The following is a 115,343-nucleotide window of genomic DNA, read 5'->3' as shown; positions in this document are numbered from 1 at the left end:
ACATTATTTTGATGGATTTGCAAATGCCCGTCATGAATGGATTTGAAACCACTGAATATATCCGAAGAACGTTGAAATCTACCATTCCCATTATAGCTCTAACTGCAGATGTAACCACCGTGGATTTATCTAAATGTAAACAAATAGGAATGAATGAATACATTTCTAAACCGGTGGATGAGAAAATATTGTATCGCAAAATAATTAGTCAAATTAAGAAGAGTAAATTAAACAGAGCCACGAAGGAAATAGAAATCAAGGAACCCATAAAAGCCCTATGCATTGATTTGAACTATTTGATTTCGAGAACAAAGTCAAATCCTAAGTTGATGCAAGAGATGATCTTGCTTTATTTGGAACAAACGCCAACATTAATCAAGGCTATGAATAGCAGTTATTTAGAAAAAGATTGGAAAATGTTAAATGCTACACTTCATAAAATGCTTCCTTCATTTTCAATAATGGGAATCAGTCGTGACTACGAGGAAATTGCTAAAAAGGTTCAAGATTTCGCTAATAGGCAAGAATCCGAAGAGGGTATTTTATCACTACTTAAACAAATTGAGGATGTCTGTACCCAGTCGTATCATGAATTGGAAATGGAATTGAAAAAGCTAAATATATCAAATAATGAAAAATAAGGTGAAACTTTTTTTGGCTGACGACGATGCCATTTATTTAAAGTTACTGGAAATAGAATTTCAAGAAAATGCTGATTTCGACATTCATACTTTCGCAACGGGTGAACTTTGCATTGCTAGTCTGGATCTAAAACCTGATGTAATTATTCTTGACTATCATCTAGATGGCATCGAAAAAAATGCGATGAATGGCATAGCTACATTAGATGAAATAAAAAAAATATTGCCAGAAGTACCTGTTATAATGCTTTCTTCACAAGATAGCATTGCCGTGGCCGTTGATTGCATGCATCATTCCGCTATAGACTATGTGATAAAGAGCGAAACTTCGTTTATGAGGCTGAAGAAAATTATCATCGATATCTTCAACGTTAAAAAAATAGAAAAACAATTGAGTTGGTATATGGATCGCTTGTAAGTTCAATTTTTATAAAAAAATCTTCATCGGGGACTGTCTCAAAAGGGCAGTCTTTTTTTTGTTTTAAAAAAGCGTGAAAGTTGTAATATATATCAATTTATGTGCAACATAATCACTGCCCAACGACCCTACATTTGTTAAGTATTAAACAATTCATAAAATGAACAGATTAGGATTAGAAGGCGACTGGAACGAACAAAAAGGAAAATTGAAACAAAGGTTTGCAGAATTGACTGATAACGATTTGTTATTCGTAAAAGGGAAAAGTGACGAATTGTTAGGAAGGCTTGAAGTTAAGCTAGGAAAGAGCAAAGACGAAATTAGAGCCATTTTGGCAGAGTTATAAAAAGCATTGATTTTATCGGCTTGAAATCCGAATTAAACTTAAATAAAATGAATAACAATCAAATGAAGGTAGCAGCAATCGTATTTATGTTTTTGGGAATAGTAAGCTGCTCAAGCTCAACCCAAAAAAAGGTGGAGGATGTAAATGAAGCAAATGCAGATTTGGTAGAAGCCACGTCAGACCTAAGAGAAGCGATAATAGATTCTACAGAGGACTATAAAAATTATATGCGGAACGCCAAGGCGAAACTCGCAGAAAATGATAAGCTAATAGCAGAGCTGAAAGCTAAAAGAATTGATAATAAAAAGACGAATCTAGCCGAATATAAGCAAGAATTAGCCGAACTAGAAGTTAAGAATGCCGATTTGACACTTAGAATTGAAGAACCTAAAGAAAATGCTCACGATAAGTGGGAAAACTTTAAAACCGATTTCAACAAAGAAATGGATGATTTAGGCAAAGCTATTTCAAATAGAGCGGAAAAAAATATGAATCAATAGAGGGTTATTTGAAAAGTGAACAGAAAGGCTATTTCGATTGAGGTAGCCTTTTTTACGTACTAATCAATATATAGTGTGAATATTATAACAATATAGCTCTTAAATGTAAGGCTTTGAATACCTAAAAAGTTCAACTTTGACAAGTAATAAAGGGATGATTATTAAGATTTACTATCCCAAATTTCGATAGAATTTCAGTCTATTTTTTAAATATAATTATCATGCTCTTACAAATGTTCTTACTTTTTTGGGCGGTTTCAATAGTTGCCTTTTTACTTTATAGTTGGTCTAATTTTCAAGAAGCCTATAGAGCTTCATTGAAAGAAAAAAAATCACAAGAAATGCGGACTCGAGCAAAAGCATTTTTTCATAAAAGGCTAAAAAAGGTTTAAAGTGTGATAAAAACCAAATTTGAAAGCTTTAACACTGCAATAAAGCTTTGAGTGGAGCATTAGGATATTTTAAGGTGTTTACCTCTTCCTCTAAAACTTTCTTTTAACTTCTTACTAAGGTTATTTCTGAAAAGGAATCAGCCAATATACTTTCAAGATTAACTGCCCAGGTTATTATCTGCTTCACCATAGTCCTATTTCTGTTATTCGCCAGTGATGGCACAGCCAAAAGACTCCTTAAAACAAAATGACGTCAGGCTCTTCTTCTGTACCATTTAAATAATTCGAACCATATTACCGAAAGGAAGCCCAGTAAGGCAGATAGGCCAATTTGTGTCAGAGCTAATCCTTTGAAACCAAAGAAAATTGTAATGGGCTCGATAAAAAGCATACTTAAGAGCACTAATAAGGTAATGGCGATAATTAACAAAACAAGATTATTTTTGTATTTCAGTGTAGTGAGAATGGAATAGTAAAAGGAGCGATTGACTAGCGTTAAGAAAACATTGGCAAATATTAAAGTACTAAAAACCATAGCCCTTGTGATTTCTTCCGCGTATCCCAGATAAACGGCATATTGATAAGTAATTAATGTACCTCCTGTTATCATTAATCCTTGTACAATACTGGTTAAGAGTTCTTTCCAACTAAAAAATGTAATTTTGGGTGGCCTCGGTTTTTGTATCATCGTGTCTTTCTCCATAGGTTCGTTTTCATAAATAATAGAGCAGGTTGGCCCCATAATTAATTCAAGCAAAATGATGTGCATAGGAGAAAATATATTGGGATAAACCCAACCCAAAATTAGAGGAATGAAGACTGTTAATATGATAGGTATATGAATACTGATAATATATTGAATGGCTTTCTTTAGGTTGGTATAAATCTTTCTTCCCATAGCTATGGCAGCAACCATTTTAGATAGATCATCTTCCACCAAAATAAGGGATGCGGCTTGTTTCGCAATCTCGGTACCTTTTGTTCCCATAGCAATACCAATATGAGCCGCCTTAAGGGCTGGGCCGTCGTTTACACCATCCCCAGTCATTGCAACTATTTGATTTTGTGACTTTAATGCTTCCACAATCCTCAGTTTGGCTTCAGGGTACATTCTTGTGAAAATGTTTATATTCATTACCCTTTCACTCAATTCGGTATCCTTAAGTTTCATCAGTTCGTCACCAGAAATGCTTTTATCCGCACCCTTGAAACCGATTTGCCGGGCGATAGTGCCGGTAGTGGCGGCATTATCTCCTGTTATTATTTTTACAGCAATACCAGCATTGTAAAAATCCTGTAGTACTTCTTTTATGTTCTTTTTTGGAGGATCATAAAAAGCCACCAAGCCTTTAAAAGTGAATTTAAATTCTTGTTGCGTTCCAGGGAAATTATTTCCCTCGAGTTTTGCTTCACCTACACCCAATACCCGAAAGCCTTCTAAAGCTAAGTCGTTGATAGCAGCTTCTATTTCCGAAATATCTTCACTAGACAATTCAGAAACTGCCATTATGGCTTCTGGAGCTCCTTTGGCTGCAATAATTCTATTTCCGCTTTCATTCTCAAAGAGGTGAGTCATCATTGGTGGCTTTCCACTCAGCGGATATTCGTGAATCATGTGATAATCAGACCTGGCATCCATCATTAGTAATTCGCCATATGCTTTATGAAGGGCTATCTCCATGGGATCAAAAGGAACGGGTTCGCTAGACCACATCGCCATTGTCAAGAGCTTAAATTCAGATTCTCTTAGGTCTTTTTGAGGCTTGACAATCGATTTGTCCTCCCAAGAATAAAGCCTCGCCAAACTCATTTTATTTTCTGTAAGGGTGCCCGTTTTGTCCGTACAAATGATAGTAGCACTTCCAAGTGTTTCTACCGTTTTCATCTGTTTCACAATGATGCCCATTTTCATAAGTCGCCATGCACCCAAAGCCATAAAAGTGGTAAAAGCCACAGGTATTTCTTCGGGCAAAATACTCATAGCCAGCGTAAATGCTTTCAGTAAACTTTCCAGGATATTTTCTGTACGTACATAATTTATACCCCACACAATGAGGAATACGATGCCTCCGGCAATCACCATTTTTTTTACAAAATTGTTGATTTGTATTTCCAAAGGGGTTTTTTCTTCTTGAATGGATTCAAGACTTTTCCCTATTTTACCCAATTTGGTTTCTAATCCTATGGATTTAATCTCAATTACGGCAAGACCGCTTGCCACCAAAGAACCGCTGTAAACTTCAGAATTTGTCGATTCCGCATCTTTAAAAACGGACAAAGACTCTCCCGTAAGCACGGATTCATTTACTGAGAAATCGTTTGATTGAATAATAAGGCCGTCGGCAGTGATGGATGTGCCCTCCTCTACGATGAGATAATCTCCTGAAACGAGTTCTTCACTTAGAATTTCCAGTACTTCTCCATCGCGAATTACCTTGCACTTTGCTTGTGTGTAATTTTTTAATTTGTCTAGAGCATTTCGGCTACGAGAATCCTGATATAGAGATATAAAAGCTACTAGAATAACTGCTGACATTAGGAAAATGCCATCACCATTCTCTCCTAAAACGAAATAGATAGCAGAAATGGCCAGTAAAAGCAAAATCATAGGCTCTTTTGCCAAACTTTTAAGAGCTTCCCAAAATCCATTTTCCTGCTTGAATTCCAGTGTGTTTTTCCCAAATTGAGCTCTAGACTTGAGTACTTCCTCAGAAGTAAGCCCCTTGAGGTTAAAATTGTATTTGCCCATGCCTTTCAATGCTTCATTTAATGGTTTCTCAATAAAGTGATGGTCACCTCAAAAAACTTGTTAGTAAGTTAAAATATTTTTTCATCTTAAATTTTCCGTCACGGACTTTTGGACGCAGCCTTAGCCGATTTTATGGTAATTAAAGGTGGGGAAACAAGGTTTCTTTCTACGCTTTAAGACTTTCCCATTCAAAGGCGACCTCTGTTGATGTTTCATTTTTAACTTATAAAGTCAACATCTAACTGTTTTTCTTCTTTATAAAACCGAATAGTGAATTTGTTTTCTTGAAAGTCGTAACAGCCCTATTGGATGTAAAATATTTGACATGAGATTATGGCATTTCATTTTGGTGTTTGAATAACATAATAACCGCAACGATTGCAGTTATTGGCATCATGAAATCTTGATAAACCCCAAGGTGTATTGCAGCTGACAAACCTATAATTGCCCACATAGAAGGGATTATTAATAAATATTTTGGAAATGATTTGCCCGTCATCATGAAAAAACCAAAAGTGAAAATGGTAGATGGGCAGGGCAGCCCAAGTGCTATAGTTCTGTTAAATGAACCCTGACTAAAGTAGCTTATGATGGGATAAATAATTACTCCAAATAGTATAAAGAAGTAACCAAAGTAATTTTTTCTTTGAGCAGAAAAACGGAAGATTAATTTATCCTTTACAAAAGTATTTATTAAAATCAACACCCCTTGTAAAACAAAGAATCCGCCAAATACAAAAGCTAAATTATTTATTGAAGAAAAGAATATGATGTGATAAACCAGCCCCATCCATATCCACAATAGACCAAGAAAACTTCCTATGAATTTATTTTTAAGCGAAGATTTAGAGCTGAATACTAATAATACGATGATGGCAAATAACAATATTACCCATTGAAATGGAAATACGCTTGAATTGTATTTTTCAAATACACCGATGAATTGTTCCGTGGTAAAAGGTATTTCCATATTCCTTCTTAAATTGATTTCTTGCTTGTGGTAACAAGGCAACAAAAAATATTATAACTGTTAAAAACATATGGTATGTAACCGGTCCTCGGCCGAAAAAAATACTGATAGTATTTGTATCCAAAAAATATCAATACTCCGCTACCCACGATTACTCATATTACGAGAGAACCCATAAAAAAGGAGCATTGAAAAGAATTTTGAAAATACTTTCAATGCTCCCATCTTTTGAAGCTTTTATCCGAATGAGTAAGGATAGGTTTAACGGGTACTTAAAACCGTCATTCCAGGGTATTCAACACTTCCATCATCTTCTGCCGTAATAAAAAAGGATGACGGCTTAAGGGGAGTTACCGCATTTAAGGATCCTTTTAAGGTGTTGGATAGAAAGCCAGTAGTGCTTTTTAACTGACCAATGTTTTTGGTTTCATGGTCTTGTGTAATCATCCAAACTACATAAGTCTTTTTGGGAGGTGTTAAATGTGATGCCGGAGCCAAGTTGTTTATATCCAATGATATAGAGTGATTGTTATTCTTGTCACTTTTAACTTTTACGGAGCCAGTTGCAGCCGGAACCACATTTGAATTAGAAAATGTCATGCTTTTTGAACAAGAGGAAAGCGAAAACACGGCAAAGAGCATTAGTGTGGCAGCGAGCAATTTGGAGATTCTATTTATACTTTTCATATTATTTGTTTTTATACTTGATAAGGCGGTTGATTTATTGCCTATTTATTGAAATTATTTTTAACGGAAGCTTCTTTTTGATTTATTGTTCTAAGAATGGGGAGTACTACTATTTTAACCCACTTTATGCCTTAGAAAATCTCCTGATTTTATCGGGACCGGAGCTAAATTGCTTCAAATCAGTATACTTCGTCAAGCTGAGCACAGGCTACACCCATTTAAACTCATAACGATTCCCCAACGCATAATCCGGGTTTAAATATCACCGGAAGTTTATTATATCTATTCTTGAATTTCATTTTACGCATACATTATTCGAATGATTTTGTCTATGCTCAATAATGCTATCGAGCGTAGCCGTAAATTTATCAATGGCTCCTAATACGGCTTCTTCTATAGTATCGGCTCCGCTTGAAACAGCCATCGGCTTCTTACCATTAATTCGGATTTCGAGTAAGCAACGCATATCATTTGTCTCTTCGTTATTGGCATTTTCATTTGACACAAGAGCTTCTATGGCGGTTATATGAGATTCATACCTTTCAAAGCCATCCTCAATTAATGAGGAAAGGACATCGCTATGTTTTTCGTCTAAATCAATCGATCTGTCTTTGATAAATTCAATTGTCATATTCTTAAATGTTATTATTCAGTCTTTATAGGTTGAGAAAATCATCAGTTCGCTAATGCCAATGCTTTGTGTAGCATTTTTTTAAATTTGACTTCAGGTTCTGCCGATTTGGATGTCCTAGCTGATTTAAATAACCTTTCTATACTCAGTCTGGCCATTAAATAACTCAAAGTAGACTCAGCTCCCTGATTGAGGTTGACATTGTGCTCTTCTACACCATCATAACATCCACCGGTACATTCGTTATATACAATTTGATGCAAATGGTTGTCGCCTAAAAACCAATTAAAGGCAGCTTTCGCCTTTTGTTTATAGTCTTTGTTTTTGAAGACATGATAAAACTTTTCCAATGCCATTATGGTATAAGCCACATCTATCGGTTGCTCTCCACCTATTATATTTTCTTCATTCTGCCCCTTAATATGCCAGCCTTTGTTTGAAATGACTTTTATGCTCCCATTTACAAATATTTTTGAAAGCAAAAAACTGAAACTTTCTTTTGCTATTTTTTTATATTCCTCGTTTTGGGTACTTAGATAGGCACAAAGCATGGCCTCAGGCAGTAGGCTATTTCCATAGGTGAGATAATCTTCAAACCAAAACCAGTCATTGGCTTTTTCGTGTCTATACATTTGTACCATACGGTCTGCGAGTATTTGAAGTAAATGAATGTTTTCTGGTTCATTTTGAAAGTGCAAGCCTTTTATGATAAAAGCCATGGCTCTTGTGGAATGGATATCTTCTAAATGTGGCAATGCTTTACTTAGTAAATGTTCGGCAATGAGCGTTACATGAAAAGGCATAATTTTTTTCAATGAAACCACATAGCCCAACGCCCAAATAGCCCTACCATTGCTGTCGTCTAAGTTTTCTGGGATATTTTGAGCGGTAAACTCTTGAGCTTCATTTACATAATTTAAGAATTGGCCATTGGGCTGCAAACAATACTTAAGGAACTTCAAATAGGTGAATATTAATAAGATATCTTCCTCGTTTTGAAAGATTTCATAATGCTGACAAATGGCAATCAAAGCCCTGGCGTTATCATCTAAAGTATAGCCCGAATGAATGTCGGGAATGGCTATTTTGGCAAATTGTATCATACCAAAATCAGTTGTCATTTTTTCTACATGTGTAAAATTGAAAGCAGGAACTTTATATTTCAATTTGATAGCATTATCCGTTAATTTTTCAAAAAGTAGTGCATGAGCTATGGCAGAATTTTGCCAAGCTGTTGAGGCCATTTGGTGCAAGCTATTCGACGAAATCTCTGCTCTTAGTTTTTTATTATCAAGTAATGAAATGATGGCTTCGGACAATTGTACTGAATCTTCAAAATCAATAATGAGCCCATTATTATTACTCAAAACTTCAAGTGCATGTGGTATGGGTGTAGAAATAACCGGGCAACCACAGCTTACCGCGTACGAAAAAGTTCCGCTTACTGCCTGATTTGGGTCTTTAGACGTAAATAAATAAATATCTGAAAGTTGTAGATATTCCAAAAGCACAGGCAATTGCAAATATTCATTTACGAAGCGTACATTTTTGTCTATGTTTAGCTCTTTCACTTTTGCCTCAAGCATAGTGCGGTATTTTTCACCTTCTTGTAAAAGGAGTGAGGGGTGTGTTTTCCCCAATACCAAAAACAATACATCAGAATGTTTTTTGATAACAGCAGACATGGCATTTAAAGTTGTTTCTATGCTCTTACTAGGCCCTAATAAGCCAAAAGTGGAAAGCACTTTTCTATTAGAAAGCTGATATTCTTTTTTTAGTTTTTCTCTATTTAATGGGGGCACCAAGTGCGTACCATGGGCGATTACCGTAATTTTATCAGCCGAGATAGCATAATCATTTATTAAAATGGCCGCTGCATTTTCGGTCATCACCACAATAGAAGATGCACTCGCAGCCATAGCTTTCACTTTTGCTCTCAATGCTTCAATTGGCTTTGGCAATACCGTATGAAAAACAAAAATGATAGGCTTAGAAATGCTTTTATAAAAGTTTTTAAATGCAGATTCATTTTTAGCATAAAAACCAAACTCATGTTGAATGACTACTAGACTAATGTTATCATCATTGTTGATCTGGAACGCCGTTTTACGAAACTCATTGGCGTTATCAGTGTTTAAAATAAATTTAGGAGTTTGGCTGTAATCGAGTTGTTCTGCGTCGGTTTCCAATGCACATATAACAGCGATAAAGGAGTTTTCAAATTGATTGTCCAAAGCATTTACTAAATCTTGGGTATAAGTGGCTATACCGCATTCTCTTGGTGGAAAAGAAGTTACGAATAGGATTTCAGGAAGTAAATGAGCTACACCATTAGTCTTCGCAACCGACAATGTTGGTGTAGACCGCTTAGGTTTGAAAGTGCTTTCGCTGCAATAATTGATTATACGAGTTATCATTGTTGTAATGTTTTAAGTTCTGTTTGACGCCAATTCCTCTAAAAGTTCTTTCAAGCTTAGGGAGGCTACGGCTATTTGTTCATCTGCAGCACCGTAATAAATATATAGGTTGTCGTCTTCAAGTATATTTCCTGTAGGAAAACATACATTGTTAACTTCACCATTCAGCTCCCAAGATTTTTCCGGGAAAAATAAAGGGTAGGGTAGCCTGGCAATCTCTTTTTGTGGGTTTTCTAAGTCGAGCAAGACTGCACAAGCCGAATACACATAACCTTTCAAAGTGTCGTGCACACCGTGATAAATAAGCAGCCAGCCGTCCGACGTTTCAATAGGCGGTCCTCCGCCGCCAATATAGCTTACCTCATGATCATACTTTGGCGATAAAACAACGTTTTCGTCAAAGTTTGAAAAATAGTTTTGCCAAAAATCAGTAGTAAGATCGCTTAGCTTTTCTATAGCCACTACTATCTGAATATCAGGCTTTATGCGATGCAGAAAGTGAAATTTATTATTAATTTTTCGCGGAAAAAAAATTAGGTTTTTATCCCATAACAACTCTCTTCTGTCTTGTTTGAAATTACTTTTTGATTTCTCATTAAAACGCATGTATTTTTCATGCATAGGCCCTTTTATTTCAGTGAAATGTTTAAATTCATCATAGGTAATTTGAGGTACAATGATACCTTCCTTTTGCCAGTGCACAAGGTCTTTTGAAGTAGCCAAGGCACCTAATGCATTTAAACCATCATATGCGGTATATGTAAGGTAGAAAGTGCCTTCGATTTCTACAATTCTCGGATCCTCCAATCCCTGAAATTCATATGCTGCTTGTGGATATAATAGGGGAGTTTCATTTCTACTTTCCACCACTGTTGGAGCCGATAATTTACAATACCCAATGGTGGAATAGTTATCTTTGGCTACTGCTCGGTAAAACATATGAATGTTATCACCCACCTGAATAATGGCAGGATTGAGCACACCTTCGCATTCAAAACTATGGTTGGTTTTAGTTAATAGAATACCGTGCTTATTTACTGTGACCATTTTTTTTAATATTTGTTCTTACCAATTTTTTAATTGATTTATTAAGCTGTGCGTTTTAATTTCCTGGTTTTTATAATTGGCACATAAAGCAAGGTATTGATACCAATTATGATAAAGAGTATCGCGTAACCCTGCATGGCAACTATATCGTTTGTACTGAAATAATGCATAATAATTATAGTTCCTATGCCCACCAGTATTCCGAGAAAAATGCGTACAAGAACAATTTTGGAGACCAGTTTCTCGGCAAGGTCAAAGAGGAAGAAACAAAAAATAATTTCTGAAAACGTGTAGAAAATGAACACAAAAGCCGAAAGCTGTGTAAGCGTTTCCAAGTTGGTAGCGAATAACAGCACAGAGACTCCATAGAGGAGGATTGTCAAACCATGAATTTCATGATAAGCGAATTCAATGCGTTTTTTTTGTTGCAATAGGGCTTTTAAAAAGCCAAATAATGCACCAATAATCATAGCCATACCCAAAGTGTATTTGACAGTTTCAAAACTAAAATGAGATGAAAATAGAAGAAAAATACCTTCTAAAATCATAATGGTACCGTACAGATATATGGGTAAGTTCTTATTCATTTTATTTTTTTTCTAAATTGCTTATTTAAAGTCGAATATGTCCCTATATAAACCGAAGTAAACCTTGTGTTTCATCATCTACAGAGGGCTTTGATAGCCAGTTTTTTGACTTTGAGAAGTTGTGTTCTGCACCCATTCTGATGTATAGAGCAAAGGGGGATTCTCTTCGCTTTTTGGATCATCCGGTTTGGGAAATTTAAAAAATAACGGCAAGGTCATTTTCCACCGAAGAAACTCCAGGTGCATTCCATGCCAATCGCTCAGCTTCGTCTTTTTGGTATATAGAGTGTACTAAACCGGTTAGTCTAACCCTGTTGTGATTTACTTCTACCTTTACATCTTTGGCATCTATTGACCAATTCCGAGTAAGTGCATTTTCTACATCTTTTTGTTCAAGAGCATCTTTTGATTCAGACTTGATTTTTATAAGATTGATTACGCCCTTAACCCCAGAGAGGTTTTTGATGGCGTCATGAGCAGCTTCTTCTTCATACTTCCAAGCGACTTCACCTTCTATGGTCACCCAGCCTTTTTCTACCTTTACTTTTAATTTATCTTCAGGCACTTCCCAGTTATATTTCCATGCCAATAGGATATTTTGTGCAACTTCGCCGTCGGTTTTTTGGGTAGAATAGCCATAATCTATAATGATGTTTTCTGCCAATGCTTTTACGCCTTTCACCTTTTTGATTGCATTTTCTGCACTTAACTTTTTGGAGTAGCTATCCACCACACCCGTTAAAGTTACAACCCCATCTTTTGCCGTTACACCAATTTCTGCGGCATGCAAAGAAGGTTCCCATTTAATGGCGTTTTGAACGTCTTTTTGTAATTCTATATTATTTTTCATGCCATTTTATTTATGTCAGCACCTGGGCGTTCCAACACAATAAAGGTCTAAATATATTACCTCCAGAAGTTACACATTAGAGGTCTATAGTTGTATTAATCACACCTTTGGTCCGCTAAAGCATTTTTTGATGTGTTTATTAGTCCCGAAATTTCAAAAAAGATGCTAATCTTAAGTTTTTGGGAATTTTTATAGATAGAATTATCATGAAGGTGGTAAGGATTCTGGAGTATTTGAATTACACCAAAACCTTTTTCTTCAACGCTTTATTGCTTATTAAAAACACCTCAAAAAGCCGTAAACCTGATGATGTAGGACCAAGAAGTGTAGCATTGATAATTGCACAATTTTTGTTTGATGACAAGCTCATTTGTCATTGATTTGGTGGCGTAACGCCAGTTTAAATTTTTTATTAAATTCATGTGCTATTGGCTTAATTTTTTTAGTCCGTAAAGCGTTACGTCAAGATTCTTTTTCACCACGAAGGATTTTCAATAATAGTTTGGCTACTGCTTCTGACGAGCCAGGGTTTTGACCCGTTATTAATAATCCGTCTTGCTGCGTAAATGAACTCCAGTCTGCTCCTTTACTATAATGAGCTCCTAGTTTTTTCAATTCATCTTCTAATAAAAAAGGAACAACTTTGGTCAATCCAGCTGCCTCTTCTTCGGAATTTGAAAAACCTGTCATTTTTTTGCCTTTTATAAGTGGCTGCCCATTTTCTGCTTTAACATTTATTAATGCTACAGGAGCATGGCAAACAAAAGCGATTGGTTTTTGACTATTGTAAAAATCTTCAATAAGCTTTATGGAAGCTTTGTATGTTACTAAATCCCATAAAGGACCATGACCTCCAGCATAAAAAACGGCGTCGTAATGATTAAAGTCAATGTTTCTTAGTTTTAGCGTATTAGCGACTTGATAAATGGCATCGCTATCTTTGTAAAAACGTAGTGTAGAAGGTGTTTGGGATTCTACTTCCTCACTTTTAGGATCTACGGGAGGTTGCCCGCCTGCTGGTGAAGCTATGTCTATATCAGAGCCCGCATCTACAAATACATAATAAGGTGAAGCAAATTCTTCAATCCAAAACCCTGTTTTTTTTCCTGAGTCTCCCATTTCGTTATGAGAGGTTAATACGATTAAAATTTTCATGCTATTCTAAGTTTAATTATGTTAGTTTTTATATTTTTTTTGAGCAAAGGAATTAAACGGTGTTATCACTTTTTAATAAAACCATTATCAAACATAGTTTTGTAGACAATTTTTGATATTTCCTACATCATTAAATCAACACGATTTGGATTTACCAATTCGGAGAGTCTGGTCGATTAGCTCTCTAGATGTTCTAATTTTTAGGTTTGACATTTTTTATACTCTTTAGCCTAAAAGCAAGTAATATTCGGAAAGCTCCGATAGAGATGAATGCCCAGGCAGTCCAGTAAATGATGGTCATGCCTCCAAAAAACGGATCCCAAATCATCATAAATGAGAATGCAGTTCCAATTATTCCTAGCAATAATAACCATGCCGATCCTTTTGCGAAAGTACCTTTGAATTCTATGGCGACAGCAATAGCCGTAAGCGAACGGAACATCAACATTATACCTACGTAAATAGGTAATATTTCAATAGAAACCTGCGGACTTGATATTAGCCAAATACCAAACAGTAAGTCGAAAATGCCCGAAACTAGGCCCCAGCCCCAATTTGGTGTGGTGGTACGATTGGATAGATAATAAATGATTTCAAAAATTCCGTTTACAAAAAACGTAAAACTGAAAAAGATCGCCAGTGTTAAAAAGGATTCGAGCGGGGTCATAAAAACCCATATTCCAATACCAATAAATAAGACTCCGAGTATAAGCGATAAATACCAATATTTTGCAGAGAATAGGGATGTTTTGAATGTTTGATTTACCATGTACGTTTATTGTTTTTAAATGTCGGCTATACTGTTTTTGAGTTTGCATTAACTCAATTTCATGGATTGGAAAAGCTAAGAAATACCTCTTCGCTTTTTGTTGATTTTAGTTTGCAAATGCCTGCTCATAGTCTACCTTCAATTCGTTATTTACTTGCCAAACCCCCAAGGTTTTCCAAGCAATACGTCCAGCCTCTTCTTTTTGATACCAAGAAGTTACTGTTCCAGAAAGTGTTACCGTTGTTCCAGAAACTTTTACATGGATGTCGTTGTCATTGATTGACCCATTTCTATTAATTGCATTTTGAACATCTTTTTGTTGAATGGCATCATCAGATTTTGACTTGATAATAATGTTATTCGTTAGACCTTTAACACCAGTAAGATAATGTACTGCACTACCAGCGGCCTCTCTTTGATAGTTCCAATGAAGCTCACCATCTAAGGTAACCCAGCCATCTTCTACCTTTATGTTTATATTTTCGTTTGGAACTGACCAATTTGATTTTAAGGCAGCTAAAACTTCTTCAGCAACTTCAGCGTTGTTTTTTGACCATGAACTTGGAAACTTTACTTCAATGTTTTCAACCAAGGCTTTAACGCCAATTACTTTTTTAGTTGCATTTTCAGCCTCGTGTTTTTTTTCATAACTATCCACTACCCCACTGAGAGAAACCACACCATCTTTAACGGTAACTCCAATTTCTGCTGCATGCAATAAGGGTTCCCATTCGATGGCATTTTGAACGTCAGTTTGTAACTCTGAATTAGTTTTCATTTTGGATTTGTTAAGCAATAAATGAATTCTTATTGCCTAGCAAAGATTGGGATTCCAATAAATTATGGCGTTACACAATTTTGAACGATTGTTACGTAAGTCACATATTTTAGGAGAATGAGATTGTGAACGCTATAGAGCTTAATCTGCATTATCCATCCTAAAATATCCCTACTTTATATCGTTCGCCATTTTTACAGAATCTGTAGCAGTTCTAGGCTTGCTTTCTATATAAAGGCATTTATTGTTTCAATAAGCCTCTTGGTTTCTTCCGGATTTTTTATTTGAATAGATGTGACTCCGATTTCTTTGACCGGATAATCATTTCCTCCAGGAAATAAAGCATCTCCAATAAAAAACATCTCCTCTATGGCAATGCCAAGAATGTCTTGTAGCTTTTTGATACCGTAGGCTTTGTCTATGCCAAGCCTAGTGACATCTATCGATGTAGTACCGCCCAGGCGTATTGTAAATTCTGGAATAAGCTCATCCAGTATTGCCTTAATTTTCTTTCGTTTTGCAAAATTCGGATCCCATTGTTTTTTTATTTCTAGCGGAGCTTCCTGACCCAATGCTGAAAAGGTTATCTGACTCCCTCTATCCTCAATAACATCGCCCCAAGTTTCGGTTATTTTGAAACCTAGGGATTCGGAAGCCTCATTAAGAGAATGAATTATTTTCTCTTTTTCCGCTGGACCGAAATCTTCAGAATATATTTTCTTCCAACTATCAGAATACTGATATAGTTTAGTACCACATGCTGGGAGGATGTGTAAATTATGGAGTCTTTTATTTGAAGGAAAATTATCAAGAAGTTGCTTTTTGAACTGCGGCCAATCGCCTCCAGATATAACTGCCACTGTCATTTTATCAAGCAATGCTTGTAACAATACTAACATTTCGGCATCGAGTGGAGATTTACTTGCCGCAAGGGTACCATCTAAATCGAAAATGACTAGCTTTTTCATAGTGCGTGTTTTTAACCCGCTTTATACATTGGAAAATCTCCCGATAGCTATCGGGACAGTAGCAAAATTGCTTCAAATCAGTTCGCAGTAGTAAGATCAGGGATTCCATACGATGAACAATTTATTCATCAAAAAACAGCTTAAAAACTTGGAAGTATCTTAGTTATCTCGGGGTAAACGCTATGCTAATTTCCTTTAATTGTCTGATTTATTGTACTTTAAAATTCATAACGACTCCCCAACGCATAATCCGGGTTAAAACATTTTAGGTTTATCGTATTCAATTTTTTGAACAAAAAAGCTGGCATAACTAAAATCACCTTCTTTTAATCGCCAAAATACCTCGGCATGAATAGGAATAATCACACCATTTTTTTCTTGATAATTATCAGGTTTTATGAGCCATGTTTCTAACCTTTTCTCGTCCATGAATCTCTTCGTTTCCATTTGGGTAATCTCACCTAATGCATTAAATGTGATGATATAAACAAGTGATAGACCGTGGTATTGAAAAGTCAATCGGGCAGATGAACTATCAATGGAGGTCCACTGCAAATTTTCAGATGGTAAAAGATTGGTTGGAAACCAAATGCTTTCTGATAGCCAACGTAATAATTCACTTTCGTTATATTGTTGTTTTCCATGCACATCCACAACGTTAAATGCTGAAAATAGCGTGGCAATAAGCCTGCCTTCATTGCCAAGGTACATATCACGAGCTACAAACATTGAGGTAATACCTTTCCAGATAAAACCAGGTTTTTGCGTCGTAAAATATTGCTCGCCAGTGATATTAACCCAGTCTTTTTTCAAGTCTGATTTAAACTGACCATCGTGTTTTAGCCTGATATAACTTATGTACGGTTGGCCTTCTTTCAAAACGTGCTTGAAATAACGTTGCACAGGTTCGGGTAAGCCTTCCAATAGTTTATAAGTAAACGTTTTAGCTGGAATGTTTTTAGATTCTGAAAAAAGCTGAGTGACCTGTTTTTTAAATTTTATTGAAAGATTTACTTTTCCAGCAATAAAGATTAGGCCAATCACTGAAATGATAATCAAGAAGTATAGCATGGTTTGTTAGATTTCAAGCCGCCATTTTGTTCATCGCTCTGCATTCTTCTGCACATTTTCGACAGCTTTCGGCACATTCTTTACAATGCGAGTGGGAATGTTTTTCACATTCAGTGGCACAGGCTTCGCACACTTCAACGCACTCTGCACATAAATGGGTGGCATGCTTTCCGCCAATACTCAATAGTTGGGCCGCAGCAAAACATATAACCGAACATTGTCTAGAAAGTTGGATACACGCTATATGTGTTTTCACTCCATCTTCATTTAAACATTCAGTAGCACATCTATTGCACGCTATTGCACTGGTGAGACAAGCATCTATACAAGCTTGAAATTTTTGATCACTCATGACGTTCATCTTTATTTGTAACGGTATTATTACCTAGCAAAGTTGAATTTATTAGCTTTAAAACGCATTACACAACTTCGGCAGATATTTACATGAATCACATCTTTTTGAAACACAGTAAAAGTATAACACCGATAAATACCTCTCCATATATATCCACTTGTTGTGCCTTGGAAGCCTGCTTTAAAGCTTTGTTAATGGGGTGAGTAAAACACTTTTTTAGCTATAGAGCTTCTCGTAATATTCTAAAGCCATTCGGTTGCTATTAAAATTGGTGCTTACGTCCTTCATAGATTGTTTAATAATACCTACCCAATCAGCAGAGTTTTGGTAATACATCGGAATAATTTCTTTCTCAAGTATTTCCATCATCAGTTGATATTCTTGTTCATCTCGTTGTTCATCACTTTGGTTTTCATTGGCATGTGATATCACAAAGGCATTTTGTCCATGTTTAGCAAACTCAGCTACCCAGCCATCGTCAACGCTTAGATTTAACGAGGCATTCATAGCGGCCGTCATCCCAGATGTACCTGAGGCTTCATGCAAATAACGGGGGGTGTTTAACCAAACGTCTGAGCCTTTCTTCAGACAACCTGATAATTCCAATTCATAACCCGTAAGTACAGCAGCTCTTTTATTATTTCTTGTTTCTTGTTCAAGTCGATGGAATAAATCAATATCTCCTTGAGCAGAGGGATAGGGCCTGCCAGCCCAAATTACCTGTATAGGTTCATTGGTTCTGTTAGTCAGTTCATTAAAACGTTTTAAATCTTTCAATAATAACCATGCTCTTTTATAGCCGGCAAATCGGCGTGCCCAAACTATTGTTAATACGTTTGGGTCAAATATTTTGCCTGTTTGGTCAGCTACTATTTTAAACAATGCAACTTTTAATTCTTTTTTACGATTGACAATCCCAGCGTCATCATTCGATTGCAAAAGTTCTTTTAATGGTAAGTCTTGCCAATAATTGGTGTTTTGTGCATTGGTTATGGCCGTCATATTCATCTCGCCCAATAGGTGCTTGTAAAGGTCTTCCTTACACACTTTTTCATGAAGTTTGGACACCGCATTTTGCTTATGGGTGCACTTTAATGCCGTTTCGGTATAGCTAAAAATCCCATTTTCGATATAGCTTGCTTTATATACTTCGTCCCAAGAAACCCCACAAAAGAAGGACATTTTCCAAAGTTGTTCCAAAGGTCTTCGTTCGTTCCCGGCCTGCTCGGGTGTATGTGTGGTAAAAACAGTTTTTTGTTTGACGACATCCCAATTATTGTATTCTTGATGTAAACCATAGATTAATGGTAAACCATGGGCTTCGTTCAGATGCCATACATCTGGCTCAATCTCAAGCATTTTCATTAATTTATGAGCTCCTGAACCCAATAATATAGACTCTGCAATACGCGAAAGATCGTTTGGTGCATACAATCGCTCGGCTATGGTTTGTGATAAATAATCGTTTTCTGGCAAATCAGTACTTAATAAAAACAATGGGGCAGTCCTAAATGTATATGGAGGTAAAAGCCAAGCTTTGACCCATACTGGATGTTCATTAACTGTTATTTGAAATTTTATTTCAGTATCTATCAAGAATGAATACTCTTTTTTGATGAAACTTATTTGCATACAGTTGTCTGCATCGCGTGTTTGGTCGTAATACCCATATTTCCATAAAATACCAACCCCAATCATGTTTTGATTAAGTTCATACGCACTACGAAAATGAGAACCCGCCAAAAATCCCAATCCTCCCGAATATATTTTGAGGCATTGATCTATTGCAAACTCCATAGATAAATAGGTAACCAATTTTTGATTTGGCTGTACCGATAGGTATTTAGAGACTATAGCTTTTGTTTCTGTTAACGACATAATTTCTATTTATTAGAATGAAAAACTTAAACCCGCTTTATTCATTTGAAAACCTCCCGATTTTGTCGGGACTGTAGCAAAATTGCTTCAAATCAGTTCGTAAACCCATTTAAACTCAATCGCCAGAACCCTTCGACATTACTCAGGGTAAACCGCTATGCTAATCTCGTTTAAATATTCAATTCATTCCCACTTAAAATACCTTGCTCAAAAGAGTCTAAATTCTTGATAGTAGTTTCGGCAATATTTGTCAAAGCAGTTTCGGTTAAAAATGCTTGATGACTGGTAATTAAGACATTCCGAAAGGTCATTAAACGAGCTATGGTATCATCTTGAAGAATATCAAGTGAGTGGTCTTCAAAGAATAACCCTTCTTCCTCCTCATAAACATCCATTCCGAAATAACCAATTTGTCCAGTTTTTAGGGCGTCGACAGCATCTTTCGCATTGACCAAACCACCACGGCTGGTATTAACGAGCATTACTCCTTTTTTCATTCCTTCAATGCTAGCTTTATTGATAATGTGCTTTGAAGTTTCAGTGAGAGGAAGGTGGAGTGAAATAATATCAGATTGACTACAAAGCTTGTCTAATGCCACATATGTAGCACCAAAATCTGTTTTCAAGGATTCATTTTCAATTTTATCATAAGCCAAAATTTTGCAACCAAAACCGTGTAAAACCTTCGCCACTTGGCTGCCAATTTTACCCGTACCGATTATGCCAACGGTTTTGCCGTGCATATCAAAACCTGTGAGTCCGTTAAGCGAGAAATTGAGCTCATTGATACGATTATGGGCATGAACCAATTTCCTATTCAAAGCCAACATCAATGCAATGGCGTGTTCGGCTACGGCATATGGCGAGTATTCTGGCACACGAGCTACTTTTATATTGAGCTTTTTGGCTTCTTTTAAATCTATGTGATTATAGCCAGCCGAACGCAAAGCAATATATTCAATTCCTAAATCTGATAAATTTTGTAGAATTGGTGCACTTGCTTTATCGCTTACAAAAATGCAAATGGCTTTGCAGTCAAGGGCAAGCTTGACGGAATATTCAGAAAGCGTTTCTTCTAACAAAAGCAGCTCGTGCTTGTTGTTATTGGCTTTTACAATCGAATCTAATTCAAATTGGTGTGCACTAAAAAAGGCTGTTTTCATAGCTTTACTTAATCGATTTTTACATTAAATTTATCCAAAGTGTTTTTTTAAACTGCAGTCTGACATGGAAACCTAGTTTTTACTTGTTTTTGAAGTGTGTTAAGACTTTGGTTTACTGATGTTATTTTTTGGAGTACCAATTTTTTGAAACAGTTTTTGTTTCGAAAAATCCATTTTCCGTGTTTATTAGCTCTCATCATTAAGTGCTTCAAACCCGGATACCACATCAAAAAGCTCTTCATCAATCAAAGCTTGACGGATGCTATGAAATTTGCGGTTTAAACTTTCCATTAGTTCTCCAATATTTTTCTCTGCCCGCTGCATGGCCAGCAGTCGACTGGCATTTTCACTGGCCAATGAAGCTGCACTTGCACCAAAGAGGGAAACAAATAGATATTCATGAATTAAAGCCAACAGGGTAGATTGCTCTCCTCCTGCAACTTGAGGCGACAGTTTTGTAGGCCACACTTGCTTCGATATATCCGTTTTCCAATTTTGGTCTAAAGGCAGTAATTGTTTCACTACTGGCGAATAACCTATACCACTGTTATTGGGCTTATTGTGAAAAACATAGAAATGGTCGATCTGATTTGCCGCCATACGCTCTTCACTTTTTATCAATAATTGACTAACCAGAGGTGTCACTCCATCTACCGAATTAGGGACGGGAAAGATTTTAGTAACCATATATCCCTGATCTAACAACACTAATTTCACACGTTCACCAACTGCCCAAATTGTTTTTTCTCCTTGTATTTTATTCAGGTGATTGGTTACAAAATCGGCCAAAGTATTATTAAACTGCCCCACAAGTCCTTGGTCTGACCCAAACACAATGGCACAGGTCGCTTTATGGTTATTTTTAGTCGGGTTTTGATGCTCTGTGCCTTTTATTAAATGAGCCAGGAGACCCAACGATACGGTACGGTTATAATCTGATATAGCACTTACAGCTTGCTCATATTGTCCAATATTAGAAGCGGCCATAGCTTTCATGGTACGCACTACAGATTTGAGATCTTCTGCCCCAACTAATTTTCTTCGTATATCAGCTAGCGTTTCCATCAGTTATTAGTTTCGTTAGTGGTTGGTTTTTCCTGAAAAGGCGATACTATCCGCTCCACTAGTTTCAGTATAGTGTTTTTGTCTTCCTCGTTTAATTTATCAGTTGAAGACAGCCTTTCAAATACTTCAATAGGAAGTTTTTGACTACCTATTCCTAAGCGTTTTTCTACCTCCTGAATTTTATGAATTGGAACCGTATCGAAAAATTCATTTGTTAAGGCTAACAGTACTACAATTTGTTCAGTTACAGACATCGGTTGTAATTCTTGTTGAATCAACCAAGACCGTATGCGTTTACCATGATCTATGGTTTTTTTGGTAGCTTCATCTAGTCGGGTACCAAAACGGGCGTAGTTTTCTAACTCCTCGAATTGGGCATACGCTAATTTAAGATTGCCAGTGATGGAGCGGTAAGCCGGCAATTGTGCCTTTCCTCCAACCCGCGAAACAGACTTTCCAACATCAACGGCCGGTAAGATCCCCAGCTCAAATAGTTTTGGAGAAAGATAAATCTGACCATCCGTGATAGAAATGAGATTGGTAGGAATATAAGCGGACATGTTTTGAGCTTCCGTTTCTATAATCGGTAATGCTGTTAATGAACCACCACCAAGTGCTTCACTCAAATGTGTTGCTCTTTCCAATAACCTGGAATGGATATAGAAGATATCTCCAGGGAAGGCTTCTCGTCCCGGTGGTCTTCTTAAAAGTAATGACAATTCACGATAGGCTCTTGCATGATGTGTGAGGTCGTCATAGACAATCAATACATCCCGCCCTTGTTCCATAAAATATTCAGCAATACTTGTTGCTGCGTAAGGGGCAATGTACTTGAGCCCCGGCGGGTCGTTACCTTCCGTCACCACCACTACGGTGTATTCTAATCCTCCTTTTTCTTTAAGGTGGGCAATGACCTTAGCTACCGATGACGCCCGCTGTCCAATGGCACAATATACGCAAATGACATCTTTTCCTTGCTGATTTAGAATGGCATCAAGGGCAATGGCCGATTTACCCGTTTGACGGTCACCCAAAATAAGTTCACGCTGCCCTCTGCCAATAGGAATTAGTGCATCAATTACTTTTATCCCTGTTTGAAAGGGAACGTTCACAGCAGCTCTATCCATGATTGGTGTAACTGGACGTTCTATGGGCAGGCGTTCTGTGCCTATAAGTGCTTCTTGACCATCGAGTGGTTCTCCTAAGGGGTTTACAATTCTGCCAATCAATGCATGACCTACAGGAATATCCATAACTCGGTTTGTGCGTATGACTTCATCGCCAACGTTTAACATGGATTCATCGCCTAATAAAATTACGCCAATTTCCTTCTCGTCAATATTGTAGGCAATGCCGAAAATGTTCTTCGGAAATTTCAACAATTCTTCAAAGCCAACTCCAGGAAGACCTGAGACTTTGACAATTCCTGCAGATACACTGACCACGGTTCCCACTTCACGAGGAGTAAAGGTAAACTCGTGACTTTCTCTAGTTTCGTGAAGTAGTTTAAAAGCATTTAGAATGCTAGTGTCAGTGTCGTATATAGGCATAGCTTAGGATAAGATGGTTGCTTTTTCTAGAACATGTTCTTCAAGTGTATTCAAATAGCTTTCAATAGACCATGAAAGTTTGTATTCACCTGTGCTCAGCTCAATACCACCAATCAATTCAGGAGTGACTTCAACCTTAAATGTTGCGGTTGTTTCTAGCAATGCATTCACCCGTTCCTTAATTAGTTTTTGTTGTTCTTTCGGAAGCGGGAAGGCACTTCGCAATGAAATGTTGCCATTTTGGAAAGCATCTTTGAATTCATTTAGTTTATCACCTTTCAAATCATTTAAACGATTCATGAAAACTGTGGTCGCTTGTACTTCTAGATCTGCCGAAGCAAGGTCGGAAAGTGCTTTTCTGGAAACAGCGAACACTTCATCTTGAATTTTATGAACAAGTGCAGCATTCCTATCCTTTTGTTTTTCTTTGGCCGCTTTTTCTAACTGTATTTTCAGAGCTTCCGCTTCGGTTCTAGCGGATTCTAAAAGTTCTGTACCCTTAGCTTTAGATTCGGAAATATACTTCTCCATGATCGCCTTTTTCTCCTCATCAAAAGTCAAATTCTTCTGTTTGAGGTTTTCTTGCTCTTTCAATGCGACTATTTTTGTAGCTTCGGCATCATTTAATTGAGCTTTAATTTTATTCTCCCTTTTACTAATAGCTTCCAATACAGGCTTGTACAAAAAACGTTTGAGCAGCCATACCAATAAGAAAAAATTGAGTATTTGGGCAATTACCGTAAACCAGTTGACTTCCATATTATTAGCTTATTGTGCAATTACATAATTCCAAAACGGATTGGAAAAAATGAGAATCATAGAAACCACAAAACAATAAATTGCTGTAGACTCAATCATCGCCAAACCCACAAATAATGTTCGCGTAATCGTAGGGGCAGCATCGGGCTGTTGAGCAATTGATGTCAAGGCATTGGAAACGGCTTTGCCTTCAGCCAAGGCGGGAAACATACACCCAATTCCAGTGGTAAGACCCGCAGTAATAATTGAAACAATACCAATAAGTGTTAAACTATCCATTTTAAACTTTTTTTAATTTAGTTTTTTGTTATGATTTATCTTCTTTGGTCACCGCTGCAGCGATATAAACGGTTGCCAGAATACTGAAAATATAAGCTTGTACTAAGCCGGTTAATAGACCAAGCGTTGTCATAATAACGGGGAAAATAAAAGGAGAAACGCTCAATAAAACGGCGACAATCATGCCTCCACTCATGATGTTCCCAAATAAGCGTATGGTCAAAGCCAATGTTCTTGAAACTTCACTGATGATGTTAAACGGAAGCATAATGAACGTTGGTGATAAATACGATTTCAGATAAGCCCAAAGTCCAACTTCCTTGATCCCAAAAAATGGTACCGCTAGTAACACTGAAATGGCCAATGCTGCCGTAGTGGAAATCGAACCTGTAGGGGGTTCATACCAAGGGATAATTATTAATATATTGGCGACCCCAATAAACAGAAATAATGTACCGATAAACGAAATGTATTTCTCTGGTTTTTGTAGTCCTACTTCTTTTATTTGACCGTTAATTCCTGTCACAACTATTTCAAGAAAACACTGCCAACGAGAAATTTGAATTGTTGATTTTAATTTTCGCGTGACCAAAAAGGATGTAAACACCAACAACAACATGATGGCCCATGTCATTACTAGCGTGAGATTGATTGATACAAACCCATACGACCAAAAAACTGTTTCATCGGGACTAAGCCACATAAGTCTTCTCTGTTTTTTGTTGTCTCAAATCGTATTTTTCAGTGAAGTGAATGACCACAAATCGAGCGATAAAAAATCCTGAGGAACATACAATCAATCGTACAAAATTGCCTGCACCGACGAAATAAAATCCGGTTAAAACGATTGCTAATCGCAAGGTCAAACTTCCGAAAAACCATAAAGCAGGTATTTTAGAGTAGGCCGCATTTTTAATGGTGAACCATAATCCTCCGAAAAAAAGAAAGCCCATGGCGATTCCGGCCGAAAAAGCAAATACGATAAATGTTAGGTCATTCATTTTTTCTAATAATTTATTGTTATTCTTTTATAAGCCATTTCCAAGCCATCAAACACCCTGCTAAGAGCCCAACTATTAAAAGACTCAAGGTCCATGAGAATGATTGCGGGTAATGGGCGTCTAACCATGCACCCAAAAAGGCACCACCTATTGTGGGCACCACCACAGACCAGCCTACAAGTCCAAACATCCTCAATCCTGACCAAGCACTTTCCTTGTTTTCTTGTGCCTTTTTTTTTAGCCTGGCTTTTTCGGCTATCTTTTCACTAAAAGTGGTGTTGTTTTTTGTATCTCGTGGCTCCATTTTGTTATTCACTAAATTTCCCAAGTTGTAGCATGAGCCTCGTTTCTAGTTTTGCTATAACTGAACGTGTATTTTGTTCTCTTTCGTCCAACTGCTTGAACTCCTTTTCTACTAATTCGTGTAGATTTTCTAAATCGACACCACTTATAGCGTTGCGAACAGATACCAACACTTCATTCCCGGCTTTCACCAGTACTCCTTCATCCACTGCCACGTAATGTACACCGTCCGACTCGTAGGATAATATTCCTGGAATCAACGCAGCGACACAGTCCAATCGCTGTGGCAAAAGACCGTATGAGCCTTCAAGCGTTTCCAAAACTATCTTGCTGACATTTTTTACCTCAGCGAATACACGAAATGGGAGTAATATTTTGAGTGTCATCGCCATTTAGTTTTCTTCCAATACCACTTCTTTTTCTTTTTTCAACAGGACTTCTTCAATGGTTCCTATCATATAAAAAGCACTTTCTGGAATGTCTTTAAATTCATCGGCAAGTATACGCTCACAGCCATCCAAGGCTTCTTCTAAGCTAACCTCTTTTCCTTTTATGTCACTGAATTTTTCTGTGGTGAAAAAAGGCTGAGTAAGAAATCGTTCTAAACGCCGTGCTCTATTCACGGTATTGTGATCCTCTGTGGACAGCTGCTCCATCCCAAGCATGGCAATGATGTCTTTTAATTCCTCGTATTGTGCCAGTGTCCCTCTTACTTTTTGTGCTAATGCGTAATGTCTTTTACCAATAATTCCCGGAGTGGCCATTTTTGAATTGGACTGTAACAAGTCAATGGCTGGATAAAGGCCTTCGCTGGCTTTTTTTCTGGAAAGCACAATAGAAGCAGAAAGGTGAGAAAACGTATGCACTGCCGCAGGATCGGTTAAATCATCTGCAGGTACATATACCGCCTGAATCGAAGTAATTGCTCCCGTTTTAGTATTGGCTATGCGTTCCTCCAGCTGCGACAATTCCGTACCCAAAGTAGGCTGATAACCTAAACGGGAAGGCATTTGACCCATTAAGCCAGACACTTCCATACCAGCCTGAATGAAACGGAAAATATTATCAATCAGCAGCAAAACATCTCTATGCTCCTCATCTCGGAAATACTCGGCCATGGTCAAAGCTGCATGCCCCACACGAAAACGTGCTCCGGGCGGCTCATTCATCTGTCCAAAAAGCATTACCATATTGTCTAAGACACCAGCAGCCTTCATGTCGTGGTAAAGTTCATGCCCCTCACGGCACCGTTCTCCAATACCGCAGAACATACTCACCCCTTTATTGTGACCCACCATATTGTGGATCATCTCCGTGAGTAATACCGTTTTACCTACACCAGCCCCTCCAAAGAGACCGGCTTTTCCTCCACGCTCAAGAGGAATAAGAACATCTATCGCTTTAATCCCAGTAAGAAACACTTCTGACTTGGTTGACCTTTCGGCCAAGGAAGGGGGCGATTGATGAATGTTTTTCCATTTTACATCCTTTAGCTCTCCCTGATGGTCGATGGTGTTTCCAAAAACATCGAACATCCTACCCATAATATTCTTTCCGACAGGAGCTGTCAATTGTAAGCCATCCGTTTCTACCCGCATGCCTCGTGATAGTCCTTGTGTCGTGTTTAATGCTATGCCTCGCACCCGATTAGCATCGAGCTGTGCCAACACCTCAATAGCAACGTTTTTATCTTTTCCCGTATGAAGCAAGGTATTAATGGAAGGCAAATAGTCTTCAAATCCAATGTCAATCACACTTCCACGAATGCTGATGATCTTGCCTATTTTTAATTCACTTTTCAAATTCTAGTTCGGGTGTAATGTGTAGGATTTGTCATTTCAAAGTATCAGATACTTCTTTTTCCAGTTTGAAATAATGCTTTTAAACCCTGCTGCAATTTGATGAATGTCAGATATGAATCGCTTACACAATCGCAATTAAGAATTACATATATCACAGGTTTTTATGGATAAGTTATCCTTGAGGTTTGTAGAAGTTTTGTGGCAAGTTATTGGCTTGCACTCAACTGTAGATAAAGTGTCTCGGCAGACTACCGTCCTCTTGCTATCAGATTATTTTCTTCTTGAGAAATTGACTAGTCTGAAAATTAAGACAAATACTGAACGTTGAGCAATTTCATTTCAGAGTCAAATTTATAGACGCTCGGTATCCCTGTCGCGAGTGTGATATCTACTATTTTTTTTTCGTCAATCTGTTTCAAATACATCATTAAGGCTATTGCCATGAGTCACGATGAGAACATTTTGATGGGCCTTTAGTTGTGGTTCTATTTCTTTAAGATAATATGAAACGGTTCTGTCAAATGTATCTTTAAGGCTTTCTCCATTGGGTGGTCGAACTTCGAAACTTCTTCGCCATTTATGCACTTGCTCCACACCAAATTTCTTTTCAGTTTTGGCCTTGTTTAATCCTTGTAATTTGCCATAATTTCTTTCGTTGAGTGCTTTTGACTTTAAAACGGGTATTTTTTTGTCAATTGCATTCATAACTATGCCTAAAGTATGAATAGCTCACTTCAAAACAGAAGTATAAGCAAGATCGATTTTATAGTTTTTCAGCAAAATACCTGCGTGTTTTGCTTCCACTTCACCTTGTGGAGTAAGGTCAATGTCAACTTCACCAGTAAATCTGTTTTCAAGATTCCAAGTGGATTGCCCATGGCGAAGAATAATTTGGATTGACAATATTTAATCCATTTTGTTGATGATTTCTGTAGGTAAATCTTTCATATAGAATAGCGTATATTTTTAACTACACTGCTTGAGTGCCACAAAAATTACGATAAAAATTAAGACCGTTGACAAGCAGCCTCCACCTAGTTTTTTGGCTCCATAGCCTGCTATGATTGTTCTGAAAAAATTGTTCATGTTATGCGTGTTTAATTGTTTAGTAATAAACCAACCATCTTTTGGTATAAAAGACTTTCGTCTATGGGTTTTGCAATGTAGTCATCCATGCCAATAGCTTTGCATTTTGCCAAATCCATTGTGGTTACATCTGCTGTTAGGGCAATAATAGGAATGGTAGACTTAAGCGTGTTGCGTATGTAAGCTGTTGCTTCAAAACCATTCATTTCGGGCATTTGCAAATCCATTAAAATAATATCATATGCATTTGTTTTTAGTTTTTCGATGGCAATTTTACCATCACTAGCAATATCGCAGGTAAATTCGAAATCGTCTAATATTGTTTTAATCAACAATTGATTCAAAGCAACGTCTTCAGCAACCAGTACTTTTATATCTTTTAGTTGTGGCTCCGAACTTGCTATTACGGGCTCTATTATTTCATCCGTATTGGCTTTTTTAAAACTTAGCGTAAACCCAAATGTTGAACCTTCGCCTATTTTGCTTTTTACATTCAATGTACCTCCCTGTTTTTCCACCAATTGCTTTACTATGGCAAGGCCTAAGCCCGTACCTCCGTATAAATATGACGTGTCGTGGCTTGCTTGTTGAAAGTTTTCAAAGATATCTGCTAGTTTGTCATCCGCTATTCCTATACCTGTATCCTTTACCGTTAACTCCACTGTGGCCATGTGGTCGTCTTCATTAATCAAGATTACGCTTACGTTAATTGTACCTTTTGAGGTAAACTTGACTGCATTGCCTACCAAATTCATGATAATTTGATGAAAACGTACAGAATCACCCACTAAAATTAATGGAATTCTTTCATCAAATTCTTGTACTAACTCCAAATTCTTTTCCTCCGTTTTTATTTCAAATAAATGAAGCACAGTGGTTAGTGAAGCCCTCATTTCAAAGGGTTTCTGCACAAATGTCATTTTACCAGCATCCACTTTTGCCAAGTCGAGTATATCGTCAATTAAAACAATAAGCGTATCCCCGCTTGATTTTATGGCTGATAGATATTCTTTTTGTTTTTCCGATAAATCGGTTTTCATTATCACTTTTGTAAAACCTATAATTGAATTCATAGGCGTACGAATTTCATGGCTCATATTTGCCAAAAATTGTTGTTTCGACTCCAATGCAGATTCTGCTATTTTCGCCGCTATTTCAGCTTTGTTTTTGCTTTCTCGTAATTCTTCAGAAATTCTTTTTTGCTCACTGATATCCCGAATTGTAGCTAAAATAATGGTATCACCTTCGCCTTTATAAAGTGGGCTTAAACTAACCTCAATTGGAAACTCACTACCATCTTTTCGTTTAGCAGTTAATTCTTTCCCCACACCCATTAAGCGAGGTTTTGGATCTGCTATATAATTGTTTTCATGTTCATTATGGCTTTTATGGAATCGGTCGGGAACAAGTAAGTTTAACTTTTGCCCTATCATTTCTTCCCGAGATAAACCAAATAGTTTTTCCGTTTGAATGTTGACCATTTGAATTATTTTGTTGTGATCAACCACCACAATGCCATCTGGGGCTGATTCCAATACATTACGGAAACGGTTTTCACTTGCTTTAATGACATTTTCGGAAGTTACTTTATCTGTAATATCTTCAATAGCCAATAAAATAAGCTGTTCAGCCGTTTTTTTATTGACCACCTGCCTTGCATTCATCAATATATGGCGTTTGCCCCATTTTGGGAAATCAAGCGTGATTTCAAAATCTGTCAATTGTTCTTTTTGCGGAAGTATCTTTTCGAGCAGCAAACGAATGGTATCATCATCCCACTGACTATTTTGTATTTCATAAAACAATTTGCCTTCGGTATCTTGTTCTTCAATATTGAATTTATCGTAAAATGCGGCATTTGCTGTTGTAATTCGTAGAGATTTATTTAAAATAACCATGGGTTCACGGAGGGTAGCAATAATTGCTTCTGAATAAATGCGAGAGGTGTTAAGTAATTCCTGTTTATCAAACATTTCATCATTAACGATAGTCAGTTCTTCATTAGTAGATTGAAGTTCCTCTCTTGATGTTTCTAATTCTTCATTCAAACTTTGCATTTCCTCATTGCTGCTTTGCATCTCTTCATTGGCACTTTGCAGTTCTTCGTTGGATGCTTCCATGTCTTCGGTGATAGACCGCATATCTTCGCGTGTTTGCGAAAGTTCTTTCTCTAACTGTTCATAGCGTTTTTGGGCATCTTCATTTTGTGTTTTTTGTACCGCAGTTCCTTTTTCAAAAACAGGCAATATTTTTTCTTCAAAAACGATTAAAAAATGTTGCTCAACGGTATCTATCAGAGGAATAACTTGAAAACTGATTAGTGATTGCTTGTCATTTATTTTGGCAGGGATGTTTTCTTTAATGACGGCTTCTTTACCAGCTTTTGCCTTATGAAGGGCATTCCGTAGCTCAAAAGCCAATCCTTCTCGGGCCATTTTCAGGAGGTTGAAAGTGGGTTTACCCTGCGGTTGTTCTAGAAATGGTGTAATAATGCCCTGTATATGAACAATATCCATTTGCTCATTTACCACTATACTTGCCGGCGTAAATTTTGAAAGGAGAATGGCGTCGGCACTTTTCCTGAAATCAGTTTGCTTAGTTTCAGGTTTTAATGTTTTGTTTTTTAGCAATAAATCTTCTTCTTTTCTATCGGTAGCCACATGAATAAACCTACCTGGTACAGATTTTCGATAATATATTTTTTCATGTTTGTCAAATGAAGTAAATAAATCCACTGCTGGGCTAGTACTTTCAGATTTGCCGAGAAGCAGTATCCCGTTTGGTTTGAGGGCATAATGAAAAACGGTGAGGGCCTTTTTCTGTAAAAAATTATCCATGTAAATGAGGACATTACGGCAGCTTATCAAATCCATTTTTGCGAAAGGCGGGTCTTTTAAGAAATTATGTGGGGCAAAAACACACATATCACGGATGACTTTACTGACCTCATAGCCGCCAAAACTTTTTTTGAAATAATTTTTCAATTGCTCTTCACTTAGCATTTGAACATCAGCTTTGGTGTAAAAAGCCGTCCTTGCTGTCCTAATGGCATTTTCTGAAATATCAGAAGCAAAAATTTGGATACGCGTATGCGATAATTTATTACCCAAAAGCTCGTGCAGACAAATTGCAATTGAAAAGGCTTCCTGTCCTGTGGAGCAACCTGCGACCCAAACTCGAAACGGATCATCAGGATTTTTATTTCTAAAAAGAGCCGGAAGCACCGATTCACATAAAGTTTGAAAAGTTTTTGGGTCACGGAAAAATGACGTTACCGGAATAAGAACATCTTGGAAGAGTGCATCTTGTTCGGCTTTATCGCTTCGCAACAAAATCAAATAATCGGCAAGATTGTTCTTTTTTACGATCGCAATTCTACGAGCAATTCGCCTATGGAGTGTTGGCTGTTTATAATAAGTGAAATCAACGCCCCTGCGTTGGCGAAGTATCAGCAATATTTGTTTAAAAATAAAATCATCGTCTTTGGGAAGTTCATCTCCCTCTTTGATCTCTGGAGTTGGTTTATAAGCACTTACAATTTGCTTTAACTGGGAAGGGATTTCTTCTGGTGGCAATATGAAATCTACCACACCCGCTTTGATGGCACTTTGAGGCATGCTATCATAAGCAGCCGATTCAACATCTTGTGCAACGGTAATGCCTCCATGTTCTTTAATGGCTCTCAAGCCACTTGTGCCATCATGGCCGGTGCCTGACAGTACCACGCCGATGGCCAATTCTTTATGCACCTCGGCGAGAGAGTTAAAGAAAATGTCAATTGAAAACGTGAGCGTTTTTTTTTCTCGATTGGCGAGTTTTAACACACCGTCTGTAGAAATCAGTATTTTATTGGAGGGAATAATATAAATATGATTTGGAGCTAATTTGATATCGTCGGTAATTTCATGTACAGGGATAGTGGTGCTACGAGAAAGAATTTCAGGTAAAATACTCTCGTGCGTTGGATCCAAGTGCTGTACCAACACATACGCCATGTCTGAGTTTTCTGGTATCGCCTTAAGCAAACGTTTAAAAGCATCTAAACCCCCAGCAGATGCACCAACGCCAACAATAGGGAAGTTCTGTACGGAGACAGGTGGTGATGTTTTTTGCGTTTTCATAATTTCTTAAAGTGTAAGATTGTAAGGTACGCTTAATTGTGAAAGATACATGTTTATATAGCTGTTTGAGATGGCGGCAGGAATAACACCAATGTGCCGCCTGAGTAATTTTTTGTAAACTCAGTACTAAAAATCCAGTTCCATTTTCCAGAAAATAATCATTATAAAAGCCTCTGATTAAGCCTGGTGTCAACCCAATTAGCGTCCCATTTGTTTTGGCCAGAATTTTAATCATCTCATTTGACTAATCTTGCATGAGGTCGTTTGATATTTATTTAACCCCATATCACGGATATGACTTTCAAAAAAAACTATAAAACCTCCATTTCGCACTTTCATTTGTACTTCAAAAAATTATTCAATTACCTTCAAAACCCGCTTGAAAAATTGAATAAATAAGATAGGAACAAGACTTATAGGAATGATGATTAGCCAAATGTTTAGGTTGAGTTTTTGAAGTCCAACAAAAGTATTTAAAGGACTTACCCAATAAAATACAGCAACAATGGCAATGCACAATAGGATGGCCGCCCAAATAAATTTGTTATGCGTTATTTCATTCTTGAAAAATGAAATTCTACGCGATGATAAATTAAAAACATGCCATAATTGCGAAAATACCATACTGAAAAAGGCAATATTATTACATACTTCTGGAGCAAAATTTAGGTAAAAACGACAGTAAAAGGTAATGCTAATGATGGGAATGGCGAGTGAAAAGGCATAGACAATAATATTTATCCAGTCTTTTTTTACAGCTATAGGTTCTTTTGGATTTCGTGGTGGACTTTTCATTATCAGCTCATTTCCTTTGCCCATGCCCAAAGCCAACGCTGGGAAAACATCGGTAATAAGGTTGAGAAAGAGGATTTGCAAAGGCAAAACGGAAAATCCGAAATTGAATACACCAACTGAAAAAACTATCAATATTTCGCTCAAATTGCATGAAAGTAGATAAATCAAGAAGCGTTTGATGTTCTGAAAAATCACCCTTCCCTGTTCTATAGCTGCTACGATAGACCTAAAAGAGTCATTTTTTAATACCATTTCTGCGGTTTCTATCGCCACTTGCGTTCCTCTGACACCCATTGCAATGCCAATATCGGCTTGCTTTAACGCAGGGGCATCGTTAATGCCATCGCCCGTCATGGCCACAATATCTCCTCTTTTTTGGTAAAGACTTACCATGTCTAATTTTTGCTTCGGCGTTACTCGAGCGAAAATGGTGGCGTCAAATAAATGTTTTTTGTTGGGTTTGTCTTTGAGCTCTTTACCCGTAACAACTACATTTTCAGAGGTCGAAAGTTTTATTTGCTGAGCAATATTTAGGGCTGTGGCTGGATGGTCTCCAGTAATCATAATCACTTTAATTCCTGCATCTCGACAAGATTGAAGCGAGCTAATAACGTCCAATCTTGGTGGGTCTAAAAAGCCAATAAATCCCACGAAAGTCAATTCTTGTAAATAATCATCTTCATTAAAGCTTTCCCCTTCTTTAAAAGCAAAGCCCAGAACACGGCTGCCGTGAGACTGAATTTCATCGGCTTTTTTTAGAAAAACCTTTTTATCCGTATCCGTAAAAGGCACAATTTCATTTTGTTTATAAAAAGAATTGCATTTTAAAATAATAGATTCAATAGCTCCTTTTACAGCCACAAAATTTGAGTTTCCGTGCTTGTGCAAAGTTCCCATAAACTTACTTTCTGAGCTAAAAGCTTCTTCGGCGAGTCGTGGATATTCGTGATCGATTTGTTTTCGCTTGATATTATTCTGAGCTACAAATTGTAATAAGGCTATTTCGATGGGGTCGCCTAATTGTTTGTCTTTGTGCTTTTCTATAAATGCATTATTGCAAAGTGTAGAAATTAATAAGAGCTTTTCTATGCTAGATTTATGAGCATCTGAACTTGTGAAATGATTTTTCTCAACTGGAATGATTTCATCAAAAAACGAAAGATTTCGTACTTTGATTTTGTTTTCAGTAAGCGTTCCAGTTTTATCGGTAAAAATGATATTGATGCCTCCAAGTGTTTCAACAGAAGAGAGTTTTTTAATTAAAACGTGCTGTTTGGACATGCGAAGCATTCCATAAGTAAGGGCAATTACAGACACTGCTGGCAAGCCTTCAGGAATTGCGGCCACTGCTAAAACAATGGCAGTTTCGACGATGTGAAAAATTTCTTTTCCTTGTAAAAAACCTGTAACTATAAAGATTAGGGCAAAAGCTGCCGTAATCCACATCAGTTTTGTGGTTAAAACTTGTAGTTTTTTTTCAAGCGGAGTAACAGTTTGTTTGGCATTTTCAACCAGAGAAGTGATTTTGCCCAGTTCGGTTGCTTTCGCTGTTCCAACGATGATTGCCTTGGCATTTCCTTGGATGACGGCCGTACCTTTAAAAACCATATTGAATTGGTCTCCCAGACTCGTTGATTTTCCTAAAACATCTATAGATTTTGTCACTGGTAAAGACTCCCCGGTAAGGGCTGATTCATCCACTGCAAATTGGTTGATTTCTATTATTCGAGCGTCTGCGGAAACAACATCGCCAGCTTCTAAAACGATAATATCACCCGGTACAAGCTCTTCTGATGGGATTTCTTTTAGTGCATTATCCCGCCAAACTTTCGCTAAAGTCAAATCCAAGCTTTTAAGAGCATTCATAGATTTTCTAGCCTGCAACTCCATAAAAAAGCCTAAAGCAGCGGTTATAAAAATAACGCCAATGATGGAAAATCCTTCTAGCCACTGTTCAAAAGCAAATGAAAAAATAGCCGCAACCAGCAGCAATAACATGATTGGACTTTTGAATTGCTCAAAAAGTAGCAAGAAAATGCTTTTTTGCTTTTGCTCTTCGTAACGATTTAGACCATACTTCTCTTTTCTTTTCGGAATTTCTGCTTCACTTAATCCATTTTGCTGGTTAGTTTCAAGAAGGTTGATAATTTCCTCAATGGGTATGGAATGGACATTTTTAATGGGATAGCTTTTTCCATTCATAATTTTGAATTCTAGGTTGACTTTTCTGGTTGAAATGCTCGGATGTGTTATAATAAAAAAGTCGAATTTGTGCTCAACCTATAGATATTCTAATCGCAAATAAGTTGTCAAAATCTGTTTTATTGACTTTAAAATACAGGGAAGAACTCTGCCAAGGGATGATGTACTTGCTTCTGGCCAAGAACCTCCAAAGCTTCAATCTGGATATCGAATATTATGCGATGAAGTATATGTAATTTTCCATTTAATTTTGTTTGGGGAAAATTACTTTTTAATCCCGTACACGTATTTACGCTTATCATGCTTTTTATCTAAACTGTTTGACTGAAAGGAGTATGTTTCCCAATTTAATTATCAGTATTGCAAAGGTTGGATAATCCTAAGTTCAGGTGTTATGTAAGTATTTTAAAAACTTACATAATTGACATATTTTGATTGAAAGTGGATGTTTTTTTTACAATCACGGTTTTATTAGATATTCCGGATCAAAGTGAGCCACTTGTCGGGTTTAGGATTTTAGTTTTACCACTAACGGATGTTTACTTTTCTGATTGTCAAAGTATTAATGGTGACATAAGTATGTAATTTGGTCTGGTATTGGCAATCATAAAAACTCAGACAGCTTTAGTTTCTTGGTATATTTGGCTTAAAAGAGGAGATGATTTTAACTCGTTTTATGCCTTAGAAAAACGCCCGATTTTATCGGTACCGTAACTAAAATTACTTCCGATTCCTCAACGCATAATCCGGGTTTAACGAAGTAAAAGCTTCAATAAATCTCAAACATTTTTAGGATAGGAAGAATTAGTTTTAGATACTCAGATGAGCCTTTTTCCTGGAGCAGAAAATTCTAAGACTTTTAAAATGTACATGGACTTACCAGATAATACTTTTTCGCTAGAAGTGCTAAAGTGTGTTTTTTATTGGAAGAATTAAGCGAAAAAAAGAATGGTATTAGTTAATCAATTTGTTAAAATCTCTGCCGCTGGGATCTTGAAATACTCGTAAATCAAATTCAGGCACAACCGCTAGAATATGATCGAAGATATTGGCTTGAATGTTTTCGTAATTGGCCCATTCCTGGTCTTTGCTAAATACATAAATTTCTAGAGGTAAACCATGTTCTGTTGGAGCAAGCTGCCTTACCAAAAATGTCATTTCCTTGTTGATCGTTGGGTCGTTGGTTAAGTAAGCTTCCACATAGGCACGAAAAGTCCCAATGTTGGTCATTCTTCTACCATTTACCAGACTGGAATTGTCAACATGATCCATTTTGTTATTTTCTTGAACTTCTATTTCTTTTTTTTCAATATAACCGGAGATATACTTGATTTTACTAAATCGTTCGAGCATTTCTTCCGTACAAAATTTAATGGTATTAATATCTAGATTAATGGCTCGTTTAATTCTTCTCCCGCCTGATTCAGACATGCCCCGCCAGTTTTTAAATGATTCGGTAATTAATGCATAGGTGGGAATTGTCGTAATCGTTTTGTCCCAGTTTTGCACTTTAACGGTGGTTAAAGCAATTTCAATAATGTTTCCATCGGCACCATATTTAGACATTTCAATCCAATCACCATTAGCCACCATTCGATTGGCCGATAGTTGTATTCCGGCTACAAATCCCAAAATGGCATCCTTAAAAATAAACATCAAAATAGCCGTAAGAGCCCCTAAGCTGCTAAAAAGATAAATTGGCGTTTTGTTTAGCAAAATGGAAATGATAAAAATTCCGCTCGTAAAATAAATGAATATTTTAGCTACCTGAATAAATCCCTTTATCGGAATTCTATTTGAAATCTCATAGGTCCTGTAAATACCCAGGGAAGCGTTTAGAAAGGCATCAAGTGCCAGTATGCCAATGCCAATCATGCAGATTAAAACTACCGCATTAATCATAGCGATCAACCAATCATAACCTACAAGAGGGGAGGGTATAGATACATAAATAACAAGGGCAGGAGCTAGGTAGGCTAGGCGATTGAATACTTTTTCTCTTAGGATCATATCATCCCACTGCGTTGCCGTTCTACCAATAATAGCGGTTAAACCTTTAAGGATAAAATGTTTGGCAATCCAATAGGCAACTAGGCTTAAAATAATAATCAGAACAAAAATTATAACTCTTGCCAAAGTATCGGCCGTAGATAAATCAAAGCCCCGGTTTACTAACCGATTTATAAGAATTTCAAGCATAAGTGCTCATGATTTGATTCAATTAATTTTCCCGAAACATTTAATTATAATCCCAAGTTCTAAGGCCTAGTTTATAAAAGGCAGTTTGACTATTTAGGCTTTATACGGGCACCAGAACCAAAGATAACTAAAGCATATGAAGGCGAGCTATAAAGTATCAATCGAATCAACTTTCAATTCATTGATGAATGACCAGCCGCTCAGCAGAAGCTAATTTAATTAGTGAATTGACGTTTTTAATAAAACTCGATATGAGCCGCCGACTTATAAACGGAATAACAATTCCTAAGAAAGGTCTGCAGGAAGCATATCTATAATTCTATAATCATAACAGACATGATGCTTTTGCTATTCTATTGGTAGAGGAATAAGATGTAGACTAGGTTTTACTTCAAATGGTTTCCTTCTCAAAATGACTTTTCACAAAAGCCTCTTTTTGATTATCCGTCATCTTATCTGCAGATTCAATGCATATTTTGATGTCTTTAAAATGTAAATCCTTCTTCAGATAATTGTGCAGCTCTGTTTTGGCATTTGTAGGTCCAAATAGAAGTACATGTTCGTATTTTAAAATCTCGTCGGAAATTTCTTTATAAAAAGCCTCATGCATTTGTTGCCTTTTATTATGCATCAGATTTTCATTTTTATGGATAGCTTCATCCTGTACATCATAAGTGAATTTTGACGTGATGGTATGGCTATCCTTCTCTGAATTTAAATCAATCAAATTGGCAGCTGCATGATCCATCCAGATGCCCAAGTTTTTCTTTGTTTCCACAATATTATTTTTTTAATAAGAACCGAATCACGGTTCATAAACATTTATTTAACCTTCGAGAGAATATTACAGAAATCTTCATCCTGAGAGAGAAGACCTTTAACCCGCTTTATTCATTAGAAAATCTCCCGATTTTATCGAGACTGTAGCTGAATTGCTTCAAATCAGTATACTTCGTCAAGCTCAGCACTGGCAACACCCATTTAAACTCAATCACCATATCCCTTCGACATTAGCTCAGGGTAAACGCTATGCTAATTTCCTTTAATTGTCAGGTTTATTTCACTTTATCTACTCATTACAATTCTCCAATGCATAAACCGAGTTTAAATGGGTGTTTTCCATATGTTATCAAGTAAAAGACTTTTTACTTCTACGGTTATTTCCATGGTGATTTTTGACTTGATCGAATGACTGATTAAGCATGCGTCTTCTGCCTTTTTTAAGATTCTCATTGTTTTATTTCTATGAGTTTCATTGTGAATTACGACGGTAGGTTTTAGTGAAATTTCACTCATCATCATTCTGCCATCCACCATTTCTAGCTTGCCCTTTGCATGGCATCCGAAGCTTATAAAGTCTAATGTGGACTTTTCTGCAATGGCTAGAAAAGTGGTCATTAAACATCCATTAACTGCCGCCACAAGCAAATGCTCTGGTGACCAAATTCCTGAGATTCCATTGGGAAACTCAGGAGGAGTAGCCACTTCAATACAAATGCCATTTTTACTGTTCAATTCAGGAGAGCAGATAACTCCTTTGCTGCTGTTTTCCCATTTTATATCTACATTATAATAGTGCGATTCCATGTTTATATGTGTTATCGGTTTTTCTTTAATCTTTTCTTCGTAATTATTCTTAAAGGGTAATAAATAGGACAAAAAATAACTGCCTCCTTATAAGTAATACATGCGTAATTATGAAATATACTTATCTAGATCACTGGAAATAAGACTATAATGTTCTGTAATTGAATGAGGATGCCTAAGTCCAATCTATGAAACTCATGTTTCTTTTTATCATGATTTTAGTTTCTTTACTCTTCCAATAGCTACTTTTAATCAGTGTTTTTTGATGCCGCATTACCAGAAATGTTAGGTAACTCGGTTGGTTTTTATTTATCATGAATTTCATTCCTGTTCTTCATGATTAAATGCTAATGATTTTGTAATCGCCCAAGAATAGTTTCCAATGAAGCGGTAAGTTTAGCGATGGCACCAGAAATGGCTTTTTTCATGGTATCGGCTTCACATGAAACTGCTATCGGCTGACGACCTTCCACTCTGGCTTCCAACATACACTTCATATCCTTTACTCCTTTTTTACTGCCATTCTCATCAGACAGATGAACTTCAATTCTTGATATATGAGAATCATACCTTTTTAGACCATCTTTAATTACTGAGGTAAAATAATCCTCATGTTTTTCGTCTCCTTTAATCGTTTTGTCTGTATTGAATTGTATTTTCATTTCTTGTTTTTGTTGATTGTGTAATTGTCTCTAATCTTCTTCAAGATCATTGTGATTATCTCCACCTATACTATAATAATTATTTTCTTCGTCCTCACTACCGACGCTTTCCTGTTGGTCGTCCAATTCTGACCCTGGCACATCCAAATCATCGCCAGACATATCATCTTCGAAAGCCTTTTCGTTCGATGCCCCCTTTTTTTGGTTGGGTGTTTTCTTTTTTGAAATATCCTCGGGGTTAATATCCGATTCTTCCTTGCTCTGTTGGTAGATATCCTCTGAAGGCGGATAAACTGGATATCCAGAGAACTTAGCGTTTTCACTAGTTTTTGAGCTTACTTTACCCTTGTGTGTTTTAGCATAATCTGTAACAAGCTTCTCTAAAGATTGATAGTAAGCGTCTAGGCTTTTAGTATCTACTTCATTTTTTTCGGAGTTGTTTTCAGGCATTTCAGTAATGTACTTAGATAGCTCTGGGAATTCCTCGTTAATTGTGGTCGTAATTTTTATAATATCCTGTTCCAATTCTACTTTAGTTTTCATTATGTTTTATTTTTTAGTTGAACCTGGTTTAAAAACCTTTTTTATTTTAAAGGTCTAAAGGCTAAATTCCCTTTTTGTCAATAGCTCATATTTTTGAAAAATAATTAGCGGCGTTCTGTACATTTATTTAGATACGACATATGTGCTCATTTATATTCAAACGCTTTTTTAGGCTATGGCAGAAAATCAATGTCCTCATTATTGTAGTTAGATGCGTTACACATTTAGCATTTTAAGTTACATGTATCACATGTTCTAAAATGTGATAGTATCGTGATAAGGGGCAACACATTTCGAAGAACTTTTTAAACCAAAAGATGAACTAGATTAAGGGGTTAAAAACCATCCACCCAGATTGATTTGAGGGGATTATTCATTGATAATTTTATGAGGATAAAAAGAACTTAGTTCTCCATCAAGTTTTTCGCTTCCAGATACTCTTCTTTGCTAATCTGACCATTAGCGAATCTTTTTTTTAGAATGTCAAGAGGGCTGTCTTTTTTCGTTCTTTGACCTGGGATATTATAGGGCGTTGCAAAAATCCAGAAGATTAGGCCCATCCAAACCACCCACCATATAAAGTGCATTCCTACAAAGTGATAGCTTTCGTACTGCATCATAGTTTTATTTGTAATTAAAGAGTTTATAATTAGTCTATTACTAGAAGCTTATAGCGGCTTCAATATTAATTCCATCAAATTTTGCATCTGCAAATCTTCCATTCCATCCGTTACCAGTATACTGCTGATTGACATATTCTACTTTGGTTATAATGTTTTCGGATATAAACCATCCTCCTCCAATATTTAACCGACTGATTTTTAAGTCTTCTATAGCACTTTCAAGGGTTTTGCCTTGTACTGTATTGTATCTTCCTCCAAGATAGAACCGCTCATTTTCACCAAAACGATAAAGCAACTCTGCAGCTAGTTGTGTAAAAGCCCCTTCTTTATCGGCCGCAGGAGTGGTGATTAGTTTATTTCCAGAGGCACGCTCATAAATACCGAAAAGCTCCAATCCCTTGTATTTTATAAACGGATTAATTTGCAGAGCTGTCAGTTTAACAAAACGAGCATTGTAACGGCCATCAAACTCGCTGCCTTCAGTATTACCAGCAGCATCGGGTAAAGTATGCAATACATTATAATATCTGGCACCAGTACGGTCACCGCCGTATAACCAAGTACCCGTTGAAGTGCCTTGATTGGTATATGTAGAGCCTGTTAGTCGTATTCTCAACTCATTGTTTAATTGTTTGTCGAAACCTAGTTTGCTAAAAAACGAGAGCTTATTATCTGTGTTTTTATTCACAATCACACTCTGATTTAGCTTACCATTGGTGATTCCTGCTATGGCCAAAAAACCATTTTTCTGGAGCGTTACTTCCCCAAAGGCTTCTGTAGAAAATGCATCCATGATATAATTTCCAACAAAAGGGTTAAAAATGGCCCTAGCGTTGTCTGATCTTCGGAAATGTGCATCACCATAATTAAATTCATCAAGACCCACGGTGATAGTGGCTATTTTCATGATGTCTTCCAGAAAGCCAGGTTTTATAAAGTCCAGCTTGTCAATCTGAAGGTGGCCACCTTTTACCCATGCTTCTTGATGGTGTTGTGAGGAGAGATAGGTTTTCAAGTGCATTCTCACTCCGTCAATCAACTGCACGTCTATATTAAGATTAGCGGTTGGCAGATTTAGGTTTGAGCCGAGCTCCACTAAATTATTTGCGGAGTTACTTTGGGTGATAGATTGAAATTGCATAGCAAAGTCGCCGCCTACGCTAACTTTTAGCCCATCATAAGCTACCGAATCTACTTTTGAGGTTTCAAAAACATTTAAACCACTTTGATTATTTGGTCTGAAAAACTGAAGCTTTGGTTGTTGTGCTTGAATAGTAAAAGAGACCGCACAAAATATTGCAATTTGAATAATTCTCATATTTAGATATTTTTTGATTTACAAAAAGTGCCTTAAGCTTCTTTTGTTTTTTTGTAGACAACAGAAAAATCAAGTGTAATGGCATTACCAGTTTTCATGGCTCCCAGCAGAAAAGTTGGCGGTTTTACCTGATAATCGGTCATTTTTAGCTGGTATGTACCTTTACAGCTAATCGTACCATTTGAATTCACCACACTATGCACATCTAAGGCTATCACTTTTGTGACGCCTGCAATGGTCAGCTTACCTTTAGTTTTAAGTAGATAGCCGTCTTTCTCTGGAGATATTAAGACTGAGTTTAGGGTGTAGTTTATATCTTTGTGGGTATCTGATTTTAGAGCTTCGTAGGCATTTTTATCAAGTCCTTTATTATCACTTTTTAAATCTTTCACTTTTAGTCCAAACGATAGCGACTGAATGGATGAAAGTTCAGATGCATCCCCTTTTTTGAATGTAAATTGTGCATCTCCAGAAGCATCCATTGCCTGCATTTCCCAGTTGTGAAGTGTAGAAGTGCCCTTAAGCTTAATGTCTACATTGCTGGTTTTCTCTATTTTGTAGCAGGCCTGAGCGTAGCTCAAATTGGTGGTTCCAATCGACAGAATGAGAATTAATCCTTTTATATACTTCTTCATATTTTTTACTTTGGGTTTAAACAGTTTTTGTTCCCTTAATCGCCTTTTTAGAATGAATTGAATTTTTATTTTTTAGGATTTAGAACTACTTTATATCTAAAATTTTGCTTAGGAAAGTATATCCTTTCAATTCAATTATTGGCGAATGCAAAGGTCAAATAATCATTAGTTTAGGTGTTATGTAAATAATGAAGAAACTTACATGATTAACACATTTTGATTGAAAGTCTTCTAAGTCAAAGTAATACAAGACATTCATTTCAACTGTAGCTGTTGACTATGAATATTTGGTTTTTAGTATGCCTTTCAGTGGTCTTTTTATCTGTCAAACCTGCTTTATCTCTCCCGCTTCTTTCATCAGAATATTTTTTATTTCTCGAGAAATTCCAGCTTTATCTTTCCAGATAAATTCTGCAATTTGAGATTTAGTTACACCAGTTTCTAAGTGTAATTGGATTTAAGGCCGAACCTTCAATTGGAGGAATAAATCAGATACGACCATCAAGAATGACTACTAGTATATTTAAAAACGGAAAACCAAACGTGCTACTTTGGGAGGCAGAGCCTATATACAAGTGGAGGTCTTCCCAGAAGGGATTCACCTAAAAGCTGACAATGGTGACCAATCAAAGAATAAACAGGAAGGTTTTAGAAAACGAAAGCTTAAACAATCATTTTTTTGAAAAATGCAACAGCCCTTAGCTCTTTGGGAGAAAAAGTTGCACAAGATAATTGGCAAAGCCAGATTCAACACTTATTGATGGCATAGCAAGATGTCGAGGGATAGAAAAAATCCATACCCAGAATCTTATGGAAGTTCTATGTTACACTTTATTTAGAAGTCCAAGAATATAGATATTCCGGTTTAAAGTGAGCCATTGATTCCGAATAAAAAATTAATATTGAAATGATCAAGAACAAAGCTTGGAAATGTTTTTCGAGACATAAATTTAAACAAGTAGAAAATGAAAGAATTCGAAACTTCAGACTCTACGGGGGTATTCTTATGAGCCTTAATTTTATTCTTGGTCCATACGCTTATGGGATTCGTGTGCCGTGGAAAGCTTAATACAAATACCTTTGGGCGGTATAATTCATGGGAGCAAGTCATTTTCTTTTTCGCAGTTTATAATAGTACAATTCTGTAAATAAGTGCCTTTATTTTTTCTCCGGTTTTTTCTTTGTACTTATTCTAAAAGGGTAATATATAGGGCAAAAACCTACGGCACTGGTTATAAACAATAAACCTACTACCAATACGGAGATCGACGCCATAACGCCGGTAATCACATTATTGTAAACTAGTATGGCGATGAGAATGGCTATTGCTAATCTGATAGCCCGATCGATTGAATTCATGTTCCATTTCATAATAATTTTGGTTTTTTTAGGTGTTATAAGTTGCACTAAGGTGTATTAATAGTTACAGATAGCCAAACTCAATAGCGGATTAGGTTTGCTTTTGTTGGATATGATTGATTTTTCTATTTAAATGCTAATGATTTTGTAATCGCCCCAATTGGTATTCAAAGTCTTGATAAATGCGAATTATGCCTTTCGTCTCCCTTTGTTGTTTTGTTCGCATTGTGTTTTCCTTTTTTAAGAATGTTCTAATCTTCTTCCAGATCATGGTGATTGTCTCCGCCTATGCTATAATAATTATTCTCTTCATCCTCACTACCAATACTTTCCTGTTCGTCGTCCAGCTCTGACCCCGGCACATCTAAATCATCACCTGACATGTCGTCTTCAAAGCCTTTTTCGTTCATGGTGCCTGCTTTTTCATTGGGTGCCTTCTTTTTGGTAATATCTTCGGGGTTGATGTCCATTTCTTCTTTGCTTTGCCTATAAATGTCTTCTGAAGGCGGATAGATGGAATAACCCGGAAATTTTAAGTTTTCACTACTCGTTGGAGTTAGCTTATTCTTATCTGGTTTAGCATACTCTTCAATCAGCTTTTCTAAAGAATGATGGTAAGCCTGTAAGGTTTTGATATTTACTTCATTTTTCTTTGTGCGGTATTTAGGCATCTCAGGAATGTATTGTGAGAGCTCTGGATACTGCAAGTTGATAGTCGTCGTGATATTCATAATATCCTTTTCCAATTCTGAGGCTGATTTCATAAGTCTTATTTCATTTAGAGGTGAATGTGCATAGGTATAAGAATGATTATACCATTTAAAGATTTTGTTTTAGGTCAAAATCTCTTATTTCATCCGCCAAAGGGCAGAAAAGAATCAATGGCATTTAAGCATTAATTTATAAGCCAGATTTGTTCTCTTTTACGTTTCTGTTGCTTTTTCAGAATCAGGGTGGAATAACAATATACTAAATATTATAGTCAGATGTGTTACATCATAAGGGAATAAATTGCTGATATCGCATGTTTTGTAATGTGAAAGGTTGGGTTAATGGCAATGCATTTCTGTTAAAGTGGCTCCGTTTTCTCTAAAACATAAACAGGGTTTAATGGACAAAAGGTAGGGTATCCTAAAAACCAGAAGATGAGGCACATTTAGAGGATCTACTATATGAATGGAGGGGATTATTTCTAAATAAATTTCTTAACCTGTATTATAAGGAGAAAAGAATCGCTTCTTTCACGATATATGAAAGTGCTTCATAGGCTAACCTTCCTTGTTTTAAGAGGGCTGATATATGCTTAATTTTTTACTAATTAGATGGGCGGCCTTGTTTAGTTGGTAGATGACGATTTCTTGTTTTTCAGGACTGCAACGATATTCTGGTAAGAAGACGCTTATACCCGCAATTACTTGCTTGTTTAGAATTATTGGGACAGCAAAGCCCATCAAATGGTTGTGACTGAATTTAGTTTCCGCTATACCTTTCTCTCTTATTTTCGTTAGTTGTTCATGTAGGCCTTCTTTCGTGACTGCTTCAGGCCAAATCAGGCTCGTGGGTAAACCGTAGTATCCAAGAAAACGATCTAGCTCTTTTAGGGATAGATTAGAAAGCAAAAGTCGACCACTTGCTGTTTCATAGACGTTTTTCTCAGATCTGATTTGAACTTGGATGTCTTGGGTCGAATTTACAGAGTGTAAAATAAGGCGTTTGTAGTTTTTCATTACGCCTAAAACGCTAGACTCGTTAAGTGTTAAGGTGAGTTCTTCCATGACGCCCTTTGCTGCTTGTACTAAGTCTCTTTCATATGAGACACTGTCAGTTAATTGGAATGCCATGGGGCCAAGCTTATAGCCTCTTTTCTTGCCAAGATGCTCTAGGTAGTTCTTGTAAACCAGGGTATTCATGATGTTGGCTGTGGTGGATTGGTTAAGGTCTAGTTCCGTTGAGACCTCCGTGAGCGAGACTGCTTGCCCGTTTCTTTTAGATACTAATTCTAGAATATCAAATGCTTTGATTATAACCTGTACCATAGTTCGTGTTTTTTATATACTGCAACAATGTGATAGTAAAGTTATGATTATATTTTCAAAAACAAATAAATTATAATTATAAAATAGTTGGCAGTTAAAGCTGCGATATGGATTTATGTCCTTTATAATAAGGAATTTAAAGCCTATAGTTCTGGTTGTTGACCACCTGCTGTCACGATTTATTACAAGAAATAAGAAAATATATCCTAAGGAATAGGATGGGGGTTTAATAACTTATATCATTGTAATGTGATAGTAAAAAAGAACTCTATTATTTTTATAAATTATCAAACTATGAAAGAAAAGTTTATTTTTAAAGGTTTTTTACTGCTTTTGATTTGTGTCTTCTCGATGTCGACTAGAGCCTTAGCTCAACAAATTAAAGGTAAGGTAGTAGGCGAAGATGGAGACGTTTTGCCAGGTGTTAGTGTATTGGTTAAAGGAACCATGACAGGTACTACAACCAATGCATTAGGAATGTTTGAGCTAGAAAAGGTGTCAAGTGCTCAGACATTAATATTTAGTTTTATTGGTTTTGAGAGTATGGAAGTTTTTGTGGGTTCTCAGAGTATTATTGATGTAACCTTAACTACTGATTTAACAAGTTTGGAAGAGATAGTAGTAGTAGGTTATGGAACGCAGAAAAAGAAAGATTTAACAGGGTCGATTGCTTCCGCAGATTTGGAAGCATTTAAAGAATCTCCTAATGTCAGTATTTTACAATCTTTAAAAGGAGCATTGCCTGGTTTAACCATTGGTCAGACCAACCAGGCTGGGCAAGAAGCATCGATTAATATAAGAGGGACGAGTACCTTGAATGGAAATACTTCACCTTTAATAATAGTAGATGGATTGATATTTAATGGTCGTCTTTCAGATATTAACCCAAGTGATGTAGCTAGTGTGGATGTATTGAAAGATCCAAGTAGTAAGGCCGTATATGGTTCACAGGCAGCCAATGGGGTAGTGTTGGTAACCACTAAAACGGGAAAAACGAATCAAAAACCATCCATTACTTATTCCGGGAGTTATGCTACTTCATCTCCAACTGTCGATGCAAAGCTGTTAGATAGGGACGCATATTTGCAAAAAGTAAGGGATATAAATTATTATAATGCTTATACCAAAGAGTCAGGTTATTTAGAGCCTAATTCAGGTTGGGATTTTATCAATTCGGATATGAATCCGCCTTTATTGGCTGGTGTGGCTGCTGGTAATAATTATGACTGGTATGGTAATTTAACCCAACCGGCTCTAATTTCGAATCATAGTATTGGTGTTTCTGGCGGATCCGACAAAACAACCTATTTCCTTTCTGCTGGTTATACGGGAGAAAAGGGTTTTGTTACTAATGATGATTATCAGAGGTATACGGCTCGTTTGAATTTGGACACAGAGGTGACAAAATGGTTGACCGTAGGGGCCAATACGTCCGCTACTTTTACGGATTTTTCTGGCGATGCACCGAAAGTGGGGAGTTTACCCTTTACCTCTCCATTAGTTTTACCTAGAGATAAAAATGGCGAGTTTGTTACTAACCCAGTAGGTGATAATAATGTAAATGCTTTTCTGGACGCAACGAATGATAATTACGAGACCCAAAGTAGAATGGTTGGTAATTTTTATGCAATTGCCAAAGTCCCAGGTCTTCCAGGGCTTAGTTATCGGGTTAATTTTGGGAATAACTTGAAATTCTTCAAAGATTTTGGCTCGAGCATATATGGTGCAGGATTTACGGGTTCTGCCTACAAGTATAATTCTTTTCAGTATGAGCAGACCTTGGATAATATCTTAAGCTATGCCAAAACCTTTGGGAAACACAATTTAAATGCTACTGCAGTTTATGGCTATAATACATCCAGATATGAACGTACAGCGGCTAGCGGTAGTGGGTTTTCTGACCTTGATCTTTCTTATAATAATTTGGCATTGGCAGAGATTCGAAACATAGAATCAAGTGCTTGGGATGAGGCTCTTCTTTATCAATTGGCCAGTGCAGCCTATAGCTATGATGGGAAGTATTTATTGAAAGCAACGGTTAGACGAGACGGTTTTAGCGGTTTTTCTAAAAATAACAAAACGGCCACATTCCCGTCAGTAGGACTAGGGTGGGTTTTGTCAGAAGAATCTTTTTTCAATATTCCAATGGTGAATTTCTTGAAAATACGTGGTAGTTATGGCGAAAACGGTAATAAAGTGGCACGTTATAGCTCACTAGCTGTAGTAGAGGCGGAATCCGATTCCAAGTATGTTTTTGGTGATGGAAGTGGGACTTCTATAGGTAGGACCGTAAGTACGCTAGCTAATACGGATCTAAAATGGGAAAGAACAAAAGGAGTTAATCTTGGGATAGACTTTGCGATTTTGAATAATCGAGTGGATGGAAATGTGGAATATTATAATTCTAATACTTTCGATTTACTATGGTCTAAAGTACTGCCTCAAACCTCAGGTTTTTCTCAAGTGTTAAGTAATATTGGACAGTTGAATAATACAGGTTTTGAGTTTATGATTCATGGCCAGCCCCTAAATACTCAAAAGCTAAGTTGGGATGTAACACTGAATTTTTCCAGAAACAGGAATAAGGTGGTGAGTTTGCTGGGCCAGGATTTAGACAATGATGGAAAAGAAGATGACCTTTTGGCAAGTGGTTTGTTTATTGGCAAGCCAATCGGGACAATATATGATTATCAAGTAGATGGTATTAATCAGGTGGGTGAAGAATTACCAGCTGGTTTTGAGCCAGGTAGTTATAAAATTGTTGACCAAAATAACGATGGTAAATTCTCTCCTGCGGATGATCGTGTTGTATTAGGGAATGCGGAGCCTGCTTATTCATTTGGTATTCAGAATACATTATCTTATGAACAATTTAGCTTACGCCTTTTTGTGAATTCTATTCAGGGAGGTAAAGATGGGTATTTGAATTCCAATCATTTTAGTGGTGGGAGTACTCGTGGAAACGCAACTAACTCTAATTGGTTTGACTTTTACGACTACTGGTCACCTAGAAATCCTAATGCGAAATACCCAACTTCTTGGGTAGGTTCACCGGTAGGTGGAAGGGCTTACTATCAGCGAAACTTTGTTAGACTTCAAGATATTTCTTTAGCCTATAATTTCAGTAATAAAGTTACTGAAAAGTTGAAAGTGCAGAATTTGAAACTTTATGTCAGCGGTAAAAACTTGATAACACTTACCGAATGGGACGGGTGGGATCCAGAAACTGGCGTAGGGATTAGCTCATCGAATCCTTATCCCGTGATGAAATCTTATTCATTTGGTCTTGAAATCTCATTCTAGATAAGTTTTTTAAGAACTATCATTTATTAGATATTAATTATTAAAAATATGAAAGCTCATTTATTGAAAATAAGTTTAGTAGCCGTCATAATGATGCTAAACACAAGTTGTCAAGAAGATGTATTTCTAAAAGAAATACCACTTGATTTTTACAGTCCAGAGAATTCCTACATTAGCGAAGCTAACTTTCAGGCGGCTTTGGTAGATCTTTATGCTAGAGTTAGAGAAGAGCATGCTTGCGACCGTAATGGCACAGATTATATTGCTTATGCAGGAACAGATATCGGATATAATGCCCGTCTTGATAATAGTCGTTTGGGTAATTATAATAGTGTTCTTACTCCGCAAGGAAGCGTGTCAAAATCTCACTGGGTAAATTGGTATAAAATCATATCCAATGCCAATACCATTATTTCAAGGTTGCCTGATTCGCAGGTGCCTGAGTCAAAACAGGTGCTAATTGCCAGTGAAGCTAAACTTTTTAGAGCTTGGGCTTATCGTTATTTGGTTCACATTTATGGTGGTGTACCGTTGGTTTTAGATGAAGCCACTTCTCCGAAAAGTGATTTTGTACGATCATCTAAAGAGGATGTTCTTAATCAAATTATAAGTGATGCCACTGAGGCAGTCCATAATTTACCCAATGTAGATGGCGTGACGGATGGAAGGTTAAACAAAGCGGTTGCAAATCACCTCTTGGCTGAAACGTATATAGCTTTAAAGCAATACGATAAGGCCGTTGCAGCTGCAGCTGAGGTGATTGGGAACTCTAATTTATCATTAATGAAAAGTCGTTTTGGCAGTCTTAAAGATCAGCCGGGAGATGTTTATTACGATTTGTTTCGCGTAGGAAATCAAAATCGTTCATCAGGGAATACCGAATCAATTTGGGTGGCTCAGTATGAAGTTGATGTTCCTGGAGGTTCGCTAACATCTTCAGGTGGTGGTGCCAATAATCTAGAGCGAGTAGTAGCTCCTGCCTCATGGACTTTGAAAGATCCAAATGGCGATGCGGCTTCTTTAAACAGTGCACCTAGGTCTACCTTAAATGAGGGAGGTAGAGGGGCTTCGTTTATAAGAACTACGGATTATTATTTATATGACATATGGGGTTTGGACGCAGATGCAGATAATCGGGTAGTGAATAGTACGGATATCAGGACTTCGGAACATAATATTGTTCGTGACTTTATTTATGCGAATCCGGATTCTAAGTTTTTTGGAAAAAGTATGATAGATTTCCCTACCGCTCAATGGGTGGCACAAAGTTGGAGATGGTACCCTATTCCTTCAAAGGTTACTACCCCCGGTCAGCACCCATCAGGTCTAATAGACGATCCCGTTGCCTTAACTTTAAAATCAACCGCTGGAGCTACCTATAGAGATGACTATCTTATTAGACTTCCTGAAACGTATCTTCTTAGGGCAGAGGCCTATTTCTTGAAAGGGCAATTGGCAGAGGCTGCGGCAGACATTAATGTTATTCGTGCCCGTTCCAAAGCAGAATTGATTACAGCCACTGATGTTAGCTTGGAATTCATTTTAGATGAAAGAGCAAGAGAGTTGATTTTCGAAGAAAATCGTCGTTTGACGCTAGTTAGGATGGGGAAATTGGTAGAAAGAGTAAGGAAATATAATCCTTTGAATGGAGATGATATTAACGACCATAACAACTTATTTCCTATTCCTTTTTCAGAAATTGAAGCCAATAAAGATGCAAAATTAGAGCAAAATCCAGGTTATTAAATCTGTTGTTCTATTTCTAAAGTTTTGACAATAAATTGAATAAAATGGCTAAATGCATTTCGGCACTTCTTTTTATCGGATTAATGTCTTTGCAATCTGTTTGTAATGGACAATCTGAAATAGAAATTGCACTCTATCCGTCGGGGGTGCCGAATGCAATAGTTTCAAACTTCTCTGAGAAAATGACTTTCAATTCAGCAGGCCAGCTGATTGCACTATCCTCGGTTTTAAATCCAAGGCTTTTTCTCTACCGTCCGAATAGTCCCAACGGGGCAAGCGTTATAATTTGCCCTGGTGGGGGCTATCGGAATTTGAATATAGAGAATGTTAGGTTTATTGCTCAGCGGTTGAATGAAATGGGAATCACTGCTTTTATTTTAACTTATCGACTGCCAGCAGATGGCCTAATGGTGGAGCCATCAATTGGTTCGCTTCAAGATGTTCAGCAAGCATTGCGAATAGTACGGAGTAGAGCAGAGGAATGGAATATTGAAAAAAATAAAGTTGGCCTTTGGGGTTCATCGGCTGGTGGACATCTAGCGGCCATGGCTGCTACGCATTGGAATAGAGCTTATGAAAATGATAAAGACACTATTGGACTAAGACCTGATTTTTTAGTTTTGGCTTGGCCTGTAGTCAGTTTTCGTGAAGCGTATGTTCATAAGGGTTCTCGAAGAAATCTTCTCGGTGAAAACCTGAACGAAAAGCAACTTGCCGATTATTCGCCTGATGAGCATGTGAATGCGAATACGCCGCCTACTTTTTTAGTTCATGCGGGAGATGACCCTGCAGTTCCTGTATCTAACAGTATCCTTTTTTATCAGGCTTTGAAAAAAAGCAAAGTGCCGGCCGAATTACACATTTATGAAGAAAGTGTGCACGGTTTCGGAGTTGCCCCTGAAATTCAAAACTCCTGGATGTCTGAATTAGAGCTTTGGTTTGCAAAGAGAGGATTAAACTAAAGACGAATAATGGGCTCTTTGAGAGCTTTTAAACAAGATCTAAATGTCTTATAAAACTTATAAATCGTGAAAATACTAAAATACATTTCAGTCGCTGGCTTGATGCTGGCTATTTACTCCTGTACGGCTACTTCTAATGGAGATTGGAAAAACGTTGGTCAATTAAAGACCAGGGATGCCAAGGAAATAAAATCTAGCACTTGGTCTATTGGTGGAGAAACAATGGATCGAGACTATACCGATTATCAATCTTATAAAGAATATCTAGGTCCGCTCGGAGCTAAACGTATACGCCTCCAAGGTGGGTGGGCTAGAACAGAAAAAGTAAAAGGGGAATATGACTTTGAATGGTTGGATAAAGTTATCCCAGATGCCGCTGAAAGAGGAGTATCACCATGGGTAGAGCTTTCTTATGGAAATCCGATTTATAAAGGTGGTGGTGAAGCAAAACTGGCAGGTCTTATTCCTATGGGTGAAGAGGCTCTAACGGCTTGGGATAATTGGACAAGAGCCATGGTGAATCGTTATAAAGCTCATGTTCCTGAATGGGAAATCTGGAATGAGCCAGATCTAAACAAGGCTCATACAGGAAGGATAATGGGCGAGTTTTACTTAAGAACAGCGAAGATCGTAAAAGAGGAACAACCTGACGCTCGCTTAATAGCATTGGGAATGGCAAGTGTTACTAAGTTAGATTTTGTGAAAGACTTTATGGACTATCTAAAAGAAAATGACGGTCTACAATATATTGATATATTCACATATCATGGATATGCTCCAAACCCAAGTACATCTTATCCTAAAATTGAGATACTGAGAGAATTAGTATGGTCTTACAAAGCTGATATTGAATTTATGCAAGGTGAGAATGGAGCACCTTCTACCCCTAAAGAGGTGACTATAGGAGCATTACGTCAGTATGATTGGACAGAATTATCACAAGCTAAATGGGATTTACGTCGAATGATGGGCGACCATGGACGTGGTATTGCAACAAACTTGTTTACCATTAGTGATATGCATTATGCTGCTGGCGATCATATGGTAGGCGTAAATACCAAAGGGATTTTAAAGACCAACCCAGATAAAACAATTGAAAGACCCAAAATGGCATATAAGGCAGCTCAGCATGCATTTTCTCTATTTGATAGTCAAGTTGAATTGATGAAAAATGAAGAGCCCGCTACTGATCAAGCTACCGTTAATGCCTTTCAATATCGTCATAAAGAAAATGAAGGCACCATAGTGAGTTTATGGAGTGCAGAGGAAAGACCTGCAGAAGAGTACGAGCCTAAACAGACTACGATTACGATTAAAAATGGTTCTTTTAAGAAACCAGTCTTAGTGGATCTGATATCTGGAGAAGTACTTGAAATACCATCAGAAAACTGGAAAAAAGATGTCGAGCAATACGTTTTTACGGGTATTCCTATTCCAGATTATCCGGTTTTAATAGCTGAGAAAGGTACGTTGTTACTAGAAAATTAAAATGAGAATACTTCCAAGGAAAATACAATGGTTTATGCTTTTGGTCTTGATTGGCCAGAATGTGTCCGCTCAAAAAACGGACACCAATATTCCATTTGATTTTGCGGAATGGGAGGAGCCTAACTTTAAGAAGCAGGTTTTTGATATTCGTTCTTATATAGAAAATACAGCTGACAAAGAAGGTTATGTAACTAAGGCTATTGCTCGAGCCATAGAGGATTGTCATCAAGCTGGCGGTGGGACGGTATTAGTTCCTGCAGGTGTATGGCTCACAGGTCCCATTCATCTAAAGAGTAATGTAAATCTTCACTTAGAAGAGGATGCAGAAGTACGGTTTAGTCAAAATTTTGAGGACTATCTTCCTGTGGTTTTAATTCAAAGAGGAGGCTTTTTCTGTTATAATTATTCGCCAATGGTTTATGCTAATGGCAGTGAAAATATTGCGATAACTGGAAAGGGAACACTTAATGGGCAGGGTCAGGTTTGGTGGCCTTGGAAAAACAAACAGCCAGGAATGACGGCACTGTTTAAAATGGGAAAGGCGAGAGTACCCATTGATGATCGTGTGTTTGGCACAGTAGAGGCTGGCGTTAGGCCACCTTTTATACAATTTTTAGAGTGTAAGAACATACTGCTGGAAGATTTTACAATGCGAGATGGCCCTTCATGGAATTTGCATCCTGTTTTTTGTGAAAATCTAATAATTAGGGGTATCAGTATCATTTCACATGGTCCTAATAATGATGGGATTGACCCTGATGGATGTAAAAACGTGCTCATTGAAAATTGTTTTATTGACGTAGGTGACGATGCCATTTGTGTTAAGTCTGGACGTGATGAAGAAGCTTGGGAGATAGGTAGACCGAGCGAAAACATTATAGTTAGAGCTTGCCACGTACTCGCAGGGCATGGTGGTTTTGTGATTGGAAGTGAAATGTCGGCTGGAGTTAAAAATGTGTTGGTAGAAGATTGTGATTTTTCGGGTACAGACAGAGGAATAAGGTTTAAATCTCGACAGGGAAGAGGAGGAATAGTCGAAAACATTTGGATTAGAAATATTAGAATGGATTCAATTAAACATGAAGCTATAGTTTTTAACCTACGCTATGATAGCGAACCCATTGAAAGAGAAATGTCCTATAATGAGAAGTCGCTTGATCTAAACCATGCACCAATATTCCGAAACTTTTACCTTGAAAATATTGAATGCAAAAATGCCAATACGGCCATAAAAATTCAAGGGCTTCCTAACGGTCAATATCTTACGGATATGAAATTTAAAAACATGAAAATAAATAGTTCCGAGGGGGTGATATGCTCTAATGCGAGTCAAATTATTTTTGAGAAAAATGATATTGACACGAAGCAAGGAATGAATTATCGCCTAGAAGATTGCCAAAACATAAATATTTCTGAAGAAGTGAAACATGGAGGGAAATTTATAACTGTAGGCGGCTCAACGCAAGGTATTCAAGTGAATTATAAAGGTGAAAAACCATTGGTAAACTTTACAAATGGTTTAACGAAAAGGGAAGTAAAAACCCAACTGTGGAAATAAGTATTGATTTAGAAAACGAAAGATTAATTGAAATATGCAGAATAGTGGATATCAAAGGATAAAGCAAGTGTCATTGGATTTTGTAGAAGCTATGAAGATCGGTGCTACTCCAGGGGTGTATAGTAAGGAGCCCAATGAGGGCGAGAGCTTCTATGGTTCTTATCATGCAGCACATGTACTCGATTTGTTTAGTGAATTGCCTAAGTATTCTGAAAAGGACTTAGATACGTGGGCTAAACAATTCACAAATCGTCAAACAAAGCAAGGTTATTTCTCTAAACAAGAATCAGACAATAATCGTATTAGGTCGATAGAAGAAATGGAACCGGCATGGCACTATACAAGGGGAAATATTTGGGCATTAAGAATATTAGGTCGTAAAGCGGAAAAAGAATTAAGCTTTTTAGAGCCGCTATTAAATGCTGAAAAATTATATGAATGGGTAAAGCATTATAATTGGGAAAACTCTTGGTCTGCAGGAAATCAGGTTTTAGCGGCAGCCACTGCACTTTTTGCACATCGAGATTGGTTCGGTGGTACCGAAGTGAATGCTCTCATGGAAAAAGGGATGTATAGAGCATTGGAGGAATTACAAGATCCGGAAACTGGTTTTTGGGGAACTCAGTTTGGTGCAGATTTACCGAATGGTCTTTTTGGAACTATACATGTGGTGCCGATATACTTTGCATTAGGCTGGCCATTAAAACATTTAGAACGCTGTGTTGATTCCACGCTAGCTTGCCAGTTACCCGATGGCTCTTTTTGGCAAGGGGGCTCTGATTGTCCAGACTTCGACGGAGCGTATCAGCTTGTTAATTTGATGGCTTTGACAGATTACCGAAGAGCAGATGTGGAAGTGGCTTGTCGTAAATACTTAGCTCATGCTTTACAGCATGAAAGTCAGGATGGAGTAGGCTGGTTATTACACAGAAAAGATAGTGAACTGGCTGACTGGGTTCCTCGTCCTCATTGGATTTGGAAAGAAGGAGATAAAATGGCATCTGCAGAACTCCGTGATGAAGATCCAAATCGTGAGAAAATTATGCTAGGTTCATGGTTTTATCCACTTTCAATTGCACTAGTAAGTGAATTTTTAGGAGATACAGGTTATGAAGGGAATTATCATTATAACGCTCATTCGCTTCACGTTTGCAACGTTTTCAACGGGTCATTAAATAACGCAATAAAGTAAATAAAAATTATGGAAAGCAACAGAAGGTTATTTCTAAAATCATTGGCTGTTCTTCCTTTGCCAGCATCTCTTCTGGGGATGGGCAAAAATGAAGAAGTTCAGATTTTTCAAAAGGATAAAATTGAACTAGGAAAGATTGGTAATGTTACGGTCAAAAGCCCTAAAGAAATTCAATCCTCTCCTTTTGGAATTGGATGTGAAACACTGGATCGTAAACTATGGGATCCGAAAGAAGTATATCCGTGGATGGACAACCTGCCTGTGAAGTGGGGAAGGTTGCAAACTGGGTGGAATAGGGTGGAAACTGTGAAAAATCAATATGATTGGGAATGGTTAGATGAAAGTGTAGATGGTCTGATAGAGCGTGGAATACAACCATTTTTTAATGTCGGTTATGGGAATACGCATTATACGGAAGGTGAAAGAGGTTCTCATCCAATGCTTACTCAAGAAGCCAAAGATGGCTGGGCACGTTTTGTAAAAGCACTGGCTAAACGGTATAAAGGAAAAGTTCAATACTTCGAAATTTGGAATGAACCAAATTTAAAAGGTTTTTGGAGGCCTGGTGAAATTGATGCTAATATGTATGTGGATTTAGTGAGGCTTACGGCTCCAATAATTCGGAAGAATTGTCCAAATGCTATTATAATTGGCGGGGTAACTTCTCGAATTCCCTTCACGTTTATTAAGTCTATGTTTGAAGCAGGTTTAGGAAAGGAGATAGATATCTTTTCTTTTCATCCTTACGGTACAATTCCAGAAAGTTATACGGACAGAATAAAAGCGTTAAAAGTGTTTATAACACAGTATAATCCTAAGCTCAAATTATGGCAAGGAGAAAATGGTTTTGCATCCGATCCTAACAGTACGGGTTTCGCTGGTGAAGGACCTTATACCGAAAATATACAAGCCAAGATTATGTTGAGAAGACTGATGACCGATTGTTCGTTGGGCATTGACATGACTCTTTGGTTTTTAATTGTCGATTTGCATGATTACCCAAAGGGTTCAGGGAATATAAACTTTAAAGGAATTTTAAGGGCGAAGCCGGAGATAAGCCCAAAGGTTGCTTTCAAAGCACTGCAAAACCTAGGTAGTCTGGTTCATGGAGATGTAAATGTTCATAATTCCATCATACATGTAATTGACGGAAAGGCAGCACTGGGAGAAAAGGAGTATGTCAAATATGGAAATGGCGTTGGGGAAACGCTTGAATCGGTGAGTTCTAGTACTTTAAATACCGCCAATGGTCTTGTTCTAGCGTTTTGGTCAACTGAGAAAGCAGCCGATACCTATACAGAGAGAAATGCTCATTTAATCTTATGGGATTGGGAAGCAAGCGGATTCGACAATCCAGTTCTTGTAGACCCTTTAAAAGGCGAAATATTTGATCTCAGCGATCATGAAAAGATTTATGATAATGATAAATCTAGACTTAGCCATGAAGCTCAATTGTTTAGAAATCTTCCTTTACGTGATTATCCTATGTTAATTATGGAAAGAAAAGAGGTGGTCTAAATGAAGAAAAATTAAACTTTTATTTAAAAAAATGAAACATACATTCCAAGTTATTTTAATACTGGCTAGTGCTTTAACGCCTATTGAGCACGTGTTTGGTTCGGGTCAAAAAGCCGACTTTGATACTAAAGTAATTGAAGTTGTTGGTTCAGATAATATTAAGAGAACTTGGGATGTATCTGAGTACGATGCCAAAGGAGATGGGAAAACTATGGATACTCAGGCTATACAAAAGGCTATAGATTTATGTCATAAAGCAGGTGGAGGACAAGTCTATTTTCCTCCTGGTATATACCTTTCAGGAACCATTATTATGAAAGATAATGTCGAATTATACTTCGAAAGAGGATCTACTTTATTGGCAAGTGGCCAGCACCAAGATTTTCCGAGGATGCCACAGCCTAGTTATCGATCGCAGAAAGACCCTGGAGGATGGTTCGCTTTGATATATGCCAATGAGGTGAGCAATATTGGTATCCGAGGGTTTGGAACGATACATGGGCAAGGAAGTGTGCAAAAACCAAGACCCGACTTGTTAGGTGGAGATAGAGATGGCCGTTCGCGTTCTATATTATTTATTTCGTGTAAAAAGCTTAGAATTGAAGGTGTTACCATAACCCAATCAGGTAGTTGGAACCAACACTATTTAAATTGCGAAGATGTAATTATTGATAAAATTGAAGTTTATAATCACTCTAATCGAAATAATGATGGGATTGATATTGACGGTTGTCGCAGGTTTATCCTTTCCAATTCGATTATTGATTCTGATGACGATGGTATTACTTTGAAAAGTACGGGTATAGCCCCATGCGAAGACATAGTTATTACAAACTGTGTGGTTTCCAGTTCGTGTAACGCTATAAAAGCTGGAACTGAATCCACGGGAGGTTTTAAGAATATTACCATTTCAAACTGTGTAGTGAAACCAAGCAGAAGTGAACTTAAGCCTATTTTTCACGATTTTCCTTCAGGAATTACTGGAATATCATTAGAAATAGTTGATGGAGGAACAATGGAAGGGATAACAATAAGTAATGTAACGATAGATGGGACAAAATGTCCACTATATATTCGTCTAGGAAACAGAGCAAGAAAGCATACAGAAGAATCACCAACTCCTGCAGTGGGAGTAATGAAGAATATCTCTATAAGCAATTTAGTGGCTTATAATTCAGGAAACTATTCAAGTTCCATTACAGCAATTCCAGGTTATTATATAGAAAATGTAACTTTAAGTAATGTCCAGCTTTTTAATGAAGGAGGTCTGGTGAAAGGCGAATTTATTGAAAACATCGAAGGGGTAAAAGAGGACGAAAATGGGTATCCACAACCAACAGTTTGGGGGAATCTGCCATCCTCTATGCTGTTTATCCGTCATGCAAAAAATGTGATGATACAAGGCTTATTAATGGGAAGTGATGCCAGCGACCCACGAGTTCCAATAATTGCAAATGATGTGGAAGGGCTGAGTATTAAAAACACCCGAGTTACAAAGAATAGTACATCAGCTACCTTTTTTCAAGGGAAAGGTGTTACCGATTTTGAGGTAGAGAAGCCACTAGGTTGGAAGAAAAAGGTCGTAAACATGGATTGATTAATTTTTAAAAAATGAAACATAAACTACTTATTATATTAATAATTTCGGGGATTTTATGTCCTATTCAGGCTGCATTTAGTACGAGCCTAAGTATGGATTCAAAAGTTTTAGAAATCGAACATTTTAAAGAAAATGACTCTTCTCATGATTCGGGCACTTGGGATGTATATGACCACGGTGCCAAAGGAGATGGGAAAACCATGGATACTCAGGCTATCCAAAAGGCAATAGATCTATGTCATAAAGCAGGAGGAGGTCGAGTTTACTTACATAACGGTATATTTCTTTCCGCTACCATTTATCTAAAAAGTCATGTGACGCTGTACGTGGAGGCTGGTGCTACATTGTTAGGAAGCGGAGATGCAGAGGATTATGCAAATACTGCATCTGATTACCCTACCTATGATGGCGATTATACAAGTAAAGCACTTATCTATGCCGAAAATGTAAACCACATTACCATCGAAGGTGGTGGTACTATTGACGGAAATGGGCATGTCATAGACAAGCGAAAATTGACCGATGCTTATCAGTATCCTTCCTTTCAGTATCGTCCTCGAATTATTCATATGCGAGGGGTTGAAAATTTACAAATTTTGAATATCACCCTCAAAAATTCGGCATCCTGGGTGCAAACTTATCAGCAATGTAAAAACATAGTGATAGATGGTATTACCGTGGACAGTAGAGAAAATAAGGATATAGAACAAGCGAATAGAGAGCATTCTGTAAAGCATCGTAATACGGATGGGCTTGATATTGTGGATTGCGAACTGGTTAGGATAGCGAACTGCTACATTAACGCTGGTGATGATGGGATTGTCTTAAAAAGTTTTTCACCTGATAAGGCTTGCAGAGATATAGTGATAACTAACTGTGTAATAAGTTCAGGAGCGAGCGGTATAAAAATAGGGACAGAAACAACGGGTCGCTTTGAGGATATTCTCATCCAGAATTGTGTGGTGTTCGATACTTTTGGAGAAGGAATTGCCATCATGACAGCCGATGGTGCCAGTGTTCAGCGGGTTAATATTTCAAATATCACTTTGAGGAATATCAAACGTCAGGCTATTTTTGTTCGGTTGAGTAGTAGGAATAAGAAATTTGGTACCCATACGGTCACCAACTCGCCAGTTTTAAAAGACATCACCATTCACAATATTAAAGGGACTAGGTTGTCACCATTAGGCTGTTCCATTACTGGATTAGTAGAAACTCCTTTGGAAAATATAGTGCTAAGCAACCTTGATCTTGAATTTGAAGGAGGGCTGACAGACGTAGATCCCAATCATCAGGTACCTGTCAAACCCAATGGCTCTCCAGTGGGTGGTATGTTCGGAAACTACTTGCCTAGTTATGGTTTTTTTGTTCGGAATGTGAAAAACCTTAGGCTAGACCAAGTTCAGCTGCGATTTGCTCAGGATGACGTTCGTCCTGCTGTGATTTGCGACAATGTTGAATTACTAAATATAAATGGATTGATGGCTCAATCTATTCAAAAAACATCCGCACTAATTAAACTTGTTAATGCAAAAGAAGTTTCAATTTCTCAGAGTATGTTGACTGGGAATGGGGCCGTTTTTCTGGAGGTAAAAGGGGAGCAGTCTAGAGACATAAATCTTGTCAATAATTATCTTAAAGGAGTAGAACAGAAGTACGTGATTGAGCAACCTTTATGGAAGGGGATTGTGCAAGAATTTGGAACCATCGAAAAGTAAAATTGAAAGTAACTTATTGAAATGAAATGAAAAGAATTATTAATATAAAAACAACGGTACTGATGATCGGATTGGCTATTACGCTATCCGCATGGAGTTTATCTCAGCCATCTATTTTTTTGATTGGAGATAGTATCTCCATCCATTACGGACCATATCTTGAGAAATACTTAGCCGGTTCGGTACAGTTTGACCGTAAAAAAGATGATGGTAGAGCAGAGAAAAACCTTGACGTTCCGGTAGGAGCTAACGGCGGAGATTCTCGAATGGTGTTGGCTTACTTAAAGAAGAAAACGCAAGAGTCTAATTTTCGCCCAGGTTTCTTAGTGCTAAACTGCGGGCTGCATGATATCAAACACGACCCACAAACGGGTGTGATTCAAGTAACCGAACAGGAGTATAGAAGTAATTTGCTAGACATCATTGAAGTATTAAAAAAGAAGGGTATTGGCTTAATTTGGATACGAACCACACCGGTGGTAGACGCCATCCATAATAATAAGTCTAAGTCCATTAGACGATATGCTTCGGATGTGGCCACTTATAATGCCATTGCCGATGAAATCTTTACAGCACACAATGTTCCAATGATAGATTTGTTTGCTTTTACGCAAAAACTAGGTAACGAGCAGTTTGTTGACCATGTGCATTATAACGAACAAACTAGGGCATTACAAGCCGCTTTTTTAGCAGGCTCAATTCAGAGTTATTTAAGAGATTCAATAATAAACGCAAACGATTGATATATGAGCTCACTAGTAACGCTTGATTATTTAGCCATTGTTCTTTATCTGATCTTAATGGCAGGAATTGGCCTTTTCTTTAAATGGCATGTGAAAGACGTCAACGCTTATACAAAAGGCTCAGGTGCCTTACCGTGGGTAGCTGCGGGAATAAGCAATTTTATGGCCTTGTTCAGTACTTTTATCTTTGTGGCATACGCAGGTATTTCATACGAATATGGTTTGGTTTCGGTGACCGTGCTTACCAGTACCGTACCAGCTTGTATTATTGCGGCCCTAATCTTTGCTAAAAGATGGCGTCGTTCTAATGCTTCAACACCAATAGAATATCTTGAAACTCGCTTTAATTCTTCGCTACGTCAAACGGTCGGTTGGGTTGGAATATTCATGAGAATTTTAGATAATACCGTTCGTTTATACGCTATTGGTATTTTTCTTACAGCGGTTACGCCTTTGTCGTTACCAATGGCCATGGTTGTTTCCTCCATTATCGTCATTGCTTTTACCATATACGGTGGCCTATGGGCGGTGTCTATTATGGGAACGGTGCAGTTCATCATACTCCTCTTTACTTCCATTATGTTATTCTGGCTTTCTTTAGATCATATCGGAGGCTTCGAAGCAATCTCACAGAAACTGCCAGATCATTTAAATTGGTTTAATGGACCTAAAGGCCAGTTTTTCTGGCTCGCAGTTTATTACCTGATGATCATCATTAAGTACAACGAGAATTGGACTTTTATTCAGCGATTTTACTCCGTTAGGGATGAAAAGGAAGCGGAAAAAGTGGGTTACCTCAGTGCTGCTTTGTTTCTAGTAACTCCTATTATTTTTCTTGTACCACCAATGGTTGCCAAAATTCTAATGCCAGAGTTACCAGATAAGGAAATGGCGTATGTAGCCATTTCAAGTTTTTTATTGCCACCTGGTCTAATGGGTGTGATGATAGCTTCTATGTTCGCTGCTACCATGTCATCACTTAATTCGGAGTATAACGTCATCGCAAGTGTTTTATCAAAAGATGTATATCAGCGACTTATAAATAATGACGCCACCGACAAGCAACTTCTTTTGATTGCCAAGGTTGCATCTGTTTTAGTCGGTTTACTTGTTTTGTTTGGAGCTTTGTTTATTCAAGATTTTGGAGGAGCTTTTGAAGCCAATAAATTATTTACAGGAATCTTCGCGATTCCAATAGGTATCCCACTGGTACTTGGAATTTTAAGCAAAAGACCTACTGCAAAAGGAGCTATGCTCACCGTTATCATTGGAGCATTGGTTGGGATAGTCTTGAACGCTATGCCGCAATATTTTTCATGGGAAATGGCAACCACCATTGAAGTAATCGTTTGTCTTTTCATTTTCTATTCCTCCGGCTTGAAACTTCCAAAGGATCCAAAGTATATAGCACGTGTGGAGTCTTTTTTCAAACTCTTGAGTACCCCAATTACAGATAAGCCGTCCATAGATAGAAAGTTTGAAAATGCCTTGAAATATCTATACGCTATTTCACTTCTTTTCTCTGCCCTTCTTTTCATTGGAATGGGACTGATTTACTATACAGAACTCAGTGGTGTGCTATCAATAGTTTCGGGAATGGTTTGCCTTTTTATGGGTATTGTGGTCTGGTGGCTAAGAAACAAGAAAAGTAAAGATCAAGAAGCGTCGTAGCATAGAAATAGTATTGAATTAATAAAAAAATAATACCTGAATATTAGTAGGTATGACTTAATAATTGAAATCAAATAAAATGGACAAACTAAAAAATAAAACAGTATTCATTACCGGAGCATCAAGTGGTATAGGTAAAGCAACAGCTCAACTATTGCTAACAATGGGAGCCAATGTGTTTGATTTTAGCCGCAGTCGACAACTGACAGATGAGGTTTCGCATGAAAATCTACGCTCATTTAAGGGAGATGTAACATTAGAAGCCGATGTCATAGCGGGCTTTAAAGCTTGTTTGGAAGCATTTGGCTCAGTAGATGCCTTATTGAATAATGCAGGCGTGGGCCAGGTTTCTCCTGACATGTCAAATACGGAGTTGGATGTATTTGAACAGATGATGGATGTAAACGTCAAAGGGGTTTTCTTGTGCAATAGAGAAGCTTTAAAGGTGATGAAAGAAAAAAAATCAGGGCACATTATCACCGTGATTTCAATGGCTGGTCAAAGAACCAATCCTAATGCACCGATTTACTGTGCTTCCAAATTTGGAGCACGCGGCTTAAGCAGTGGTTTGGCAGATCAAGTATTAAAGTTAGGTATAAAAGTAACTGACGTTAACCCAGGCCCTACGGACAGTGATTATTGGGGAGACCGGAAGGTCCCAAGAGAGAAATTCCTAAAACCAGAAGATGTGGCTAATGTAATCTTGTTTGTGCTAAGTCAGCCAGATTATGTGGTAATAAGAGAAATCAATTTTGACAACATGAAATTTTTGGCATAATGAATACAGAATTACACGCGACAGAAGTAAAACAGGCTTCTCCATTTCCAATCTCAGTAAGCGAAATGAGAGAAAGGTACTTGAAATTATATTCAGGTGCCGTAAACGATGTTTTACGTTTCAACTATAAAATGCATGCTTCTAGTTTGCCTGCACACTTCGCTCCTTTGAGAGAAGATATGAAGATAGCAGGTCTGGCTTTTACGGTAAAAGGGGGACCCGACATCACAACGGAAGGTGAGTTTGAAATGAGAGCTGAAATGCTAGAATCGCTTGCTCAAGATGTCATAGTGATGTGGGATTGTACAGGTGATGTAGTGACTTCACAATGGGGAGAGGTCATGTCAATGGCTGCGGCTAAATTGGGTTGCCGAGGAGCCGTGGTAAATGGGATACGCGACACGAGTGCAATTTTAGACTTAGGTTTTCCTATTTTTCACCAATATAAATCCAATACTGGAATGTTAGGTCGTTTCAGAATGTACCATTATCAAAGACCAATTTTAATGGGTGAAGTAGTGGTAACGCCTGGTGATTGGGTATTTGGTGATATCGATGGCGTTATTTCCATTCCACAAGCTATTGCTTACGATGTTCTCGTGGCTACAGAACAACTGCTGAATAAGGAGGGTGAAATTAGAGAGATGGTAGAAAACGGAATGAAACCAACTGATGTCGTAAAAAACGGAGGGTATTTCTAAAATGGCAATATTTTTAACTGAGTTGGAGAAACAAGCTATACTGGAGGCAGTAGCGTCCGAAAGTAGCATGTTGTCTTCTTTTTATAAAGCTCTAGAAAATCGAGTGCATGAACGTGTGGCTTGGGGAAGCCTTTTGGGTCCGAATGCCACGACCATTTGGTGGCATTCGGCAGCCGAATATCTGTCTGATGCCGCCATGTTCTATGCCCTAAAACCAAGCTCTGAATTGAAGGAGTGGTTAAGAAATCACTGTCTGGATATTGTTAGAAAATCTGAGTATGATTGGGTTGGCCCCAATTTTAGAAACCATTCTAAACCTTATATCGGCAATCTGGAAACGGCACATTTATGCTGGGGAATAGCTGCTACATTTGATCTGGCAAAGGATATTTTCACGAGCTCAGAGAGCGAAGAAATTGAAACTGCTTTACGTGAAAAAGGGCTTCATTTATGCAGGGAGTGGTTAAATAACAACCATCATCTGGCGAACTGGCGAAGTGTATTGTTTAGTGGGGCAATGGTGACGGCCGTGGTTTTAGAAGAGGAAGAAACGGTTAAAGAGCTTTTACCAGAATTTGAGTTATGTTTAGACGCTCTTCAAGATGATGGCTCTTATGGCGAGTCGCTTCAATATGGAAATTACCTATGGATAGCTCAAACTTTTGCTAGAGAAGCGGTATTAAGGAAATATCCTAAATTTATAAATAAAGCGTCTACAAGTCAGCAGCCCATTCGTCCGTCATCTATCACATGGTTTGTGGAAAGTATGTTGTACAGTAAGCCGTTGTCAAATTGGGGAGAAGAACCTAGGGCAAGAGCGGTAAACTTTAATGATAGTGCTGCTATTTTTAGACCATCTGCTGATGTTTTACTCTCTATAGCCCTTAGAACCAAAGATAACAATGAGGCAGGATTGGCTTACTGGTTGTTTGAAAAGTATTATCAGCCTGTTCCCAATCAAGGACCTCATGATTTGGCAGCATTCGGAATGATTAATGACTGGGGCTTTTTGACTTTACCACTCCTAACTTATCCCTTACAAAGTACTTCTCCTGAAAAGGCGAAACTTCCCTTAACAACAAGTTTTTCAAATGGGAATGGGTTTATTCGGGATGCTTGGGAAGGGAAAACCATATTGGCCACCAATGGCGGTAGTGAGCCACTACATGGGCTAGGGCATCTTCATGGAGACTTGAATAGCTTTATTCTGGTTCACAATCAAGAACGGTTATTGGTCGATCCGGGTCATTCTTGTTATAGAAACCTAATTCATGGTCTGGAAAGCAGCTCTCAAACACATAATACCTGTACATTTTTAATTGAGAAAGAATCTTTAGGACTGCAAGAAGACATGGCTAAAGCTTCACTTTTGGAGCAAAAAAGTGTGTTCCCAAGAAGAGAAATAAAAGACGGAAAGGGGACTGAAAAAATTGAAAGAGGAGATAAGAAACTAATTTGTGCAAGAGATGGCTCATTGTCTGTTTTGGGTGCTGAGGTAGGCAATGCTTATGGAAAGCCAATAGAGCGTTTCTCTAGATTTTGGATTTTGGCAGGCAGTCATACTCTTTTTATTGTAGATGAAATCAAAGCAGATTATCCAGTAAGCACCGTTTGGAACTGGGTGGTTAATAATAAGGAAAAGAAAACGTCATGGGAAGCGAAGGACAATTCATTGACAGTAAAAAAAGGTAATGCTGGAATGAAGATAATTCATGGAGGCAGTATTAATGAATCCTTCCCTGTTTTCGGATTTCTTCATGATGCCTACCATACAGAACCAAATCAAGTTGGAGAAGGTAAGTCTGGTGATAGTCTCATATTTCGATTTACAGAAAATGAAAAGTTAAAGACCAGGCGGGTTGTTCATACGATAGTCTTAGATCATCCACAGAAAGTAGATGAATGGACATTTAAGAAGAATAACGAAACTTATTCTCTGAGTAATGACCATGAGAATTGGGAATTGGAATTGCTCGATGAAGATGCTTTTGTAATTGTTTCTGGTTCAGGTCAAAAGTGGAAAGTGGAAAACAACAAAAAAGAATACGAACTTAAAAGAATAAAATAATATGCTTTTTACAGGAATAGATCATCCAGCGGTGGCCGCAATAGACGTAGAAGAATTGGCCAATTGGTATTGTACCCATTTGGGCTATACTAAATGGTTTCGTCATGAAAAACCAGTTTGGATGCTAAAGGCTGCCGACAATTCGCTTTTAGAGATAATGCCAATTGATGATACCCAAAGGCCTGAACGAACTACCTGGACACCTGGCTGGTCTCACATTGCCATAAGGGTGAGTGATATTCAAAAAGCGATAGCAGTTTTGGATAAAGCAGGAGTTCAATGGGGAGGAGAATTGGCGAATGCAATTGGTGGAGGTAAAGTGCGTAACCTTTTTGATCCAGAAGGTAATATGCTACAAATTTTAGAGAGAAAGGGACTATAGTGGAATTGCTGTACCCGGTGTTAGAGCCTGTTATAGAAGAGGTTAAACCTTATTGAAAATAAAAAAAACATGAAGATGAACGCATTGTACTATGGAGGGCAGCAGTCTTTCCAAATAAAAGAAACGGAGAAAAGTCCACTAAAAAAGGGAGAAGTACGCTTGAAAATGGCCTATGTGGGGGTTTGTGGAACAGATGTGCACATTTACCATGGAAATATGGACGCACGTGTGAAAATTCCTCAAGTCATTGGGCATGAAGTTTCTGGCGTGATTGACGAGTTAGGAAAAGGTGTGACGCAATGGAAAATTGGGGATAGAGTGACCGTTCGTCCCTTACATCCAGGAGTAGAGCTACCTATTGATAATGGTTTTAAACATATTGGCCAAAATCTTAAGTTTATTGGAATAGATACGCCTGGGGGAATGCAAGAGTACTGGAATGTGCCTTCATTTACACTTCATCATTTGCCAGATAATCTTTCTTTACAATTAGGTGCAATGATTGAGCCCTTGGCTGTGGCTTGTCATGATGTACGTTTGGGCGAATTGAAATCTGGTGAATACGCCGTGGTTATTGGCGGTGGACCAATTGGCTTGCTCATTGCTTTAGTGGCAAGGGAAAAAGGTGGTCATGTACTCATATCCGAAGTAAATGAAAGTAGAATTGCTTTTATTAAGTCTTTGGGTTTTGAATGTGTAAATCCCAAAGAGGCAGACTTAGCGAAAAGTGTGGCAGATTTCACAAAAGGAGCTATGGCTGATGTTGTTTTTGAAGTGTCAGGTACACAAGCAGGCGTATCGGTCATGACGGATTTACCAAAAGTGAGGGGAAGGATAGTGATGGTGGCCATTCATTCAGAACAAAAATCTGTAGATCTCTTTCGCTTTTTTTGGAGAGAGATAAAGTTGATTGGTGCAAGAGTATATGAACCAGAAGATTTTGAAGAGGCCATAACGCTAGCGGCGAGTGATAAACTCCCACTGGAGAAAATGATTACTCAGGTTTCTCCACTTGCAGAAGCGGAAGAAGTGTTTAAAACGATTGACAGCAATCCGGCGGGGATGAAGTATCTTCTGGAAATTTAATGCTATAAATAAAAGAATATCAAGCAATGAATATATTTGAATCATTTAGTTTAAAAGGGAAAACAGCCCTAGTGACGGGTTGTAAGCGAGGTATTGGCAGAGGAATGGCATTGGCACTGGCAGAAGCCGGTGCAAATATCATTGGAGTATCTGCCACGCTAGAATTAGAAGGGAGTATTATTGAAAAAGAAATTAAAGCTTTAGGAAGAGAATTTACCGCTTATCAATGTGACTTTAAAGATCGTTCTGCTCTTTATGACTTTATCAAAAAAGTAAAGTTTGAGCACAGTGTGATTGATATTTTAATCAATAATGCAGGAAATATCCTAAGAAAGCCTGCTGCGGAACACCCAGACGAATATTGGGATGAAATTATAGAGATTAATCTAAATTCTCAGTTTATACTAGCCCGTGAATTTGGAAAGGAAATGGTAGAACGTGGAGAGGGTAAAATAGTTTTTACGGCCTCACTTTTAACTTTCCAAGGTGGAATTACAGTGCCTGGCTATGCTTCCAGCAAAGGAGCCATTGGAAGTCTTGTAAAGGCATTGGCAAATGAATGGGCGTCTAAAGGCGTCAATGTAAATGCCATAGCCCCTGGATATATTGCCACTGATAATACTGCAGCTTTAAGAAATGATGAAGAGCGTAGTGCGGCTATTCTTTCGCGTATTCCAGCTGGAAGATGGGGGAGTCCTGATGATTTTAAAGGCGTGGTGGTTTTTCTTTCTTCTCATGCCGGAAGTTATGTACATGGCAGTATTGTGACTGTAGATGGCGGCTGGATGGGGCGTTGAGCGTCTTTCCATTACATTTTCAAACTAGCCTTGAATAATGAATGAAGATGATTGTATCTATAACTGATATTTTTAATCTTCATTCATTATCAAGAAACACTAGTTTAGTTGACTTATCTCAATGTGACTTGCGAATCGCTATGGGTCACCGTATTGGTTTCTAAATCTCTTTTTTAAGGCTTATTGGTATTAACACCAATAAGAGAATAAAAAGGATCAGAACCCATTAGTGCAGGCAAGATTATTCCCGCACCTGCTATTCCCCACCAGGATTCAATGATGACTCCGAAAGTGATGATGGAAGCTCCCAATAAGAGCCTAATTATTTTGTCTGTTTTTCCAACGTTTTTTTCCATATTACTTAAATGTTTAAATTTCGATTGTAATTAATTTTACGGGCTTGATGTCTAATGGAGTCTCGTGTGTCACTGGCTTACCTGTTTCAATATGGTATTTATAACCCGCAATCACTTTTCTCCAAACGGTTGCAAATTTTTTCTTTCCCATCATTTTGTTCATCATTCCCCACATACCATTGGTCATGGAATAGTTCAATGTAGAAGTAAGTATGGTCTTATCGCCTTTTGCCATTAGTCCGAAGTCACCTACCATGGTTTTTATCCCTGGCACTTGGTAAACTTTGTAAACTTCAAATTTCATGTAGGTACCTTCTTCCCACACCAATACGCGTTCGTCGAGCGTGGCTCCTGCTTTCATCATCGGAGAAAGAATCATGTGCCTTGTAGCTCCAACCCCTGTATTTTGCTTTGAGGAGGTATAAGAAGTGTCTACCGTGGGGCTGCTCAGGTAAATGTTACCTATATCGGCAAATTGAGCCCAAACTTTTTCAATTGGAGCGTTGATTTCTACTTCAACACTTATTTCAGTTGGAGCTTTTCCTAATGGGTTGTTAGACTGAGCTTGAGCAGCAAGTGCAAATACTAATAATGCAAAGGTTGTTTTTAATCGTTTCATAACTTTTTGTTTTAAATACAAAACAAAGGTCATGAAAATGATGGTCAAGGTTTTGGCGTTTTAGTTCAAAACCTGACCATTTTAGTTCATTCGATATGCTGACGGCGATTTGCCAATTTGTTCTTTAAAAGCTCTGTTGAAAGTCGTTAATGAATCATATCCTAAATCGTACGCAATGTCGGATATCCGCAGATCTTTATTCTTTAAATAATCCGTAGCTTTTCTAACCTTCATTTGCGTGATATACTTGGCAGGGCTTTCATGATAAACTTCTTTAAATTTTCTTTTGAAAGTGGACAAACTCATGTGGCACAAAGCGGCCAACTCATTAAGGTCTAAATTGGAGTAGAGATTATGTTGTATCACAGTTTCAAACTTGGCGAAATTGGGTTTAAACATTGAGGCTAAGAAATCAACTTCAGAAGGAGCCGTGACCATTTTGGTCATGAGTAATATGAATTCACGAAGCTTGTTTTTTATTAAGTTTTCATCGGCCAACTCAGGGTTATCCAAAAGGATACTAATACTTGCTTTGTAATGTTCTAGCAGTTGATTAACCTCAACCTGCATGAGGTTATAATCCACTTGATGCTCAGACTTTTTTATATCAAAGTCAAACAAGTCTTGAACCAATTCTGGATAGAACATAAGCCCAATCACTTCTATGTTGTCTTTCTCATTTTTTGACTTTTTAGTGGTCTCATAGAAATAATTCATACACTTGGCCAGAAGGGCAGTTTCCTTGTTAAGAAGCAATCTTTCGGTCTGAGTCCTCATATAAAACTCGCCCTGATTGACAAATATGAAACAGGCCTCGTTATCATAATATGCCTTCGGTAAACGGATGAAAGATGTAACATAGAGCTTTTGAAAAACTACGTAACCCTTGTATTTTATTATTTTCAATGTTTCTTCCATTTATTTAATGCTACTAAAGTAGGGCTTTGTAAGTGCGAAACTGAAGTCAACGTGTAATGACTTAAAAGCCTAAGTTAAGACCTAAAGTCGAATATTTCTATAGCCACCTGGATGTCAAGTCCTGATAAAATACAGCAGGGAATTATAGCTTATTTTTTGCAAAGAATCTTTCTGCATTTTCATAGAAGATTTTAGCTTTTTGATTAAAGGATAGGGATTTTAAGTTCATGGCGGAGCTTACCGTCAGATTGATGTCAGCATTATCAGATTCAAACATCAAGCGTTCTTCTAGTCCAGCTTTCAGGAGCTCGTTCATTATTAAAACCTAATTCAATCCGCATTTCAGGTTCTATGGTATTTAGTGTTAATGTAATAAAGCTAATATTGTTTTAACTAACTTTCTTCATCAGCCATTACGATATGCCAATTACAGCGAATTTTGATGACGAATAGACAGATATGTTTGGATTACCAGTTAAACCAGCCGTAAAAGAAACATTAATAATATCTCCTTCATTCATAGCCAGTAGATGTGGTAATACCTCTTTAGTTAATTAATACATGCCCATTAAATTGGTTTGAATAATTTGACTCCATTCGCTCACTTCCATGTCATTAAATGAGCGAATAGCTTTATTACTAGCAATGTTTACTGAAATCTACACTGTCTAAATGTGTCTTAGATGCTTGTTTTAATTCTTCAAAGGCAACCAAATAGACATGTCTGTTTCTTTCCTATTGCCTTAGACATAAAAAGGTAGCTTTGAATTGTTAAAAAATATCTCATCTCTTGGTTCTCTTTTTTGAAGGAATTCTCCCAATCGGTCTACGGATTAGTAGACCACAAAGCTGCACTTTTCAGCATGGCTCTTCTTGGAAGTTTTAGACCGGCTATAATTAATTCCGCAAAATCTTCTGGTTGAAGCACACTGTCTTCTGAACCTTCTTTTGCAAAGCCCAGTTCAACGGTCATTTCTGACTCTATGGTGCTTGGTGTTAATGTAATAACCCTAATATTGTTTTTACGTACTTCTTTCATCAGCGATTCGGACATACCAATCACTGCAAATTTTGATGCCGAATAGGCAGATACGTTTGGGTTACCAGTTAAACCTGCCGTAGAAGAAACATTAATAATATCTCCTTCATTCTTAGACAGTAGATGTGGTAATACCTCTTTAGTTACATAATACATCCCCATTAAATTGGTTTGAATAATTTGACTCCATTCGCTCACTTCCATGTCATTAAATGAGCCAATGGTGGCAATACCAGCGTTATTCACCAAAATATCAACCGTACCTAATCTATCTATGAAGTCTTTAATACTGCTTTTTACTTCTTCATAATTACCCACATCGAATACCGAATAAATGGCCTTTACACCGTAAGTCTCTAGCTCAGCAACTGTTTTTTTCAAAACGGTCTCATTTCTGCCTGTTATAGCGATATCAACTCCTTCTTTAGCAAATGCTATGGCGGTTGCTTTTCCTAGTCCTCTGCCACCACCTGTAATAATGGCCTTTATACTTTTCATTTTTTTGAATTCGTTTTTGAAGAATAAAATGTTGTCTATTTGATGTTTAATTAGCTTCAGTCCAATAATCCATCACCAAAACATCTGCTATAATCGGCCCAATTTTACTGACTAAGGCTATATGAGCCTCATGAAATAAGTAAATTTCTCTACCGTGGTCGTCCTTAAATGTGAGGTTGAAAACGTGTGTCAAACCTTTGCTGGCTCCTTCTTTACTGTCGTTTACACCCCATTCTATATGCTCTATTTCTGGGATTTCATTTTTAAGATTTAAGAAAGTTCGTACAGCCTCGTTGACTTGTTCTTCAGTAGCGACTTCCTTGTATTTAAGGTTGACGATATGCCTTAGGACTTTGCCACTTCTATTTATTTTGGGTAGAATCTTATAGGTTGCTACCTTTTTAAGGTCGAACCTATTTGAGCCTGCAATAAGGAAATTGTCTTCACCAATTTTATGTGACCTTAATCCATAATAAATAGAAAATCCAGTTTCTAAGTAATTGATAGGGCTTAGAATACCATTCATGTCTAATTTACAAAGCTGGATACTGGCATCGTCTCTTGTACCTATTGCTAAAACTGCATCGGTATCGCTCACAGATACAATTTCTATTCTTGTTTGTCCTTGTAGTTTTGTGTTTTCATCATCTTTTAAAACGTAGTGTGGCACGAGAGCTCCTTTCTTGTCAATCTTAAAAACACTCACACCATCCCCATGGTAGACAAAGTTTGGATTTTTAATGAAACCATTTTTCTCGTAATATTTATGATGTCTGTGGCCTACTATGATATAATAATTCTCTCCTAGTTTAACACCCGTTACTGGGTAGGCACCTGTTAAATATCTATCCTTAGTGTTATCGCCAATGTTATTGATGTTTTTAAAAGTACCGTTGTCCTTGACTTCAAAACTACTTACACCATTGTCTTGAAAGCCGCCAGTGTATAAATAGGTCTTTCCTTTAATTTTATGTGTGAACATGCCAATGATTCCGTCTGTAAAGATTTTGTCATCATCTTTCATGGACTGCACATGAGTCAGCTTTCCATCATCCTCTATTTTGAAACTGCTTAAGCCTGGTGTTTCTTCCAAACCACCAATAAAAAGGTAAGATGCCTTCTCCATATGAACCACCTGTAAAGTAATGGCAATACCCAGATGAGTTTCATCGGTATCCATGGTTAATGAAACACGTTCAAGGGAACCATCGACCAAAATTTTAAAAGTTTCAATGGCATTGCCATGTTTGTTTGCAACAAATAAAAAGTCGGTGCCGTTGATATTATCGGCAACCATTCCTCTGGCAGGCCCTTCTACTTTGTAAAGCTCTTGGGTACTTACAAGTGTTAGTTTACCTTCATTATCCATACTGAAAACATCAACCCCTTTAAATCCTCCTACATAAACATAGTGAGAACCGCCTTTTTTATAACTCGTTACCGTCACGGTATTATTAGCACTTATACTCTTAAAGTCTTGCATATAAGGCATTAGAGCATCTGTAGATTGCGAGAAACTAATTTGAGACAGAAGTAATAAACTAAGTAGAAAGGAAATGTTTACCTTATTCATAAATCTAGTTTTTTAATACTTTAAAGATTATTTATTAATTGAATTTGCCCCTGCTGAAGCAATTAGATGGTCTTGTTCAATGGTTCCGCCACTTACGCCAATGGCTCCAATAATTTTTCCGTTTTCATTTTTTATTGGAACACCTCCCGGAAAAGTTATAAGACCGTTATTGGATAATTCAATATTATAAATAATACCTCCTGGTTGGGATAGTTTTCCTAAATCACCTGTATTAATGTCAAAGTATCGTGATGTTTTTGCCTTTTTTATGGCTATGTCTATACTCCCTAAATAGGAATCATCCATTCTTATAAATGCTTTTAGGTTGGCCCCTGCATCCACTACAGCAATATTTACTAATACATTTGACTCTTCTGCTTTTTCTTTTGCAGCTAGTAATGCTTTTAATGCATTTTCGTGTGAAATATCCGTTGACACTTGAGCGAAAACGGCACTCGTATTTAAAAGGATTAATATAAGTATGTAGAATAGACTTTGTGGTCTTGTTTTCATCTCCGATTTACATTTTTAATGATGCAAATGTCTTGAAGAGAGATGATAAAAAAGTTGAACAAGTTCAACACACCGAATAATTAATTCAAAGCTTTTTTGATTTTGCTTAAAAACTCATGAGTAATACCTAAGTAGCTAGCTATTTGTTTGTCTGTCAATTTTGAGGCGATGTGCGGATATGTTTCTATGAAAAGATGGTATCGTTCTTTGGCTGTTTGGCAATGGTTACTTACTAAGCGGCGTTGCCATGCCACCAATGCTTTTTGAAACATTACCCTAAATAGTTTTTCTACTGTTGGGATGGTTTCGTAAAGTAAAAGTTTATCCGTCCTATTGATGATGAGTACTTTACTGTCTTCCAAAGCTTGAATATTAAGGTTGGAGGGCGTTTGATTCATAAAACTATCAATATCCATTAACCACCAATCACTTGCCGCAAAATATAATGTGTTTTCGTTGCCTTTTTCGTCGATAGTGAACACCCTAAAACAACCTTCAACAACAAAGCCTTCAAACTTGGATACATTGCCTTGTCTCAATAAAAAGTCTTTTTTCTGAAGTTTTCGAGGTTTAAAATAACTTGTAAAAAGGTCAATATCTTCTTCTGACATCTCCACAAGATTGTTGATGTTTTGTTTTAGTAAACTGTAGGACATTGTTTTTTATTAAGGTTTCGTCTGCTAATCTCGTTTAAATGACTGATTTATTCTATTTTAAAACTTATTACGATTTTCAAATGCATAAACCGGGTTAAACTAAATTAAACGTATTGCCAACTTGATTTGTAAACAGTGGATGTTTATCTAAAAAACTAATCATGGCTTCCACAGCCTTAATTTTCAACTCCTGACGGTTTTTCCCTAAGTGATTTGGCACACCTTGGGATGTTACAAAAGCTACAGAATAATAGCTGTCTAGCTCAAGGTGTTTATCATTAAAATATATTTCCTGTATGCGATAGCCAGCAGGGTTTTCAATTCTAATATTTACGCTTAATCCAATACACCTTTTAACATAGCCGCCCATTTGTTTCATAGGGTCAGAGGAGAAAGTACGTTCAAAGTTTTCCTCTAACAGGTCTATAATTTCTTTGCCGCTTAGGTCAACGGTAGAAACGGGTGGATTCATCGGGATAATGTTATATAAGTCCATTTCAGAAATATTTCCCGCATCAATGGGAGCACCATAACGCCAACCGTTTGAAAAAGCAATTTGAGCATTGGATACAAACTTAACTGCAGACAACAACAAGTTATCCATTGAAGAATTTAAGGTATTATACCGGTGTAAAGTGGCGGAAGTGGCTCCTACAATATTTTTATTCATTTCAGCGTATGGTTGAAGAACATCTGAAACTAATGCGGCTATCTCTTTATCAGGCACTAGGCTTGGTGCGACTTTAATTAATTTATATTCATGACTTTTGATTGATTTATCTTTAATGTCTAGTTTGAGATGCCCTAGGAATGAACCATGACAGCCGCATTGAATCAGAATAGTATTATTGACCATAGAAGGTTCATACAGTCGGTTATGCGTATGGGCACTTAAACAAACGTCTACACCACTCACTTTTTCTAACATAGACATGTCTTGCGGATAACCATTGTGTGAGAGTACCATAATTAAGTTTGACCCTTCATCCCTGAGTTGAGTTATGTAGGAAGGTAGCTCTTCAATGCCATTGGTAAATCTTAACCCTTTGCTAAAATGCTTCGGCATGGTCTTATCCACTATATCAGAACAGATTCCGATGATGCCAATTTTCAAGTCTTCAATCTCTATTTTAAGAAAGGGTTTAAAAAAAAGACTTCCATCTTCCTTATAGACGTTGATTCCCAACATGGGATAGTTAAGTTGAGATAGCAATTTCTTCAGCTGCTCTGGACCATATCCAAAGTCCCAATGGCCCACCACAGCATTAAATTGAAGTTTATTAAGTATTGGAATTAATGCTTGCCCTTTTGAAGCGACTATTGGTAAAGTGCCATGAAAGGTGTCGCCTCCGTCAAATAATAAGGTGTTTTTATTGTTTTCTCTAATGCCATTCAAAAGCGTGGCAATCCGTGCATATCCTCCTACCGATTCTATAATTTCTTCATTGTTATTATAAAACAATTCTGAATGCAAATCTAAATAACCATGCACGTCGTTGAGATATACTAAATCTATTTTCATAAAATAATAGTTATAGCGTGATATTACTTATTTAGCTGATTATTAAGGGCGTTTTATTACCCAAACCTACGGGGAGGTGGGTTCATTATGTAATGTTATGAGCTTTTTTTATTTCAAGGTATTTTATAATACGATGATATACAAATTCCATTGTATTCCAATTCTATCCATTAAAATTAGTGGCATTCACAGGTGGCATAACAAGGGTGTCGATGTCTTTGTGGTATTGGTCAATTCGCTGATATATAGGGATTAATCTATTGTGTTCATGCAAGTAAATGGAGGGGTAGCTCTCCTACATTAAACACCGAACCATCGTTTACTTGTTCTTGAATCGTATCCGGTAGTGTTAAAATCCAAAATCCATGATACAAAGGTCAAAGAAGTTATGATTTTGGTGATAAATACTATTCAGAGGATTATTTTTATGGTTTTGCTCTTCCTAAAAATCTTTCTTTCCCGTTTAAAAAATTTATGGCTCTCTGCACATTCTTTACCACGCTTTCCTCTGTTTTTAACCGAGAAATATACCGTATTATCTCTTGTTGCTTAGAGGTGGACAAATGTTCAAAAACTATTTCAGCTTCCGGACTTTCTGCCAAGGCAGTCACCAATAATGGATGAGGCTCCATGCTTCTATCTTTAGGATCGAATTGAATACTTAGATGAATTATCTCACCGATTCTTTGAGGGGAATTTTTGAGCATGACCATATTGATATATAGACGCCAATCACCTTTATATTTTACCAAGGTTTGGAGATAAGGTTTTTGATTAACCTCGCCTTTAACAGGAATGTGGCCTTTGGTCATTCCAGATTGTTTGAATATTATTTTCAAGAGGTCCTCAGGCACGAATACAAACGGATTAATGCCAATCAGCTCTATTTTAGCTTTGAACTCAAGCATTCTTGGTCAAATGTTTTCAGTATGTTTAGTTTTTGCATGTACTACAGCCAAATTATGGATTAGTTTCCAATTGTTTTCTTCATCCAAGACCAATGAATTATAAGACACAAAATCATTTTCGGAGCTTTCAATAATTAATTTTACAGAAGCAATGATGCCGCATTGGTCTATTTGCTCGATTTTCATCTTTCTTGGAAGGCCACCAAAATCACCACTTTTAATTTTATTCAGATAGTCTATAATAGTCACGCCGGAGGTACCCATAAATCCGTTATTGGCAACTCGGAAATCTTTATGAGGCACCTTTTCTAGAAGTGCAATGTTGCTATTTTCTCCGCCTCATACGAAGTGGTAATGGCTTGTTTATATGATCGATTTCTGTCATTTAAATGCTGTCTTTAAGAAGCGTTTCTGGATATTATTATCACCAGATTAGAGTTCATATTTTAGGGTTACTTTTTAAGACATGGAATGTATGCCAAACATATTCCCTTCGGTATCTTTCGCTAGAACCATAGCCCCGTATTCCCCAATAGATATTTTTGATTTAAAAATACTTCCACCTGCTTTAACTACTCGGGCTTCTTCTATGGCACAATCCTCACTCATGAAATAAACAATTGTACTATTGTTACCGGACGGAAAACCTTCCATTTTTACCAATGAGCCAGAAGCTCGATTTTCTGATTTCATATCCATCGGAAAAGCAAACATTTCTGAGCCATCATCAGTGGGATTGGGCAGTTCGGTTAATGTGGTCTCAAACACCTGCTCATAAAACTTTTTTGCCCTTTGCATGTCATTCACATAAATTTCGAACCAAACGACTGGATTTTGATTTTTCATAGTTTTATTTTTTGGTTATCTTATTATTTCACTGTTGAATTAGCATTTTACGAGATTAAAATGTGTTAAGAAAACAACGATTTACCCTCAAATTTCTTAAGCATAAACCCCCTTCTAGTACTTTAAAATCTCTCTCATGAGATATTATGCCGCTCTGGCTGTCGACCAATATCCAATCGTTAGTCATCATTTTTGTATTACAGATCTTATTAGAAATTACGGTATGATTAAAATTTTGCTCCATAGCTTGAACATATTTTATCCATTGAGCGTCAGTCATATTCCATAATTTTAGTATTCTAAATTAGCGAATTATTTTTCAATCTTCTTTAGCTCTTTCAGAAATGCAGTAGGAAGAAATATTTTCCACAAAGTTCTCTTCATTAAACTAATAGACATCACAAGCCGAAATGAAATTGATTCTTTTTCCTTCTTTTATAAACGCTGCAGAGCCTGTGACGACCACGCTATTCTTGTCGACAATGACAGCCTCAGTCACAAAATTAGTTTCAACAGAACTGAAGTATTGTGATGTTTTTTCGCAAGCGGATATCACATCAGGTTTTCCTTTTATTTCTGATTCACCGATGATTTTCCAAACGATATTTTTAGATAAAAAGTCAAAAGTGTCTTCGAATTTCCCATTTGAGAATAATTGAGCGATCTCTTGCTGAGATAATGCATTCTTTGTCATAGATAAATGTTAATACTTATCAATCTTCTAATTTGGTTCACGGTCGGCATAGGTAATACTCGTCACCAAACATTTTTTCACCTCCTAGAAGCTAGTGTTCTTATCAAAAATATGGAAATCTCTCATAAAGACCAATAGGCTATTTTAAGTTGCTCCAAATTTTAGTAACGTACGTCTGGATAGCCTTAAAACAGTTGCGTAGCTGTTTTTTTGAGACTTACGGTCATTAGAAGCTTGCTTATAAAGGACTGCTCTAGCTAAAAATTGCATTAGCCTATAGAGCTTGAAGGAATTCAGGTAGGGAAGCTTAGTTTTACTACAGCTTTTGAAGGTCAGAAATGTTAAGCAGGTAAGCTTCGTTTGCTTTTTGAATCTCCACTAAATTGTCATCAGATACAGGAATTTTATATTTTTTGAGCTTAGCCACCAGTTCCAAGAAACTTTCTCTCTCTACTTGAGAAAGGACTAGGGCTATCAGTTTTTGATTCTGAAAGGTATTATCAATCCTTATTTGCCCAATCACAAACTGGCTTAGTTTAGGATGATGCTTCACTTTTTCTAACTTTTTAAGAGCGGCCTTTTGGGTGTAATAATCTAGTTCCGTATAATTGGCAATGATATAATCCTGTACTGGTTTTGATTCAAAAAGTGGTTCTGGAATTTTTTCAAAAGCATTTTTGCTAAAATAGCCTTTGCTTTCGGTCATTAAATCCAAAATAGCCTCGATATTCTCTTGATAAGATTTAAAGTCTAAATGATTGATTAGAAAGTAATTATTCGTTTGACTCCTTTGGTTTATAATTTTGGTAATAAGCTCCTTGTTTAAAGCCAAACTCGTATTGTTTTTTATGGAGTCCACCACAGCACCATTTGCAATATGCCAGAGCGTATAACAAGTATAAAGTGCCCCTTCTATCACTTCTTTTTTGACCGTTTCCTTGGTGGCTCCTGAGTAGCCATCCAGTTTCGGTTGGTCAGACTTTACTACCAATTCTTCGGCAGGGATTTTAACGAAATTAAGGTCTTGGTTTTTTAAAATGCCTTGAAGCCTTTGATAGTCTTTCGGAGAAAATGGAATGTGATCTAACTTGGTTAAAGGTTCGCTGGAGAGAATCTCAAAATCCATGAATTCACCAATAAGGTTCCAATTGAAAATGAGGTTGACATCATAGCAGACCCTATCTTCACAGACAGGGGCCACAATGTTTGCTCTATATTTATCTAATAGCCCTTGTTCGTCTTTTAAAGCTATAACCTTGAAATGGCCGCCATTTTCCATGTTGACCTCAAAATCTACTCTTTCTTGATGGTCATACATCAAAAAAGAAAGACAGAAGAAGATGGAAGAAATCAGTCTCATTAATTTTGGGTTTCCATCAGTGTACCACCTTTGTTATAATCTTGAGTATCCGGAATATTTGGGTTTCCTACACCTTTTATCATCAAAGCTTCTAGTTGGTCAAAATGCTTCTGATATAAGCCTCTAGGATTCGTGTTTTCTTTTATACAAACGGATGCCGCCATACCAAGTACCTCACCCATCATGCCACCTGTTCTCATTAAACGAACCGTTCCTAAAGCCACATGCGATACGCTAATATCTCTACCAGCCATCATGAGGTTATTGATGTTTTTCGAATACAAGCATCGGAAAGGAATAGGGTAGGGGTAAATTTTGATGTGTTTCGCAATGGATTTAAAAGCGGCTCCAGGGAATAATTTTGAATTCTCAGGGTCTGGATAATGCAAATCAATGGTCCATGAGGTAGGTGCGGTGCCATCTGGATACACACGGCGTTCCGTCAAATCTTGTTCTATCAACACATAATCTCCTTTTAATCGTGCCGACTCTCGTTTACCCGCAATATAGGCTACCCAGCGGATGCTTTCATTCTGGAATTTGTCTTTGTTGACAGATTTGTTTTTAAGATAAGACCAGTTGGAATATACTGCCAACATGCCGTAATCTCTAATTTGCTCAAAGTCTAAGGTCATATCAAGACCCATTCCTGTTTCCCATTCCCAGTCACCTTTCGTAATTTCTTCAGATTTTGCTTCGTCCCATTCCATTCCCCACTTAATCTCAGGAAAAGTTACGGCATGGTCTTTCTTTTCTGAAAACCACTGCACAGACGCACCCATGGTCAGGTTGTCGCCTACTTCGGGTGCGGTAGGTTCATTATAAACTGATTTGCTTTCTCTGCCTGTCATAAATTCTGCTCCTGCCAAAAGGCCAATGGTGCCATCTCCTGTACAATCAGCAAAAAGCGGTGCTTTGAAAATTACTTTCTCACCTGTTTCAATATTGGTTGCAAATACTCTTTTGATAGTACCGTTTTCGGTTTCTACTTTATTAGCATGATGGTTTAAGAAAAGTGAAATGTTGGGCTCGTTTAAAACCGCGTTTAGTTTTTTGTCATCTTCATAGTAGTTTTTGGGTTGGGCATTTCCACCCTCATCCGGACCAATTTCATTAACCAAATTCCCTAAAGCAGGGTAGGGCTCTAGGTTTATTCTACCTCCTAAATGCACACGAACTTCTGAGCTATTATTGCCACCAAGTAGAGGTCTGTTTTGAATTAAGGCTACTTTAACTCCATTTCTTGCGGCTGATATAGCAGCACAAGTACCCGCCATTCCGCCACCCACCACTACGAAATCAAATTCTCCTGCATCTCGTGGATTGCTGTCAAACCCGAAGTAATTATTTCTGAATGTACTTAGTTTCTTTACGTCTTCAATAGGTTTGAACTGAGGGTCATTTGTGAAAATGATGGCGTCGCAGCGACCGTTGAAACCTGTTAAGTCTTTCAGTGAAAGTGTTATCTCCTGATTAGATATACTTACTTCTCCTCCATCCGTCCATGCCCAGTTGGCATGTTCATTACCATAAATTTTAGCCAAAGGTTTGCCATCAATAGCTAACTGAAACTGCCCTGCCGCATCGGCTTGTGACCATTGAGAAGACCAGTTTCTGGTGCGTACGTATACATGATATTTCCCTTTTTTGGGGAATGATATTTTGGTGGAAGCATCTGCTACGGGTATGCCCATTCCATGAGCCATAAGAAATGAAGAGCCCATGACATCCATAAACTGCTGGTCTATCACCCAACCTCCTTTATCTTGAAAGCTTTCGGTTTCAATGAATAGCGTGGTATGTTTTTGTGCGTCTGCAAAAAATGGACAGAACAGTAAAAGAAATAGTATTTTTCTCATTCTTGGGTTGAATTTTTGAGTCAATTTGGCGAAACTTTTATTGACATGTGATACAAAAATATTAAAATGTGGCATTTGATTTTCATTAAGGAAAATTGGTCAACTGTTTTTATGAAAAATGTATTTCATGGATTGGGATTATTTCTGTTTGTATGCATATCCCAAAACCACCCTTAAAATATAATCATCACAGGTGACGTAGAGTGTTTTCTCGTCATGAGACAAAACACAATTAGAGGTCTTTTTTCCTGTATAAATAGTACCTAGATGTTTTCCAGAAGGGTCAATTATCAAAACTCCATCTGGCCCAGCAAGAAAAATAATTCCTTCTTTGTTTATGTCCAAGCCGTCTGGTTGTTGCTTACTTAGACTTTCATCCACTAATTTTTTAGCATCAAAAAACAGCTTCCCTTTCATGGGAAAGCTTCCTTTTTCTAAGTCATAAACCATAAACTGTGCATTGGCCGAATTGGCCACATAGAGCTTACTTTCATCTGGTGAAAGCCCAAGGCCGTTAGGTCTACTCAAGTTTTCAACAAGGAGATCCACTGTTCCGTCTACGTTTAATCTATAAACACCAAAGAAATCTAAATCTGGCTTTATATCAGGATCCATGCCGTAAGGAGGGTCAGTAAAATAGATATTTCCTTTTTTGTCTACTATCAAATCATTTGGGCTATTTAGACGCTTCCCTCGGTAATTATCTATCAAAGTCTGAAAAACTGGAACAGGAAAGTCGTAGGAACTGGCCAGACGAGCAATTTCCCTATCGCCATCTCTACAAATAAGTAGCTGACCATTATTATCTACAGCAAGCCCATTACTGCCTGTACCTTTTTTTGAGCCTGTATAGCCAGACTTTTCTAGAAACAATTCTATGCCTTTGCTTTCTGTCCATTTATAAATGACATTTCTTGGTACGTCTGAAAACAATAAAGCTTGCTTTTCTTCTACCCAAACGGGTCCTTCTATCCAGGAGAACCCTTCGCCTAAAACTTCTGTTTTGGTATGGGCAGGTACAGTTTTATAAAAACTAGGGTCAAAAACCTTAAGCTCTCCAAAAGTCCGATAAGCCCTTAGTGAATCTAAAATTTGACTATACTGCTTTTTGATTTTTAGCTTGTCTGAGGAAAGGTTGGCAAGTTTGTTTTGCTCCAATTCATCATTTTCTATATCATAAAATCGGTCGTCATCATAAAGCTTATAGCGTTTGCCTTTTACAAATCTGGACGGCATAATGCTTTCTTTGTCCCATCCGGGTCTTGGATTATGGTCTATTAGAACCCAGTCTCTTCTGTTAGTATCTTTCTTCTTATTTAAAACTTCAGGCCAAAAACTACTGCCGTCTGTGTAGAAATCTTTTGGCATATTTCTGCCAATGACATCAAAAATGCTTGGGATGAAATCACTCGGAGCCACCATTTGCTCAGACGTTTGACTTTGAATTTTTCCTGGCCAGTTAAGAATTAAAGGTACTCTAGTGCCATTGTCAATCATTTCTCCTTTAGCTCCTTGTACGGCTTTTGCCCCTTTCATAGAAATAATACTTTGATGAGTACCATTATCTGTATAAAATACGAGCAATGTGTTGTCTCTAATGCCTAGGTCTTCTAATTGTGTTATGATTTTGCCTACCAGCTTATCGGCGTATTCCACCATGTCGCCAAAGTTTGCTTTATCTTCTAAAAGTCTTTTGCTGGCATTATCCCATGTTTTACTATCTGGCGTTATATTAAATGGGGGATGCGTGAGGGCCATAGGGTAATAAACAAAGAATGGCTGATCCACATTCTTTTCCATAAAGTCATTGATGAAATTGACGAATAGGTCTGGTCCGTATTGATTGTGCGTGTCTTGTAAAAAGCGGCCATCGCTATAAATCATAGGGTCGGCATATCGGCTTCCTTTGTCTTCTGTATGTGCGGTGTGATACATGGCGTATTCGTCAAAACCCGCGTGCTCTATGGTCATGCCTTTACCTCTTCTTAGGTCTGAGCCAGGAAATCCTGGAGGATCGTAACTCTGCAATTGCCATTTTCCTGCTATACAAGTTTTGTAGCCTTGCTCTTGCATTAGATGGCCAATCGTCTTTTCATCAGGGTCTAAAATTCCGAATGCCTGCCAATTTCTAAAATTGTATTTACCCGTCATTAAGCTCACTCTGGTGGGTGTGCACAAAGGGTAGGCATAGGCATGGTTAAAAAGTGCCCCTTCAGAAGCTATTTTGTCTAAAACCGGAGTTCTGTAAGAGGTCCCTCCATATGCTCCTAAGGCTTCTTTCCCTAGATCGTCAGCCATGATTAAGACAATGTTTGGCATTTTATCAACGGTGGGCTCCTGTGCAAAACCTAAAAAGGATGAGCAGCTCAGAAGGGAAATGAAAATCAAGCTGCAAAAGGTGCCAGCTTTGTTAATGCAATTCATTAGTTTCTTTTTCATAGGGTTTTAGTTTCTTTCAATGGGTACAAAGGCTCTTGTTTGTTAAATATAAAATATTACAGCTATAGCTCTAAGTTAAACACGCTCAAAGGTCGTTTAAATGAATTTGAGTTGATCAATCTTGCATCGGGCCTAGAAATGGCTACTTTTCATTCCTAAGTTTAGCATTTTCAGTTGCAACCCTTTCCAATTGCTTACTGCTTAATCCTTGTCTGTAAAATACATCAGGTTTATGATTTAAGCGGTGCTCTTTCATCTGCTCATCATGTAAATCTTGACTCAAATCACAATCGAATCTTACTAAGACAGCATGGAGGTTTTCTTTACCACCTTGGTTTATAAAGTGAGCCATACCCCAAGTAATGCCACGTCCATCTTTGGTGTCTGTAAAAGCATCTGGAATATAGGGTGCTGCTGCATAGGGCATGAGTTCGGTAATGGCAGCTATGTTAAAGTTTACCCCGTCTTTAGCGTATTGAATGGTATTATGTTCGTTACCATCTTTATAAACCAATGCTGCAATACCTTCTTTGAAAGGAAACAAAGATGTTTCATGACCGGAGGTAATTACTGGATTTAAAGCGTTTTTGGTAAATGGTCCTAAGGGATTATCTGATGTGGCTAAACCCTGCATTCTTACCCAATTCGGGTTTCTGTCAAAATCAGATTTATAATACAGATATATTTTGCCATTATGCACTAACGGGTAGGGGTCGTGTATGGAGAAATGGTCCCATTCATTTTCAGCACCGTTAGGTATTACTATTTTATTATATGCAGTCCATGGTCCATCTGGGGAGTCGGCATAAGAAACAGCCACTGGGCAGTCGTCTCCTCGTTTTCCGCTGGCTTCCATAAATCCTTGATAATATAAATAATACTTTCCTTTCCATTCCAAAATGTCTGGTGTGGTTACAGAACGCCATCCTACCAGTGGTTTTTCTGGTCTTTTTACGGCAACTCCCTCTTCTTTCCATGTAAAGCCATCTGTGGATGTGGCGTACCAAATTTCTGCCAAATCCCAGTCAGAAGAAGGAATGATATCACTTGATTTTTCGGCACCTTGAGGTGGTACGAGTGTGCTTCTGTGTGTATACCAAACATAGTATTTACCGTTGGCAAAAATCACTTTGGAAGGATCTCTGCGAGTAATGGTTCCGTCTTCATTGTGGTAATCAAGGCCTTTAATTTCGGTGTATTTGAATTGACTAAAGAGTTCGTTGTCTTCTGGTTTTGGTGCGGGATAATTGTCGTAAATACGCTCCATGGCAGCACTCATTTCTCTGTTGGGCTTTTCTTTAGGTAGTATGTACGGAAACCCACCTTGGCCTAGTGCTTTAGTTATTTTGAAAGTCATTATTACACTTCCTATCATGAAGACGAGTGCTATTCTTTTCATCTTTATTCGTCAATAGAATTATAAAATAATCCGGTTTAGTTTTTTAAAATAAGGGGTCAATCTCGTTCTAAAATTGACCCCTTATTTCTTATTTCAAATCCACTTTAATGGTGGTAGCATGCGAAAGTGGCAAATTGACTGGTTTTGTAATGATTAAACCTTCAGCGGTTTGCTTCCATTTTACTTTGCTTTTTACGCCTAGAATCTCCACAGCGGTAATTTTTCTATCTAAAAGTGAAGAGCCTTTGGCCAAAGACACAATTTTGATGTCGGATTTTGGCTGTGCCAAACAGAACACATATATGCTGTTTTCTTTTGAAGTAAATCGAAAGTCATCTTGTGTAAAAGGAATATTGTTGACATCACTGATTCCTTCATGAAGGCCTTTTGCTGCTTTTTTCGTCATTGCAGGCCCCTCACCAAATACTTTCCAAGGGCGTGAGCCATAGATTCCTTCACCGTTGATATTGGTCCATTCTGCTATTTCTTCTAAAATATTTAAAACGTCTGGCTCCAAATCTCCTTCTGGAGTTTGAACTACATTCAGCAGTAGATTTCCGTTTTTACTTACAATGTCAACTAACATTTGCACCACGTCTTTGCCTGACTTATAGGCTTGCCCAGTTTTATAAAACCAATCACCTATTGAAGTGTCGGTTTGCCATGGATAGGGGCTAATGCCTTCGGCTTTTCCTCTTTCAATGTCTTTTACCCACATTGGGTTGGGGTCACCATGTTTGCAGTTATACACAGCTTCAAGTTTTCCGTTGTTATGGGCTATGTTTCCATTGTAAAAATTGGCTAACATTTTCCTTCCTATTTGCCCAAAAGGTAATTCGCTATCAGAATACAGTAAATCAGGGTGATACATGTCTACTACTTCATTAATGCTCGCAAGCCAATTTTGTTGATTTGCAAGATTGTTTGTCAACCAATCTTTGTCCGTAGAGTCTGTCTTTGGGTGATACAAATCTTGGAATTCTGGATTGGCTCCATCGTATGGTACACCGGCATAAGGGCCGTCTCTATCAACTCCATGACTTGGCTGATACCAAGTATAACTGGCTCCTAAGTGTTCTGAAATGCCAAAACGCAAGCCTTCTTTTTTTGCTGCGGCCTGAAATAAACCTACTATGTCTTTTTTAGGACCCATTTCTACGGAATTCCATCGATGTATTTTAGAATCCCAAAGAAAGAAGTTGTCGTGGTGGGTTCCCATACTCACAAAGTATTTTGCACCCACTCTTTTGTATAATTTCATTAACGCTTCAGGGTCGAAGCGTTCTGCTTTCCAAAGCGGAATGATATCTTTAAAACCAAATTCTGAAGGGTGACCGTATCGTTTTTGGTGCAATGAATAGACTCTTTCAGGAGTGTCTATATAAGTATCTTTCTTTCTATTATGAATTCTGTTTTGATACATTTTTCTGGCATACCAGTCGCCTTCTCGTGGTACAGCCTGTGGTCCCCAGTGTGCCCAAATACCAAATTTGGCGTCTTTAAACCATTCAGGGAACTGGTAGTTTTTTTCAAAGGACTCTAGTGTAGGTTCAAATTTCTCTTGAGCCATTAATGAACTCACTAATGTGAGACAAAATGCCAATGAGATTAATTTATTTTTCATTTTTAAGGTTGGGTATTAATAAATTCAGTTAAAATTCTTTGACCAAATCAATGTCCTTCGCCACATCTTCGGTTATTTTTTTCCAGTCCATGAGGTTAGTTCGGGCCATCATTTGTGGTTTGTAATTAGAGGAGCTTAGCTCAGCATATAGGTTCCAATATGCTAATGCCTCTGTAGCTTCTTTTATGGCTTTAGTTTTGTTTTCTTCTGTTTTTTGAATGGCATATACAGCCAAATTTGTAGCGGATTTTATCTTTTCAGCATAATATTTCCCTAAAAGTGCCATGGAGGATAAATCATCTAAAAGCACTTTCTCTTCTGTTGTTTTGGCCTTAAGTTTAAGAAAAGCTACACTTTTTAAGGTAGCATCAGCCCAGTTGTGTAAATCAGCTGCAACTGAAAAAGGAGTCTTGCCAATGTTTTTTTCGCTTTGGGCGTATTCCATTGGGCTTTGGATGTTTTGCCCAAGCATGGTAGGATTATTCATAAAGTCTATAACCGTCCTAAACGATGCGGTATCGGCTTTTCCTAATCCAGATTCAGCACTAAACATAAAGTCCCAATCTCGCCAATGAAACACGTTTACCAATGGTATTATTTTAGAAGCGGTTTTCCATGTTTCATACAGTTCAGTTGATGGTAGATTAGCATGTCTTTTGGCTATTTTACTTTTAAAAAAGGTATCGCTTAGTTCGTTATCATAACCTAGCCTTCCCCAAAGCATGAAATTGTACCAATGCTTATTGATTTCAAGTTCTCCACTCAGTTCTTCATGCTTGCTAATAAACTCTTTGCCCCAAACATATCCATCGGAGCCGACATAATAACCGGTTGTATTCTCAGGTGGAAAGTTTTTAATGAATTGTCTCACGTACTCTGGGTTTCCCCACCTAAAGACAAAAATGTCATCGTTTCGTAAATTCCACCAAGACTTTAGACCGTACTTCTTCATTTGCTCCACATGCTCGTCTGCAAATGGAATGTCTGGAGATGAAAAAAGTCGTGCTTTGGCATATTTGAAACTGACATCGAAATTATCGGGATATTGGTCCCAATATTTCATAATCAAATCCATATTGGAATTCCATACGCGATGAATAAAATTCACTTTCCGCTCTGGTTGCGTTTTTTTAGCATCCAAAATGCCTTCACCATAAGTTTCCCAAAGCCAGCGTTCACGGTTCCAGCCCAAGGTGTCTTGATTCATGTGTTCACCAGCAGTTACGCCTATTCCTTTAAGTAAAGGATAGGTTAGTAAAAACTCTTTTACTGCGTCTCTCTGATAATCAATACCCGCTTGGTTATTTATTTGATGGCTAATACCATGTTTACCTAGTGGCTCGTCCCAGAGTTTGATATTATAAGTTCTGTAAAAAGGCTTTACTGCTTTGGCTACACTGTTTGGGCAAATATTCCAAGTGATAAAATAGACATCAATTCCTCGGTCATTCGCGTATTGCATGAGTTTTTGCCAAAAGGCAATCTTATCATCAATGCTTATTTTTTTGACCAGTTTTAAATTTTCTAAAACATTACTGCTGACGAGTTGCGGCTCAGCCCATTCATTTTCAATACCAATTGGTTTTAAGGTGGTTACAAAGACATCGTCCAGGGCTACATCAGGATATTTTTCTGATTTAATCATTGAAGGAAATGGGTGCGGATTCCAAAATGTAATCACGTTGTAGCGGTTGATAGCCATTTTGTCGAGGTATTCAGACCAAAAATTCCAATTCCACATTTCAAGAATGTTATTTTGAGCCGCATCACCCGTATCGTCATAACTTGGAGTTCGGGCGTCTAAAGGAATATTGAATTTTACGCCACGTTGTTTTTGGAAAGGTTTTCCCTCAGCTGGACTTAGTTTTTGATAAAGCTCTAATTGCTCAGCAGCTTCTAGTCCGCCATATAGAAGTCCACGAGCGTCACCACCAAATATCTTTACATTTTTGTTATCGACAGCGATTTTGTAAGCTTGCTCTGTTAGGTTTTCACTGTCCAAAATATATTCAAATTGATATCCCAATGACTTATTGTAAATACCTATTTGACTATTCGCAAAAGCCACTTGTGGTAGGTCATTTTGAGCTATGCTAGCAAATGTGGTAAAGAGCAGCAGACCAATGATGTACTTTTTTACGCTATTTTTAGATTCGTTTATTTTCATTCTTGTCTTGTTTATACTTAACGCTTTATAGTTTGAGTGCAGATGTAATAAGGGAGTCATTTAGTTCGACCGCTGATGCGAACCCATTCCCTGATCAAAGTAGACATCGGGCTTATGCCAAACGCCAGTATTCTTAAAAAATGGATCATTATCATCAAGACTTAAATCACAATCAAATCTTGCTATAATGGAGTGTTGTTTGCCCGGTTCCCCTGCGTTTATGAAATGACATAAGCCCCATGTGACTCCTCGCCCATCCTTTGTATTGGTGAAAGCATCAGGAGTAAAAGGGGCAGCTGCTGTAGGTGTAAGTGACAGAACTGATGCGATTTTAAAGTTTACGCCATCTTCGGAGTATTGCATGGTTTCTCTTTCATTGCCATCTTTTATGGCAAGTGCAGCAACGCCGCCTTTGAACGGGAAATAGGTGGTCTCATGACCCGAAGTTAAAACAGGGTTTAAGGGATGCTTTATAAATGGTCCCAGAGGATTGTCAGCTGTAACCAAACCATGTGCAACGGCATATTTGTCTCGAATTTTAGGCCATTTATTATATGCTGCTTTATAGTACATGTAAATCTTGTCGTTGTAAACGATAGGTTGAGGATCATGTGTGGCATCTTGATCCCATTCCCCTTTTTTTCCGAACGGAATTATTTCGTCTCCGCCATGAATCCAGGGGCCATCTGGTGAGTCGGCATAAGAAACAGAAACTGGACACCAATCACCTTTGAGGCCGCTTGGTTCATTAAATGCTTGGTAATAGAGATAATATTTGCCTTTCCAAACTAATATATCTGGTGTTGCAACGGATCTCCATCCTGATTTTGGTTTGGCTGGTCGAGGAATAGCCATTCCTTTTTCTTCCCAAGTGATGCCATCTACACTTGTTGCATACCAAATCTCACATAAATCCCAATCGGTAGATGGTATTTCATCGGTGGCCTCGTTAACGCTATTTACGCCTATTGGAGGTACTTTAGTGTCTCTTTTGGTGTAATAGATATAATACTTACCATCCACTAATATTGGTCTAGAAGGATCTCGTCTGGAAATAGTACCATCGCCATTATGATAATCTAGACCCTTCAGTTTGGTGTACTTAAATTGTGAAAATAATTCATTGTCATGTACTCGTGTGGCCGGATAATCAAACATCCGCTCGGTGGCAGCACTCATAGCGAATGTTGGCTTTTCTTCAGGCATTTTGTGAGGAAAAACTTGTTGTATTTCAGTCGTTGTATTTTCTTCAGTGGTACAAGCAAATTGTGCCAATAAGAAAATATATAAAACTAGTTTTGGTGTCAATTTCATAAGTTCAGGGTGTTGAAGATTAGGTTTTTACTTTAGGATTATGAAAGGTTGAATTCACTTCTTTTTTTTAATAAAAATCCCAAAAGCTGTATTGTTCACCTTCTCTAATGGTCTTATAATCACCGAGTTTTTTTGCTTCTGTTTGCATCTCGTTTTGTAGCGTTTTAACTAAGCTTAGATTTTCTTCCATAAATTCGAGGTTGTTAACTTCCCAGGGGTCGTTCTTGATATTGTACAATTGTGTTACGCGTGATCCTCGTACTACTTCGCCGTTTTCCTTGTCCAAGTGTTTCGCATTTACATATTCTATTAATTTGTAGTCCCCTTTGCGATAGGCTCTTTGAAACTGTTTGTAAGCAAAGTATTGGTGCTCTCTATTTTCTTGTTTGGGGTTGTTAATTATGGGCAAAAGGCTTTTGCCTGAAACAGAATTTGGAGTGCTTATTTTTAGTAAATCACAGATGCTTGGGTAGATGTCAAAGTTATAAGCCAGGGCATCTGTTTTTATTCCTTTTTGCTTAATTGCACCACCTGAAAATATCAATGGAATGTGAATTCCGTCTTCGTTATAGAGGTTTTGTTTTCCCATCAATCCGTGGTTTCCTACGGCCAATCCGCTGTCTCCTGCGAAAACAATAATCGTGTTTTCGTACTTCCCTGACGCTTTTAATGCGGTAACTACCCTAGCTATTTGGTCGTCTAGATGCGTGATAATGGCATAATAGTCAGCGAGTTGTTGCTTCGCGATAGCTTCGGTTCTTGGCCATGCGGCAAGAGCTTCGTCTCTGAGTGTCATGTCACCATTATCGAAAGGATGAACGGATAGATAAGAGGGCGTTAGCTGCATTTTATCTATAGGATATAGGTCTCTGTATTTTTGAGGTGCCTGTCTTGGGTCATGCGGTGCGTGGAAAGCTAGGTACATGAAGAAAGGCTCTTTCTTGTTATATTCTTTCAAAAACTTAGCGGCTTCCGTCCCAAACACTTCGGAAGTATGTGGTCCTTCATCTTCATTAGCAATTGGTCCTTTTTTCATGGCCTTGTCAAAAGGCCCTTTCGTAATGTTTTTCGATTTGTCATACTTGAGCAAAAAAGCATTTTCGGGTTCTAGTTGCGAAGGGTCTCCATCAAACTCCCACAGTGGCATTCTGAAATGATCAACCAGATAAAGTCCTATTCCCATTATTTTAGAACCACTGTTAAATGAGCGAACCAAGGATTCTTTGTCTTGATGCCATTTGCCTATGATGTGCGAATAGTATCCTTCCTTTCTTAAGGTTTCTCCTAATGTTTTATGCTCTTCGGGAATTGAAAATCCTTGTCCCTGAAGTTCAAATAAATTTCTACCTGTATGTAACATGGCACGGCTGGGTGCACAGGTCGCTCCGTGAAAAGCACCCATGAGGTAGGCATTTGAAAACGAAACACCATTTTCTACAAGCTCATCCAAAGCAGGTGTTTTAACATCTTGTCCTCCAAGTGCATGAACACCTGTATAGCGGTGGTCGTCGGTATAAATTACAATGACATTTGGCTTTTGAGTGTAAGCACTTAATGAAATGCCCAATAGAACGATGAATTGTAATAAGTTTAATGTTTTTTTCATGGCTATTTATTTTCTGAGAATGGTGGTTTCTTTAATGAATTCCTGATTGCTTTGTGATTCATGGAAAGTGCCGCTTTTTACATCGTCCAGCACAATTGGGTATCTTTGGTCATCGCTTTTGGTTTCAATGTAAAACCCATTTATACGAAGGTTTTTAACGTGACGGGCATAAATTCCATAGGCTGGCAAAGTGCCAATCAGCGTAAATTCTGGCCACCAGTTGCCCAATACTTCAGGTGTAAATTCATTAATATTTGTTTTGGAAGCATCGGCTTTCGAGCCGCCTCCTGCCACTGTCATTTGTATGTTGTTCAGCACGATGTCGCCAATGTCATGTCCTGGCATTCCGGTTATGATGATGCCCGAATTTTTGTCTAATTCACTGTTGTCTATGATGAAATTATTGAAGTTGAAGTGGTGCATGGCCTTCATGGGTAAAAGCTCTATGGGGCTTTCTACACCTGCTCTTTGTTGGCAAAAAGTCATAAAAATAGGTCGCGGGACATTCTTCATTATGAGGTTAGAAAAAATCATATTTTTCATTTCGCCCCCTTCGTTCATCTGTATTTTTAGACCAGAGTCATCTATATCATGAAAAGTGCAATTGCTTACGGTTACAGATTCAAAATCACCCCTTGAAGACAAGCCTATACGCAAGCCTGCCCATTTGCTGGTAAAAGTGCAATTGGTCACTACGATATCTTTACATGGTTTGTCGGCACGCGAAGTTTGTAAACAAATGGAGTCGTCGCTGGTGTCAAAAGAGCTGTTTGAAACCCGCACATTGGTGCAACCGTCAAAATCGAGTCCATCACCATTATTATTTACCCTACTTTTTATGTGTATTCCAGAAACCGAAATATTATTACAAAACAACCAAGCGGAGGTCCATGAGGCGGGATTGATAATGGATAAATCACGAATTTGGATATTTTCACAGTTCAGAAACCGAATGAGCATCGGACGCCCAATTTTATTAGTGAAGTTTTTGACATAGCCGTTTCCGTCTATGGTGCCATTTCCTTCTAGTCTGAAATTATTGACATTCTCTGCAAAAATCAGACAGCGATCCATGTGTGGTTCATTTTTATATCTGTTTTTGTGGGTGTCTGTGGTGTAGTCGTTTATGTCTGGGCTGCCCAAAAGTGTAGCACCGTTTTCTATTCTAAGTGTTACAAAGTCCTTCAGATAAATGGTTCCAATCAGCACCGTTTTTCCAGAAGGAATCAGTACTGTTCCGCCCCCTGCTTGAGTGCATGCGTCTATGGCAGCTTGCACGGCTTTGGTGTCTTTGTTTATGCCATTGGCTTTTGCCCCAAAGTCCATGACATTGAAATCTTTAGCGTTAGCTCCCAAGAAAGTTAAAGTGAAAAGAATAAGTAGGCCCCTAAGTTTGAAGTATTTCATCATTTTCTTTTTTGTGCTTTTAGAAGTTCAGCGTTCAGGTTTTTTTCTTCTTTTATGACGTTTTCAGCATGAGGGTCAAACCACTGTGGCGGCATGTTTTGGGAATCCCAAATCTTATAATCACTTTCTAGATTGGCAATGATGGCAGCTTTGGTGTCAGAAATATCTTGCTTTTCCCATGGGTCTGTACTTAAATCGAAAAGCATTGTTTTTTCTTTATAGGCACTTTTATAAAGTTTGTAGTTGCCTTTTCTTACGGCATATTCAAAACCACCAACCGACCTCCAGAATAGTTCTTCATGTGGTTTAGACGGTGTTTTGTTTTTCAGAAACGGCATTAAATTGACACCGTCTAACTGTTTCTCTTGCTGGGCGTACCCACCTGCAGCATTTAAGAATGTTGGGAATAAATCTAGCGAACTGACGATTTCAGAATAGGTCTGATTTCCAGAAAGTTCTTTAGGGTAAGTGATGAAAAAAGGAACCTTAATGCCGCCTTCAAACAACATGCCCTTATGGCCACGGAATGGTCGGTTATCGGCATGTTCTATTCTGCCGCCATTATCGCTTAAAAAAACGATGATGGTATTCTCTTTCTGCCCATTGGCTATCAGGGTCGAATCTATTTTACCCACACCAGCATCCACCGCGTTTACCATAGCGGCATAAATATTTCTACCGGCGTATTCTATGTGTTTGGTGTTTTCTAAATATTGATTAGTGACATGGTCTGGGGCATGCGGAGCATTATAGGCTAGATATATAAAGAATGGTTTTTGACGGTCTTCTTTGATAAAGGTAATAGCCTCTTTTGTGAAATCATCTGTCAGATAGGTGAGTTCTTTTTCTGGTACTGGCATTCCATTTCTGTAGATGGTTTGTAGGGGGTCTTTGGCAACGCCCCAATAGTTCATTCCACCACCTGGGAAACCAAACCAATGGTCAAAGCCTTGAGCTGTGGGGTGGAGGTCTGGATGGTCTCCTAAATGCCATTTTCCTATGGCAGCTGTTCTATATCCTAAAGGTTTAAGTGCCTCGGGTATCATTTTTTCAGATAGCGGCGTACCTACAGTGGCATCGTTTTCTTGCTGGTATGGCATGTTACAATCGTGTCCAAAACGAGCCTGATATCTTCCTGTTAAAAGCCCAGCTCTAGAAGGGCTACAGTAGGGGTGAGAAACATAGCCATTGCTGAAAATTACACCCTGTTTAGCGAGCCTGTCTAAGTTTGGCGTTGGTATGTCTGTACAGCCATTGAATCCAACATCAGCCCAGCCTTGGTCGTCTGTTAAAATCACAATAATGTTTGGTTTGATTTTCTCTTTCTGTGCCATGATATTGGTCGCTAATAAATGAAGAAAAAGAAATGTTAACAGACTTAACTTGTTCATGGCTAATGTTATGATTTGCTTTAATTTTTCAGGGTTTTAATAACTCTTCAAAGGTAGACAGTCGGAAAAGCAATCATATTTTAAAATCTAGCAAAACATAATACTATATTATCTCCAAATAGTTTTATTCGGAGAGTGCCTTCTTTTGGATGCGAAGTTGTTATGGTAGATTGTCGGATATTGGCAGAAAAGGAGCTCTCTAGCTTAATTTTAATGGTGGAAAGCTATCGTGGTAGTTAGAAACTTCTTCTGAGCAATAATTGAACTGTTCAGTCCTATCTATGAAAGCACTCGCTTTTTTAGGTAAATAATGATGATGGGTGAATTGCTTAATAGTTTAAAGCCGTCGTTTTCCACGTGTATTAATGAGAAGCTTTACGGAATTCGCCAGGACTTATTCCTTTCCATTTTTTGAAAGTTCTGTTGAAATATGGAATGTCTTCAAAACCTGATTCAAAGGCAATTTCACCAATACGTTTATTGGTACGAAGCAGTAATTGGGCTGCAGCTTTTAATCTGTAGTCTAAAATGATTTCAACCAGGGTTTTTCCTGTTATTTTTTTGAAGTACCTACAAAATGAGGTGGGGCTCAGCATGGCTATTTCAGCTATTTCGTCAAGGCTTATATTTTCTCTGAAATGGGTGATGATATGCGAGAAAACTTCTTGAAACCTATGCTGATCTTTGTTTTCGCTATCTATATGATAAAGCAAATTTGATTTTTCACTTTCTGAGAGTTCCAGGAGGATTTCCAAAAGCTTCAAAAACTGTCCTGCTGGTTTTAAGCTGGTTAATTGATCTAAATACTTTTCATAAGAAATGTTTTTAAAAGTCAGGCCTTGCTTAGAACTGTTTAGGAGTTGTTTTATACCATCAAATTCAGGAAGTCCTATCCATGAATTTTCTAGAATATCGGGATGAAATTGAATTACAAATGCTTTTACTGCTTCACCTTCGGGGAGTTCACGGTTTATCCAACAATGAGGAAGATTTGGGCCAAGGAGTATGAGTTCGCCCGCTTGAAATTCTTCTATTTGAGAGCCGACATAGCGTAAACCATCCCCTTTAATAATGTAGGTTAATTCATATTCAGGATGATAATGGAAAGGGGAATCAAAGGCAGGAAGCTCAAAAAGTCTGTACGTCACAGAATGACGAACTCCAGGGTTGATATGTTCATAAACTGCCTTCATTTGACTTCTATTTGCTAATGAAATGATATATGTGACAATATAGGACAATTAATTGGAAAGAAGTGACAAATATTAAAAGCGGAATTTTGAGAATTTTGTTTAATGATTTTTAAACAATCAATATTGAAATGAAAACAGTAAAAGCGGCAATTGCCAAAGGCGACGGGAATTATAGCATCGAAGAAATTAAAATTGATAAGCCTTATGGCGATGAGGTTTTAGTTAGAATGAAGGCCGCAGGCATTTGCCACACAGACTGGGACTCCATTAATTGGGGTAAACCTATAGTAATGGGTCATGAGGGTGCAGGAATTGTGGAATCCCTTGGCCCTGAGGTGAAGGGTTTAGCTATAGGAGATGCTGTGATTTTAAACTGGGCCATTCCATGTTATGAGTGTTTTCAATGTCAGGAAGGAAACCAACATATTTGTGAGAAAAACTCTGCGGTAACAGCTGGAAATGCCGTTTCTGGAGGACACGCAAGCTTAGAAAGTACCACTTATAATAATCTACCCATAGAACATGCTTTTGGTTTAGGCACCATGAGCGAATACACTTTGGTGCGTGAAGCAGCCTGCGTAAAAGTAGATGCCGATGTGCCATTTCCAAGTGCTGCCATTGTAAGCTGTGGCGTGATGACGGGATTTGGTTCTGTTACTAACGCCGCCAAAGTAAAAGCAGGTAGCAGCGTGGTGGTGATAGGGACAGGCGGTGTGGGTTTAAATGTGATTCAAGGGGCAAAAGTGAGCGGAGCTGCCAAAATAATAGCCATAGATATTAATCCAGAAAGGTTAAAGTTGGCAGAGCAGTTTGGAGCTACGCATATTCTTTTGGCAAAGAAAGAAGACAAGGATTTAAGCCAAGCAGCAAAGGAGATAAAGGAGCTTTGCAATGGCCGCGGGGCAGATTACGCTTTTGAGTGTACTGCCATTCCAGCTCTGGGAGCGGCACCGCTAGCCATGGTTCGTAATGCAGGTACTGCTGTGCAGGTAAGCGGAATAGAGCAAGAAATAATGGTAGACATGAGTCTATTTGAGTGGGATAAAATATATATCAATCCGCTCTATGGTAAAGCACGTCCGCAAATAGATTTTCCTCAAATTATTGAGCTTTATAAATCTGGTAAATTAATGTTAGATGAAATGGTGACAAGAACTTATAGTTTGGAAGATTTACCAATGGCTTTTGAGGATATGTTGGCGGGTAAAAATGCCAAAGGCGTAATCGTTTTTGAATAATTTATGAAAAAGTTTTTTACCACAGAAAGAGCCAGAATAGACCAATTCGACTGTTTTACGGTTAAAAGTCCTGCTATAGGACACCGTGCTGATGTAACAGTTTTTAAACCCGAGGGAGATTTTAAAAGTATGCCCATCGTTGTTTTACTCCATGGTGTTTACGGGAGTCACTGGGCGTGGTCATTGAAAGCTAAAGTCCATGAAACACTCCAAGAATTGATAAGCAAAAAGCAAGTCCAGCCCATGATGCTAGTGATGCCTTCTGATGGTCTTTTCCAAGATGGCAGTGGATATTTGGAACATAAAACGGCTGATTATGAAAAATGGATAGCCGAAGACGTCATTGACTTAGTAAAGGAGAATTACGAAGAAGTAGATGACCTTTCACCTGTTTTTATTGCGGGTTTGTCTATGGGAGGTTTTGGAGCCTTGCGTTTAGGAGCTAAATATCCCCAAATTTTTAAAGCATTTAGTGGTTTGAGTTCTATTACTCGCTTTGACCAAATGGCTGAGTTTATAGAAAATATGGATTCGCTGAAAGAAGCCGTGCTATCGGAAGAAAATGTTATTGACATCATACTGGCAAATAAAGAAAGCCTAAGACCTTTTAGGTTTGATTGTGGCGAAAAAGACACACTTTTTAAAGCCAATCAAGTATTACATCAACAGCTTTTAGATAACGAAATACCCCATAGCTTCTTTATTAAAAAAGGAGAGCACAGTTGGGAATATTGGCAAAATAATATTGCTGAAACCTTACTTTTCTTCAATAACCAAATTTGAAATATGAAAAAACAAAATGCAAGTGTTTTTCCCGATCCGTTTGAAGAGGCTAGAAAAACAAAAGGATTTGGAGAAGTACAAGACCAAGATGATGATGTTATGATGCTTTTGCGACATAAGGATGTTCGTAAAACGGCTCATAATTATAAAACTTTTCAGTCTGGAGCAACTCCTGGGCGTATTGTGGTGCCCTCAGAAGTAAATATTAGAGAGACGCGTCAAATTCCATTTGAAGTAGACCCGCCCGTACATGGCGAATATAGAGCCTTAATGGAAGCATGGTTTAAAAGACCGCTGCAAGCCCAATATCAAGTAGAGCTTAAAGAGCAAATGGAAGGGTTGTTGGAGGAAGTGATGAAAATGGATAAGGTTGAAATCGTCACTGAATTTGCATTGCCACTGCAGTCAAAAGCCTTAACACTTTTACTGAATACACCTTTTGAGGAGTCTGAAACATGGATTTCATGGGGAACTCATGTGTTTAGAAGTGAAGGTGAAGCTTTAGATGCGGACAAGGCGAACGTTTTGTATGACTATATAGATGCTAAAATAGACGAAGCTTTTGAAAACCCTGGCGAAGATTTATACTCCTATTTACTTAACTGCGATTTTCAGGGTAGAAAACTGACTAAAGAAGAGGTTAAAGGGGTAATGGTTTTAACTTTTGCGGGGGGCAGAGATACGGTTATAAACGCAGTGACCAATTCCCTAGCGTATTTTGCAGAAAATCCCAAAGCACTTGTAGTATTAAAGGAAAATCCTGAAATGATAGGTAAAGCTGTGGAGGAATTGGTGAGGTATTTTGCACCACTAACGCATATGGGAAGAGTGGTTACGGAAGATGCTACCGTGTGCGAACACGCCGCCAAAGCCGATAGCCGAGTTTCTTTATGTTGGGCTTCCGCCAATAGAGACGAAGCTGTTTTTGAGAACCCAAATGAAGTAGTTTTAGATAGAAAAATTAATCCACATGTAGGTTTTGGCTTTAGCCACCATAACTGCCTAGGAGCAACCCATGCCCGACAAATTTTAAAAACGCTTATCACTATTCTCTCTGAAAGAATAACGGCAATGGAACTGCTTGATTTTGAAGAGAATATAGAAGATTGGGGTGATTTTAAACGCAAAGTGGGCTTTCATAAATTATTATTAAAATTCAACTAAAAAATGGCAAAAATAACTTTTTTAACTTCTGATAATGAGTCTATTACCGTAGAAGGTACATCAGGTAATGTGATGGAACTTGCGGTAGAAAATAACATCAAAGGTATAGATGGCGATTGCGGTGGTGTATGTTCATGTGCCACCTGCCATGTTCATGTTTTACCAGAATTTATAGAACTAGTGGGCAGAGCCAGCGAGATAGAAACGGACATGCTAGAGCTAGACGACAATACCGATGAATATAGCCGTTTGGGTTGTCAAATTGAGATTACGGAGGTTTTAGATGGTGTTATTTTAAAAGTAGCTAAATAATGGAAAGGGCATTAGAGCAAATTTGCGTTATCATTGGAGCCAGTCATGCAGGTGTCAACTTTGCTTTTTCTCTCAGAAAAGAGGGATGGCAGGGGCGGATAATTCTGTATGATGCAGACCCAGAATTGCCCTATCATCGCCCTCCTTTGTCTAAAGCCTTTCTAACTAGCGAAGGGGGGATTGAAAATTTTCTTTTAAAACCGGCCCAGTCTTATGAAAAGGAAAACATAGAACTAAGACTAGGAAACGCAGTTTTAGAAATTAATAAAGCCAATAAAATCATTACTTTAGAAGATGGCGGTCAGCAAGCCTACGATAAACTGGTGCTGGCGACTGGGGCTAGACCCCTTGTGCCAAACATTGAGGGTCTTGATAAAGCAAAAAACTTAAGTTTCTTACGTTCGGCAGCCGATGTCTACAAAATCAAAAGCACTTTTGAAACCTGTAAAACCAAGCAGGTAGTGATAATTGGAGGTGGTTATATTGGTCTAGAAATAGCCGCTTCTTTAAGAAAATTAGGAGCTTCGGTGGATGTGCTGGAAAGAGAAGAACGTATTTTAGCTCGAGTTACAGCTCCAGAGATGTCTACTTTCTTTAATCAATTGCATCAAAATAATGGCGTCAATGTTCAGACCCAAAAACAGGTTCAGTCTATTGAAAATGAATCTGGTATAAACAAAGTTATCTGTACAGACGGCACCTCTTTCGATGCAGAAATGATAATAATTGGTGTAGGGATAAAAGTCAACGCTGAACTGGCCCTAAAAGTCGGTTTGGATGTGGAGAATGGCATTAAAGTGAATGAAACAGCCAGAACGTCTGAACCTGATATTTATAGTATTGGTGATTGCACTTGGCACTTTAATCCGCATTATAAACGCTATGTTCGTTTAGAATCTGTTCAAAATGCAGTAGATCAAGGTAAAGTGGCTGCTGCGGCTATTTGCGGGAAAACTTCCGTTTATAACGCCTTACCGTGGTTTTGGTCTGACCAATACGAGGTAAAGCTTCAAATGGTAGGATTGTCAGGAGGCTACAATCAGGTCTTATTAAGAGTGGAGGAGGAGAAAAAGCTATCAGCTTGGTATTTTCAGGACGACAAATTACTTTCTGTAGATGCTGTTAATAATGCCAAGGCTTACGTTTTGGGTACTAAAATATTGAAAGAAAATCAGCGGGTTAATAAGGACGTCTTAATGGATCTCAAGACGCCCTTGAACTATGATTTATTAACGAGCTGATTAAGTCCATTGTAGAAATGAGTTTCTGGACATTCAGAGTCCTTTGATTTGGTGTGGGTCAATTCATTGAAATAATATGTATATTGGCAATTTCTTGGTTATCTTAATAGTTCAAAAAGTGAACTGGAATTAGTCTTATAGCACTTGAGTAAGCCTAATTTTAAAACCCTTTCTTAAATGCTATTATATTTAAGAGTGGTTAAGGTAGTTTGGCTTTTTTAAAATTATTGTTTTCAACCCGAATGAAATTAATATTCAAAAAAAATGAGTTAAGTCCAGAGAAATGCTTTTCTGTGAGGCAGGATAATATTCCGTGTATTGAACACGACTGGCACTTTCATCCTGAGCTGGAACTTATCTATTTTCTAAAGAGTACAGGTACGCGATTTGTTGGAAATTCCATTGGAAACTTTGAGCCGGGTGAGTTGTATTTGATTGGCAGTAATGTGCCTCATTTGTTTAGGAATGACCGTGCTTATTATGAAGGAAATGAAGCCATTTCTGAGGTGGATTTGGTCGTGGTAAAATTCATGCATGACTTTCTTGGTCCAGCATTTTCAGAGCTCTCTGAAACCCAAACTTTAAGGGCTATGTTTCAGAAGTCAAATAGAGGTATTAAGTTTTCAAAATCAAGCACCTATCTGGTGCATAATCACATTCTTGGTTTACTAGGTTCTAAGGGGCTCGGTGGTGTTTCTGAAATATTAAAAGTGCTGGATATCTTATCCAATACAGACAATCATGAGCTTTTATGCGAAGAGGAAATAAAGCACTCCTTCAGCTCGGATGAAAAGGAAAGAATGGCAAAGGTTATCTCTTTTTTAAATGAAAATTTTGAAAAGAAAATAGAACTGGCTGAGATTTCTTCCATTGCTTGTATGACGCCAAACGCCTTTTGTAGATACTTCAAGAATAAGACCAAAAAGTCATTTACACAGTTTTTGATAGAAATAAGATTAGGGCATGCCTGCAAAATGCTGATAGAGGGCAAAGAGCAAATAGCCACCATTGCCTATCAGTCTGGCTTCAATACCGTGACTAACTTCAATCGCCAGTTTAAAAACTTGATGAAAATTACACCTTCAGACTATATGGAGAAATACCAAATGAAGGAAGAGCTGGACTAGACAATCTCCCGATAAGTTAATTAGAGATGACTTTTGGGTAGAAATAAGCTATTGTTTTTTTAGTATCAAATTTACTTTTGCCTCAAAAAAGTATGGTTAGTCTTTTAGTACTCCTTTTTAGTATCACATTTTTGATAGTGGGTGTTACTGTTTTTAAGGTAAATCCCATTCCCATACTTTTAATATCAGCCCTTCTGCTAGGCGTATTGACAGGTTCCTCTATGACAGATGTAAATGAGAGCATTGTTTCTGGTTTTGGTAACACATTGAAATGGATAGGACTGGTTATCTTTTTTGGAACGCTTCTAGGCGAAATTTTAGCAGAAACAGGCGGAGCTAATCAAATTGCAGAGAGCATTATAAATCTTTTTGGTACCAAATACCTGACCTTTAGTTTAGCGATTATTGGCTTTTTAATAGGCATTCCGGTTTTTATGGATGTGGCCTATTTAACACTTTTACCTACTGTTATTGCTCTTTCAAAAAGAACTGGGCAGTCTTTACTCACGCTAGGGATGGCTTTAGCCATGAGTCTTACCATTTCTCATGCTATGATACCACCAACACCAGGACCTGTAGCTGTAGCCGGTTTATTGAATGTGGATATCGGTGAAATAATACCTATTAATATCTTAGTAGGTCTAGGGGCTATGTTTGTCGGTTTGATTTGGATTCATAGCATTTCAAAGCGAATTCCATCTTCTGTATCAATTGAAGTTCCAGACAATGAAGATGGTAGGCCTGCTGAGTTAATTGGTTTTAGAAAAACTTTGCCTTTTTTAGCCTTACTTTCTCCACTTTTTTTAATGACGGTTAGTGCCTTTTATAAAGGTCAAAACCCCGTTATTCTTTTTGTAAAAAGTCCCATTTGGTCTTTAATGATTGGTGTGAGTATATCTCTTTTCTTATTGAGGAAAAATGGATTTAATGAAAAGCTAAATGAGCTTTTTAAACAAGCAGCGTCAAAAAGTGCTATGGTCATACTGATTACCGGTGCAGGTGGTGCGTTTGGACAAGTAATAAAAGATACACAGATCGTCAATGAACTCATGGCCAACTTTGAGCATATCAACGCTTTGGGTTTGTTCTTGCCCTTATTGCTAAGCTTTATTTTTACGACAATGACAGGATCGATTACCGTTTCTCTGTTAACCACCAGTTCTATTGTGGCACCTATGGTGAGTGGCGGTCAGCTTGACCCTTCTCTTACGGCGGCAGCTATTTGTGCTGGCTCAATGGGTATTATCCATGTAAATAGTAGCTTCTTTTGGCTATTTAAAGAAATACATGGTTTCAATGTTCCTCAGGTGCTTCGTTCTTTTTCTTTACTATCCATAGTGATTGCTATTGGAGGAGGCTTAATGATTGCTATTTTATCCATATTTATTTAATCTGCTGTTAGCAAGCATTTTAAGTTAATTTTAGATGGTATTTTATCTGAACGTTGATAAATTAAGTTAAAATAGTGCAATCGTAGGGTAAAACACACCGATGCTAAGAAGGCTAAGGATACTTTCTTTGTGTAGAAAACATTCAAACCTATATGACCTCTTTTTTGCCTTTAATAATAATACTTGTCGCAAGTATTTTCCAGGGTTCTTTCGGACTCGGAATGAAATTTATGTCACCTTTAAAATGGGAGGCTTGGTGGCTAGTACATGCCACTATAGCTATGATAGTCTTACCCATTGGTTGGGCTCTTTTTGTAGTTCCTGATTTATTTGAGGTAATAGCCGCTGCACCTACTCCGTCCATATTTTTAGGTATGCTCTTTGGGTTTTTATGGGGAATTGGAGGGATTATGTTTGGTAAAAGCATACCATTTATTGGTATTTCATTGACCTATGGTATTGTGATGGGGGTGTGTTCGGCAGTAGGAAGTCTTATTCCACTTTTTGGAATAGAAGATGCTACCAGTCTAACTGCTTTTCCTTATATATTAATAGGGGTAGGTATTATGCTAGTTGGCGTGGCTGTTACGGCGTATGCAGGTATACTGAAGGATAAAGAAAATTGCTCTGAGGGAGGCTCAAACTTAAAAGTAGGTCTTTTAATAGCCTTGGCCAGTGGTGTACTTTCGGCATTATTGAATGTTGGATTTGTAGAAGCTCAGCCTGTAGGTGTTATGGCAGAGGCTAGTGGAGCTTTAGCTAGAAATAGCAGTTTAGCCATTTGGGTCGTGGTTTTATTAGGAGCTTATATCATGAATGCGGGGTATGCACTTGTACTTCTAACTAAAAATAAATCTTGGAATTCGTTCAAATCTGTCCATGCCAACAAGGCCTACCTTTGGGCTGTTTTAGCGGGTGTTTTTTGGTTTGGAGCTTTGGGTATTTATGGTCAGGGAGCTACGCTAATGGGCGATATGGGACCAGTTATTGGTTGGCCTATTTTACTAGGCGTCTCACTAATAGTGAGTAACGTATGGGCATATATGAATAAAGAATGGCATAAGGGCAGCAGCTCTTTTAAATGGCTTTTGTTTGGATTATTCATCCTCATCATCGCTACACTTATTCTAGGATACGCTAATAATTTCTAAACCTCTTTTTAAAAAGGATATCTACGCTTAAAAATAATTAAAATGAAAATTGTTTCTGTTGAAAGTTATATACTCAATGATAAGCTCAAGGAGAGTTTCTATTTTTCTCAGTGGGAGTATAGCGAACGTAAAATTTGCATCGTCAAAATAACATCAGACACCGGACATGTGGGTTGGGGGGAAGGTTATGGTCCTGCTAAAGTTCTTAAAGCTGGCGTAGAACTTTTAGAACCGTTTATTATAGGTCAGAATCCCTTAGAAAATGAGACCATCTGGAATATTATGTACAGGCGAACGCTAGACTACGCCAGAAGTGGCGTATTGCAGGCTTCAGTAAGTGCCATAGATGTGGCCATTTGGGATCTGAAAGGGAAGATAATGGACCTGCCAGTGCATACCCTGTTGGGCGGTAAGAAAAGAGAATCTATAAGCCCATATGCTACTGGAATGTATTTTACGCATGGTGGTCATATGCCTACGGTATTGGCAGAGGAGGCCAAAATGTATGCCAATCAAGGTTATAAAGCCATGAAAATAAAAGTAGGCTTAACGATTGAAAAAGATATAGAAAACGTAGCGGCGGTTAGAGCGGCAATCGGCTCTAAAGTGAAGTTAATGGTAGATGCCAACCATGCCTATAACCTGCGTGAGGCGGTTCAGCTTGCTAGAGCGATAGAAAAATATGATATCGGTTGGTTTGAAGAACCTATTTCTCCAGAGTATTATGATCAATATGCTGAATTGAGGTCAAAAACCACCATTCCCATTTCGGGAGGAGAATGTGAATATCTTAGATTTGGTGCTCACCGACTTCTTCAGGCAAAGGCCGTGGATATTTTACAGCCCGATATATGTGCCACTGGAGGATTAACAGAAGCCAAGAGAATTAGCACGCTGGCCAGTACTTATGGCGTAGAAATTATACCACATACTTGGGGTACCAGCATTGCCATTTCGGCTGCCATGCACTTTATTGCCAATTTGGATGTGATGCCAGGGAGAATGATTCCAGAAGCTTGTATGATGGAGTTTGATAGGACGGAAAATGCTCTGCGAGAAGAACTTACCAATGCAAACTTAGAAGTTATCAACGGTGAAATGAAAATACCAGACGGTCCAGGATTAGGCTTTGAAGTAAATGAAGATGTCATACAAAAATATGCTTTAGAAATTCCAGCTTATGTAACCAACGGCTTATTAAAATAAGATATGAAATACGGATTTAAAAAATTATATATAAACGGCTCATTAACAGAAGCTACGGATGGAGGAACCTTTACGGTAGTCTGTCCTGGAAATGAAAAGGAAATAGCTGAAATAGCATGGGCTTCAAAAGTCGATACTGAAAAAGCATTGCGAGCTGCCAAAGAAGGTTTTGTTTCATGGTCTGCCATGCCCATGGAAGTTAGGCTAGATTGGATTTCTCGTTTGCGTTCCAAAATTTTAGAAAACCGTGATATGCTTCGCGAAAGTATCATGGACGAAATGGGTAAAACTTGGGAAGGTACAGACGAAGACCTGACCAGCATTGCCAATTCGCTAGCATATTATCCAGAAGAAATTTTAAAAAGAACCGTCCTCAATATTCCAGACCGAGAAGGCACACATCAGCATACACTTTTATCTCAACCTTTGGGTGTGGTGGTAGCGTTTTTGGCCTATAATTTCCCTTTTTTAAATCTAGGTTTTAAACTTGGACCCGCCTTGGCGGCTGGGTGCTCCATCATTATTAAACCATCAGAATTTTCTCCTCTTTCGGCTTATATTCTCGGAGAGCTTTGTGATGAAATGAATTTTCCTGCAGGCGTTATCAATATCATTTGTGGAGATACTGAGAATGTAGGGATTCCGCTTTGCGAAAGTAAAATACCAAGTCTTATTACGATGATAGGCTCCACAGAAACGGCTCAGAAGCTGATTCAACAAAGTGCTAAAACCTCTATAAAAAGATACAGTATGGAGTGTGGAGGTAATGCTCCTTTTATAGTCATGGAAGACGCTGACTTAAATCTGGCTATTGGTTTAGGTACGGCATTAAAAGTGGGTAATACGGGTCAAATCTGTGTTGCTCCTAACAGGTTTTATGTGCACAACACGCTGATTGATGCCTTTATCGCAGGTATGGTAAAGAATTTTGAGCATACTAAAATTGGTTTTGGCAAAGAAAATAAACCTCAAATGGGTCCTTTGGCCAATAGACAATCGGTGAAGAAGATTGAAAAGATAGTGGAGATGGCGTTGGCTCAGGGAGGTAAAGTGATGTATGGAGGAAAAGCCATAGACCAACCGGGCTATTACTTTCAAGCTACGGTTATCAAGATTAACAATCCTAAAGCAGAGATTTTAAACCACGAAATATTTGGCCCAGTAGCCATGATTGTTCCTTTCGATACTAAAGAAGAGGTTTTGGGCTACGCCAATGACACTGACGCCGGTTTAGCGTCTTATGTTTTTAGTAAAAACGAGGAAACTCAAAAGTATTTTGAACAGCATCTTGCTTTTGGAGAAGTACAAGTCAATGGTGTGAAATACGATATTTACTTACCTCATGGAGGAATTAAAAATAGCGGCATTGGCGTAGACTGTTCCACTTTTGCATTAGACGATTATCTCATTAAAAAACGCATTAGTAAATCATTGGAAATGGCATGATACTTCCAGAACACTTCATTAGTATTGATTGGGGAACTACCAATTTTAGGTTAAGGCTGGTCGTAACCGAAACTTTGACTGTGCTGGAAACGGTGCAAACGAATGTTGGAATAAAGACACTCAATGACCTTTTTTTGAAGCAGTCTGAAAAAAACAGACAAGATACTTTTGGAGATTATCTGGTTTCTCAGATTCAAAAATTGGAGACTGAGCATCAGAAAAACCTTGTCGTCATTTCAGGGATGGCCTCTTCCAATATTGGTCTAGAAGAAATGACTTATGCAGAAGTTCCCTTTGACGGAAGCGGATCTAATCTAAACTGGAAGGTTATTAGTCTAACGAATGATTTGGAAACAATTCTAATTTCTGGTGTAAAAACGGATAGCAGTGTCATGCGGGGAGAGGAAATTCAAGCCATCGGTTTGGAAGAATTACTTCAGCCTTACCAAGAAGGGGTATTGCTTTTGCCTGGCACACATAGCAAGCATCTCAACTATAAAAATGGACAATTCACCACCATGAAAACGTTCATGACTGGGGAGCTTTTTCAGTTGCTTTCACAAAAGAGTATTTTATCTGATTCTGTGCAGACAGGACACTTAACTGAAATCCATAAAAAAGCTTTTGATTCAGGCGTAAAAAAAGGAAGTAGTGAATCCTTAAGTTCTATTTTGTTTTCTGTGAGGACCAATACGCTTTTACATGATATTTCTAAAGAAGATAATTACTTCTTACTCAGCGGAATGCTCATTGGTAGCGAACTGGCCTATTTGAAAGACCATAAGAGCAAGTTATTTTTATGTGCTGCAGAGCCAGTTTTTACTTTATATCAAATGGCTCTGGCTACCTTGCACCATTCTAAAAATATAATCGTCTTTGATGCTTCCAATATTCTACAAGCTTTACTGAAAGGTCAAAGGAAAATCATAAATCAATATGTCTCTTAATACCGCTTTTTCTCAAGATAAGTACCAAAAAATGCCTGTTGTTGGCATTATTCGTGGATATGATTACGAAATCGTAAAATGGATTGCTGAAATATATCAGGAATCAGGGTTTTATACTTTAGAAATTACCATGAATACCGAAGGTGCTTCAGAAATGATTTCTGGTCTGGTGAAAGATTTTCCGGAAATGAATATTGGAGCAGGTACGGTTTGTAGTATGGAGGACTATCGTAGGGCTAAAAATGCAGGTTCGCAGTTTATGGTAACACCCATTATAGATGAAGACATTATAAAAACGGCAGTGGCAGATAACATTCCAATATTTCCTGGAGCTTATACGCCTACAGAAATATATAAGGCTTGGACTTGTGGTGCCACAGCCGTTAAGATTTTTCCTGCGACACAACTTGGCGTGTCCTTTATAAAAGATATTAAAGGTCCTCTAGATCAAATTAAGGTTTTACCTACAGGTGGAGTGGCTTTAGAAAATATCAAATCTTTTTTTGAGGCGGGTGTTTATGGCGTAGGTATGGGCAGCTCTCTTTTGCCAAAAAAGCTCATTCATAATCGTGACAAAGAAGGTCTGAAAAATCATTTTATGGCCATTAAAGCAGAGATTACTAACTTTTTATAAGTTTTCTCCTTACTATAGGCTTAAACCATTTCGTAATTTATTTTAAGTGAGATATCCCCCTATTTCGCGAATAGTCTCATAGTTTTAATGTAAATAACGTCCAAGAAGTCATTTAAAAACTATTCAACCCTAAAGAACTATGTCTCTCAAAAGAAGAAATTTTATTCAGAAAATTGCTTATTCCGTTTCCATTCTAAGCGTAAAGGATGCCTTTGGAAATACAGGAAAATTTGATTTAAACCAGCTTAAATTTTCTCAAAGTACCTTAAAAAAGGATTTCCGAAAAACAAATAACCGTGTTTGGCTCGGAGAACAATTTTGGAGTATTCCGCTGGAAGACTGGCGAGTGAAAAATGGAAGAGTTGAAAGCGACGGAATTGTGAAAAACGCTAGCGTAAATCTTTTAGGTTATCAACTTCAAAAAGGAGATGGTATGTTCTCTTTATGCTGTAAGGCAGGTTTGATAAAATCAGAAAATGACAATGCCACTTTTGGTTTTTCGGTAGGGGTAAAAGATACGACAGACCCAGAAAGTACTTCAGCGGCTTGTTATTTTGGAAATGGAATAAAAGTAGGAATCAGTTTAAATAAGGAGATTTTTATAGAAAATGACCTTAAAAAACTTAGTAGTGACTTTGATTTAAATGAGTTTGAATTAAAACTGACTTCGATTACAAAAAATAACATTTCAGAACTTATCTTAAGGGTAAAGGATAAAAAAGGGAGGACGGAAGTTTTATCAAAAAGCATTTCGCAAGACCTATCTGGCTTGATGGACATATGCCAATTGGAGAAAGGAGCTTCTTTTTGGTGGAACAAATTAGAACTTGAGGGTTCAAAAGTTATAGAAAGTCGGAAAGACACTTTTGGCCCTATTTTTTGGTGTATGTACACTTTATCTGACCAAACTTTAAAACTTACTGCTCAATTTCCTCCCATTTCTGAAGAAGACAATCGGTCTAGTCATCTGGAACTTCAAAAAAATGGGGTGTGGGAAAGTGTACAAACACAACAGATTGACAGGGATGCTTTTACGGCTGTGTTTAAGGTGAAGGATTGGACAGAAATGAAAGATACACCCTACAGGGTTGTATATGAACTGGATGGAAATACGCATCATTATCAGGGCATCGTTAGAAAAGAACCTAAAGGAGATTTGTTAAAGTTAGGTGCACTTACCTGTCAACATGCCATGGGTTTTCCATATAGGCCTTTGGTAGAAAATCTAAGTAAGAGTAATCCTGATTTACTATATTTTTCTGGTGACCAGATTTATGAGGAAAATGGTGGATACCCCATTAAACGTGAACCCGAAGAAAAGGCTATTTTAAGCTATTTGGGGAAATATTATATGTTTGGCTGGGCTTTTGGTCATTTGATGCGAGACCGTCCTACGGTTTGCACGCCAGACGATCATGATGTTTTTCAAGGAAACCTTTGGGGAGAGGGTGGTAAGTTGCTTTCTATAGATGAATGGGACGCTCAGCGTGATGCCCAAGGTGGTATGGTACAAACAGCCAAAATGATAAATGTGGTGAATAAAACCCAGTGTGGGCATCTTCCCGATGCTTTTCATCCTGAGGTCTTACCTTCTGGTATTAGCACGTGGTATACACACTTAAGGTATGGTGGGGTAAGTTTTGCGATTGTGAGCGATAGGATGTTTAAGTCGGGACCTGAAATGATTAGAAAAGGTCAGGGAAGAATAGACCATGTGACGGTAAGATTAAATGCCAATGAACTGGAGTCCGAAAGCTTATCTATGATGGGTAATACTCAAATGGAATTCTTAAAGGATTGGACAGAAGATTGGAAAGATGTGGATATGAAAGTAATGTTGAGTCAAACGCTTTTTGCCAATGTGGCCACACATCATGGACCTAAAAAGGAATTTCTCTATGGCGATTTAGATTCTGGTGGATGGCCAAAAAAGCAAAGAGATGAGGTCTTGAGACTGATGCAAAAAGCAGCAGTATTTCATGTAAATGGCGACCAACACCTTCCCTTCTTGGTACAATATAGCATAGACCATGAACAAGATGGAGGATGGACGTTTTGTACGCCAGCTGTTTCTACGGGTTATCCAAGATGGTCTAAGCCAGACAGCATAAACGTTCCTTATATAAATAGACCTGCTCATGGTCTTCCTAATACCGGTCTTTACAGAGATATTTTCGGAAACGATAACTTCGTATTTGCGGTTGGAAATCCTGAAGAAGAGTTTGACCAAGAAAAAAATAGATATGTAAAAGCTCAGAAAAAAGCCTCAGGCTATGGCTTTATAACTTTCAATACCCAATCCAGAACCATTAAAATGGAAGCCATCCGATTCTTGGCTGATTTATCGAAGAATGTTCCAGGGAATTCTTACCCTGGCTGGCCATTAACCATCAAACAAATGGAAAATGACGGTAGACGAGCAATTGGCTTTTTACCGAAAATAAAAACCACCAAACCCAATCAGGTTTTTAAAATATACCTAGAAAGTACTGGAGACTTGGTATCCGCAACGCGAGCTTTAGGATACATCCATAAGCCTGCAATATTTATGAATGGCACTTACAGAATATCCATAGGGGAGGGCAAAAACTTGAAAGTGTTAAGCGGAGTTAATATAAGCTTAGACCCAGAAGAGGAAATAAGTATTTAGGATAGTGTTCAGTTCTAGTATAGGTCTCAAAATAGCGGTATGACTTATAATTTCTCACTTTAGGATAATATAAAGGAATAGTGTGTTAATTCAGGTTTACTCACTTACCTTTTTATCGTGTTGTTTTGTACCATAAATCTATGACACCCTAATGAAGAGGATAATTTTATTGCTGTTATTAATAACGCCATTGGCTGGCTTTACCCAAAAGCAGCCCAACATTGTTTTACTTTTTGCTGATGATGCCGGTTATGCCGACTTCGGTTTTCAAGGTAGTAAAGTAATGAAAACACCCAACCTAGATAAGCTCGCCAAGCAAAGCATGAGATGTACGCAGGCTTACGTTTCTGATCCTACCTGCGGTCCATCCAGAGCGGGTTTATTAACTGGGAAATACCAGCAGCGTTTTGGTTTTGAGGAAAACAATGTTCCTGGATACATGAGTGCCGTTTCTGCAGTTGACGGAATAGAAATGGGATTGCCGGTAGAAGAAAAAACAATGGCCGACTATTTAAAAAAGTTGGGCTATCGTTCGGCTATTTTCGGCAAATGGCACCAAGGAGGAGCAGATAGGTTTCATCCTTTAAAAAGAGGCTTTGACGAGTTCGTCGGTTTTCGGGGTGGAGCGAGAGATTATTTTGCTTACACAAAACCACCTGAGGAGGTTCAAAATAAATTGGAATATGGATTCAATAATTTCCAAGAGCCTACCCAATACTTGACGGATTTGCTAGCAGAAGAAGCGATTTCATTTATGGGAAAAAATAAGGAAAATCCGTTTTTTGCTTATGTGGCTTTTAATGCCGTGCATACGCCAATGGATGCCACCAAAGAAGATTTAGCCCAATTTCCAGAACTCAGTGGCAAAAGGCAGCAAGTGGCAGCCATGACTTTGGCATTGGACAGAGCTTGTGGGAAAATATTAGATTATTTAGACCAAAATGGTTTATCTGAAAATACCATTGTGATATTCACGAATGATAATGGTGGCCCGGTAGACCATAATGCTTCCGTGAATTTACCCCTGGCAGGAGCCAAAGCCACACACCTAGAAGGTGGTATTCGTGTACCCTTCTTAATTCGCTGGCCAGGAAATATTCCACCAAATAGCACCTATAACTTACCCATTAGCACTTTAGATTTATTGCCTACATTTTATGTTGCAGGAGGCGGAAATACAAAAGACTTAGAAAGTCTAGATGGGGTAAATGTGATACCTTTTTTACAAGGGAAAGCGTCGGGTCGACCGCACGACATTCTGTATTGGAAAAAGGATGCTAGAGCGGTGGTGCGTGAGGGCGACTGGAAGCTTATTAGATTTCCTGATAGACCTGCAGAACTTTACAGGATTGATGAGGATATCTCAGAGCAAAATGACTTGGCAGCTTTAAATCCAGAAAGGGTAAGGAAAATGTATAAAATGATTTTCGACTGGGAAAAAACTTTAGAAAGACCAAGGTGGATGCTTCAAAAGAAGTATGAGCAGTTAGATATTGAGCTGATGGATAAATATAGGAAAGTTAATTAAAGGGTTAAAAACGCCATTTTTTAATATTTATAGTCTGAAGTCATGAAAAGAACAGTTTTAGTTTCTAGTCTTTTAATGGGTCTGTTTTTAATAAGCTCAAGTTTATATAAACCTGACGGAAGACCCAATATTATTGTAATTCTTGCCGATGATTTGGGTTATAATGATGTCGGCTTTAATGGTTCACCAGATATTAGAACACCTCAATTAGATAAGTTGGCACACAGCGGTACGATGATGTCTTCGGCTTATGTGGCTCATCCGTTTTGTGGGCCTAGCAGAGCAGGACTTATGACAGGTAGATATCCCCATGTCATGGGTTCTCAGTTTAATTTACCAGCTAATAGTGAAGATTTAGTTAGAGACGGGATTCCACTTAATGAAATTTTTATTAGCAATGTTTTAAAGGAATCGGGGTATCATACTGGAGCCATAGGGAAGTGGCATTTAGGTGCTGTTCCACAGTTTCATCCAAATAAAAGAGGATTTGATGAATTTTACGGTTTTTTAGGTGGGGGTCATAAATACTTTCCTGAGCAATATAAAGCGGCTTATAAAAAGCAAAAAGAAGCAGGTGCTAAGATTATCTTTGAATACCTCCATCCCTTAGAATATAATGGGAAAGAGACTTCCAATGAGACGGATTATCTGACAGATGTGCTTTCAAATGATGCCGTCAGGTTTGTGAATGACGCCTCTAAAAAGGATGAACCATTCTTTTTGTACTTGGCCTATAATGCACCTCATGCTCCTATGGAAGCTATTGAGGAAGATTTAGCGGAGTTTTCTGATATTAAAGACCATAAAAGAAGAACCTATGCCGCCATGGTGTATGGATTAGATAGGGGAGTTGGAAAACTGGTGGAAGAATTAAAAAGAACCCATCAATACAACAACACCCTCATTGTGTTTTTAAGTGATAATGGCGGAGACACCGCTCATGGAGCTTCTAATTTGCCATTGACAGGTAGAAAAGGGGATACCAATGAGGGAGGCTTTAGAGTTCCCATGTTTTT

At 37.9% G+C, this 115,343-nt stretch carries 99 protein-coding genes and 2 pseudogenes (2 of these 101 running past the window's edge); 37 read left to right on the top strand and 64 right to left on the bottom strand.

Annotation, left to right across the window (positions count from 1 at the left end; translation table 11 throughout):
- From ACSBFT_RS10300 to ACSBFT_RS10285, 4 genes are all read left to right on the top strand, one after another.
- On the top strand, positions 1–641 hold the end of the coding sequence (locus tag ACSBFT_RS10300; protein WP_489604541.1) for a PAS domain-containing hybrid sensor histidine kinase/response regulator. It extends 1,618 nt beyond the left edge of the window; the window shows 641 of its 2,259 coding nt (coding positions 1,619–2,259); the start codon falls outside the window, past its left edge; the stop codon is at positions 639–641.
- Entirely contained in the window at positions 631–1,059 is a 429-nt protein-coding gene (locus ACSBFT_RS10295; RefSeq protein WP_489604540.1) for a response regulator, read from the top strand. The genes ACSBFT_RS10300 and ACSBFT_RS10295 overlap by 11 nt, the downstream gene beginning before the upstream one ends.
- A 160-nt stretch (positions 1,060–1,219) precedes the next feature.
- Positions 1,220–1,405 (top strand): CsbD family protein, encoded by a 186-nt coding sequence (locus ACSBFT_RS10290; protein WP_463048456.1) that lies wholly within the window; start codon positions 1,220–1,222, stop codon positions 1,403–1,405.
- A gap of 47 nt (positions 1,406–1,452) precedes the next feature.
- Positions 1,453–1,905: a sll1863 family stress response protein gene (locus ACSBFT_RS10285; protein ID WP_489604539.1), complete on the top strand. Its 453-nt coding sequence runs from the start codon at positions 1,453–1,455 to the stop codon at positions 1,903–1,905.
- Positions 1,906–2,550: 645 nt separating this feature from the next.
- Here ACSBFT_RS10285 and ACSBFT_RS10280 read toward each other — a convergent pair.
- The 27 genes and pseudogenes from ACSBFT_RS10280 to ACSBFT_RS10150 form a co-directional block, all read right to left on the bottom strand.
- The gene (locus ACSBFT_RS10280; RefSeq protein ID WP_489604538.1) at positions 2,551–5,046 is read right to left on the bottom strand and encodes a cation-translocating P-type ATPase; all 2,496 of its coding nucleotides are present in this window, start codon (positions 5,044–5,046) and stop codon (positions 2,551–2,553) included.
- 331 nt (positions 5,047–5,377) lie between these two features.
- On the bottom strand, positions 5,378–6,016 hold the full coding sequence (locus ACSBFT_RS10275; protein ID WP_489604537.1) for a DUF6064 family protein: 639 nt from the start codon (positions 6,014–6,016) through the stop codon (positions 5,378–5,380).
- Between the two features lie 261 nt (positions 6,017–6,277).
- Positions 6,278–6,703, bottom strand: a complete 426-nt coding sequence (locus ACSBFT_RS10270) for a hypothetical protein (protein ID WP_463048452.1) — start codon at positions 6,701–6,703, stop codon at positions 6,278–6,280.
- Between the two features lie 295 nt (positions 6,704–6,998).
- Positions 6,999–7,334, bottom strand: coding sequence for an HPF/RaiA family ribosome-associated protein (locus ACSBFT_RS10265; RefSeq protein ID WP_489604536.1), 336 nt, complete (start codon positions 7,332–7,334; stop codon positions 6,999–7,001).
- Between the two features lie 44 nt (positions 7,335–7,378).
- Entirely contained in the window at positions 7,379–9,751 is a 2,373-nt protein-coding gene (locus tag ACSBFT_RS10260) for a glycosyltransferase (RefSeq protein ID WP_489604535.1), read from the bottom strand.
- A gap of 12 nt (positions 9,752–9,763) precedes the next feature.
- Positions 9,764–10,798 (bottom strand): glycoside hydrolase family 130 protein, encoded by a 1,035-nt coding sequence (locus ACSBFT_RS10255; RefSeq protein WP_463048449.1) that lies wholly within the window; start codon positions 10,796–10,798, stop codon positions 9,764–9,766.
- Between the two features lie 41 nt (positions 10,799–10,839).
- On the bottom strand, positions 10,840–11,385 hold the full coding sequence (locus tag ACSBFT_RS10250; protein WP_463048447.1) for a hypothetical protein: 546 nt from the start codon (positions 11,383–11,385) through the stop codon (positions 10,840–10,842).
- 196 nt (positions 11,386–11,581) lie between these two features.
- Positions 11,582–12,235, bottom strand: a complete 654-nt coding sequence (locus ACSBFT_RS10245; protein WP_489604534.1) for a BON domain-containing protein — start codon at positions 12,233–12,235, stop codon at positions 11,582–11,584.
- 462 nt (positions 12,236–12,697) lie between these two features.
- Positions 12,698–13,390 (bottom strand): type 1 glutamine amidotransferase domain-containing protein, encoded by a 693-nt coding sequence (locus ACSBFT_RS10240; RefSeq protein ID WP_463048443.1) that lies wholly within the window; start codon positions 13,388–13,390, stop codon positions 12,698–12,700.
- Positions 13,391–13,583: 193 nt separating this feature from the next.
- Positions 13,584–14,159, bottom strand: coding sequence for an HdeD family acid-resistance protein (locus ACSBFT_RS10235; protein ID WP_489604533.1), 576 nt, complete (start codon positions 14,157–14,159; stop codon positions 13,584–13,586).
- A 106-nt stretch (positions 14,160–14,265) separates the two neighbouring features.
- The gene (locus tag ACSBFT_RS10230) at positions 14,266–14,937 is read right to left on the bottom strand and encodes a BON domain-containing protein (protein ID WP_463048441.1); all 672 of its coding nucleotides are present in this window, start codon (positions 14,935–14,937) and stop codon (positions 14,266–14,268) included.
- A gap of 227 nt (positions 14,938–15,164) precedes the next feature.
- Entirely contained in the window at positions 15,165–15,905 is a 741-nt protein-coding gene (locus ACSBFT_RS10225; protein WP_463048440.1) for an HAD-IIB family hydrolase, read from the bottom strand.
- 255 nt (positions 15,906–16,160) lie between these two features.
- The gene (locus ACSBFT_RS10220) at positions 16,161–16,976 is read right to left on the bottom strand and encodes a DUF6920 family protein (RefSeq protein WP_489604532.1); all 816 of its coding nucleotides are present in this window, start codon (positions 16,974–16,976) and stop codon (positions 16,161–16,163) included.
- 13 nt (positions 16,977–16,989) lie between these two features.
- Positions 16,990–17,328: a four-helix bundle copper-binding protein gene (locus ACSBFT_RS10215; protein WP_489604531.1), complete on the bottom strand. Its 339-nt coding sequence runs from the start codon at positions 17,326–17,328 to the stop codon at positions 16,990–16,992.
- 219 nt (positions 17,329–17,547) lie between these two features.
- Positions 17,548–19,209, bottom strand: a complete 1,662-nt coding sequence (gene glgP, locus ACSBFT_RS10210; RefSeq protein WP_489604530.1) for an alpha-glucan family phosphorylase — start codon at positions 19,207–19,209, stop codon at positions 17,548–17,550.
- 170 nt (positions 19,210–19,379) lie between these two features.
- Positions 19,380–20,372, bottom strand: a complete 993-nt coding sequence (locus tag ACSBFT_RS10205; protein ID WP_489604529.1) for a 2-hydroxyacid dehydrogenase — start codon at positions 20,370–20,372, stop codon at positions 19,380–19,382.
- 186 nt (positions 20,373–20,558) lie between these two features.
- Positions 20,559–21,437, bottom strand: a complete 879-nt coding sequence (locus ACSBFT_RS10200) for a F0F1 ATP synthase subunit gamma (RefSeq protein WP_463047074.1) — start codon at positions 21,435–21,437, stop codon at positions 20,559–20,561.
- Positions 21,437–22,987, bottom strand: coding sequence for an alternate F1F0 ATPase, F1 subunit alpha (locus ACSBFT_RS10195; RefSeq protein WP_489604528.1), 1,551 nt, complete (start codon positions 22,985–22,987; stop codon positions 21,437–21,439). The genes ACSBFT_RS10200 and ACSBFT_RS10195 overlap by 1 nt, the downstream gene beginning before the upstream one ends.
- Before the next feature lie 3 nt (positions 22,988–22,990).
- Complete coding sequence (locus ACSBFT_RS10190) at positions 22,991–23,746, bottom strand: F0F1 ATP synthase subunit delta (RefSeq protein ID WP_489604527.1); 756 nt, start codon at positions 23,744–23,746, stop codon at positions 22,991–22,993.
- A gap of 9 nt (positions 23,747–23,755) precedes the next feature.
- Positions 23,756–24,025 (bottom strand): F0F1 ATP synthase subunit C, encoded by a 270-nt coding sequence (locus tag ACSBFT_RS10185; RefSeq protein ID WP_463047077.1) that lies wholly within the window; start codon positions 24,023–24,025, stop codon positions 23,756–23,758.
- Between the two features lie 28 nt (positions 24,026–24,053).
- A complete protein-coding gene (locus tag ACSBFT_RS10180; protein WP_489604526.1) occupies positions 24,054–24,728 on the bottom strand; it encodes a F0F1 ATP synthase subunit A in 675 nt (224 codons plus the stop codon).
- Positions 24,718–25,026, bottom strand: coding sequence for an N-ATPase subunit AtpR (locus ACSBFT_RS10175; protein WP_489604525.1), 309 nt, complete (start codon positions 25,024–25,026; stop codon positions 24,718–24,720). The genes ACSBFT_RS10180 and ACSBFT_RS10175 overlap by 11 nt, the downstream gene beginning before the upstream one ends.
- Before the next feature lie 19 nt (positions 25,027–25,045).
- Positions 25,046–25,330 carry an AtpZ/AtpI family protein gene (locus tag ACSBFT_RS10170; protein WP_489604524.1) on the bottom strand — a complete coding sequence of 95 codons (285 nt, stop codon included), beginning with the start codon at positions 25,328–25,330 and terminating at the stop codon, positions 25,046–25,048.
- Between the two features lie 4 nt (positions 25,331–25,334).
- Positions 25,335–25,721 carry a F0F1 ATP synthase subunit epsilon gene (locus ACSBFT_RS10165; protein WP_489604523.1) on the bottom strand — a complete coding sequence of 129 codons (387 nt, stop codon included), beginning with the start codon at positions 25,719–25,721 and terminating at the stop codon, positions 25,335–25,337.
- Complete coding sequence (gene atpD, locus ACSBFT_RS10160; protein WP_489604522.1) at positions 25,722–27,131, bottom strand: F0F1 ATP synthase subunit beta; 1,410 nt, start codon at positions 27,129–27,131, stop codon at positions 25,722–25,724.
- Between the two features lie 405 nt (positions 27,132–27,536).
- Positions 27,537–28,034 (bottom strand): annotated as a pseudogene (locus ACSBFT_RS10155) (2,3-bisphosphoglycerate-dependent phosphoglycerate mutase).
- A gap of 194 nt (positions 28,035–28,228) precedes the next feature.
- Positions 28,229–32,242, bottom strand: coding sequence for a CheR family methyltransferase (locus ACSBFT_RS10150; protein ID WP_489604830.1), 4,014 nt, complete (start codon positions 32,240–32,242; stop codon positions 28,229–28,231).
- Here ACSBFT_RS10150 and ACSBFT_RS10145 point away from each other — a divergent pair.
- Complete coding sequence (locus ACSBFT_RS10145; RefSeq protein ID WP_489604870.1) at positions 32,211–32,348, top strand: hypothetical protein; 138 nt, start codon at positions 32,211–32,213, stop codon at positions 32,346–32,348. The two genes, ACSBFT_RS10150 and ACSBFT_RS10145, sit on opposite strands and share 32 nt — an antisense overlap.
- A gap of 344 nt (positions 32,349–32,692) precedes the next feature.
- Here the strand turns inward: ACSBFT_RS10145 and ACSBFT_RS10140 are convergent, their stop codons facing one another.
- From ACSBFT_RS10140 to ACSBFT_RS10085, 12 genes are all read right to left on the bottom strand, one after another.
- The gene (locus ACSBFT_RS10140; RefSeq protein WP_489604521.1) at positions 32,693–35,335 is read right to left on the bottom strand and encodes a cation-translocating P-type ATPase; all 2,643 of its coding nucleotides are present in this window, start codon (positions 35,333–35,335) and stop codon (positions 32,693–32,695) included.
- 954 nt (positions 35,336–36,289) lie between these two features.
- Positions 36,290–37,534: a mechanosensitive ion channel family protein gene (locus tag ACSBFT_RS10135; protein ID WP_489604520.1), complete on the bottom strand. Its 1,245-nt coding sequence runs from the start codon at positions 37,532–37,534 to the stop codon at positions 36,290–36,292.
- A gap of 391 nt (positions 37,535–37,925) precedes the next feature.
- Positions 37,926–38,312 (bottom strand): hypothetical protein, encoded by a 387-nt coding sequence (locus ACSBFT_RS10130; protein WP_463047202.1) that lies wholly within the window; start codon positions 38,310–38,312, stop codon positions 37,926–37,928.
- A gap of 326 nt (positions 38,313–38,638) precedes the next feature.
- Entirely contained in the window at positions 38,639–39,121 is a 483-nt protein-coding gene (locus ACSBFT_RS10125) for an OsmC family protein (RefSeq protein ID WP_489604519.1), read from the bottom strand.
- Between the two features lie 347 nt (positions 39,122–39,468).
- Positions 39,469–39,783 (bottom strand): HPF/RaiA family ribosome-associated protein, encoded by a 315-nt coding sequence (locus ACSBFT_RS10120; RefSeq protein ID WP_489604518.1) that lies wholly within the window; start codon positions 39,781–39,783, stop codon positions 39,469–39,471.
- A 30-nt stretch (positions 39,784–39,813) separates the two neighbouring features.
- Complete coding sequence (locus tag ACSBFT_RS10115; protein WP_489604517.1) at positions 39,814–40,326, bottom strand: hypothetical protein; 513 nt, start codon at positions 40,324–40,326, stop codon at positions 39,814–39,816.
- Positions 40,327–40,730: 404 nt separating this feature from the next.
- Positions 40,731–40,946: an SHOCT domain-containing protein gene (locus tag ACSBFT_RS10110; protein ID WP_463047206.1), complete on the bottom strand. Its 216-nt coding sequence runs from the start codon at positions 40,944–40,946 to the stop codon at positions 40,731–40,733.
- 40 nt (positions 40,947–40,986) lie between these two features.
- Complete coding sequence (locus ACSBFT_RS10105) at positions 40,987–42,267, bottom strand: hypothetical protein (protein WP_489604516.1); 1,281 nt, start codon at positions 42,265–42,267, stop codon at positions 40,987–40,989.
- A 32-nt stretch (positions 42,268–42,299) separates the two neighbouring features.
- Positions 42,300–42,902, bottom strand: a complete 603-nt coding sequence (locus ACSBFT_RS10100) for a YceI family protein (protein ID WP_489604515.1) — start codon at positions 42,900–42,902, stop codon at positions 42,300–42,302.
- A gap of 1,158 nt (positions 42,903–44,060) precedes the next feature.
- Positions 44,061–44,261, bottom strand: coding sequence for a YgaP family membrane protein (locus ACSBFT_RS10095; RefSeq protein ID WP_463047209.1), 201 nt, complete (start codon positions 44,259–44,261; stop codon positions 44,061–44,063).
- A gap of 251 nt (positions 44,262–44,512) precedes the next feature.
- Positions 44,513–45,025, bottom strand: a complete 513-nt coding sequence (locus ACSBFT_RS10090) for a hypothetical protein (protein WP_489604514.1) — start codon at positions 45,023–45,025, stop codon at positions 44,513–44,515.
- 519 nt (positions 45,026–45,544) lie between these two features.
- Positions 45,545–46,297, bottom strand: a complete 753-nt coding sequence (locus ACSBFT_RS10085; protein ID WP_489604513.1) for an IclR family transcriptional regulator — start codon at positions 46,295–46,297, stop codon at positions 45,545–45,547.
- 294 nt (positions 46,298–46,591) lie between these two features.
- Here ACSBFT_RS10085 and ACSBFT_RS10080 point away from each other — a divergent pair, with 294 nt between their 5' ends.
- The 17 genes from ACSBFT_RS10080 (at position 46,592) to ACSBFT_RS10000 (ending at position 69,608) form a co-directional block, all read left to right on the top strand.
- The gene (locus ACSBFT_RS10080) at positions 46,592–49,600 is read left to right on the top strand and encodes a SusC/RagA family TonB-linked outer membrane protein (RefSeq protein WP_489604512.1); all 3,009 of its coding nucleotides are present in this window, start codon (positions 46,592–46,594) and stop codon (positions 49,598–49,600) included.
- 48 nt (positions 49,601–49,648) lie between these two features.
- Entirely contained in the window at positions 49,649–51,346 is a 1,698-nt protein-coding gene (locus ACSBFT_RS10075; RefSeq protein ID WP_489604511.1) for a RagB/SusD family nutrient uptake outer membrane protein, read from the top strand.
- A gap of 44 nt (positions 51,347–51,390) precedes the next feature.
- Positions 51,391–52,308, top strand: coding sequence for an alpha/beta hydrolase (locus ACSBFT_RS10070; RefSeq protein WP_463047025.1), 918 nt, complete (start codon positions 51,391–51,393; stop codon positions 52,306–52,308).
- Between the two features lie 66 nt (positions 52,309–52,374).
- Positions 52,375–53,796 carry a GH39 family glycosyl hydrolase gene (locus tag ACSBFT_RS10065; protein WP_489604510.1) on the top strand — a complete coding sequence of 474 codons (1,422 nt, stop codon included), beginning with the start codon at positions 52,375–52,377 and terminating at the stop codon, positions 53,794–53,796.
- Position 53,797: 1 nt separating this feature from the next.
- Complete coding sequence (locus ACSBFT_RS10060) at positions 53,798–55,354, top strand: glycoside hydrolase family 28 protein (RefSeq protein ID WP_489604509.1); 1,557 nt, start codon at positions 53,798–53,800, stop codon at positions 55,352–55,354.
- Positions 55,355–55,388: 34 nt separating this feature from the next.
- Complete coding sequence (locus tag ACSBFT_RS10055; protein WP_489604508.1) at positions 55,389–56,546, top strand: hypothetical protein; 1,158 nt, start codon at positions 55,389–55,391, stop codon at positions 56,544–56,546.
- A gap of 9 nt (positions 56,547–56,555) precedes the next feature.
- Positions 56,556–58,064, top strand: coding sequence for a GH39 family glycosyl hydrolase (locus ACSBFT_RS10050; protein ID WP_463047296.1), 1,509 nt, complete (start codon positions 56,556–56,558; stop codon positions 58,062–58,064).
- A gap of 31 nt (positions 58,065–58,095) precedes the next feature.
- Positions 58,096–59,661, top strand: coding sequence for a glycoside hydrolase family 28 protein (locus tag ACSBFT_RS10045; RefSeq protein WP_489604507.1), 1,566 nt, complete (start codon positions 58,096–58,098; stop codon positions 59,659–59,661).
- 14 nt (positions 59,662–59,675) lie between these two features.
- A complete protein-coding gene (locus ACSBFT_RS10040; RefSeq protein ID WP_489604506.1) occupies positions 59,676–61,382 on the top strand; it encodes a glycoside hydrolase family 28 protein in 1,707 nt (568 codons plus the stop codon).
- 26 nt (positions 61,383–61,408) lie between these two features.
- Positions 61,409–62,125 (top strand): SGNH/GDSL hydrolase family protein, encoded by a 717-nt coding sequence (locus ACSBFT_RS10035; protein WP_489604505.1) that lies wholly within the window; start codon positions 61,409–61,411, stop codon positions 62,123–62,125.
- A gap of 3 nt (positions 62,126–62,128) precedes the next feature.
- Complete coding sequence (locus ACSBFT_RS10030; protein WP_489604504.1) at positions 62,129–63,796, top strand: sodium:solute symporter family transporter; 1,668 nt, start codon at positions 62,129–62,131, stop codon at positions 63,794–63,796.
- A 79-nt stretch (positions 63,797–63,875) separates the two neighbouring features.
- Positions 63,876–64,574 carry an SDR family oxidoreductase gene (locus ACSBFT_RS10025; RefSeq protein ID WP_489604503.1) on the top strand — a complete coding sequence of 233 codons (699 nt, stop codon included), beginning with the start codon at positions 63,876–63,878 and terminating at the stop codon, positions 64,572–64,574.
- Positions 64,574–65,275 (top strand): RraA family protein, encoded by a 702-nt coding sequence (locus ACSBFT_RS10020; protein WP_489604502.1) that lies wholly within the window; start codon positions 64,574–64,576, stop codon positions 65,273–65,275. Before ACSBFT_RS10025 ends, ACSBFT_RS10020 begins: the two co-directional genes overlap by 1 nt.
- A 1-nt stretch (position 65,276) precedes the next feature.
- Positions 65,277–67,343: a heparinase II/III domain-containing protein gene (locus ACSBFT_RS10015; protein ID WP_489604501.1), complete on the top strand. Its 2,067-nt coding sequence runs from the start codon at positions 65,277–65,279 to the stop codon at positions 67,341–67,343.
- A gap of 1 nt (position 67,344) precedes the next feature.
- A complete protein-coding gene (locus tag ACSBFT_RS10010; RefSeq protein WP_489604500.1) occupies positions 67,345–67,725 on the top strand; it encodes a VOC family protein in 381 nt (126 codons plus the stop codon).
- Between the two features lie 69 nt (positions 67,726–67,794).
- The gene (locus tag ACSBFT_RS10005) at positions 67,795–68,811 is read left to right on the top strand and encodes a zinc-dependent alcohol dehydrogenase (RefSeq protein ID WP_463047305.1); all 1,017 of its coding nucleotides are present in this window, start codon (positions 67,795–67,797) and stop codon (positions 68,809–68,811) included.
- 32 nt (positions 68,812–68,843) lie between these two features.
- Entirely contained in the window at positions 68,844–69,608 is a 765-nt protein-coding gene (locus tag ACSBFT_RS10000) for an SDR family NAD(P)-dependent oxidoreductase (protein WP_489604829.1), read from the top strand.
- Between the two features lie 173 nt (positions 69,609–69,781).
- Here the strand turns inward: ACSBFT_RS10000 and ACSBFT_RS09995 are convergent, their stop codons facing one another.
- From ACSBFT_RS09995 to ACSBFT_RS09875, 25 genes and pseudogenes are all read right to left on the bottom strand, one after another.
- Complete coding sequence (locus ACSBFT_RS09995) at positions 69,782–69,964, bottom strand: YgaP family membrane protein (protein ID WP_463047306.1); 183 nt, start codon at positions 69,962–69,964, stop codon at positions 69,782–69,784.
- 13 nt (positions 69,965–69,977) lie between these two features.
- Positions 69,978–70,583: an SRPBCC family protein gene (locus ACSBFT_RS09990; RefSeq protein WP_463047307.1), complete on the bottom strand. Its 606-nt coding sequence runs from the start codon at positions 70,581–70,583 to the stop codon at positions 69,978–69,980.
- Between the two features lie 81 nt (positions 70,584–70,664).
- Positions 70,665–71,489 carry a helix-turn-helix domain-containing protein gene (locus tag ACSBFT_RS09985; protein WP_489604499.1) on the bottom strand — a complete coding sequence of 275 codons (825 nt, stop codon included), beginning with the start codon at positions 71,487–71,489 and terminating at the stop codon, positions 70,665–70,667.
- Positions 71,490–71,643: 154 nt separating this feature from the next.
- Positions 71,644–71,817 carry a hypothetical protein gene (locus ACSBFT_RS09980; RefSeq protein WP_489604498.1) on the bottom strand — a complete coding sequence of 58 codons (174 nt, stop codon included), beginning with the start codon at positions 71,815–71,817 and terminating at the stop codon, positions 71,644–71,646.
- Positions 71,818–71,914: 97 nt separating this feature from the next.
- Positions 71,915–72,043 (bottom strand): annotated as a pseudogene (locus tag ACSBFT_RS09975) (SDR family NAD(P)-dependent oxidoreductase); the annotation flags it as partial.
- A gap of 284 nt (positions 72,044–72,327) precedes the next feature.
- Positions 72,328–73,038 (bottom strand): 3-ketoacyl-ACP reductase, encoded by a 711-nt coding sequence (locus tag ACSBFT_RS09970; RefSeq protein WP_489604497.1) that lies wholly within the window; start codon positions 73,036–73,038, stop codon positions 72,328–72,330.
- 46 nt (positions 73,039–73,084) lie between these two features.
- Complete coding sequence (locus ACSBFT_RS09965) at positions 73,085–74,611, bottom strand: Dabb family protein (protein ID WP_489604496.1); 1,527 nt, start codon at positions 74,609–74,611, stop codon at positions 73,085–73,087.
- 27 nt (positions 74,612–74,638) lie between these two features.
- Positions 74,639–75,124, bottom strand: a complete 486-nt coding sequence (locus tag ACSBFT_RS09960; protein WP_489604495.1) for a GlcG/HbpS family heme-binding protein — start codon at positions 75,122–75,124, stop codon at positions 74,639–74,641.
- 80 nt (positions 75,125–75,204) lie between these two features.
- The gene (locus ACSBFT_RS09955; RefSeq protein WP_489604494.1) at positions 75,205–75,780 is read right to left on the bottom strand and encodes a Crp/Fnr family transcriptional regulator; all 576 of its coding nucleotides are present in this window, start codon (positions 75,778–75,780) and stop codon (positions 75,205–75,207) included.
- Between the two features lie 94 nt (positions 75,781–75,874).
- Positions 75,875–77,302: a bifunctional metallophosphatase/5'-nucleotidase gene (locus ACSBFT_RS09950; RefSeq protein WP_489604493.1), complete on the bottom strand. Its 1,428-nt coding sequence runs from the start codon at positions 77,300–77,302 to the stop codon at positions 75,875–75,877.
- Positions 77,303–77,727: 425 nt separating this feature from the next.
- Positions 77,728–78,210, bottom strand: a complete 483-nt coding sequence (locus tag ACSBFT_RS09945) for a YdeI/OmpD-associated family protein (RefSeq protein WP_489604492.1) — start codon at positions 78,208–78,210, stop codon at positions 77,728–77,730.
- A gap of 6 nt (positions 78,211–78,216) precedes the next feature.
- Positions 78,217–78,513: a hypothetical protein gene (locus ACSBFT_RS09940; RefSeq protein ID WP_489604491.1), complete on the bottom strand. Its 297-nt coding sequence runs from the start codon at positions 78,511–78,513 to the stop codon at positions 78,217–78,219.
- A gap of 156 nt (positions 78,514–78,669) precedes the next feature.
- Positions 78,670–79,056, bottom strand: a complete 387-nt coding sequence (locus ACSBFT_RS09935; protein ID WP_489604490.1) for a VOC family protein — start codon at positions 79,054–79,056, stop codon at positions 78,670–78,672.
- A 388-nt stretch (positions 79,057–79,444) separates the two neighbouring features.
- Positions 79,445–79,750: a hypothetical protein gene (locus tag ACSBFT_RS09930; protein ID WP_489604489.1), complete on the bottom strand. Its 306-nt coding sequence runs from the start codon at positions 79,748–79,750 to the stop codon at positions 79,445–79,447.
- A gap of 316 nt (positions 79,751–80,066) precedes the next feature.
- Positions 80,067–81,110: a hypothetical protein gene (locus tag ACSBFT_RS09925; RefSeq protein ID WP_489604488.1), complete on the bottom strand. Its 1,044-nt coding sequence runs from the start codon at positions 81,108–81,110 to the stop codon at positions 80,067–80,069.
- The gene (locus ACSBFT_RS09920) at positions 81,110–82,969 is read right to left on the bottom strand and encodes an FAD-dependent oxidoreductase (protein ID WP_489604487.1); all 1,860 of its coding nucleotides are present in this window, start codon (positions 82,967–82,969) and stop codon (positions 81,110–81,112) included. The genes ACSBFT_RS09925 and ACSBFT_RS09920 overlap by 1 nt, the downstream gene beginning before the upstream one ends.
- Positions 82,970–83,107: 138 nt before the next feature.
- Positions 83,108–85,408, bottom strand: coding sequence for a sulfatase-like hydrolase/transferase (locus ACSBFT_RS09915; RefSeq protein ID WP_489604486.1), 2,301 nt, complete (start codon positions 85,406–85,408; stop codon positions 83,108–83,110).
- A gap of 142 nt (positions 85,409–85,550) precedes the next feature.
- Entirely contained in the window at positions 85,551–86,807 is a 1,257-nt protein-coding gene (locus ACSBFT_RS09910) for a glycoside hydrolase family 117 protein (protein WP_489604485.1), read from the bottom strand.
- Positions 86,808–86,895: 88 nt separating this feature from the next.
- On the bottom strand, positions 86,896–88,431 hold the full coding sequence (locus ACSBFT_RS09905) for an alpha-L-fucosidase (RefSeq protein ID WP_489604484.1): 1,536 nt from the start codon (positions 88,429–88,431) through the stop codon (positions 86,896–86,898).
- Positions 88,432–88,459: 28 nt separating this feature from the next.
- On the bottom strand, positions 88,460–90,598 hold the full coding sequence (locus ACSBFT_RS09900; protein WP_489604483.1) for a hypothetical protein: 2,139 nt from the start codon (positions 90,596–90,598) through the stop codon (positions 88,460–88,462).
- 60 nt (positions 90,599–90,658) lie between these two features.
- The gene (locus ACSBFT_RS09895; protein ID WP_489604482.1) at positions 90,659–91,912 is read right to left on the bottom strand and encodes a glycoside hydrolase family 117 protein; all 1,254 of its coding nucleotides are present in this window, start codon (positions 91,910–91,912) and stop codon (positions 90,659–90,661) included.
- Positions 91,913–91,979: 67 nt separating this feature from the next.
- Positions 91,980–93,518 (bottom strand): sulfatase family protein, encoded by a 1,539-nt coding sequence (locus tag ACSBFT_RS09890; RefSeq protein ID WP_489604481.1) that lies wholly within the window; start codon positions 93,516–93,518, stop codon positions 91,980–91,982.
- Between the two features lie 6 nt (positions 93,519–93,524).
- A complete protein-coding gene (locus ACSBFT_RS09885; RefSeq protein WP_489604480.1) occupies positions 93,525–94,928 on the bottom strand; it encodes a glycoside hydrolase family 28 protein in 1,404 nt (467 codons plus the stop codon).
- Positions 94,925–96,316 carry a sulfatase-like hydrolase/transferase gene (locus tag ACSBFT_RS09880; RefSeq protein WP_489604479.1) on the bottom strand — a complete coding sequence of 464 codons (1,392 nt, stop codon included), beginning with the start codon at positions 96,314–96,316 and terminating at the stop codon, positions 94,925–94,927. The genes ACSBFT_RS09885 and ACSBFT_RS09880 overlap by 4 nt, the downstream gene beginning before the upstream one ends.
- A gap of 362 nt (positions 96,317–96,678) precedes the next feature.
- A complete protein-coding gene (locus ACSBFT_RS09875; RefSeq protein ID WP_463047414.1) occupies positions 96,679–97,509 on the bottom strand; it encodes an AraC family transcriptional regulator in 831 nt (276 codons plus the stop codon).
- 128 nt (positions 97,510–97,637) lie between these two features.
- On the opposite strand from ACSBFT_RS09875, the gene ACSBFT_RS09870 reads away from it, so the two are divergent.
- The 15 genes from ACSBFT_RS09870 to ACSBFT_RS09800 all read left to right on the top strand — a co-directional run.
- Positions 97,638–98,747, top strand: a complete 1,110-nt coding sequence (locus ACSBFT_RS09870; RefSeq protein WP_489604478.1) for a Zn-dependent alcohol dehydrogenase — start codon at positions 97,638–97,640, stop codon at positions 98,745–98,747.
- A 3-nt stretch (positions 98,748–98,750) separates the two neighbouring features.
- Complete coding sequence (locus ACSBFT_RS09865) at positions 98,751–99,530, top strand: alpha/beta hydrolase (RefSeq protein WP_489604477.1); 780 nt, start codon at positions 98,751–98,753, stop codon at positions 99,528–99,530.
- A gap of 3 nt (positions 99,531–99,533) precedes the next feature.
- Positions 99,534–100,694 carry a cytochrome P450 gene (locus tag ACSBFT_RS09860; RefSeq protein WP_489604476.1) on the top strand — a complete coding sequence of 387 codons (1,161 nt, stop codon included), beginning with the start codon at positions 99,534–99,536 and terminating at the stop codon, positions 100,692–100,694.
- 3 nt (positions 100,695–100,697) lie between these two features.
- On the top strand, positions 100,698–101,006 hold the full coding sequence (locus ACSBFT_RS09855; RefSeq protein ID WP_489604475.1) for a 2Fe-2S iron-sulfur cluster-binding protein: 309 nt from the start codon (positions 100,698–100,700) through the stop codon (positions 101,004–101,006).
- The gene (locus ACSBFT_RS09850; protein ID WP_489604474.1) at positions 101,006–102,247 is read left to right on the top strand and encodes an NAD(P)/FAD-dependent oxidoreductase; all 1,242 of its coding nucleotides are present in this window, start codon (positions 101,006–101,008) and stop codon (positions 102,245–102,247) included. Before ACSBFT_RS09855 ends, ACSBFT_RS09850 begins: the two co-directional genes overlap by 1 nt.
- A 242-nt stretch (positions 102,248–102,489) precedes the next feature.
- The gene (locus tag ACSBFT_RS09845; protein WP_489604473.1) at positions 102,490–103,374 is read left to right on the top strand and encodes an AraC family transcriptional regulator; all 885 of its coding nucleotides are present in this window, start codon (positions 102,490–102,492) and stop codon (positions 103,372–103,374) included.
- A 92-nt stretch (positions 103,375–103,466) separates the two neighbouring features.
- The gene (locus tag ACSBFT_RS09840) at positions 103,467–104,765 is read left to right on the top strand and encodes a GntP family permease (RefSeq protein WP_489604472.1); all 1,299 of its coding nucleotides are present in this window, start codon (positions 103,467–103,469) and stop codon (positions 104,763–104,765) included.
- 152 nt (positions 104,766–104,917) lie between these two features.
- On the top strand, positions 104,918–105,916 hold the full coding sequence (locus tag ACSBFT_RS09835; protein ID WP_489604471.1) for an L-rhamnose/proton symporter RhaT: 999 nt from the start codon (positions 104,918–104,920) through the stop codon (positions 105,914–105,916).
- 42 nt (positions 105,917–105,958) lie between these two features.
- Entirely contained in the window at positions 105,959–107,122 is a 1,164-nt protein-coding gene (locus tag ACSBFT_RS09830) for a mandelate racemase/muconate lactonizing enzyme family protein (protein WP_463047423.1), read from the top strand.
- A gap of 3 nt (positions 107,123–107,125) precedes the next feature.
- Positions 107,126–108,568 (top strand): aldehyde dehydrogenase family protein, encoded by a 1,443-nt coding sequence (locus ACSBFT_RS09825; protein ID WP_489604470.1) that lies wholly within the window; start codon positions 107,126–107,128, stop codon positions 108,566–108,568.
- Positions 108,565–109,515 (top strand): 2-dehydro-3-deoxygalactonokinase, encoded by a 951-nt coding sequence (locus tag ACSBFT_RS09820; RefSeq protein WP_489604469.1) that lies wholly within the window; start codon positions 108,565–108,567, stop codon positions 109,513–109,515. The genes ACSBFT_RS09825 and ACSBFT_RS09820 overlap by 4 nt, the downstream gene beginning before the upstream one ends.
- Positions 109,505–110,149, top strand: a complete 645-nt coding sequence (locus tag ACSBFT_RS09815) for a bifunctional 4-hydroxy-2-oxoglutarate aldolase/2-dehydro-3-deoxy-phosphogluconate aldolase (RefSeq protein ID WP_489604468.1) — start codon at positions 109,505–109,507, stop codon at positions 110,147–110,149. Before ACSBFT_RS09820 ends, ACSBFT_RS09815 begins: the two co-directional genes overlap by 11 nt.
- A 139-nt stretch (positions 110,150–110,288) precedes the next feature.
- Complete coding sequence (locus tag ACSBFT_RS09810) at positions 110,289–112,799, top strand: alkaline phosphatase D family protein (protein ID WP_489604467.1); 2,511 nt, start codon at positions 110,289–110,291, stop codon at positions 112,797–112,799.
- Between the two features lie 151 nt (positions 112,800–112,950).
- Positions 112,951–114,327: a sulfatase gene (locus ACSBFT_RS09805; protein WP_489604466.1), complete on the top strand. Its 1,377-nt coding sequence runs from the start codon at positions 112,951–112,953 to the stop codon at positions 114,325–114,327.
- A 42-nt stretch (positions 114,328–114,369) separates the two neighbouring features.
- A protein-coding gene (locus tag ACSBFT_RS09800) for a sulfatase-like hydrolase/transferase (protein WP_489604465.1) crosses the window boundary here: on the top strand, positions 114,370–115,343 show its 5' portion. Its footprint extends 481 nt past the window's final position; 974 of the gene's 1,455 nt are visible here — the first part of the coding sequence; it begins with the start codon at positions 114,370–114,372; the stop codon falls past the right edge of the window.

It is taken from the genome of Arcticibacterium sp. SM2516 (assembly GCF_057914865.1).
The sequence above is the reverse complement of the archived record's forward strand: the minus strand, read 5'-3'. Positions and strand labels throughout refer to the sequence as shown.

What these genes read in the sequence shown, in the direction of transcription:
- ACSBFT_RS10040 (WP_489604506.1), top strand. Translation starts at nt 59,676, where the DNA reads ATGAAACATAAACTACTTATTATATTAATAATTTCGGGGATTTTATGT.
- ACSBFT_RS10135 (WP_489604520.1), bottom strand. Translation starts at nt 37,534, where the DNA reads ATGCTTGAAATTCTTATAAATCGGTTAGTAAACCGGGGCTTTGATTTA.
- ACSBFT_RS09880 (WP_489604479.1), bottom strand. Translation starts at nt 96,316, where the DNA reads ATGAACAAGTTAAGTCTGTTAACATTTCTTTTTCTTCATTTATTAGCG.
- ACSBFT_RS09825 (WP_489604470.1), top strand. Translation starts at nt 107,126, where the DNA reads ATGAAATACGGATTTAAAAAATTATATATAAACGGCTCATTAACAGAA.
- ACSBFT_RS10225 (WP_463048440.1), bottom strand. Translation starts at nt 15,905, where the DNA reads ATGAAAAAGCTAGTCATTTTCGATTTAGATGGTACCCTTGCGGCAAGT.
- ACSBFT_RS10070 (WP_463047025.1), top strand. Translation starts at nt 51,391, where the DNA reads ATGGCTAAATGCATTTCGGCACTTCTTTTTATCGGATTAATGTCTTTG.
- ACSBFT_RS09865 (WP_489604477.1), top strand. Translation starts at nt 98,751, where the DNA reads ATGAAAAAGTTTTTTACCACAGAAAGAGCCAGAATAGACCAATTCGAC.
- ACSBFT_RS10270 (WP_463048452.1), bottom strand. Translation starts at nt 6,703, where the DNA reads ATGAAAAGTATAAATAGAATCTCCAAATTGCTCGCTGCCACACTAATG.
- ACSBFT_RS10200 (WP_463047074.1), bottom strand. Translation starts at nt 21,437, where the DNA reads ATGGAAACGCTAGCTGATATACGAAGAAAATTAGTTGGGGCAGAAGAT.
- ACSBFT_RS09900 (WP_489604483.1), bottom strand. Translation starts at nt 90,598, where the DNA reads ATGAAAATAAACGAATCTAAAAATAGCGTAAAAAAGTACATCATTGGT.
- ACSBFT_RS10290 (WP_463048456.1), top strand. Translation starts at nt 1,220, where the DNA reads ATGAACAGATTAGGATTAGAAGGCGACTGGAACGAACAAAAAGGAAAA.
- ACSBFT_RS09945 (WP_489604492.1), bottom strand. Translation starts at nt 78,210, where the DNA reads ATGCTTGAGTTCAAAGCTAAAATAGAGCTGATTGGCATTAATCCGTTT.
- ACSBFT_RS10140 (WP_489604521.1), bottom strand. Translation starts at nt 35,335, where the DNA reads ATGAATGGAAAAAGCTATCCCATTAAAAATGTCCATTCCATACCCATT.
- ACSBFT_RS10025 (WP_489604503.1), top strand. Translation starts at nt 63,876, where the DNA reads ATGGACAAACTAAAAAATAAAACAGTATTCATTACCGGAGCATCAAGT.
- ACSBFT_RS10105 (WP_489604516.1), bottom strand. Translation starts at nt 42,267, where the DNA reads ATGAGAATTATTCAAATTGCAATATTTTGTGCGGTCTCTTTTACTATT.
- ACSBFT_RS10170 (WP_489604524.1), bottom strand. Translation starts at nt 25,330, where the DNA reads ATGGAGCCACGAGATACAAAAAACAACACCACTTTTAGTGAAAAGATA.
- ACSBFT_RS09935 (WP_489604490.1), bottom strand. Translation starts at nt 79,056, where the DNA reads ATGAAAAATCAAAATCCAGTCGTTTGGTTCGAAATTTATGTGAATGAC.
- ACSBFT_RS10220 (WP_489604532.1), bottom strand. Translation starts at nt 16,976, where the DNA reads ATGCTATACTTCTTGATTATCATTTCAGTGATTGGCCTAATCTTTATT.
- ACSBFT_RS09955 (WP_489604494.1), bottom strand. Translation starts at nt 75,780, where the DNA reads ATGTCCTACAGTTTACTAAAACAAAACATCAACAATCTTGTGGAGATG.
- ACSBFT_RS09805 (WP_489604466.1), top strand. Translation starts at nt 112,951, where the DNA reads ATGAAGAGGATAATTTTATTGCTGTTATTAATAACGCCATTGGCTGGC.
- ACSBFT_RS10010 (WP_489604500.1), top strand. Translation starts at nt 67,345, where the DNA reads ATGCTTTTTACAGGAATAGATCATCCAGCGGTGGCCGCAATAGACGTA.
- ACSBFT_RS09995 (WP_463047306.1), bottom strand. Translation starts at nt 69,964, where the DNA reads ATGGAAAAAAACGTTGGAAAAACAGACAAAATAATTAGGCTCTTATTG.
- ACSBFT_RS10250 (WP_463048447.1), bottom strand. Translation starts at nt 11,385, where the DNA reads ATGAATAAGAACTTACCCATATATCTGTACGGTACCATTATGATTTTA.
- ACSBFT_RS09925 (WP_489604488.1), bottom strand. Translation starts at nt 81,110, where the DNA reads ATGAGACTGATTTCTTCCATCTTCTTCTGTCTTTCTTTTTTGATGTAT.
- ACSBFT_RS09895 (WP_489604482.1), bottom strand. Translation starts at nt 91,912, where the DNA reads ATGAAATTGACACCAAAACTAGTTTTATATATTTTCTTATTGGCACAA.
- ACSBFT_RS10235 (WP_489604533.1), bottom strand. Translation starts at nt 14,159, where the DNA reads ATGGTAAATCAAACATTCAAAACATCCCTATTCTCTGCAAAATATTGG.
- ACSBFT_RS10215 (WP_489604531.1), bottom strand. Translation starts at nt 17,328, where the DNA reads ATGAGTGATCAAAAATTTCAAGCTTGTATAGATGCTTGTCTCACCAGT.
- ACSBFT_RS09960 (WP_489604495.1), bottom strand. Translation starts at nt 75,124, where the DNA reads ATGAAAACAAGACCACAAAGTCTATTCTACATACTTATATTAATCCTT.
- ACSBFT_RS10180 (WP_489604526.1), bottom strand. Translation starts at nt 24,728, where the DNA reads ATGTGGCTTAGTCCCGATGAAACAGTTTTTTGGTCGTATGGGTTTGTA.
- ACSBFT_RS10075 (WP_489604511.1), top strand. Translation starts at nt 49,649, where the DNA reads ATGAAAGCTCATTTATTGAAAATAAGTTTAGTAGCCGTCATAATGATG.
- ACSBFT_RS09830 (WP_463047423.1), top strand. Translation starts at nt 105,959, where the DNA reads ATGAAAATTGTTTCTGTTGAAAGTTATATACTCAATGATAAGCTCAAG.
- ACSBFT_RS09980 (WP_489604498.1), bottom strand. Translation starts at nt 71,817, where the DNA reads ATGAACGAGCTCCTGAAAGCTGGACTAGAAGAACGCTTGATGTTTGAA.
- ACSBFT_RS09965 (WP_489604496.1), bottom strand. Translation starts at nt 74,611, where the DNA reads ATGAATAAGGTAAACATTTCCTTTCTACTTAGTTTATTACTTCTGTCT.
- ACSBFT_RS09930 (WP_489604489.1), bottom strand. Translation starts at nt 79,750, where the DNA reads ATGACAAAGAATGCATTATCTCAGCAAGAGATCGCTCAATTATTCTCA.
- ACSBFT_RS10030 (WP_489604504.1), top strand. Translation starts at nt 62,129, where the DNA reads ATGAGCTCACTAGTAACGCTTGATTATTTAGCCATTGTTCTTTATCTG.
- ACSBFT_RS09820 (WP_489604469.1), top strand. Translation starts at nt 108,565, where the DNA reads ATGATACTTCCAGAACACTTCATTAGTATTGATTGGGGAACTACCAAT.
- ACSBFT_RS09835 (WP_489604471.1), top strand. Translation starts at nt 104,918, where the DNA reads ATGACCTCTTTTTTGCCTTTAATAATAATACTTGTCGCAAGTATTTTC.
- ACSBFT_RS10205 (WP_489604529.1), bottom strand. Translation starts at nt 20,372, where the DNA reads ATGAAAACAGCCTTTTTTAGTGCACACCAATTTGAATTAGATTCGATT.
- ACSBFT_RS10110 (WP_463047206.1), bottom strand. Translation starts at nt 40,946, where the DNA reads ATGATGCAGTACGAAAGCTATCACTTTGTAGGAATGCACTTTATATGG.
- ACSBFT_RS10080 (WP_489604512.1), top strand. Translation starts at nt 46,592, where the DNA reads ATGAAAGAAAAGTTTATTTTTAAAGGTTTTTTACTGCTTTTGATTTGT.
- ACSBFT_RS10230 (WP_463048441.1), bottom strand. Translation starts at nt 14,937, where the DNA reads ATGAAAACTAATTCAGAGTTACAAACTGACGTTCAAAATGCCATCGAA.
- ACSBFT_RS10095 (WP_463047209.1), bottom strand. Translation starts at nt 44,261, where the DNA reads ATGAATTCAATCGATCGGGCTATCAGATTAGCAATAGCCATTCTCATC.
- ACSBFT_RS09950 (WP_489604493.1), bottom strand. Translation starts at nt 77,302, where the DNA reads ATGAAAATAGATTTAGTATATCTCAACGACGTGCATGGTTATTTAGAT.
- ACSBFT_RS09920 (WP_489604487.1), bottom strand. Translation starts at nt 82,969, where the DNA reads ATGAGAAAAATACTATTTCTTTTACTGTTCTGTCCATTTTTTGCAGAC.
- ACSBFT_RS10115 (WP_489604517.1), bottom strand. Translation starts at nt 40,326, where the DNA reads ATGAAAACTAAAGTAGAATTGGAACAGGATATTATAAAAATTACGACC.
- ACSBFT_RS09970 (WP_489604497.1), bottom strand. Translation starts at nt 73,038, where the DNA reads ATGAAAAGTATAAAGGCCATTATTACAGGTGGTGGCAGAGGACTAGGA.
- ACSBFT_RS10055 (WP_489604508.1), top strand. Translation starts at nt 55,389, where the DNA reads ATGCAGAATAGTGGATATCAAAGGATAAAGCAAGTGTCATTGGATTTT.
- ACSBFT_RS09910 (WP_489604485.1), bottom strand. Translation starts at nt 86,807, where the DNA reads ATGAAAAGAATAGCACTCGTCTTCATGATAGGAAGTGTAATAATGACT.
- ACSBFT_RS09905 (WP_489604484.1), bottom strand. Translation starts at nt 88,431, where the DNA reads ATGAAAAATAAATTAATCTCATTGGCATTTTGTCTCACATTAGTGAGT.
- ACSBFT_RS10100 (WP_489604515.1), bottom strand. Translation starts at nt 42,902, where the DNA reads ATGAAGAAGTATATAAAAGGATTAATTCTCATTCTGTCGATTGGAACC.
- ACSBFT_RS09990 (WP_463047307.1), bottom strand. Translation starts at nt 70,583, where the DNA reads ATGAAACGATTAAAAACAACCTTTGCATTATTAGTATTTGCACTTGCT.
- ACSBFT_RS10145 (WP_489604870.1), top strand. Translation starts at nt 32,211, where the DNA reads ATGTCTGAGTTTTCTGGTATCGCCTTAAGCAAACGTTTAAAAGCATCT.
- ACSBFT_RS09860 (WP_489604476.1), top strand. Translation starts at nt 99,534, where the DNA reads ATGAAAAAACAAAATGCAAGTGTTTTTCCCGATCCGTTTGAAGAGGCT.
- ACSBFT_RS10035 (WP_489604505.1), top strand. Translation starts at nt 61,409, where the DNA reads ATGAAAAGAATTATTAATATAAAAACAACGGTACTGATGATCGGATTG.
- ACSBFT_RS10120 (WP_489604518.1), bottom strand. Translation starts at nt 39,783, where the DNA reads ATGAAAATACAATTCAATACAGACAAAACGATTAAAGGAGACGAAAAA.
- ACSBFT_RS09840 (WP_489604472.1), top strand. Translation starts at nt 103,467, where the DNA reads ATGGTTAGTCTTTTAGTACTCCTTTTTAGTATCACATTTTTGATAGTG.
- ACSBFT_RS09855 (WP_489604475.1), top strand. Translation starts at nt 100,698, where the DNA reads ATGGCAAAAATAACTTTTTTAACTTCTGATAATGAGTCTATTACCGTA.
- ACSBFT_RS09810 (WP_489604467.1), top strand. Translation starts at nt 110,289, where the DNA reads ATGTCTCTCAAAAGAAGAAATTTTATTCAGAAAATTGCTTATTCCGTT.
- ACSBFT_RS10165 (WP_489604523.1), bottom strand. Translation starts at nt 25,721, where the DNA reads ATGGCGATGACACTCAAAATATTACTCCCATTTCGTGTATTCGCTGAG.
- ACSBFT_RS10045 (WP_489604507.1), top strand. Translation starts at nt 58,096, where the DNA reads ATGAAACATACATTCCAAGTTATTTTAATACTGGCTAGTGCTTTAACG.
- glgP (WP_489604530.1), bottom strand. Translation starts at nt 19,209, where the DNA reads ATGTCGTTAACAGAAACAAAAGCTATAGTCTCTAAATACCTATCGGTA.
- ACSBFT_RS10175 (WP_489604525.1), bottom strand. Translation starts at nt 25,026, where the DNA reads ATGAATGACCTAACATTTATCGTATTTGCTTTTTCGGCCGGAATCGCC.
- ACSBFT_RS09870 (WP_489604478.1), top strand. Translation starts at nt 97,638, where the DNA reads ATGAAAACAGTAAAAGCGGCAATTGCCAAAGGCGACGGGAATTATAGC.
- ACSBFT_RS10020 (WP_489604502.1), top strand. Translation starts at nt 64,574, where the DNA reads ATGAATACAGAATTACACGCGACAGAAGTAAAACAGGCTTCTCCATTT.
- ACSBFT_RS09815 (WP_489604468.1), top strand. Translation starts at nt 109,505, where the DNA reads ATGTCTCTTAATACCGCTTTTTCTCAAGATAAGTACCAAAAAATGCCT.
- ACSBFT_RS09845 (WP_489604473.1), top strand. Translation starts at nt 102,490, where the DNA reads ATGAAATTAATATTCAAAAAAAATGAGTTAAGTCCAGAGAAATGCTTT.
- ACSBFT_RS10280 (WP_489604538.1), bottom strand. Translation starts at nt 5,046, where the DNA reads ATGGGCAAATACAATTTTAACCTCAAGGGGCTTACTTCTGAGGAAGTA.
- ACSBFT_RS10005 (WP_463047305.1), top strand. Translation starts at nt 67,795, where the DNA reads ATGAAGATGAACGCATTGTACTATGGAGGGCAGCAGTCTTTCCAAATA.
- ACSBFT_RS10060 (WP_489604509.1), top strand. Translation starts at nt 53,798, where the DNA reads ATGAGAATACTTCCAAGGAAAATACAATGGTTTATGCTTTTGGTCTTG.
- ACSBFT_RS10245 (WP_489604534.1), bottom strand. Translation starts at nt 12,235, where the DNA reads ATGAAAAATAATATAGAATTACAAAAAGACGTTCAAAACGCCATTAAA.
- ACSBFT_RS10050 (WP_463047296.1), top strand. Translation starts at nt 56,556, where the DNA reads ATGGAAAGCAACAGAAGGTTATTTCTAAAATCATTGGCTGTTCTTCCT.
- ACSBFT_RS10260 (WP_489604535.1), bottom strand. Translation starts at nt 9,751, where the DNA reads ATGATAACTCGTATAATCAATTATTGCAGCGAAAGCACTTTCAAACCT.
- ACSBFT_RS10190 (WP_489604527.1), bottom strand. Translation starts at nt 23,746, where the DNA reads ATGGAAGTCAACTGGTTTACGGTAATTGCCCAAATACTCAATTTTTTC.
- ACSBFT_RS10255 (WP_463048449.1), bottom strand. Translation starts at nt 10,798, where the DNA reads ATGGTCACAGTAAATAAGCACGGTATTCTATTAACTAAAACCAACCAT.
- ACSBFT_RS10275 (WP_489604537.1), bottom strand. Translation starts at nt 6,016, where the DNA reads ATGGAAATACCTTTTACCACGGAACAATTCATCGGTGTATTTGAAAAA.
- ACSBFT_RS10125 (WP_489604519.1), bottom strand. Translation starts at nt 39,121, where the DNA reads ATGGAATCGCACTATTATAATGTAGATATAAAATGGGAAAACAGCAGC.
- ACSBFT_RS09890 (WP_489604481.1), bottom strand. Translation starts at nt 93,518, where the DNA reads ATGAAAAAAACATTAAACTTATTACAATTCATCGTTCTATTGGGCATT.
- ACSBFT_RS10295 (WP_489604540.1), top strand. Translation starts at nt 631, where the DNA reads ATGAAAAATAAGGTGAAACTTTTTTTGGCTGACGACGATGCCATTTAT.
- ACSBFT_RS10015 (WP_489604501.1), top strand. Translation starts at nt 65,277, where the DNA reads ATGGCAATATTTTTAACTGAGTTGGAGAAACAAGCTATACTGGAGGCA.
- ACSBFT_RS10090 (WP_489604514.1), bottom strand. Translation starts at nt 45,025, where the DNA reads ATGAAATCAGCCTCAGAATTGGAAAAGGATATTATGAATATCACGACG.
- ACSBFT_RS10285 (WP_489604539.1), top strand. Translation starts at nt 1,453, where the DNA reads ATGAATAACAATCAAATGAAGGTAGCAGCAATCGTATTTATGTTTTTG.
- ACSBFT_RS09915 (WP_489604486.1), bottom strand. Translation starts at nt 85,408, where the DNA reads ATGAAAAAGAAACTAATGAATTGCATTAACAAAGCTGGCACCTTTTGC.
- ACSBFT_RS10240 (WP_463048443.1), bottom strand. Translation starts at nt 13,390, where the DNA reads ATGAAAATTTTAATCGTATTAACCTCTCATAACGAAATGGGAGACTCA.
- ACSBFT_RS09875 (WP_463047414.1), bottom strand. Translation starts at nt 97,509, where the DNA reads ATGAAGGCAGTTTATGAACATATCAACCCTGGAGTTCGTCATTCTGTG.
- ACSBFT_RS10265 (WP_489604536.1), bottom strand. Translation starts at nt 7,334, where the DNA reads ATGACAATTGAATTTATCAAAGACAGATCGATTGATTTAGACGAAAAA.
- ACSBFT_RS10195 (WP_489604528.1), bottom strand. Translation starts at nt 22,987, where the DNA reads ATGCCTATATACGACACTGACACTAGCATTCTAAATGCTTTTAAACTA.
- ACSBFT_RS10085 (WP_489604513.1), bottom strand. Translation starts at nt 46,297, where the DNA reads ATGGTACAGGTTATAATCAAAGCATTTGATATTCTAGAATTAGTATCT.
- ACSBFT_RS09850 (WP_489604474.1), top strand. Translation starts at nt 101,006, where the DNA reads ATGGAAAGGGCATTAGAGCAAATTTGCGTTATCATTGGAGCCAGTCAT.
- ACSBFT_RS09885 (WP_489604480.1), bottom strand. Translation starts at nt 94,928, where the DNA reads ATGATGAAATACTTCAAACTTAGGGGCCTACTTATTCTTTTCACTTTA.
- ACSBFT_RS10185 (WP_463047077.1), bottom strand. Translation starts at nt 24,025, where the DNA reads ATGGATAGTTTAACACTTATTGGTATTGTTTCAATTATTACTGCGGGT.